Origin of the sequence: Alcanivorax sp. IL2, from assembly GCF_047495475.1 — a bacterium.
GTDB lineage: Bacteria > Pseudomonadota > Gammaproteobacteria > Pseudomonadales > Alcanivoracaceae > Alcanivorax.
Genome location: NZ_CP179932.1, coordinates 2222849 through 2335562, shown reverse-complemented (window position 1 = coordinate 2335562; position 112714 = coordinate 2222849). Strand labels below are relative to the sequence as shown.

The window sequence follows — 112714 nt, the reverse complement described above, 5'->3', positions numbered from 1 at the left end:
CGGTGTGGGTGCTGTTGCAGCCGCGGGATTACATCAACGGTCTGCAATTGTTTGTCGGCCTGATCCTGCTCTACGGCGCCGTACTCATCGGCAACCCGCAAGTGGTGGCGCCGATGATCAATCATGATGTGCCCGCCGGAACTCCCTCCCTGCTCCCTCTGTTGTTTGTCACCATCGCCTGCGGCGCCATCTCCGGCTTCCATGGCTTGGTGGCGTCCGGCACCAGCTCCAAACAGCTGGACAAAGAACCGGATGCCCGTTTTGTCGGCTATTTCGGTGCCGTGGGTGAAGGGGCCCTGGCCCTGGCTGCGATCATTGCGGCGACTGCCGGCTTTGCCACTCTGGCTGACTGGCAGGCCGTTTACACTGCCTTTGGGGATGGCAGCCTCACCGCCTTTGTTAACGGTGGGGCCAACATCCTGGCCGGCGGTACCGGCATGGATGTGGGCGTGGCCGCCACCCTGCTGACCGTCATGGCAGCCCTGTTTGCCGGCACCACCATGGACACCGGCTTGCGTCTGCAGCGCTACATTTTCCAGGAATGGGGAGAAATCTATCAGCAGAAATGGCTGACCCGCCCGCTGCCCGCCACCCTGCTGGCGGTTGCCAGCTGCCTGCTGCTGGCCTTCGGTGCCGGCGGCGCAGATGGCTCCGGCGGTCTGCTGATCTGGCCCTTGTTCGGCACCACCAACCAGTTACTCGCCGGCCTGACACTGCTGGTGATTACCATCATGCTGGTCAAACGCGGCCGACCCGCCATTTATACCCTGGCGCCATTAGTCTTCCTGCTGGTAATGACCCTGTACGCGCTGTTGATCCAGCTGAAGAGCTTTTATGACAAGTCTGACTGGTTCCTGCTGGGTCTGGATCTGGTGGTCCTGGTGGCAGCCCTGCTGGTCACCCTGGAGTGCGCCGCCGCTCTGAAACGGGCCTTCAACGCCCCGCCGGAGAGAATCTGATGCCCGGCAAGACCCGGCTGTTTTTCCGGCGCCTGGGAGAACTGGGCGCCCAGTATTACAACGCTCCCTACCGGGCCGCCATTGCCCGCGCCAAACGGGATGAGGAAGATCTGTTCATGTTGCTGGTATTTGCCGAAATGATGGGAGTGCCCAACCCCGCTGCCTGGAGCACCCTGGAGCTACAGCCACTGCTGATGGACCGTTTTCACGACTGGCATACCCGCATGGGCATGGAACGCTCACCGCTCGACCATTTCCGCTGCTGCTGATGCCTTCACTGAATCTGGACAAACTGCTGGCGGAAAAATCCCTGCTGATGGTCGGCGGCAAGGGCGGCGTAGGAAAGACCACTACCGCCTCCGCCCTGGCGCTGCGCGCTGCCGAACAGGGGCGGCGCGTGCTGCTAGTGTCCACCGACCCGGCCCACAGCCTGGCCGATGCCTTCGACCGCCCCATCGGCAACCACCCTACCCGCCTGGCCACCAACCTGGTGGCCCTGGAGATAGACCCGGACCAGGAAGTGGATGCCTACCTGGACCGGGTCAGCGCCCAGATGCGCCGTTTTGCCGGCCCGGATCAGGTGCGCGAACTGGAAAAACAGCTGCGCCTGAGCCGCCAGTCTCCCGGAGCCCAGGAAGCAGCGTTGCTGGAGCGTATCTCCCGCATCATTGACGATGACAGCCGCGACTATGATCTGCTGATTTTCGACACGGCCCCCACCGGCCACACCCTGCGCCTGCTCAGCCTGCCGGAAGTGATGGCCGCCTGGACCGATGGCCTGCTGCGACATAATGAGAAAGCTCGGACCCTGGGCAAGGTGCTCGGGCACCTGACGCCTGGCAAGGATCTGGACAGCCCGCTGCAGGATCCCACCGAGCACGCCACCGCCGACCTGGATCCACGAAGCCGGGACGTCGCAGAGACATTAATGGCCAGACAACGCCTGTTCCACCGCACCCGCAGACAGCTCAGTGACCCCGCGTACAGCGCCTTCCTGTTTGTGCTGACACCGGAGCGCCTGCCTATTCTGGAAACCGCCCGTGCCGTAGCAACCCTGCGCGACAGCCATATTCCGGTAGCCGGGGCCATCGTCAACCGTGTGCTTGCGGATGCCGCCGACAGCGCCTTCTTCGCGGCCCGACTGGCACGCCAGCAACGACATATGATCGAACTGGGTGACACTCTCAAAGGGCTGCCAAGAGTCCAGTTGCCTTTGCTGGAAGATGATATTCAAGGGCTTGAGGGACTACAGGCGTTCGCCGCCCTGCTGGAACCGACGGCCTAGGCGAGCAATCCATTCAACAGAGGAATGAGCGAATTTGCTCGCCTGGCGTCATGACAAGCGAAACAACAGGCCGCCCACTGAGCATAAAAAAAGCCCGCACTCATTTGAGTGCGGGCTTCTTGTTTGGCGGAGGGGGTGGGATTTGAACCCACGGACGGTCTCCCGTCGCCGGTTTTCAAGACCGGTGCATTCGGCCACTCTGCCACCCCTCCGGACAGGGCAGCAATAATACATGAGCAGTAAGGTCAGTCAATCTCGGCAAGCGTAAACGGTTGAAAGTTAACCAGACTGACTCACTTAATCGCCTTCATCATTCATCAACAGGACTAAATTCGCTGATGTTTAGGTCACACAGCGTTGCCTCTGCTCTTAATGGCCGAAATTGCATGCCTGGGACGCCGCAAAGAACCTGTCAGGCGCGCCTCGGGGCTCCGGTTAAACCCTTGTTCGAGCAAAGCCGACGAAATAGCTGACAAACCCGGTTTATCCCTTGTTTCATTGCTTGATTTTGACGCGGCCGCCCTTATGATCACAGGTACAATTCGCAGGATGAGTGCAAACACATGAATAACCAGACCAACCCCTATTCCGTCTCCTCGCACGGCGCTGCCGTCACCGGAGAACGTGCGGCCCAGGTATTGAAGAACACCTACATGCTGCTGGGGCTGTCACTGATTGTCGCTACCGGTGCATCCTGGTTTGCCATGGCCAGCAACATCGGTTTCGTCAACGTATGGCTGACCCTCGGCGTCTACTTCGGCCTGCTGTTCGCCACCAATATGCTCCGCAATAGCGCCTGGGGCATCCTGGCCGTATTCGGCCTGACCGGGTGGCTGGGCTTTACCACTGGCCCGATCATCAACATGTACGCGCAAATGCCTGGCGGCATGGAAACCGTGACCATGGCTCTGGGCGGTACTGCAGGCATCTTTGTGGCCATGTCAGCCATCGCGCTGGTGACCAAGAAAGACTTCAGCTTCATGACCAACTTCATCATGGTCGGTATTCTGGTGGCTTTTGTTGCGGCAATCGCCAATATCTTCTTCGCCATACCGGCACTGGCCCTGGCGATCTCCGCCGCTTTCGTATTGCTGTCCTCAATGCTGATCTTGTGGCAGACCAGCGCCATCATTCACGGCGGCGAGACCAACTACATCATGGCCACGGTGACCCTGTTCGTGTCCCTGTATAACCTCTTCATGTCTCTGCTGCACCTGCTCACCGCCCTCGGCGGCGACGATTGATGCGGTTTGCCCTTCTGGTCAATGCGGCGGCGGATTCCGCCGCCGCACTGACCGCTCTCCACACCGCCCAAGCCCTGCTGGGCCACTCAGATCACCAACTATATCGCCTTTTTTTCTACCGGGATGCCGTGCACCTGGCACATCGTCATGCCTGGAGTGCCGACGGAGCCCAAGCCAATGCGGCCCAGCAATGGCAGCAATGGCTGGCTGACAACCCGCTGGACGCGGTGGTTTGTGTGGGGGCAGCACAGCGCCGGGGAGTGGTAGCGGATACCCTGGCGGACGGTTTCTCCCTGGCCGGACTGGGACAGTGGGCAGATGCCCTGATTCACAGCGATCGGGTAATACAGTTTGGCTAATCAGATTCTCTATATCGCCAGTGGCAGCGCACCGCTGTCCAGCCAGTTTCAGGAAACCCTGGATATGCTGCTAACCGGGGCAGCCTTCGGCCAGCCCACGATCCTGTGGCTCACCGAAGTGTGCCTGCAGCAGCTGCAACTGGCTCCCAGCGATAGCCTGGCACAGCTGCCGGACTTCGGCGTACGCTGTGTCACTGACGGGCCGGCGCCGCTCGCGCCAATCCCGGTAGAGACTCTGGATTCTCAATCCTTACAGACGCTGCGCGACCAGTGCGGTCAGGTTCTGGTGTTCTAAGGCGATGATTCACCTGATTGGTTTCACCCCGGACAGCCCCCAGCGCCAGGCATTCGAAAGCCTGTATCGGGACGGCGATATCTGCGTATTCAGCGATGCGGGCCTGTTGTTTGCTTCACGGTTACCCCTGAAGGGCGACGGCTACCTGCTTCAGCATCCCGCCCTGGCCCTGCCGGACAGCCCCTTGCCTGTTATCGACCATGCCCGGCTGCTGGAGCTGGTCGCCGAGCATGGCCCTTGTACCAGTTGGTATTGATATAACGCTCACACGCAGTACGCTGCTCGCAACATCCGCCCTTGCAAGCCTGAGGCACGACGAGCATCCACGAGGTTGTCCATGACTGAACATGCTTTTGCCCCCTTTGTACGCACGCTTGGCCGCGGTAAACGGGCCCGGCGCAGCCTCACCCGCGAGGAAGCCCGGGACGCCATGCAAGCGATCCTCGATGGCCAGGTGGAGGACATTCAGCTTGGCGCCTTCCTGATGCTGCTGCGGGTCAAGGAAGAAACCCCGGAAGAGCTGGCCGGTTTTCTGGATGCCTGCCGCCCGGTTTGCTACCAGGTGCTGGAAAGCTTGCCTGACGTGCATCTGGACTGGCCCAGCTATGCGGGCAAGAAGAAACACCACCCCTGGTACCTGCTGGCAGCGCTGTTGCTGGCCAACCAGGGCATCCGCACCCTGCTCCACGGTGGCCCCGCCCATACCCCCAACCGGGTCTACAGCGATCAGCTTCTGCCACAACTGGGCCTGCCGGTGGCCAACTCCCCAGAGGAGGCCGCCGCGCATCTGGATCAGCATGGCCTGGCGTATCTGCCGCTGGAGACGTTCTGCGCGCCACTGTCACGCCTGTTGACCCTGCGCTACTTCCTCGGCCTGCGCTCCCCCATCAACACGCTGGCACGCAGTCTCAACCCGTCCAAGGCCCCCCTGTCCATGCAGAGCGTCTTCCACCCGGCCTATATCGAACTGCACCAGGGGGCCGCTGACCTGGCCGGTGATAAGGACCTGCTGCTGTTCAAGGGCGAAGGCGGCGAACTGGAAATCCGCCCTGATGCGCGCACCCAGATCACCGGCATCCGCCACGGTGGACATCTGGAAGGCGCAGCCGTTCTGGACAACGTCATGCCACGGCAAAGCCCCCCTGGCGAGCCCGATGCGCAGACGGTGCTGGCGGTATGGCGTGGCGAACAGAGCGATGACTATGGCGAAAATGCAGTAATTCAGACGGTAGCGGTAGCGCTATGGGGGCTGGATCGGGCGGCTTCGCTGGACGAGGCGCAGGGACAGGCACGTGAGTTGTGGCAAAAAAGGGACAAAAGCAGGGTTTATCGGCCAGAAATTAATAGTTAATAATGAATAATTAATAACGTGGCGAGAAAGCGCGTCTCTTTCGAAAGCAAAAAGCCGCGACCATGGCCATGGTCGCGGCTTCTTTGTCTGAAAAACCCATACGCGTGACCGCGTAACTATTAACTATTCATTATTAACTATTAATTGCTCTTCCCGAACCATTCAAACTGCGAATGCAGGCTCACCACACTACCGACAATGATCAACGTGGGCGCATGGATTTCCCGGCCTTCAATCTGGTCCGGCAGGCTGTCCAGGGTGCCGGTGATCACTTCCTGAAGATTGGTGGTGCCTCGCGAGACCAGCCCTATCGGCGTATCCCCGGCGCGACCGTGCTCCATCAACTTGCTACAGATCTGCCGCAGACCGACCAGCCCCATGTAAAACACCACGGTCTCGGTTTCACTGACCAGATGCTGCCAATCCAGGTCCACGGTGCCGTCCTTGCGGTGGCCGGTGACGAAACGGACGGACTGGGCATGATCCCGGTGGGTAAGCGGGATCCCGGCATAAGCGGCACAGCCACTGGCAGCAGTAATACCCGGCACCACCTGAAAGTCGATGCCCTCGGCCACGATCAGGTCGATTTCCTCGCCACCACGACCGAAGATAAAGGGGTCGCCTCCCTTCAGGCGGCACACCTTCTTGCCCTGTTTGGCGTAGTGGACCAACAGCTCGTTGATGTTGTCCTGGGGTAAGGCATGCTTGTCGCGGGCCTTGCCCACGTAGACCAGCTCCGCATCGCGACGGGCAAGATCCACAATGCCCTTGCCTACCAGTCGGTCATAGAGCACCACGTCCGCTTTCTGCAAAAGGCGCAGAGCACGGAAGGTGAGCAAATCCGGGTCACCGGGACCGGCGCCAACCAGATACACCTCACCTCGACTCAACCGTGAAGCATCCGCCGCCTCAATGGCCTCGGCGAGCATGGCTTCCGCCTCGCTGTCCTTGCCGGCCATGACCTTTTCGACCAGCGGCCCTTCCAGGGCCTGCTCCCAGAACAGACGGCGTGCGCCCACATTGTTGAGCTTGTCCTTGAGGGGCTGGCGAAACTTTGCCATCAGGTCGGCAAGGCGGCCCCAGCGAGCCGGCAACATGGACTCCAGCTGGCTACGTAGCTTGCGCGCCAGTACCGGAGAGGCGCCAGAGGAGCTAATGCTGATCAGTACCGGCGAACGATCCACGATGGCCGGAAAAATGAAGTCACCCAGGGAGGGGTTGTCCACCACATTAACCGGCAATCCCCGAGCCTGGGCCTGCTGGGCCACCGCCGCATTCACCGCCGGATCATCGGTGGCACAGATAACCAGTGTCTTCCCGCTCAGATCGGTACTTTCAAAGGCCCGCTCGTGGATGACACCCTGGCTCTGCACCGCAATGTCGCGCAGATCTGCGCACACATGGGGAGCAACCACACTTACTTTTGCACCTGATCGGTGCAGAAGGCGCCCTTTGCGCAGGGCGACTTCTCCGCCCCCCACAAGCAGGGCAGATTTGCCCTGCAGTCGCCAGCTGATTGGTAGGAATTCCATCAATGCTCCCGGTTTCAATGAGCAGGAGCGTGCTACTGCAACCGCTCCAGGCCTCTCATGTAGGGGCGCAATGCCTCCGGTACGGTCACGGAACCATCGTCATTCTGATAGTTCTCCAGGATCGCCACCAGTGTACGCCCTACTGCCAGACCAGACCCATTCAAAGTGTGTACCAGTTCGGGCTTGCCGGTTTCCGGGTTACGCCAACGGGCCTGCATGCGACGGGCCTGGTAGTCACGGAAATTGGAGCAGGAGGAAATTTCCCGGTAACGCTGCTGACTGGGCAGCCATACCTCGATGTCATAGGTTTTGGAGGAGGAAAAGCCCAGATCGCCACCGCACAGGATCACTACCCGATAGGGAAGATCCAGCTTCTGCAGAATCGCCTCCGCATGGCCGGTCAACGCGTCCAGGGCCGCATCCGACTCTTCCGGGCGTACCAATTGCACCAGCTCCACCTTCTCGAACTGGTGCTGGCGGATCATGCCGCGGGTGTCCTTGCCGTGACTGCCCGCTTCGGAGCGGAAACAGGGGGTATGGCAGGTATAACGTCTGGGCAGCGCCTCCGCATCGAGAATTTCATCAGCGGCCAGATTAGTGACCGGCACCTCGGCAGTGGGAATCAGATACAGCTCGCGCTCACCTTCCATCTTGAACAGGTCATCGGAGAACTTGGGCAGCTGGCCGGTGCCGCGCAGGGCTTCCGGGCCCACCAGGTAAGGCACATAGACTTCTTCATAGCCATGTTCGCTGCTGTGAATGTCGAGCATAAAATCGATCAGCGCACGGTGCAGACGGGCCAGGCCACCGGTCATTACCGCAAAGCGGCTGCCGGAGAGTTTGGCGGCGCGCTCGAAATCGAGACCGCCCTGCCCCAGTGCCTCGCCCACGTCCACGTGGTCTTTCGGCTCGAAGGCAAAGGTCTTCGGCGTGCCCCACTGGCGCACTTCCACGTTGTCATCTTCATCGTTGCCGGCGGGCACGGCCTCCTGGGGCACATTGGGGATGCCCATCAGGAAGTCACGGATTTCCTCCTGGATCGCCTTGGCGTTGGCCACTTCCTGATCCAGTTCCTGATCAATGGTCTTCAGGGATTCGGCCACCTGGGCCTTGGCCTGCTCCACATCCATACCGGACTGGATCAGCTGCCCCACCTGCTTGGACGCTTTCTTGCGTTCGGCCTGAAGATCCTGGGAGCGCACGTCCGCCTGTTTGCGGCGGGCATCCAGCGCAGAAAAAGCATCCAGATCCAGGTCAAAACCACGCTTGCTCAGCGCCGCCTTGATGGCTTCACCGTCCTGACGCAGGGCACGAATATCCAGCATGTTTGTTTTACTCCAAGCAAAAAACGCCCGACGCCAGATGTCTGACGCAAGACGCTGATAAGATTCTTTCCTGTAGGAGCCATGCTTGCATGGCGAACCTTCTCGCGAGAGCGCCCTGACGGGCGGTTCGCCATGCGAGCATGGCTCCTACGGTGTATTTTTTCGGCGGTCGTTATTCGAACACCAACCGCCCCAGCAGCAACCCCAGCCCGCCGAGACAAAAACAGACCAGCACCGACGCCAGGCCGTAACCTGCCGCCATGCCGAAGGCTTTCATCTCCACCAACCGAACCAGCTCGAAGGAAAAAGTGGAAAAGGTTGTCAGCGCGCCGAGCATGCCGGTCATCAGTGCCAGGCGCCAGAGCTCACCCACTGGCAGGCTGGCCAGTGCCACGGCCAGAAAACCGAACAGAAAACTGCCCACCAGATTCACCCCGAAGGTGGCCCAGGGCCAGGCCGGCATGGACGGTACGCCAATCCACAGGGTGGTGGCGAAACGTAGGCAAGCGCCAATGGCACCACCGCCGGCAATGGCGAGCCAGGGCGCCAGGGTTGCCATGCTCATTGCTCGTCTCCGTAGCGCTTCCAGTCGCTCTGCTCGTTCAGTCCACGCAGGCGGGCCAGTTTTTCCGCCACCTTGATCTCCAGCCCCCGGTGGACCGGTTCGTACAAACGCGTGCCACTGAGGCTGGGCGGAAAGTAGTTTTCGCCGGCCACAAAAGCATCCGGAAAATCGTGGGCGTAATGATACTCGGCCCCGAAGCCTTCGTCTTTCATCAACTGGGTGGGCGCGTTACGCAGATGCAGCGGCACTTCGTCAGTGGGATGGTCGCGCACCAGCGCCCGCGCCTGATTGTAGGCCTTGTAAACCGCGTTGCTCTTCGGCGCCACGGCCAAATAGGCAATGGCCTGGGCAATGGCCAGCTCCCCTTCCGGACTGCCCAGCCGCTCCTGCACATCCCAGGCCTGCAGGCACAGGGTGAGTGCTCGAGGGTCAGCGTTAGCCACCTCTTCACTGGCCATCCTCACTACGCGGCGGGCAATGTACAGGGGGTCACAGCCACCGTCCAGCATGCGGGCAAACCAATACAGGGCCGCATCCGGGTCGGACCCGCGCACGGATTTATGCAGCGCGCTGATCTGGTCATAGAACAAATCCCCGCCCTTGTCGAAACGTCGTACCGCATCGCGCAGCACTTCACGCATCAGTTCCGCATCGATAACGGGCGTTTCGCCGTCGGCCAGATCCGCTGCGACTTCCAGCATGTTGAGCAGGCGCCGGGCATCACCGTCGGCGTAGTTGAGCAGTAATTCGCTGGCGTCATCGTCCAGCTGCATGCCCTTCAGGCTCGGCTCCGCCAGAGCCCGCGCCAGCAAACCGCGCAGGTCATCCGCCGTCAGCGATCTCAGCCGATACACCCGGGCCCGGGACAGCAAGGCGTTGTTGAGCTCGAAGGAGGGGTTTTCCGTTGTGGCACCGATAAAGGTAATGGTGCCCTCCTCCACATGGGGAAGGAACGCATCCTGCTGGGCCTTGTTGAAACGATGCACTTCATCCACAAACAGCACAGTGCGACGCCCCTGACCCAGACGCACCTGGGCCTGCTCCACCGCCGCGCGGATATCCTTCACACCCGACAGCACCGCGGAAAGCGTTATAAAGGCAGCGTCCACCGCCTGGGCCAGAATCAACGCCAGGGTGGTCTTGCCGGTGCCCGGCGGGCCCCACAGGATCATGGAGTGCAGTTGCCCACGCTCCAGGGCCTGGCGAAAAGGCTTACCCTCGCCCACCAGATGCTGCTGGCCCACGTACTCGTCCAGCGAGGTGGGACGCAGGCGCGCCGCCAGGGGCTGGGCCTGCTGGGCGGCATCGGTGGCGAACAGGTCGTTCATTGCTGTTGCTGAATGACATCCGTGCCTTCCGGCGGCACGAAGCTGAACAGGGAGGCATCAATGCCTGAGTTGACCCTGAGATCGCGAAAATCGATCACGGTCTGCTGCCCCAGGGCATCCTGCAGACGCATGGAGCTGGGCTGATCGCCCTGAAAGGTGACATCCAGTTGGTCAAACAACGGATCCTTCCCTTTCGGCTTCAGCCGGTAGGTAATCGTTTTCCCCTCCCGGCTGCGCTCGGAAATGGTGAAGGCTTCAGCCACATCCGCGGGCTTGCCACCAAACAACAAGGCCGGAGTCTGGCCCAGGTCCTGGCTGAGGGGACGCACGACTACCTGCTCCAGATCCTTGTCATAGACCCAGACGGTATTGCCATCGGAGACCGCCAGTTGCTCGAAGGGCATTTCCGTGGACCAGTAGAAGCGATTGCCTCGGGCCACCTGAAAGTCCCCTTCCGCTTCCTGCATATGGGTGCCGCCCTGATCCAGCACCATCTGCTCGAACTGGCCCTTCATGGATTCCAGCTTCTGCAGCTTGGACAACAGTTCGTCAGTGGGGGCCGCCCACAACAGCGACGGCATGATCAGTAAACCCGTTACCAGCTTGCGCATTGAGACTCCTTGTTGGCCGTTTCCGGCCTGATTACACCGGCGGTGGCGCCAGCACTTCTCGCTGGCCGTTATTTCCCGCCTCGCTGACAACCCCGGCCATTTCCATGGCTTCCACCAGACGGGCGGCGCGGTTGTAGCCGATTTTCAGTTTCCGCTGCACGGAGGAAATGGAGGCCCGGCGCGACTGGGTCACGTAAGCCACCGCCTCATCGTAAAGCGGGTCGTTTTCGTCATCGCCCCCGCCACCGGCACTTTCCATACCGGGCATGGGTGCATTGAGGTCGCTGCCGCCATCGAGAATTTCTTCCAGATAGTTGGGCTCTCCGCGCTTGCGCCAGTCGTCACAAACCCGGTGCACCTCCTCATCTGAGACAAAGGCGCCGTGAACACGTTCCGGAACACTTTTGCCGCCGGGCAAATAAAGCATGTCCCCGTGACCGAGCAGTTGCTCCGCACCGCCCTGGTCCAGCACCGTGCGCGAATCGATCTTGGACGATACCTGGAAGCCGATCCGGGACGGTACGTTGGCCTTGATCAGGCCGGTAATCACGTCCACGGACGGGCGCTGGGTGGCCAGAATCAGGTGAATGCCGGCGGCCCGGGCCTTCTGGGCGATACGGGCGATCAGCTCTTCCACCTTCTTGCCGACGATCATCATCATGTCGGCAAATTCGTCGATCACAATAACGATGTAAGGCAGATGTTCCGCCAGCGGCGCCTCTTCCTCCAGATTCATGGGGTCGTCGGGCTTCCACATGGGGTCCTTGAGAGGCTGACCCGCTTTCTTGGCATCCGCGACTTTGCGGTTATAGCCGGAAAGGTTACGCACGCCCATGGACGCCATCAGCCGGTAACGGCGCTCCATTTCACCAACGCCCCAGCGCAGAGCGCCGGCGGCTTCTTTCATGTCTGTAACCACCGGGGTCAGCAGATGAGGAATGCCGTCGTACACAGCCAGTTCCAGCATCTTGGGATCAATCAGGATCAGCCGCACATCTTCCGGGTTGGATTTGAACAGCATGGACAGCAGCATGGCGTTCACGCCCACGGACTTACCGGAGCCGGTGGTACCTGCCACCAACAGGTGGGGCATCTTGGCCAGGTCGGCCATCACCGGGTTGCCGGCGATGTCCTTGCCCAGAGCCATAGTCAGCGGCGACGGCGACTGGTCAAACATCTGGGTGCCGACCACTTCGGTAAAGCGGATCATTTCCCGCTGCTCGTTGGGAATTTCGATACCCACGGTGGTCTTGCCGGGAATCACCTCGACCACACGCACGCTGATCACCGCCAGGGAACGAGCCAGATCCTTGGCGAGATTGGTGATCCGGGACACCTTGATGCCCGGTGCAGGCTGAATTTCGAAACGGGTAATGACCGGGCCGGGCTGTACCGCTACTACCTCGGCCTCGATATTGAAGTCCTTGAGCTTGATTTCCAGCAGGCGGGACATACCTTCCAGGGCTTCCTCGGAGAAACCGCCCTTGGCCTCCTCTACCGGGTCAAGCAACACCAGTGGCGGTAATTCACCGCTCACTTCCGTGGTAAACAGTTTCTGCTGCTTCTCTTTGTGGACTCGTGCGCTTTTCTCCACCGGTTTGGCCGGCTTGGCTATCTTCGGCGGTGTGCGGGTCTCCGCCTTCTTCTTGGCTTCGCTGATCACCTTGGCGCGCTTTTCATGGGCCTGTTTCTTCTGCTGCGCTTCCTCACGCCGTTTGCGGCGCGCCTGCCACCAGGCGGGGATTTTCTCGAAGGCACCGAGCACCATGGCCCCCAGGCCCTCAGCCAGGGCAATCCAGGACAGATCGGTAAAGATGGTGACCCCGATCAGAAACAGGGCAACCATGATCAGGCTGCCGCCCAGAGGATTGAAACCATTCAGCGCGGCGGCGCCGACTTCGTGGCCGAGAATTCCGCCTGCCCCTTCCGGGAGTGCATCCCCAACGGTGAAGTGCATGTAAGAAAGCGCGGTGCCGGCCAGCATGGTCAACACGAAGCCGACCAGGCGCAGGCTGAATAGTGGCCAGCTGCCAGGCAAACCGGCGTGACGTTCACGCAGCACCTTGGTGGCCCAGAAGCCCACCAGCACCGGAAACAGGTACGCCATATAGCCAAACAGGCCCAGCAACAGATCGGCGCTGAATGCGCCGGCACGGCCAGCGGCATTGCGCACGGCGTCCACATTGCCCACGTAGGACCAACCCGGATCCCGGCTGTCGAAGCTGATCAACGCCAGCAGCAGATACAGGCACAGGGCAATCAGGGCGATCACCATGCCCTCGATCAAGCCGCGCTTGAGATGGCGGGAAAACCCGGACTGTCCTTGCCCGGCAACCGTTTTACTCACGCCTTACCCCTTGAATTCATAAAGTTAAGCTTAAGGAAGTGCCGATAACGAATTGAAATTATTGCGATTGTAGTCAATCCCGCTGGGAGCGGCCAGCTTTGTCGCCCCGCCACTGGCGGGCCGGCGGGGATTATCGCATAAATCCTCTCGACTGCCTGCCCGAGCGGGGTGCAGTTGGCTTATCCTATGACACTTATAGGCTTCACGAACCCCCTGTTTTACGGTAGTTTTCACACGCCTTGAATGCGCAGGGCCGCGCCCCCATTTGTTTGGGAGCCATCAGTACCTGACCTTACCTATCAACTGGAGTTCTCAATGAGCGACGTGCAGCACCATCGCCTGATTATCCTCGGTTCCGGCCCTGCGGGTTACACCGCCGCCGTTTACGCCGCCCGTGCCAACCTCAAGCCGGTGGTAATTACCGGGATTCAGCCGGGTGGGCAGCTCACCACCACCACCGAGGTGGATAACTGGCCCGGTGACGTTGAAGGGTTGCAGGGTCCCGACCTGATGGTGCGCATGCAGCAGCATGCCGAGCGCTTTGATACAGAAATGGTGTACGACCACATCAACGAAGTGGATGTTCGCAATCGCCCCTTTACCCTCAAGGGTGACAGCGGCACCTACACCTGTGATGCCTTGATCATCGCTACAGGCGCCACCGCCATGTATCTGGGTCTGGAGTCCGAGGAAGCCTTTATGGGCCGCGGCGTTTCCGCCTGCGCCACCTGTGATGGTTTCTTTTACAAGAACCAGCGCGTGGCCGTTATCGGCGGCGGCAACACCGCTGTCGAGGAAGCACTGTATCTGTCGCACATCGCTGAACACGTGACCCTGGTACACCGCCGCGACAGCCTGCGTGCGGAGAAAATCCTCCAGGACAAGCTGCTCGCCAAGGACAACATCAGCGTTGAGTGGGACCACACCCTCGAAGAGGTGCTGGGCGATGATAGCGGCGTTACCGGCATGCGCATCCAGTCCACCAAGGGCGAAGGCAGTAAGGATATTGAACTGCAGGGCGTGTTTATTGCCATCGGCCACAAACCGAACACCGACATCTTCCAGGGCCAGCTGGACATGAATGACGGCTACATCAAGATCCACAGCGGTATCGAAGGCAATGCTACTGCGACCACCGTTGAGGGCGTCTTTGCCGCCGGCGATGTGGCGGATCACGTCTACCGTCAGGCGGTGACTTCCGCCGGTGCCGGCTGCATGGCGGCTCTGGATGCGGAGAAGTATCTGGACAGCCTGAACCACTAAGGCATGGTGCCGTGGCTGGAACCGGGAACGGCGTTCCCGGATACCCGCACCGCCCTGAGCGACCCGGAGGGCCTGTTGGCCGCCGGGGCCGACTTGAGCCCGGAGACCCTGCTCCGGGCTTATTCGTTGGGCATCTTTCCCTGGTATGACGCGGACTACCAGCCAATCCTGTGGTGGTCCCCTGCCCCGCGCTGTGTCATCCATGCGCACAAGATTCATATCAGCCGCAGTCTGACCCGCCACCTGCGCCGTAGCGATTTCACCGTCACCCTTGATCGGGCTTTCGAATCTGTGATGCGCCTGTGTGCCGCTCCCCGCGCTGATGGCACGGGCACCTGGATCAGTGAAGAGATGATCGCGGCCTATGTGCGCCTGCACACTCTTGGCTACGCCCACAGCCTGGAAATCTGGCAGGACGGGCAGATTGCCGGTGCTGTCTACGGCATCAAGCTGGGAGGGCTGTTCTTTGGCGAATCCATGGTTTCCCCGCAGCCCAACGGTTCCAAGATGGCCTTCGCCGCCCTGCGCGCGCTGGCGCCCACTCTCGGCATCCAGCTTATCGATGCCCAGGTCGAGAACCCGCATCTGCTCACGCTGGGCGCCGAACTCATCAACCGCCCTACTTTCGAGGGATTGCTCAAAGCACTGATCCCAGACGCCCCAAGGGCCGAACGCTGGCCTGAAACCGAATGGAGCCGGTCCCTGGTCCTGACGACTGACGACTGACGACTGACGACTGACGACTGACGACTGACGCCAATGATGCGACACCAGAGACTCCATGCCAGCAGGCATCAACGCCTTTCGGTGATTTCTGCTTCCTGCCTCACGCATCTGGCGTCTGGCGTTATTTCTCCTCTACACTGAAGGCATGACTGATCTGTCCACGCTGCGCTTTTTCCGCACCCCGGCCCACAGCTGCAGTTACCTCGAGGACCGCCAGGCCTCTACGCTGTTTGTGGACCCACAGGCCAAACTGTCACCAGAGCTCTACAGTGAATTGAGCTTGCTGGGGTTTCGTCGTAGCGGTGATTATCTGTATCGCCCCCACTGCGAAGGCTGCAACGCCTGCATCCCGGCCCGGGTGAGGGTGGCGGATTTCCGTCCCCGTCGCCGCCACCGGCGGATCGAGAAGACCAATCAGGATCTCACCGTCCACCGGGAGCCGGCTCGCTACACCCGCGAGTTCTACAATCTCTACGCAGCCTACATAGATCAACGTCATGGTGACGGGGATATGTATCCCCCTTCAGAGGAGCAGTTCACCAACTTTCTGACCTGTGACTGGGCAGACACCCATTTCTACTGCTTCCGGCAGGGCGAAACCTTGCTAGCCGTGGCGGTCACCGACCAACTGGAAGACGGCCTTTCTGCGGTCTACACCTTCTTTGATCCGCAGCTCCCTGAGCGCAGCCTGGGAGTAATGGCGCTGCTCTGGCAGATCCGCCACTGCCAGCACCTGGAACTTCCCTACCTGTATCTGGGCTACTGGATTCATCAATGCCAAAAGATGGAATACAAGAGCCAGTACCGCCCCCTGGAAATTCTCCGCAGTGGTGCCTGGAAAGAGTTCGACCCGGACTGAATCGCTTCTCCAGGCCCCCTGCAATGAGCCGAATAACCCGCTTTTTAACCGCTTCCCAACTTCTTTTGCAGCCAGCCGTCTTTTCCGGCACAATTGCGCCCGCTAATAGCCGGTAACCCAAGGTATTCGTTGGATGGCGAAAGAAGAGCAGATTGAACTAGAAGGTGTCATCGTTGAAACCCTGCCAAACACGATGTTTCGTGTGAAGCTGGACAACGGTCATGTTATTACCGCCCATATCTCCGGGAAGATGCGTAAATTCTATATCCGCATTCTCACCGGCGACCGGGTCAAGGTGGAAATGTCCCCCTATGACCTGAGCAAGGGCCGTATTACGTTCCGCATGAAATAAGTGAAAGGCAGTTAACAGTTAATAAGTAACAGTTAACAGCTAAAAAAATACCCCCGTCTTTTCACAGAGCCGGGGGTATTTTTGTTTTTTCTTAGCTATTAACTATTCACTGTTAACTTTTCACTGCTTCTCTTTATGCTGGCTCCGGTTCCGCCGCCTTTACGGTGAGCGACAGCTGGCCATCCTTCTCGGTCACATCGACCTGCCCACCGTTCTCGGACAATTCGCCGAACAGCAATTTTTCCGCCAGCGGCTTCTTGAGCTGCTCCTGGATCAGGCGTGCCATGGGGCGGGCACCCATATCCTTGTCGTAGCCCTTGTCTGCCAGCCAGGTTCGGGCGGCCTTGTCCACGTTGAGCACCACACCCTTCTCGTCCAGCTGCGCCTGCAGTTCCACCAGGAATTTGTCCACCACACCGAGAATAACCTCGCTGGTGAGCGGCAGAAACTGGATGGTGCCATCCAGGCGATTGCGGAATTCGGGCGTGAATACCTTCTTCAGCACCTCCATACCGTCCGTGCTGTTGTCCTGCTCGGTAAAGCCGATAGAACGCTTGTTGAGGACCTCTGCGCCGGCGTTGGTGGTCATGATCAAAATCACATTACGGAAGTCCGCCTTGCGACCGTTGTTATCGGTCAGGGTGGCGTTATCCATCACCTGCAACAGGATATTGAACACCTCAGGGTGGGCCTTCTCGATTTCGTCCAGCAACAGCACACAGTGCGGCGTCTTGGTCACTGCTTCAGTCAACAGCCCGCCCTGGTCGTAACCCACATACCCTGGCGGCGCACCAATCAACCGGCTCACGGTGTGACGCTCCATGTACTCGGACATGTCAAACCGCACCAGTTCGACACCGAGAGCCCGGGCAAGCTGACGGCTAACTTCGGTCTTGCCGACGCCGGTGGGGCCGGCAAACATGAAGCTACCAATGGGCTTGTGCTCACCCTTGAGGCCGGCACGGGACAACTTGATGGCTGCCGAGATGGTGTCGATGGCCTCTTCCTGGCCGAACACGGTCATCTTCAGGTCCCGCTCCAGGTTGCGCAGCAGCTCCTTGTCAGACGAGGACACCTGCTTGGGAGGAATGCGGACAATCTTCGCCACCATGTCTTCCACATCGGATTCGTCGATGGTGTGCTTGCGCTGATCTTCCGGGCGCAGGCGCTGCCAGGCCCCTACCTCGTCGATTACGTCGATGGCCTTGTCAGGCAGGTAGCGATCATTGATATAACGGGCACTCAGTTCCGCCGCCGCTTTCAGGGCCGCATCGCTGTAGCTCACATCATGATGCTTCTCGAAACGACTTTTCAGCCCCTTGAGAATCCCCACGGTATCTTCCACGGAGGGCTCCACCACATCGATCTTCTGGAAGCGACGTGACAAGGCACGGTCCTTCTCGAACACGCCCCGGTATTCCTGGAAGGTGGTCGAGCCCATGCACTTGAGTTCACCGCTGGCCAGCATCGGTTTGAGCAGATTGGAGGCATCCATAACGCCACCGGAGGCCGCGCCCGCGCCAATGATGGTGTGAATCTCATCGATAAAGAGAATCGAGTTCGGGTCTTTCTTGAGCTCCGCCAGTACCGATTTCAGGCGCTTCTCGAAATCGCCCCGGTACTTGGTGCCAGCCAGCAATGCGCCCAGATCCAGCGAGTAGACGGTGGCATCCAGCAGCGGTGCCGGTACCTTCTCTTCCACGATCATGCGGGCCAGCCCTTCGGCGATGGCCGTTTTGCCGACACCGGGCTCGCCGACCAGCAGCGGGTTGTTCTTGCGGCGACGGCAGAGAATCTGCGCTGCCCGCTCAATCTCGAAAGCCCGACCCACCAGCGGATCAATGCGATCAGCGCGGGCCAGTTCATTCAGGTTGCTGGCGTAGTTTTCCAGGGCACTGGCTGGCGCGCTCTCACCGCCGTTCTCCATGTCCTGTTCCGCCTCCATGGACGGCTCCGCGTCCTGCACCTGGGAGATGCCGTGAGCAATGAAATTCACCACATCCAGGCGATGGATATCCTGACAGTTGAGGAAATACACTGCCTGGCTTTCCTGCTCATTGAAGATGGCCACCACCACATTGGCGCCGGTCACTTCTTTCTTGCCGGAAGATTGCACGCTGAACACCGCACGCTGCAGCACCCGCTGGAAGCCCAGGGTTGGCTGGGTATCGCGGTCCGGGTCGCTTTCCGGCAATAACGGCGTGGAATCCTCGATAAACTGGCTTAACGAATCGCGCAGTTCCTCCAGATCTGCGCTACAGGCACGCAGAACCTCGACGGCCGCCTCGTTATCCAGCAGCGCCAGCAGCAAATGCTCAACGGTCATGAATTCATGCCGGTGGCTACGTGCGTGGCGGAACGCTTCGTTGAGCGTCATTTCCAGTTCTTTGCTGAGCATAAGGCTACCTCACTGCAGTACCCGGACATTCAGCTGGGGGGCCTGAATCAGGCCTTCTCCACCTGACACATCAGCGGATGCTGATTTTCACGGGCATATTCCACCACCTGAGTGGCTTTCGTTTCGGCGATATCCTGGGGATACACCCCGCACACCGCCTTTCCTTCAGTATGGACCGTAAGCATCACACGGGTTGCCTGCTCGCGGCCCAGATTGAAGAAGTCTTCCAGTATCTCTACCACAAAATCCATGGGGGTGTAGTCATCATTGAGCATCAACACCTTGTACATGGAGGGGGGCTTCAACTTCGGCCTGGCCTCTTCCACCGCCAGATCACCATGGCGATCCGGGTCGGAAGGGGAATCTGCAGGCCCGTTACGGAGATCATCTTTTCCGTGAGCCATCACCGAGTGCCCTTGTTGTTGCCAGTTCATAATGCCTCAAAACCGTTGTAACCCTGCTGGCGTCAGCAGGCAATGAAGAAATGATGGGCGGTAACGGATTTTTCAATCCCTGCCCGTAAATATTTCACGGGCTTGACACCCTGCGACGCATGTTTAAAAGTTGCACGATAACTCCGGTTACCAGTTTACCGTAGCAGTCGGCCCGGGGATAACAACAAACAATGACAGCCATTGGATAGGCAAGAGGGAAGGACCATGGCAACGGGACGAGTAAAGTGGTTTAACAATGCCAAGGGGTACGGGTTTGTCAGGCCAGATGAAGGGGGAGAGGATCTGTTCGTCCACTACTCCTATATCCAGATGGAGGGCTACAAGAGCCTGAAGGCAGGCCAACCCGTGGAATACGAGGTTCAGCCGGCCAACAAGGGCTTTCATGCCGTCAATCTTCGTGCTGATGGGGAATACGTGGAAGCCGATAACGAAGAAGGCGCCGCTGAAAAACAGTCGACGCCTTCCTGATAGCACCATGAGTGGGTATCTGGCTGATCAGATACCCATATGCTCAATCACTGCATCACCGAATTCAGAGCACTTCAGCAACGTGGCATCCGGCATCAGCCTCTCGAAGTCGTAGGTCACGGTCTTGGCGGCAATGGCCCCTTCCACACCATTGATGATGAGGTCGGCGGCATCATTCCAACCCATGTGCCGCAGCATCATTTCCGCTGACAGGATCAGAGACCCGGGGTTCACCTTGTCCTGACCGGCGTACTTCGGTGCAGTACCGTGGGTCGCCTCGAACAGGGACACGGAGCCACCGATGTTGGCGCCCGGCGCGATGCCGATACCGCCCACTTCCGCTGCCAGGGCATCGGAGATGTAGTCCCCATTCAGGTTCAGGGTGGCAATCACGCTGTAGTCGGCTGGACGCATGAGGATCTGCTGGAGGAAAGCATCCGCAATCACATCCTTGATGATGATTTCCTTGCCGGTACGCGGGTTCTTCATGGTCATCCAGGGGCCGCCATCCAGCAATTCAGCGCCGAAACGGTCGCCGGCAAGCTGATACCCCCAGTCTTTAAAGGCCCCCTCGGTGTACTTCATGATGTTGCCTTTGTGCACCAGGGTGACAGAATCCTTGTCGTTATCGATGGCGTACTGGATCGCCTTGCGAACCAGTCGCTGCGTCCCTTCACGGGACACCGGCTTGATGCCGATACCGCAGCCTTCCGGGAATCGAATCTGGGTCACGCCCATTTCCTCACGCAGAAAACGGATCAGTTTGGTCGCTTCCGGGCTGTCCGCCGCCCATTCGATACCCGCATAGATATCTTCGGAGTTCTCGCGGAAGATGATCATGTCGGTCAGTTCGGGGTGAACCACCGGGCTCGGAACCCCTTCAAAGTAGCGTACCGGGCGCATACAGGTGTAAAGATCGAGCTCCTGACGCAGGGCCACGTTCAAAGAGCGGATGCCACCACCTACCGGGGTGGTGAGCGGTCCCTTGATACCCACGGTGAATTCACGCAGCGCTTCCAGGGTCTCTTCAGGCAGCCAGACATCGGGCCCGTAGACGACGGTGGCCTTTTCCCCGGCATAGACTTCCATCCAGGTAATGCCACGCTTGGTTCCATAGGCTTTTTCAATTGCGGCATTCACCACGTTCATCATCACTGGTGAGATATCAACACCAATGCCGTCCCCTTCGATATAAGGAATAATCGGGTGGTTGGGGACATTCAGGGACAGGTCCGCATTGACTGTGATTTTGTCACCGTCTGCGGGGACCGTGATCTTTTGGTATCCCATCTACACTACTCCCTCTGAATAAAAGCGAATTAGGCGCCTGTCGGCGAGTATAGCACCGAGATGAAGCTCGCGGACATCAAGGGCAAAGCCGGGTTCACCGTGATTCTGCCCTCCTCTGCGGCTCCTCAGATCGTTCAAATCCTCTTCCACAGAAGCGAAATCACCGCAATGATGCTCAGAAGTGCCAGCATGCCCGGAGTGGGCAAACAGGGACAGGCTCAGCAATGCGGTTACCGCATAACGGGTACCGCCTGACAGAAAAAAACCGGCTTTCGCCGGCTTTTATCTTTGCATCTGACGCTTACAGTTTATCCATAATATTATTGAAGGTGGCACTTGGCCGCATGGCAGCGGAGACCTTGCTGAAGTCGGGGTTATAGTAACCACCAATATCAATGGGAGAACCCTGCACCGCTATCATTTCCTTGACGATGTCATTTTCGTTTTCGGTGAGTGCAGAGGCAATCTCAGTGAATTTGTCTTTCAGCTCAGCGTCATCATCCTGTGCAGCGAGTGCCTGGGCCCAGTACATGGCCACATAGAAATGACTGACCCGGTTATCGGGCTCACCCACCTTGCGTGACGGTGACTTGTTCTGCTCAAGATACTGCTCGTTGGCCTTATCCAGGGCTGCAGCAATGACGCTGGCCTTCTTGTTGCCATACTTTTCGCCAAGCTCTTCAATGGACACCGACAGGGCCAGAAATTCGCCCAGCGAATCCCAACGCAGGTGGTTTTCTTCCGTGAATTGCTGCACATGCTTCGGCGCAGAGCCGCCAGCACCGGTTTCATAGAGACCGCCGCCGGCCATCAAAGGCACAATGGAAAGCATCTTGGCGCTAGTACCGAGCTCCAGAATCGGGAACAGGTCCGTCAGATAATCACGCAACACATTACCTGTCACCGAAATGGTATCTTTGCCGCGGATCATGCGCTCCATGGTATAGCGAATCGCCTGAACCGGAGACATGATGCGAATATCAAGCCCTTCGGTATCATGATCCTTGAGGTATTCCCTGACCTTCTGGATAAGCTGCGCATCGTGCGCCCGCTCTTTATCCAGCCAGAAAATGGCAGGCGTACCGCTTTGCCGGGCTCGGTTTACTGCCAGCTTCACCCAATCACGGATAGGCAGGTCCTTCGCCTGGCACATGCGCCAGATATCGCCCTTCTCCACCTCGTGGGTCAGTAGCACCTGGCCATCTTCTCGGACGATACGCATGGTACCGTCCCCTTTTACTTCGAAGGTCTTGTCGTGAGAGCCATATTCCTCGGCTTTCTGCGCCATCAAACCCACATTAGGCACAGAACCACAGGTCACCGGGTCGAAGGCGCCATGGGTTTTGCAGAAATTGATGACTTCCTGATAGATGGTGGCATAGGTGCTTTCAGGAATAACGGCCTTGGTGTCTTTCAGCTTGCCGTCTGCGCCATACATTTTCCCGCCCTGGCGAATCATCGCCGGCATGGAGGCATCGACAATAACGTCAGATGGCACATGCAGGTTGGAAATGCCACGGTCTGAATCAACCATGGCCAGTTCAGGACGATGCAGGTAACAGGCCCGAATGGTGGATTCGATTTCCAGCCGCTGGGAAATCGGCAGTTCCTCGATCTTCTGGTAGATATGGCTCAAGCCGTTGTTCGGGTTGGCGCCGATCTGTTCCAGGGTTTCACCGTGCTGGTCAAACAGCTCTTTATAGAAACGACGAACCGCATAGCCGAACACAATGGGATGAGACACCTTCATCATGGTGGCTTTTACGTGCAGGGAGAAAAGTATGCCCGTGTTCTTGGCATCGTCGAGCTGCTCGTCAAAGAAATCACACAGCGCCTTTTTGCTCATGTACATGGCATCAATCACTTCGCCATCAAGAAGCGGTAATTCCGGCTTCATGACAGTGATGTTGCCATTGGCATCCTCAAACTCGATGCGTACGTTGCATGCCTTCTCAACCGTGGTAGAGGTCTCATGGGAAAAGAAGTCACCGCCACGCATATGGGCAACATGGGTACGGGATGCCTGGCTCCAGTAGCCCATACTATGAGGATTCTTGCGGGCGTAATTTTTTACCGCAATCGGGGCGCGACGGTCCGAGTTGCCTTCGCGAAGTACCGGGTTGACCGCTGAACCCAGAATCTTGGTGTAGCGGGCCTGGATCTCCTCTTCCTCTTCGCTGCGAGGCTCATCAGGATATTCAGGCACCTTGAACCCGTGTTCATTCAGCTCCGCGATAGCTTCCCTGAGCTGATGAATGGAGGCACTGATATTGGGGAGTTTGATGATGTTGGCTTCAGGATCTTGCGTCAAAGCACCGAGTTCAGAAAGAGCATCCTCCACCTTTTGCTCTTCTGACAGATAGTCAGGGAACGTAGCGAGAATGCGTGCAGCCAGTGAGATATCACTGCTTTCAACGTCTATGCCAGCGATCGACGTAAATTTTTCAATGATGGGTAAAAAGGAATAGGTCGCCAGCGCTGGCGCCTCATCAGTTATGGTATAGATAATTTTAGGGGTGGTCATAAAATTACAGGTCCCAATTGTATTGGCAGTGCTTCCCGCCCGATATGAGCCGGCTTTTGGCCGTCAGATCAGCGAGACCGAACAGGAGTGCTCCCTCCAGATAAACCGTATTCTGCATCAGCTGGCGAGTATAGCACCGACCGCCTACCCTTGTTAGCGTAGCCACCCGGTAACGCGACTCAAATCATCAATGACAGCCATCAGGAATGTCAGGCCATATGGCGCAACTGATTTTGCTCAACAAACCCTTTCAGGTCCTTTCCCAGTTCAGCGACGATCAGGGGCGCCGAACGTTGCGCGAGTTCGTGCCAGTACCCGGTGTGTACCCGGCCGGGCGGCTGGACTGGGATTCTGAAGGGCTGCTGTTGCTAACCGATGACGGTCCCCTGCAGGCACGCATCAGCCAGCCGCGCTTTCATCTGCCCAAGACCTATCTGGTGCAGGTGGAAGGTACGCCCGGGGAGCAGGAACTGCAAAAACTGCGCCAGGGGATCACTCTCAAGGACGGTCCCTGTCGGCCAGCCAAGGTGGAAGCCATCCCGGCACCCGATCTATGGCCGCGCCACCCCCCGGTCAGGACTCGTAAAACGGTAACGGATAGCTGGCTGAGACTCACCATAGACGAAGGTCGAAACCGGCAGGTACGACGCATGACGGCGGCCATTGGCTACCCCACCCTGCGCCTGGTTCGCTGGCAGATCGGCGACTGGGACTTGACCGGCCTGGCTCCCGGAAAATGGCACTCTACGGCAATTCATGCCCCGAAAGCCCCTGCAGCCAGGCGGCCGCGGCCTCGGCATCCCGCTCGCGGGCCTCGACCCAAAACCAGCGGCCGCCGATAAGCTCTTTCTTCCAGAACGGTGCCCGGGTTTTCAGCAAATCCATGATAAACGCACAGGCCTCGAAGGCGGCCTGTCTGTGAGCGGCACTCACCGCTACCTGAACGATGTCATCACCAGGCGATATCGTGCCAACCCGGTGCACCACCCAGGCACCATTAAGGTGCCACTGCGTTGCGGCCTGCTCGACAATGGTGCTCAGCACCGACTCTGTCATCCCCGGATAATGCTCCAGATGGAGCGCTTCCACCCTGCCCTGCTCATCGCGCACCTGCCCGGCAAACTGCACCTGGGCACCGCTGAGGCCGGCATCACCCAGCCATGCGGCCGGCTCGGTACTATCCAGTGGCCCATTACGAATCTCGATACGGGTTTTCATCCGCCGGTCACCGGAGGGAACAGGGCAACCACATCACCGTCGCAAATCGCCGCATCCTCGGTAGCCAGCACTTCATTCACTGCCACCATACGCCGCGGCGTGGCGGCCAGCGCCTGAGCGACTCGCGGGTCCTGTTCTGTCAGCCAGTCCGCCAGCTTCGCTACTGTATTAACCGTTTCCGGTGGCGATACCGTCATATTGTCGTTGCCGACCCGCTCGCGCAGGGCTGCAAAAAAACGCACTTCTATCATCACTCGTCGCCCAGTTCGCAATCCTCTCGCTGGTAATGGCCACTGCGACCACCGCTCTTCTCCAGCAAACAGATCTCTTCAATCACCATGCCACGATCCACCGCCTTGCACATGTCATAGAGTGTCAGTGCGGCCACCGAGGCCGCCGTAAGCGCCTCCATTTCCACACCAGTCACCCCCTTGAGCTTGCAGGTGGTGAGAATTTCCAAGCCATCTTGCCCCGCTTCTTCAATCGCAACCGTCACCTTGCTAAGCAACAGGGGGTGACACATGGGGATCAGATCCCAGGTTTTCTTGGCCGCCTGGATACCGGCTATACGCGCGGTGGCAATCACATCCCCCTTGGGATGCCGCTTATCGCGGATCATTGCCAGGGTTTGCGGCTGCATGCGAATGCGCGCCCGGGCGGTCGCCTCTCGCTGCGTTTGCGCCTTGTCGGTCACGTCCACCATCTGGGCGCGTCCCTGGTCATCCAGGTGGGTAAACCGGTCACCGGGCATTGATCACTCCTGTTGTCTGTGGCGCTGCTGCGCTACCATTCCCGCCTTTATTGTCCGTCTGAATCCATGGATCCATGGTGACAGAACGGATTACGTTATTATTGTGCCCCATTTGGACGGGCCAGTACCGGTAGGGTTGCTATGAACAGCTTTGAGCCGCACATTACTGTGGCCTGTGTGGTGGAACAAGACGGGCGCTTCCTCTTTGTTCGGGAAATGAGCAAGGGCCAGGAAGTGCTGAACCAGCCCGCCGGGCATGTGGAATTCGGTGAAAACCTGATTCAAGCGGCCTACCGGGAAACCCTGGAAGAAACCGCCTGGCAGGTGGAAATCACCGACCTGCTGGGCTGGTATATCTTCCAGCCCTTCCGCGGCGCCGGGGTCTACTACCGCACCTGTTTTGTGGCCAGGCCAGTCAGCCATGACCCGGGCCAGAAGCTGGATACCGGTATTCTTGGCGCCGAATGGCTGACACCGGACGAACTACGCAGCCGCCGCCCCCAACACCGTAGTGCCCTGGTGGAAAAATGCCTGGATGACTACCTGTCAGGCCGGCGCCTGCCACTGGACACCATCTATCAGCACCCCTGGCCGCTGCAACGCGGCTGAGATGAAGGCAGCACCATGAGCCAAGTTTCCGCAAAAGCCCCACAAGACACCCATGTGATCGTCGGCATGTCCGGCGGCGTTGATTCCTCGGTGGCCGCGGCGCGTCTGCTGGATGCGGGTTATCACGTCGAAGGCCTGTTCATGAAGAACTGGGAAGAGGACGATGGCACCGACTACTGCACCGCCCGGGAAGACCTGATGGATGCCATGCAGGTAGCGGGCGTACTGGGTATCGAACTGCATACGGCGAATTTTGCTTCGCAGTACTGGGACCGGGTATTCGAGCACTTCCTGGCCGAGTACAAGGCCGGGCGCACCCCCAACCCGGACATCCTCTGCAACAAGGAAATCAAGTTTCAGGCGTTTCTGGATCACGCTATCACCCTGGGCGCGGACTACATTGCTACCGGTCACTATTCCCAGGTGAGCCACGACGGCAAGGGGCGCCTGCTGCGAGCTGTGGATACCAACAAGGACCAGACCTATTTCCTCCACGCCGTGGATCACCGCAAGTTCGAGCGCACCCTGTTCCCCCTGGGTGACCTGGAAAAGCCGGAAGTCCGTCGCATCGCCGAAGAAAAGGGCTTTGCCAACCACAAGAAGAAGGATTCCACCGGGATCTGCTTCATTGGTGAACGGCGCTTCAAGGATTTTCTCGAACAGTACCTGCCCGCCCAGCCTGGCAAGATCGAGGACGACCATGGCAATGAGATCGGCGATCACGACGGACTCATGTATTACACCCTGGGCCAACGCCAGGGCCTGGGCATTGGCGGCCTAGCCGACGCCGGCGATGCACCCTGGTATGTGGCCGGCAAGGACCTTGAGCGCAACGTGCTGATCGCCGTTCAGGGCACGGATCACCCGTTGCTTTACAGCCGTGAACTGACCAGCGCCCCCATGCAGTGGGTCGCCCTGGCACCGCCGGCGCTGCCCGCCCGACTCACCGCCAAGACCCGCTACCGGCAACCGGACCAGGCCTGCACCGTCAGCGACGCCGGCAATGGCCGTGTTCACGTGGTGTTTGACGACCCCCAACGCGCGGTCACTCCAGGTCAGTCCGTGGTGTTCTACGATGGGCCTGTGTGTCTGGGTGGTGCTGTTATTGAGGAGACCGCATGAGCGAACGCTTCAGCCCGCAACAACAACAGCTTCTGGCCCTGGCAGCGGTCTTTCAGGCCGCCCAGCTGGCCGACGACATTGCCCTGCGTGGCGATTGCGACCCTCGCGCTTTCGAAGCCCTGATGCAGGGCGTCATGGCTCTGGATGCTGAGAGTTTTGACACCATTTACTCACAACCGGCCCTGCTCCGTGATGGCGTCAGCCTGCTCAACCGCAGCCTCAACCGGGATTCCGCCGGTGGCAACCTGCGCCCGCTCAATTACGGCCTGGCCCTGCTGCACTTGGCGGCCAAGTTGCGCAAAACCGATGACACCGTGAATATCCTGCGCCATCGGCTCAAGGCACTGGATGGCCAGCAGGCCCATTTCAGCAGTGTGCGGGACGATGCCTTCTGCCATCGCTTGGCCGGCATTTATGTGGACACCCTGGGCACTTTCCGTTTCCGGATCCAGGTAAAGGGCGAACCGGCCCACCTGCAGGACGAGAACAAAGCCGCCCGGGTCCGGGCCCTGTTCCTGGCGGGGGTGCGTGCCGCCTTCCTCTGGCACCAACTCGGCGGCCGCCGCTGGCAGTTACTGTTCCAGAGAAAGCGACTTTTGAGCGCCATAGAGTCTATAGATATCAACAACCTGTAAGGCTTTCTTAAAGTCACCTGTAGGAGCGGCGCTCGAGCCGCGAACCGCCCGGTAGCGTGGAAATCCCCCAAAGGGCGATCAGGCGAATCAGAGCCCTGCAAATCTCCGGAACGCTTGTCGCAACCCTCTCGCGCTGTCGCCTCGCTTCGCTCGGTTCGCCCCTCAAGCGGGGCTCCTACAGGAAGCATCCGCTAACCCGGCAAACAACAACGCAGCCTTTGCCGATTTACGGTATCATTGCGCCGCTTTTACCCTCACGGAAACGATTCGGGAGCCATTTCCATGTCCAGCCTTACCTCTCTGACTGCCATTTCACCGGTCGATGGCCGCTATGCCGGCAAGGTGGATGCCCTGCGCAACACCACCAGTGAATACGGCCTTATCCGCTTCCGCGTGCATGTGGAAGTGAGCTGGCTGGAACAGCTCGCCCACGACAAGAACATCCCTGAAGTCCCGCTGATGAGCGGCCAGGCGGCCTGGCACCTGCGTGGCGTTACCCGCGATTTCGACGTCCAGCATGCCGAGCGCATCAAGGCCATTGAAGCCACCACCAATCACGACGTGAAAGCGGTGGAATACTTCATCAAGGAACAGATGGCCGAGCACGACGAGCTGGCCGGCATGAGCGAGTTTGTTCACTTCGCCTGCACCAGCGAGGACATCAACAACCTGTCCTACTCCCTGATGCTGAAAGAAGCCCGGGAAATCCTGTTGCCGAAGATGGATCAGGTAATCAGTGCCATTCGCCGCCAGGCGCACGCCCAGGCCGATCAGCCCATGCTGTCGCGCACCCATGGCCAGTCTGCCTCCCCCACCACCGTGGGCAAGGAAATGGCCAATGTGGTGGCCCGCCTGCAGCGCCAGCGCGACCAGTTCGCCGCCGTGGCACTGCTCGGCAAGATCAACGGTGCCGTGGGTAACTACAACGCTCACTTGTCCGCCTACCCTGACGTGGACTGGGAAGCCTTTGCCCGCCGCTTCGTGGAAGGCCTGGGATTGTCCTTTAATCCTTACACCACCCAGATCGAGCCCCACGACTGCGTGGCCGAATACTTCCACGCCCTGATGCGCTTCAACACCATCCTGCTCGACTTCGACCGGGACGTGTGGGGCTATATCTCCTTGGGCTACTTCAAGCAGAAAACCGTGGAAGGCGAAGTGGGTTCCTCCACCATGCCGCACAAGGTCAACCCCATCGACTTCGAAAACTCCGAGGGCAACCTGGGCCTGGCCAACGCCATCATGGATCACTTGGCCGCCAAACTGCCGATGTCCCGCTGGCAGCGCGACCTCACCGACTCCACCGTGCTGCGTAACGTGGGGGTGGGCCTGGCGCACAGCCTGATTGCTTTTGAAGCCAGCCTGAAAGGAATCAGCAAGCTGGAAGTAAACCCGGCACGTCTTAACGACGACCTGGACGCGGCCTGGGAAGTACTGGCCGAGCCGATCCAGACGGTCATGCGTCGCTACGGCATCGAGAAGCCCTACGAAAAGCTCAAGGCACTCACCCGTGGCAAGGACGGCATCAACCAGGAAACCCTGACCGCCTTCATCAATGATCTGGCGATCCCGGATGAAGCCAAGGAAATCCTGCTGGCCATGACCCCGGGCAGCTATATTGGTAACGCGGCCCAGCAAGCGCGTAATATCTGATGAGCGACGCCCTGGGCCTGCCCACCTTCACGCTGCCGCTCACCCCGGCAGCGTTTTTGCGTGATTACTGGCAGAAAAAGCCCCTGTTCATGCCTGGCACTGCCAGCGGCCTGGATGAGCCAGACGCGGACACCCTGGCCGGGCTGGCGCTGGAAGAGAATGTGGAAGCCCGCATCATTCGCGGCGCTGCTGGCGGCACCTGGGAACTCAAACAGGGGCCGTTCGAGGAAACCGTGTTCGCCGAGGTGGGCGAGCGGGACTGGACCTTGCTGGTGCAGTCCGTGGATCATTATCTGACCGATGTGTCCCTGCTGCTGGACAGCTTCGCTTTCCTGCCCAACTGGCGGCTGGAAGACATCATGATGAGCTATGCCGCCAAGGGTGGCAGCGTGGGCCCCCATTTCGACCGCTATGACGTTTTTCTGATCCAGGCCGCCGGCAGCCGCCGCTGGCAGATCGGTGATGTCTGCGACGAAAAAACGCCGAAATTGCTGCATCCAGATCTGAAGTTACTGGCCGACATGCCGGTGCGTGAAGAGTTCGTGGCCAACCCCGGCGATGTACTCTACCTGCCCCCGGGCGTGGCCCACCATGGCGTCGCCGAGGACAGTGACTGCATCACCTGGTCAGTGGGTTTCCGGGCTCCGGATTACCAGATGCTGATGGCGGAAATCGCCGGCGAATGCCTGGCCGATGCGGACAGCGAGCTGTTTACTGACGCGGACCGGCAGGAGCCCAAAGATCCGGCCGTACTGGCCGATGCAGACCGGCAGCAACTGATTCGCGGCGCCCTGGACCTGCTCAATCCGGCTGCGATTGAGCGGGCAGTTTATCGCTGGCTGTCCACTCCCCGGCTGGATGGACTTGAATTTGCCGTCGATGATGCCCATATTCGCCAGCGCGATCCATCGATCGCCCTGGTGCGCCATGGTAGTGTGCGCCTTATTTTGCAGGGCAATATTGCCTGGCTAAACGGTGAGCCTTACTCACTGACAGAACAACAACGACCACTGGTGCAGCTGCTGGCCCGCCAGCGCTGCTATACCCGTGAAGCGCTGGATGCCGTCTTGCAGCCAGCCGGGAGTGAATTGCTACATGACTGGATTGAACAGGGCTTCTTCGCCCAACTTTAACGAGACCCCTATGGCTATCAGCATTATCGAGACCCGCTGGGACGAAAACGAAACCGCCCTGCGAGCCCTTCGCCAAACGGTCTTCATCAACGAACAGCATGTTCCCGAAGAGCTGGAATGGGATGGCGAAGATGACAAGGCCATCCATTTTCTGGCCCTGGATCGGGAGCAGAATCCGGTAGGCTGTATTCGCCTTCTTCCCAGCGGCCAGATCAGCCGACTGTGCGTCCTGTCCGAGCAGCGCAACAATGGCGTCGGCAGCTCCCTGTTGGTGGCGTCGGAAGAAGCCGCCCGCGCCAAGGGCATGGAAGAAATCTTTCTGCACGCCCAGACCCATGCCACCAGCTTCTACGAAGCCGCCGGTTTTACGGTTTCCGGTGGCATCTTCATGGATGCCAACATCCCCCACCGGCAGATGTTCAAACCCCTCGCCTGATGCCTTTTGTCATCGGTGACGACGACACCCTGCTCCACCCTGAATTTCGCGAGGCAGGCACTGCGCTGGCTTCGCTGATTTCAGCCTGCCGTCGCAGCCTCTGGCTGCGGGTGCCGGAACTGGACGCCCTGACCGCCGACCACGCCGTGTGCGATGCCCTCAAGCGCCTGGCCCTGAGCAGCGCAAAAACCGATATCCGCATTCAGTACGACAGCCAAGACAAGGCCGTGCGCAATGGGCATCGCCTGGTCCATCTGGCCAGACGGCTCCCTTCTCGCATACAGATGCGCCAGAGTCAGGATGATGACCGGGACAATCAGCTCTGCTTTGCTATCGGTGATGGCACCGGGCTGTTCGAAGCCCCGGGCTGGCCCCGGCCCGGACGGATAGACCTGTGCGGCCACCGTCTTCCCCGGGCACCGCGTCTGGCCCGACAATTCCAGGAACAATGGGAACGGGCCTCAACCTCAACAGAGTTGAGAGAGCTGCGTCTGTAGGGTGTGTAGGTGCGTAGGGTGGATTAGCCCGAAGGGGCGTAATCCACCAGAAATGTCGTGCCAGGCCTCGAACCTTGTGGTGGTGGATTACGCCTTCAGCTAATCCACCCTACCCGCTACGAATCTACGTTCTAGCGAAAATCATTATTTACCACAGAGGGCACAGAGTTCACTGAGGAAAAGATTCTTTATCTCTGTGTGCTCTGTGCCCTCTGTGGTAAAAACTACAGCCCTACAGACTCGCTGTCAGCCGCCAGTTTACCTGGCCGCTGGCCTGGTATTTCTCCTCGAAATCCGTCAACGGTTCACTCTGCATCGGCAGCTGCGACAACTCGGCGCGGATGTCACTGATCGCCAGCGCATCGCGCACCTCCTGCAGATACAGCAGCCAGTTGCTACGCATCTCCAACTCGCCACCCAGCGACAACATCGTTGGCCATACCGGGTGTCCATGCCAGCGCCGCTTCAGATGAGCGCTTTTCGGCCACGGGTTCGGGTAAAGAATCTGATGGCGCTGGAGCTGCCAGCCTTCGCCGGCAATCAGCCGCCACAAACCCGCACAATCAGCCCGCAAGAGCAGAAGGTTGTCCGGCAGCTGGAAACGCTTACTGGCACGCTCCAGGCGAACAGCAGACTGATCTACCCCCACCACCAGTGCCTCAGGCTGCTGACGGGCCAGCAACAAGGAGGAGCGCCCGGTGCCACAGCCGGAATCCAGTATCAGGGCTCTCTCGGCTCCCTGGGCTTGCCGCCATTGCTGCAACCGGGCAAACGCCTGAGCATCATGGTCTGCAATAGGCGCCCGCCAGGGACTTTGCAGATGGCGACGGACCACCCGGTCCAGGTCACTGTGGATTCCGGTCTGATTCGAGGTAACGCTACGACTGTTGGCGAACATGGCAACTCTGGGGCAACTTCAGGCGGCGGCCATTATGCCTGTGATCCCGTAGAGATGCGCAATGTAGCCGCCATGATAGAGTGAGAAAAAGCGTGCCGGAGTCGATCATGATGCAACCCATACCCCGCAGCCGACATCTCGTTCTGCTACTCAGCCTGCTGCTGGGGACGATCGGACAGGCCGTGGCAGATACCATGCGCATCCACGTATTGCCGCGCCCGGATGCGCCGGCACTGGTGTCGGTGATCGAACCCCTACTGCCCCCGGGCGGCAGCGTACGGGCCTATCAGGGCAAGTTGATCGTGCGTACCACCGACAACAATATGGCCGAGCTGGAAGGGGTGCTGGGCAGCCTGGAAGCCACGCCCAGCGCTCTGGTTGTTCACCTTCGTCGTCAAGGCACCAGCAGCGGCCAGCGCAGCGGCGTGGATACCCGTATCCAGGGCCGCATTCCTGGCGGCGTCTCCGCTGATATCCGCATTGAACAAAGCCGGCAGCACGGCAGCCAACAAGACCATTACCAGATCCGCACCCTCAGCGGTTACCCGGCCCATATCAGCCAGGGCACCCTGCTCGCCCTCGGCGGCGGCTATTACGGCACCGTGCTTGCTGAGCTGCAACAGGGTATCCAGGTAATTCCGCAACTGACCCCGGACGGCGACGTGGTACTGCAGATCAGCCAGCGCTATGACCAAGCCGGCGGCCCGGGCCTGGCCAATACCCAGTCCAGCGGCACCACCCTGCGGGTACAACCTGGAGTCTGGCAGCCGATGGGCAGCATTAGTGTAGACCGACAACAGGACCAGCGAGGGCTTGGCGGGGTGCAACGCCGCAGCCAGCAGGTCAACCTGCCGTTGGAAGTCATGGTGGAGATCAGTGAATAGTTAACAGTGAATAGTTCATAGTTGCGCGGCGAGCAACAGGCAGGGATTAAAACGCAAGAGGCCGCGCCCAACGATTGGGCGCGGCCTCTTTGCTTTCAAGAACTGCGACACGAGAACGCGTCGCTGTTAACTGTTAATTATTCACTGTTAACCGTTGTTCTTCAGCTCACGGCGACGACGGTGCAGGACCGGCTCGGTGTAACCGCTGGGCTGGGAGCAACCCTCGAACACCAGCTCCATCGCTGCCTGGAAGGCCACGGAGTTGTCAAAATCCTTGGCCATGGGCACGTAGGTGGGGTCGTTGGCGTTCTGACGATCCACCACTTCTGCCATGCGCTTCAGGGTTTCGGTCACCTGTTCTTGATTGGTGATGCCGTGGTGCAGCCAGTTGGTTACGTGCTGGCTGGAAATCCGCAGGGTGGCGCGGTCTTCCATCAGGCCCACATCATTGATGTCCGGCACCTTGGAGCAACCCACACCACTGTCGATCCAGCGAACCATGTAACCCAGAATGCCTTGGGCGTTGTTATCCAGCTCCTGCTGGATTTCTTCAGCGGACAGCTCACGGGTCAGCAACGGCACGGTGAGGATGTCGTCCAGGGAGGCACGCTTGCGGTTAGCCAGCTCTTTCTGGACTTCTGCCACGTTAATCTCGTGATAGTGGGTCACGTGCAGGGTCGCAGCCGTCGGGGACGGCACCCAGGCGCAGTTGGCGCCGGCTTTCGGGTGACCAGCCTTGGTGGCCATCATCTCTGCCATTTCGTCCGGCTTCGGCCACATGCCCTTACCAATCTGGGCGTGACCCGGCAGGCCGCATTCCAGACCGATATCCACGTTCCAGTCTTCGTAGGCGTTGATCCACGGCAGGGCTTTCATGTCGCCCTTGCGTGCCATGGGGCCCGCTTCCATGGAGGTATGCATTTCGTCACCGGTACGGTCCAGGAAGCCGGTGTTGATGAAGATCACACGCTCCTTCGCCTGACGGATACACTCCTTCAGGTTTACGGTAGTGCGACGCTCTTCATCCATGATGCCGATCTTCAGGCTATTTTTTTCCAGGCCCAGGGCTTTCTCGACACGCTCGAACAGCTCAACGGCGAAGGCCACTTCTTCCGGACCGTGCATCTTCGGCTTCACGATGTACATGGAACCGGTGCGGCTGTTGCTCAGCTTGTTGAGCTTCTTCAGGTCGTGGATGCCGGCCAGCACGGTGACCATGCCGTCCATGATGCCTTCCGGGGTTTCTTCCCCGTTCATGAGGATGGCCGGGTTGGTCATCAGGTGACCCACGTTCCGCACCAGCAGCAGGGAGCGGCCATGCAGGGTCAGGGTGGAGCCGTCCAGGGCGGTGTACTCACGGTCACCGTTCATGGAGCGAGTCAGGGTCTTGCCGCCTTTCTGGAAGGACTCCTGCAGGTCGCCCTTCATCAGGCCGGCCCAGTTGCGATACACCTCGACTTTGTCTTCCGCATCCACGGCAGCCACGGAGTCTTCGCAGTCCTGGATGGTGGTGATGGCCGATTCCAGCAGCACATCCTTCATGTTGGCGGCATCGTCGGTACCAATCGGGTGGCTGGCATCGATCTGGATTTCTGCATGCAGGTTGTTGTGCTTGAGCAGGATACCGGACGGCGCAGAAGCCTCGCCCACATAACCCTGCAGCTGGCCTTCGTCTTTCAGGCCGGATTTTTCAGCGCCCAGAGAAACTTCCAGCTTGCCATCAACAATGGCGTAACCGGTGCTGTCTTTATGGGAACCAGAGGCCAGCGGGAAGTAGCTGTCCAGGAAGTTACGGGCCCAGGCAATTACCTTGGCGCCACGCTTGGGGTTGTAGGCACCGCCTTTCTCGGCGCCACCTTCATCGGAAATCACGTCGGTGCCGTACAGGGCGTCGTACAGGCTGCCCCAGCGGGCGTTGGCGGCGTTCAGGGCGAAACGGGCATTCTTCACCGGTACCACCAGCTGCGGGCCGGCGATGGTGCCGATCTCGTCATCCACATTTTCGGTGGTGACCTTGAAGTCGTCGCCTTCCGGCAACAGGTAGCCGATCTCGGTCAGGAACTGCTTGTACTCAGCCATGTCGATGGCCTGGCCTTTACGGGCCTTGTACCACTCGTCCAGCTGCGCCTGGATGGTTTCACGCTTTTCCAGCAGCGCCTTGTTCTTGGGCGCAAGGTCCTTGAGGATGCTTTCCAGCTCGGCCCAGAAGTGTTCCGGGTCCACGCCGGTACCCGGCGCAATCTCGTTGACTACCAGATCATGGAGTTCGGCAGCGATTTCGAGGCTACCCTTCTGAATACGATCGGTCATGGTGCTCCTACCCTTCTGGTCGAGAGAGTCTTGGTTAATCGGGACATCCGGCGAAAACCCAAGGGTCGACCCCGCTTGAAGGGGGTCGGAGGAAGTCGCAGAAGCCCGGGGAAACGGTTACATGGCGGCCTGACAGACCGCACCGCAAAAAGGCGCGGGTATTTTACCGGAAACGGCGCCGTGAATCATGTTTAGTAGCAAAATCGCCGGAACGATGCTTTTTTGATCAACCGAACAGGTTGACCACATCCAATCGATGGGCCTGCTCACCGCCCTGCTGCCGGCCGTCTTCCAGGTTTTCGAAGTCGAACAGACGCGTATCGGCCAGTTGCGAGGGGGCAATATTCTGGATGGCGGCGAAGATGTTCTCGATGCGCCCTGGCTGGTCTCGGTCCCACTTGTTGAGCATATCCTTGATCACCTGGCGTTGCAGGTTCTCCTGGGATCCGCACAGGTTACAGGGAATGATCGGGAAATCCTTGAACTTGGAGAACTCGATGATGTCCTTTTCGCGGCTGTAAGCCAGCGGACGAATAACAATATTGCGGTTATCGTCGCTACGCAGCTTGGGCGGCATGGCTTTCATCTTGCCGCCAAAGAACATGTTCAGAAACAGGGTCTCGACGATGTCATCGCGGTGGTGGCCCAGGGCGATCTTGGTGGCGCCGATCTCTTCGGCAAAGCCATACAAGCTGCCACGGCGCAGCCGTGAACACAGCCCGCAGGTGGTTTTCCCCTCCGGCACCTTCTCCTTGACGATGGAATAGGTATCCTTCTCGAGGATGTGGTAGGCCACCCCTTCGCGCTCCAGGTACTCAGGCAGTACATGCTCCGGGAAGCCAGGCTGCTTCTGGTCCAGGTTCACCGCAACCAGCTCGAAATTCACCGGCGCTGAATGCTGCAAATTGCGCAGGATTTCCAGCATGGTGTAGGAATCCTTGCCGCCAGACAGGCACACCATCACCTTGTCGCCCTCACTGATCATATTGAAATCAGCAATGGCACGACCGACCTCGCGCCGCAGCTTCTTCTGCAGCTTGTTGAGGCGAGTTCGTTGTTTGGCGTCCAGCGTGTCCATGGGAACCCTTTCTCTCTCTGTGTAACAGCCATCACGCTTCATGCAACAGCAATGACGCGAGAAGCGGATTTTGCGTGAAGCGTGTGGGCGATTATGTGACCTTCATTTTACGGATCAATCGGCGGTACAGCGCGGGGCTCCAGCGTTTCAGGTAGATCCCGGCACCCTCGCGGCCGGCGATGATAACCTGATCGCGGCCTTGCTGCACGGCCTTCACCATCCGTTTGGCGCATTCGTCAGGGGCAATACCGGCTTCCTGGGCGTCATCCATACTGCCCTGGGCGGAACCGTCGGCAGTGAGTGCGTTAAGAGAGACCTGGGTGCGGATAAAGCCGGGCATCACCAGGGTCACCCGAATACCAGAATCGTATTCTTCCGCCCGCAATGATTCGAAGAAACCGTGCAGGGCATGCTTGCTGGCGCTGTAGGCACTGCGCAGTGGCGTGGGCAGCTCACCGACCAGCGAAGTCACCACCACAAACCGACCTCGGCCCTGCTCTTTCAGCCAGGGCAATACCGCCTTGGTCAGCGCCACGGAGCCAAAGAAATTCACCTCCATGATACGGCGATCGACCGCAAGATCGGTGTCGGCAACCAGGGACCGCTGGGAAATGCCGCCGTTGTGGACCACCTGATCAAGACGATCAAAACGCTGCCGCACCGCCGCTACGGCAGCAGGCATGGCTTCAACTTCCGCCAGATCCAGCGGCAAGACCAGATGGTCATCACCATTGACCAGCCCTTCCCTGACCCGGTTCAGCTCTTCTTCCCGCCGGGCGGAGAGCACCAGGGTTGCACCCCTGCGGGCATATTCCTTCGCCAACGCCTCGCCAATCCCGGAGGAGGCCCCGGTAATCCATACCACCTTGCCAGCCAGCGTTTCGGCCATCTCACACGCTCCTTGAAGTCAAAGACACCGCAAGGGTAATGCCATGGCCGAGAAATCCAAAGGCTGAAACAGCAAATACGCTAACTACGCAGCCGCTGTAGGAGCGCCTCTCGAGGCGCGAACCGCGCTTGCGCGGAAATCGTCCGCGGGACGATCAGGCGTTTCAGGGCTCGCCAGTTGTATGCAGGTTAGTCTGTAAGCTAGAAGACAACTTGCCACGGCCAGTTCGCGCCTCGAGAGGCGCTCCTACAGCGGCCTTGTCGCTAGCTATTTCAGCTCTTTGGAAGACAGCCCAAGCAGGTGCCGCGCCACGATCAACTGCTGGATCTGCTGAGTGCCCTCGAAGATATCGATGATCTTGGAGTCCCTGGCGAGTTTTTCCAGCAGGGATCGCTCGGAATAGCCCAGTTCGCCACACAGAGCGACGCACTTGAGAGTGACCTCATTGCCCATGCGCCCGGCTTTGGCCTTGCACATGGATGCCTCCCGGGAGTTTGGTTGACCATTATCGGCCATCCAGGCGGCTTTCAGGGTCATCAGCCGGGCGGCTTCCAGGTCGGCTTCCAGCCGGTACAGCTCCAGCTCACGCGCCGTAGAGTTATAAGGTTGTTTCGAGAAATCAGCCTCAACACCTTCTTTTTCAAGTGTTTCCCTGGTTATTTCAAGTGCCGCCCGGGCCACACCCAATGCCATGGCGGCCACCTGGGGACGGGTGTTATCAAAGGTCTGCATTACCCCGCCGAAGGCCTTTTTACGGGCCTCTTCGGTATCGCCAATCTCTGCCGAACCAAGGATATGATCCTTGGGAATGCGGCAGTTGTTGAACGACAGGGCCGCCGTATCGGACACCCGCAGCCCCATTTTGTCTTCCACCCGTACCAGCTGCAGGCCCGGGTTATCACGGGGGACGATAAAGGATTTGATCGCCGCCTTGCCCAGGGACTTGTCCAGAGTCGCCCAGACCACCACCGCGTCGCAGCGCTGACCGGCGGTGCAGTAGATCTTCTCGCCATTGAGCTCCCACTCGTCACCGTCCAGTTCGGCGGTGGTGCTGACGGCGGCAGAATCCGAACCCGCACCCGGCTCGGTGATCGCCATGGCACAGTAGAGCTTGCCGTATTTTTCTTTCTGCTCCGGGGTGCCAACGGCCATGACGGCCGCATTGCCAAGCCCGGAGCCGGGAACGGAGAGCATGAGCCCCACATCTCCCCAGCACATGGCTTCCACCGCCAGGATGCCGGTCATGTTGCTACCGTTCTTGATCTCGTCGCCACCGCCCTTGCCGCCGCTGCCGCGAGGCATGGCCGCCATCATCTGTGCCACCGGTTTCAGTTCTTCCGGGGTGTCGCAGTGCTCGATGGCGTCGTATTTACGGGCAATGGGACGAAAGACGCCCGCTGCCAGTTGCTGGGCCATCTGCTGGACCTGTTCGAGCTTGGCCGGAATTTCCAGATTGATCATGACTCTCTCCTATACCATCAGGCTGCCGTGCAACACGGCAATGCTGCGCAGGTTGCGGTACCACATTTCCAGGGGGTAATCGCGCACAAAACCGGCGCCACCAAATAACTGGATACCGTTGGTACCGATCTCCATGGCCTTTTCCATGCACTGCAACTGGGCCAGATAGGCGTCCTTGTGAAAATCCAGGCCTTGCTCTGCCCGACTGGCGGCACGCAGCATCATCAGGCGCATGCCTTCAATTTCGATGCCCATGTTGGCCACCATGAAAGCCACGGACTGACGCCAGGCAATCGGCTCCCCGAACGCCTTACGCTCTTTCACATAGGGGATGCTGTATTGCATCACCGCCTGACAGCAGCCCACCGCCAGGGCGCATTGGCCGATACGACTCAGGCCCAGCAGACGATTCAGGTCGAAGCCCGGCAACCGGTCACGAGCCTGAACTGCCACGTTTTCCAAGGTCAGCGTCGCCATGTTGGCACTGCGCAGGCCCATGTACGGCTCGGACTCAATGCTCAGCCCTTCCGCTTCCGCTGGCACCACAAAGCCCGCCACCTCGCCATCAATAGCCGCCACCACCACAAACCACTCACATTGCGCAGCCATGGGGACCAGACTCTTCACGCCGTTGAGGGTGTAGATGTCGCCGTCTTTACTGGCCATGGTGGCCGGCGCAGCAGGCTCGAAAGTGGCACGAGGCTCGTTGACCGCCAGCGCTGCGCCGGTAAACGTCTCCGCCGCCAAGGCCGGGAGCCAACGCTCCTGTTGCTGCTCATCACCGAAATCCATCAATGCATTCACTGCTGCCATGGGCTGAAGTGCGGCCAGGGTATGGGACATGTCCCCCTGGGCCAGATCCTCCACGGCCAGGGCGTTCGATAACGGCGAACGGGGCATGGCTACGCCACCCAGCGCTTCCGGCATGGGCATCAATGCCAGCCCGAAACCACTAATAGCATCCAATAAAGCCGGATTGGCCATCGCCGCGTCGTCAGCCGCTCGAGCCTGGGGTGACAGGGAGTCGCGGGCAAGGCGTCGCATGCTCTCGCGGGTAATGCGCTGCTCTTCTGTGAGCGTGAGATCAAACAGGGGGGTCGACATGATCGGGCCTCAGGGGGTCGAATTAACACAACCAATCAAACGATTGTTTCACTCGAGACAGTTTGTCAGCCCCTGTCTACCTCTCACAATGACATCCCTGTGACCTCGAATGAGAAAAACGGTAAAGTTGGCCAAAAAGCCATCAGGCCACCAACAGGATCCTATTACTTACGTGTTTACCCTGATTCCCGCCGACCCGCCGGAGCGCGCCACCCGCCTTCGCCGCCAGATAATGGCTGTTTATTCCTATTGCTTGCTATGGGTGGGCACCATCCTCGGCGTCGAGCTCAGTGCCTTTGCACCGGATACCCCGCACCTGATGATGTTCTCGGTGCTATTTGCGATCAACCTGGTGTTCTTTGTGCTCATTCGCAGTGGTCTCAGCGAACGCCTCGGCGACCCCAGCCTGACCATTTTGCAGATGGCCACCGGTATCATCCTGACCACGGTGATTCTGCATTATACCCGCGAGCTGCGTGGCGCCATGCTGAGTATCTACTTTATGGTGATGACATTCGGCATTTTTGCCCTGGACCGGCGTCGGCAAATGGCCATGGCCGGTTTTACTCTTTTTTGCTTCACCACGTTGCAGGTGTACGAGTGGCTGGAAACACCCCAGCAGGCGATCTTTTCGTTTCTGATCGGGCACTGGATCATTCTTGCCCTGATCCTCTGCTGGTTTATCTACATGGGCGGTTACATCCATAACTTGCAGAGCCGGGTAAGAGACCAACGGGAAAACCTGCGTGACGCTCACACACGCATGGAAGCCATTGCCGTGCGCGATGACCTTACCGGGCTATATAACCGCCGCCATTTCCTGGAGAGACTGGAAGAGGAGCTCTCCCTCGCCAACCGTAATCACACCCCGCTTTACCTGGCAATTATCGACCTGGATCATTTCAAACAGGTAAACGACAACTATGGTCATCACAGCGGCGACGAGGTTCTCAGCCGTTTTGCCCGCATCGCCAGTCAGAGCCTGCGCAAGTCAGACCTGCTGGCCCGCTATGGTGGCGAGGAATTCGTGGTGCTGTTCCCCCACGCCTCCGAGGGCGCCAGCGAAGCCGCTCTCGAGCGCTTGCGCAACCAGTTTTCTGAACAGCATTACGATTTTGCTCCAGAGCTTCATACCTCCTTTTCTGCCGGTCTCACTGCTTATCAGGAAGGAGAAACCGCGGATCAATTAACCAAACGGGCAGACACTGCTCTGTATGACGCCAAATCCAGGGGACGGGACCGGATTGCTAAACTGCCCTGAGTCATAATGCCGGGAATGCCTGGAGCCACTGAACAACTCCCGGTATGCTTGCCGGCAGCGGAGGACTCCATGTCAGACATTACCAATCCCAGCCTGAAAAACACCGTTCGCCAGTACTTCCAGGACCTTGGCGAAGACGCCCCTACCTGGACGGAAATCCATGGCATGCTCTGTGCCCTGGCCGTCGGGCCAGATACGGACACGGTGGACTACAGCGAAGAGCTGGAAATGCCGGTTCCCGAGGAAGTCACCGATGCCCTAAACCGGCTGCGTGAAAGGCTGGTGACCCAGTTACTCGGTGGCGACGCCATCAACCTGCCCTGCCTGCTTGACCCTTATCAGGAAGATGACGGCCAGGATCTGGCCAGCTGGTGTGCCGGTTTCATGACCGGCGTCTTCGTGGCTGAAGATAACTGGTATCAGGATGATGAAGAGCAGATGGCGCAACTGCTACTGCCCTTCATCCTGATCTCTGGAGTGGATGATGACGAAGCCCTGGACACGCTCTGGGAAAACAGCCAGGTAGTCCGGCAAATGGCTCTGAGCATTCCGGAAATACTGGAAGAGCTGTACCTGGTGTTCCATGGCCCGGATCAGGGTGATGAATCCGCCTCGGCAGACTGATTGTCCATAGCCGAACGTTCACCGCTAACGTGACGCAGTTCTGCGCCTTGTTGCCGCTGTACCACTAGTCTTGTTGTAGACGCTGCCGCTATCCAAAAAACGATTCAGACATAAGCGGCAGCCAGACAACATTCTGGGGGGTATCAAGGTGCGTATCTGCATTGTCACCGGCCTGCTGATTCCGGCATTGGCCTTCGCTGAAACTGCCACCGACAACGCATGCCCGACGTTGGTCAGTGCCGCTTTCACCACCGCGGTGGAAGAACGGGAACCGCTCGCTCAGCTCACAACCGCCCCGCTCTCTGTCGATGAGCTGCTATTCTTTACCGCCATCCAGGATGGCAACGGCGAGCAGCTTCACCATACCTGGTCTTATAACGGTGAGCCCATTGTTGATGTGCCGCTGGCAGTGAGCTCGGATTACTGGCGCACCTGGTCGTCAAAAACCTTCGCCGGCCTTGATCTGGCTGCCGGTGGTCAGTGGCAGGTAAACGTCAGCACAGAAAGTGGCTGTGAGCTGGGTAGCTGGACGTTGACGCTCAGCGATGATGGCGAAGCCACTGAGTCGCCAGCCCCAGCAGCATCTTCGCCACCAGCGCTGAAAAAAACCTCAGAAACGCCTCCCAAAGCGCCGCCGGGAAAAGCCAAGAGCGACGCAGTGGATCTCAGTGAAAACTACGCGGTGATTCGCCAGCTTCTTGATCTGGGCGATACCCGCGCGGTCAAGGTAGCGATACGCCGTGCTCGCGCGCTCACAGCCAATCCGGAACAACAGGCTGAGCTGGATACCCTGGCCGCAGACAACGAAGCCTTTGCCCAACTCGACAAACTGATCCGCCAGCGGGATGTAAACGGCGCCCGTGAACTTATGCAAACGCTGGTGATTTCCATCTCCCCAGACAGCCCGGTTTATCCGGCGCTGCAAAGTCGTCACCGGCTATTGAATCGCCTGGAAGGTAACGAGCGGGAAACCGTATTCCAGGCCGCATCCAGCCCCTGATGTCATAACCGCACGGTCGTCAGTCGTCTTTCAGAGACAGATGGCTGATATCCGGTGCCACCGGTGTTTTCTCCTCTTTTTTCTGCCCCAGCACTTCTCCTGGCTGAGCCATGGTCAAGTGCCCCACATCCGGCGCTGGTGGAGGAGCGACCTTTTCCCTGTTATCCATCTCCGCACCCACTTCCGCCACCGAGAAGGCCCCGGAAAAGCCGGTCCCCCCGGTGCGGATGGTACCCACCGTTTCCAGCTCGCCTGACGCAGGCTCTGTCGGCTCTCGACTTTCCGGGGCCGCAGAGGCTGCGCGGGGTTCCGGTACCGGCGCCGATGAGGTAGCCGGTGTCTGGTCAGAGGCGGCTACCGGTCGCAATTCACACTCAGCGCCAGCCTGTTTCAGCACCGCGCGGAATTTCATTGCGGTGGCCTGGTCAGCATCCTTCTTCAGCACTACCGGCTGCCCGGAAAACAATTTCTCCACCCGGGCGGCATCCATCTTGAAAATTTTTCCCAGGTTGCTCTTTACCGTCGCAAGGTCCGACCCTTTCACCAGCTGACCGGCAAAGACGATATGGAAACGGGCATCGGCCATTGTGGATTCCTCTCTGATTCTCTACTGACTACCAATGTATCGTACCCGGAAATGAGCAGCACGCTTGCCTTGCTGACAACACGTAAACCGCACGGTGTCAGGGGTTTCATGAAGCAAGCCACGTGAAGCCACGCTCATCCCATTTCACTGGCGGCGTACTCGGCCAGCGCAGCAATGGTCCGTGATGGGTTCAAACCCAGTGCCCGTGGCACCATGGCACCATCAATCACAAACAGATTGGGATAGTTGAACACTTCTCCCCGGTGGTCTACCACGCCCTGATCCACAGAATCTGCCATATTGCAGCCCCCCAGCGGGTGCGGGGTCACCAGGTCCTTGAACCAGTCCCAGGTCGCTGGCGTCATCGGATCCCCGCCGGTGGCAGCGGTCAACGCAAGATGGCGGTCAGCCAGACCCTGTACTGCCTTTTCCGCCTTGCGATAATCCCAATCCAGTTTCAAGCGGTCTTTCTTCCAGGGCCAGTACCAGCGGCGGCCCAGATAGAAACGGCCACCGGGATCGTCCATGGCCTGTCCGAACCAGGGCATCATTTTGGCAAAAGGATCGCTACTCTCTCCATACTTGAGCATGGCGGCACCCAGCCGGGTACTGGCAAAGCGGGGATCCTTGCCCAGTCGCTCCATCCAGCTGCCGAGAATATCGGGCACGCCCCCATCTTCGACAAAATAACGGGCGCCACCATCTGCCCCATCCAGGTAATCAATGGCGCTGGTAATGGTCGGCCCCCGAGTGGGAGAAATCTGGCGTTCGTCGTAAAACGCCATGGTGGCAAAGTCACCATTGCAGGACCAATTATGGCCAAGCGTGCGGCTCAGTTTCGGCAGGGTCTTGTACTGATCCCGGCAGCGCAACAGCAATTCCGTGGAGCCCATGGAACCGGCAGCCACGATCACCTTTTCCGCCTTGAAGCGGCGCCAGCAATGATTGTCCAGGTCACGGGCCAGCACTTCATAGCCGCCGCCTTCCAGGGCGCGAATGGTGCGCACATGATGAAGCGGCCGGACTTCGGCGCCGGCATTCTCCGCCGCCGCCAGGTAATTCAGATCCAGGGTGTTCTTGGCCTGCACCGGACAGCCGAGGTCGCAGTTACCACAATGCACGCAGGTGCCCTGGGTTTTACCCTGCGGATTTACCCAGCTCTGGCTATGGCTATAGGAGTAAGGATCATCCCGTTGCGTGCTCCAGTCGGGATCAAAGGTGATCGCCTGGGGCACAATACGAAACCGGTCGCCGGCCCCGACGGCGTCAGCGCCTTCCTTCATCAGATGGGTTCGCGGCGTCCATTGATTGCCCGGCAGCTCCTGCACGTTGAGCATGATGCCAGTGGTATCGTAATGGGGCTTTAGCGTGGCGTAATCGATAGCCTCCGGCCAGCCCTGGGCAAAGGCCTCAGGCTTGGCTTCGATACTGACATTGGCGTAGATCAGCGAGCCGCCACCCACTCCGGCGCCCATGGCAATACTCATGTCGCCGAAGTAGCGGAAATCAATCCAGCCGTTCTGTTTTTCCGGTTCATCTTCATCCCAGAACCAGTCGCGCTGGGACACAGATGGGTAATCGTCCGACAACCAGCGCCGCCCCCGTTCCAGCACCACCACCCGACTTCCCTTCTCCGCCATCCGGCAGGCCATCACTGAGCCGCCAAAGCCGCTGCCGATGATCAGGACATCCACATTTTCCATCATCTCCCCCAACCCCTGTTCTTTTCGTCGCCTTTGCGACAACGCTTTTTTAATCAAGGTTTTGCACTATAAAATTAACGGCCAATCCTGTCTATTTGCAGCACTTTCCAGTAATCTGGCGACTGTCTTCGCCGGCCTCATTGCAGCACCCATGGAACAGATCGATTTCGTCACTATTGAAGAGCAGCAACGCCCCCGCAAGCGTAACGGTGCCGCTCGTAAACCCGGTTCGAAGAAAGCCGCGAAGCCACAGCGCCCGGGAGCTGTTCGTGATGGCTACCGCCGCCTCACCGCCGATATCCCCGCCGATCTGCACAAACGTCTGAAAATGCAGGCCCTGATGGAAGACCGCTCCGTCACCGAACTGATCGTGCAAGCCGCCGAGTGTTTTTTGCGCAATCGGGATTAGTCCGCAGAATATCCGCCAAGCACTCCTTTCCAGTTTTATTCAAGCCGCTAGTTAACCTCGCACTTTCTCGGATCTTCCTTGAATCTTGCTGCGCTCCACCTTCATACAACCGTCACCTGGCTGTCATTCCTGCGCACTGATATACCCACATGCTGAGCCCTGACGCTACCGCTGAAGGAACTCGCTATGGCTGTGGATCTGTTTCTGTTGGGGTGCGCCCTGATCTTCGGGGCAGGTTTTCGCTTTCTGTTCCGTCATCTGCCCGAAGAGCGCTGGCAATTCGTGGCCTCGTTACCCCTGAAGAAAAACCATGATGGCTCCTGGCAGGGACTGAACCTGACCTTCTACGGCCTCTTCACCGGTATCGCCGGCGGGCTAGGGGTTGCCTGCTTTATTCTATTAACCGCTTCCGCCGGTGTGTCGCTGGGCACCGCACTGATACTGACGCTGGGGACACTGGCAATCTGCCTGCCCGCCGCCAAGATCATTGCCACCGTGGTGGAAAAAAACCGCCATGGCTTCACCGTCGGCGGTGCCAGCTTTGTCGGCATTATTATCGCCCCCCTGTTCCTGTGGCTGGCGGATCTAGCCAGCCAGCACTGGTGGCAGACTGCTTTACCGATTCTGCCCATGCTGGCAGCCATGTCGATTGCCTATGTGCTGGGCGAAGGCATCGGACGACTGGCGTGCATCAGCTTTGGCTGTTGCTATGGTAAGGCGCTGCGGCACTCACCGCGTTGGGCCCAGCGCCTGTTCTGCACCCTGAATCATGTGTTTATCGGCAAGACCAAAAAGATTGCCTTTGCCGGGGAGATGGAAGCCGTCAAGGTGATCCCCATCCAGGCGGTCACCTGTGTGGTTTATACCGCCCTCGCGTTGGTCTGCAGTGCCCTATTCTTCCACCGCCAATTCGCCCTGGCTTTTGCCCTGAGCCTGGTAGGAAGTCAGTTGTGGCGGGTATATTCAGAAACGTTGCGGGCAGACTATCGTGGTGGCAGCAGACTGTTCTCGGTATACCAGATGATGGCATTGCTGGCCGCACTCTACGGCATTGCCATCAGCCTCGCCCTGCCGGACCATGCGGGCCTGTCGCCGGATCTTGCTGCCGGCCTGGGAGCCCTCTGGTCACCGGGGGTTATTCTCAGCCTGCAGGTCATCACCGTGGCCATGTTCTTCTTCTCCGGCACCAGCACCATCACCACCGGCGAACTCCGCTTCGGTCTCGCCGCAGACTGGCGCAGCCAGGCGGGCTGTGACGAGGAAGGCTGCCAGGCAAAGGAAAACGCGGCGGCTTGAACAGCTTCAAGCGACAAGCCTCAAGCTACAACACGAGAAACGAATGTAAGGTTTCCAACGCAAGAGGCCGCGCCAAGGACCCGGGCGTGGCCTCTTGTGTTTCAAATACCAACATTATTGAGCCACGTTCTAGCTTGAGGCTTGTAGCTTGTAGCTTTGACCTCACCCCAGCGCCACCGCCTTTACCTGCGCATAAAGTCGCGTCCCCGGGAACACCTCAAGTTCGCGGGCGGAGCGGCTGGAGATGCGAGCCAACAACCGTTGGTCTCCCAGAGCCAGCTGTACCACAGCCTGTCCCGGCCCTACTTCGCGCAAAGCAGCCACCTGCACCGGATGGATATTGAGAATGCTGGAATCCTGCGGCGCCTGACGACACAGGCTCACATCCCGGGCAGCGATGCGAAGTCGTACCGGCTGTTCGCCAGCCACGGGCTGCGCAGCCGGTAGCCAGAATGTCTGCTGTGCAACGGTCACCGCCTGCAGGTGATCCCGGTTGTCATAATCCCCCAGTTCACCGTACAACAAGGCCGTGGCATCGCCACGCTGTGCCAGCGGCCCATCCAGCCGGGCCAGCTCTTCGTGAGCCTTGCCCCGCGCCACGATACGTCCCTGCTCCATCAGCCAGACTTGCCGCGACAAGGTCAGCAGCTCATCCAGATCATGGGTGACATAGATCACCGGTACCTGTCTGGCGATGTCACTGATCATCTTCAGCAGTTCCTGCTTATGACCGTGATCCAGCGCCGACAGGGGTTCATCCAGTAACAGCAGCTCCGGTCCGGCCAGTAACGCTCTAGCCAGCGCCACCCGCTGAGCCTCGCCCCCGGAAAGTGTCTGCACGGAACGCCCCAGCAAACCCTCAATACGCGTCTGACTTACCACGCTGTCCAGGTCCCCTGCTGCTCCCCGACGTTTCACCACATAGTCCAGATTGCCGCGCACACTCAAATGGCGAAACAGGGTCGGCTCCTGAAACATCATGCCCAGGGGACGCTGCCAGGGCGGCAGCGTGGCGTCGTCGGTTTGCCAGAGCTGATCACCGAAGCGAATCTCGCCATCGCAATCCTGGAGCCCGGCCAGCATTCTCAGCAGCGTGCTCTTACCAGACCCGGAAGGACCGAACAGAACGGTCACACCATTGGCAGCAAGTTGCGCCTGCGCCTGCAAACGACATGGCCCCACCTGGCCAGACAGAGAGAATGTCAGACTCATGGCATCACCCCGGTGCTCTGCTGCTTTCGTTGCCAGCGAAACAGAGCCCACAGCATCAACACAGACGCCACCAGCAGCACCGCTGCCAACCGATGCGCACTGGCGTAGTCCCCCGCCTCCACATGCTCATAAAGAGCCACGGAGGCAACCCGGGTTTCCCCGGCCAGGCTGCCACCGATCATCAGCACCACACCAAATTCCCCGAGGGTATGCGCAATACCGAGAATCACCGCACTGGCATAGCCATGCCGCGCCTGGGGAATCACCAGCGAGAAAAAACGATCCATGGGCCGGGCACCAGAGACCGCCGCCATATCCAGTTGCCGTGTCTCAATGGCCGCAAAGGCGCTCTTGAGGGGTTGCAGGACAAAGGGCAGCGAGTAGACCAAAGATCCAATCACCAGGCCGGTAAAACTGAACGCCAGGGAACGGACACCGCCCCATTGTGCCAGCCAGCCGCCCGGCCCATTCGGTCCCAGCCCGATCAGCAGATAAAATCCCAGCACCGACGGCGGCAACACCAGAGGCAGGGCCAGCAAGGCTTCCAGTAGCGCCTGCCCGGGCAAACGACGGCGGGCCAGCCACCAGGCCAGCGGCGTGCATACCAGCAGCAGGATGAGGGTGGTAACCACTGCCAGTTTGACCCCTACCCACAGGGCGAGCCAGTCGCCATCACTCAACATCATCGGCGGCCTCATCAGTGCGATACCCCAGGCTGCGTATCATTGCCTGAGCCTCGCCAGAAAACAGAAAATCGTAGAAATGATGTACTGCAGGTCCATCCCTCAGTACACCACCCTGCTGACGTATCGGTGGATAGAACGCCTCGGGAATACGCCACTGTCGCCCTCCCTGGTCCTGTACCTGGCTTAGGCCCACAAAGGCAGCCTCTGCGGCGCCACTGTGAGCAAAGTGATAGCTCTGCGCCACATTCTCCGCCTGCACCAGGCTCACCGAATCCGGTAGTGGAAACCGTTCCAGCACTGCCTCGGCAGCTTCGCCATAGGGAGCGCTACGCGCATTGGCCATGGCCACCGGAGTGACCATGCCGGTCACCAGCGAAGAGCCATCGAGAACCGCCCCGGCATCCGGTGACCACAACACCAGCCTGCCAATGGCATAGGTGCGCACTGTGTCGGCCTCAAGCAAACCTTCAGAAGCCAGCTCCTGCGGCCGCCTGTCATCCGCCGCCAGAAAAATATCATAGGGAGCCCCCTGGCGAATCTGGGCGGCAAGCTTGCCGGTGGAACCCACAGTAATTTGAATATCCGTCCGCGGGTATTGCTGGCGATAACGCTGGACCAGTTGTTTCAGTGGGGAGGAAAAATTGGCAGAAACAGCAACCTGAACGGGCTCAGCCACTGCGATGGTGGTGACTACCGCCAACAGGCTGACAAGCAAACACTTCATGGAGACTCCACGAGGACCTGGCAGCGCCCAGTCTATGTCATCGCGCCCGGCGGCACTATTGGTGATCTGTCCCGTTAAGAAGCGACATGCTGTGATCGCGGAACGAAAATCCAGCAGCGAAAATCAACAACCGGGATCTTCGCGACTGGTGGCTCGTGTCTGGAAACTGGAGAGCTCAGGACGGCTTGCGCGGGTTCTGTCCACGATGCTGGCGACCGCGGGCGCGGGCCAGTTCGATCTGCTTCTGACGTTCGGCGAAACGCGCCTTCTGCTCAGGAGATGACTCGTCGTAGCACTTGGGGCAAGAGACGCCCAGCTGGAATTTTTCCGAGGCCTTTTCGTCGTCATTAATGGGACGACGGCAGGCATGACACTGGTCAAATTCGCCAGGATTGAGATCGTGATCAACCGTGACTCTTTCATCGAAAACAAAACACTCACCTTCCCACAGGGAGTCTTCCTTGGGCATCTCTTCCAGATATTTGAGGATGCCACCTTTCAGGTGATAGACCTCATCAAAGCCCTGCTCTTTGAGGTAAGCGGTGGATTTTTCGCAGCGAATCCCACCGGTGCAAAACATGGCCACTTTCTTGTGTTTCGCCGGGTCCAGCGTGTCTTTCACATAGTCCGGAAACTCACGAAAGGTGCGGGTCTCCGGATTGATGGCACCCTTGAAAGTGCCCACTTCCACTTCGTAATCATTACGGGTATCGATCAGGAGGGTTTCCGGGTCACTGATCACCGCATTCCATTCTTCCGGGCTCAGGTAGGTACCCACTGTGCGGTTGGGGTCGATTCCCTCCACGCCCATGGTGACGATTTCCTTCTTGAGTTTAACCTTGGTACGCAGGAAGGGATGTTCGTCGTGGAAGGACTCCTTGTGCTCCAGGTCCGCCAGACGCGCATCCTCGCGGAGCCAGCCAAGCACCGTATCAATGCCGGACCGTGGCCCGGAGATGGTGCCGTTGATGCCTTCCGCGGCCAGCAACAGAGTGCCGCGCACATCCTGTGCCAGCATCAGTGCCAGCAGCGGCTCCCGCAACTGCTCGCAATCATCCAGGCAGACAAACTTGTACAGGGCAGCAACGACAATGCTGTCCGACCTTTCCACTTTATGCTGACTCACGCCTTGAACTCCGGATCATGCTTGCTGCCGCCAAGACAGTCAGGCGATTCGCTCACCTCCCCCCCTTTGGCCTGCCACTCCGCCACGGTATAAGTGTGCAGCGCCAGCGCATGCACCGGCCCGGCCAGCTCGTCGGCCAGTACCTTGTAGAGCAACTGGTGGCGACGCACCGGCAGCATGCCGTCAAAGGCATCACTCACCAGCACCAACTTGAAGTGGGTTTCTGAATTGGGCGGCACACTGTGCTTGTGGCTTTCGTTTTCCAGGGCCAAATGTGCCACAGGGACGGCCTCGGAAACCTTGCGCTCGATCAATGTTGCTACGCTCATGACGCTCACCACTCTCTACTCGCCCACATCGCAAATGTGGCAGATCACAACCCGTATAGCGCGGTAGCAGGGCCGCACGGGGGCGGTATTCTACGCGCTTTAGGGGATTGTGAGAAATCTCCGGCGATCGAGCGCTATTCACTTACTTCGGGACGGGAATGATGGTTTCCCAGAGGCCCTCGCCAGCCTCATCCAGCAAACCGGCCATCTCCTCGCCCGGACCGAACTGGCGCACCTGCCGTCCGGCGGACCAGCCCTGCCAACCCGGATCATCACCGTGGGCAAACGCCCCCCAGGCATCCTGCACCTTACGGGACAGGGCCCTGGCGGCATCACCGCCGCCGGTGAAATACATTCCCGCCGGGGTATCAGTGACACCAAACACAAAGGGCACATCCACCACATGGCAGGCACCCAGCGGCAGGCCGAAGGGCTCGCTCTGCCAGGTAAACTGGAAGCCCCAGCAATCCGGGTTATGGCGACTCTGGGCATCCAGCAGACGGACCGTGGGCACACGGAAAAGGCGATCGGATTCCATGGCTGAAAACACATCCAGCGGGCTGCGACGCGGATCCGGCGTTACCTTGGTGCGATAATAGTCAAATGCCCGGGCTCCGTTTCCCGGCAGCCCACGCTCAAAACGACGCTGGATTTCTTGCTCATCCACGTCTCGCAGGGATGCCATTTTCACTGTTCCGGCCAGCACCCCGGCGTACTGGAAAAAGTGGTATTCATCCTGGCAGACCCCGGCCAGCAGTCTCTTGTCAGCGGCAGCACCGGCGGCAATGGCCTCGATCGGTAGCAGCGGCAACAGGTCACCATCTACCATGGGAAGAAGATTCATCGCGTACTGTGGCGTGGTAGTGCGCAGCCCCCGGTCCACCAGCACTTTCACTGCCTGGTTCTGGGCTTTGACCCAGTCTTTGGCGGTGGCATCGTGCAGCTTTTCCGTCGCACTGCCCTCGCCGGGCAGAGCGGCCACAAAGGCATCGGTGACCTTGCGAACCTGTTCCGGCGCCAGTACAAAATCCGCCGCACCGGACTGAACGATAGCTGCATGAAACAGTGCTGCGGCCCGCGGGCATGCCAGTAGCGCACAGACACTGAAGCCACCGGCGGATTCCCCGAATACGGTGACCCGATCCGCATCACCGGCAAAACCGCTGATGTTTTCCTGGACCCATTCCAGCGCCGCCAGCTGATCGCGTAGCCCCAGATTGGTGTCGGCCTGAAGCTCCGGCGCCACCGCCGTGAAATCGGCAAAGCCCATGGCTCCCAGCCGATAGGCAGCATTCACCACCACCACCTGCTGGCTACGGGCCAGCTCAGCACCGTTGTACAGCGGCTGGGAAATGGCGCCGGCCAGATAGGCACCGCCATGGAACCAGACCATCACCGGAAAGGGGCCTTGCCCCTCCGGCACCCAGATATTCAGGTAAAGACAGTCTTCACTGGAGTCATGAACTCCCATCAACGGGTTCTTCATCTGCAGCGAGGGCTGGGGATATTGATCCGCCGTGATCTCGTTATCAGCGTCCGGCAGCGCCCGCGGCGCCTTGAAACGATGCTCGCCCAGCGGCGGCAAGGCAAAGGGGATGCCTCTGTATTCGGTGACACCGTTACCGCTAAGCCCTTGATAGTGGCCCTGACGAATCACTACTGACATGGATGGATCCTTTTCTGATTTCTGTCCGACAGCCCGGTCATGCCCGAGGCGCTTCATCCGCCGGAAAATGGTGCCTCAGAAGCGATAATGACTACCCCCGCAAAGGCTGGATGTAGACCTTAGCAAATTACCTACTGATGAGTAGGCCAAACCTCATGTTTAATTGTTAGACAACATTAACAACACTGTCAGAATCCTGACTTACACTTGTTCACGCCCTCGCAGCCACCGCCAGAGGGCTTTGCTAATCCATTTTTTCTACGGAGGGAAGCCCCCTATGAGCAACGCTACGATCGAGCAACTCAACGAGCGCTATGAGCAAGTTACTACCGAAGCCAAAGCGGCTCTGGAAAAATTGAACACCGCCGTACGCGGTGCTTACACCCGTCTGGAAGAAAACGGCAATGAGCTGTTTCAGACGCTGGTGAAAACTGGCGAGAAGCGTCAGAAAGCCGTAGCCAAGCCACAGAAAAAAACCACTGCCAAGAAGCAGCCGTCCCAGCTGGACGAAGTCCGCGGCAAAGTTGCTTCCGCCCTGGGTCTGCCCACTCGCGATGAGGTAGAAGCCCTGAACAAGAAGTTGGCCACCCTGACCCGCAAGGTCAACAAGCTGGCCAAAGAAGCAAAATAATCGCTTTGCCAGCCTCAGGGGCGGTACCGCCGCCCCTGCTCTCCCCGCTTTGTCCCACCTGAACCGTTGACTTCGTCGCTTGCCTCTCGTTATCTAGTAACCTCTGCAGATAACAAAAACGACGCGAGCCAAGATGTCCGCCAGCCTGTCTTCTTCACTGAAATTACGTACCGTCGCCCCTTTCTGGCTTGAATTCCTGCTGGATGCCGCCCTGCGTGCCGGTGTCGATCTGAGTGGTGCCCTGGTGGATCTGGGTATCAGCAACGACGATCTGGAAAACCCCCAGTCCCGGATTGCCATGACGGTGGAGAACCAGCTGCTCAAGCAGGCCATGAAAGAAAGTGGTGATCCGCTTTTCGGTCTGCATATGGGCGAAGGCATCCGCCCGCGCTTCATGGGCGAGCTGGGCTATGCCAGCATGTCCAGCGCCACCCTTGGTGACGCCATCGAGCTGATGATTCCCTTCACCAAAGTCACCAGTGAATGTGCCCAGCTGCGCTTTGAGTGGCGCGACAAGTCCCTGTGGCTTATCTGGGAAAGCGACCTGGAAGACCTGGCCACTTATCCGGCTCGCATAGATGCCAACTTCGCCGGCGCCATCGTTTACGGCCGCTGGTTGATCGGCAAGGAAATGTCGCCAGCCAGGGTGCTGTTTCGCCACCCGCCCCAGGGCGATGAGCTGGAATACCAGCGAATCTTCCGCTGTGAGGTGGCCTTCGAGCAGCCAGTGAATGCCATCGTGCTGGACGCCGGTTTGCTGGACCTGCCGCTGCGCGATGCGGACCCGGAAATGCACAAGGTGGCGCGTTCTCGCATGCAGCGGGCGGTAACCCAGTACCATGCCCGCGACAATTTGCTGGAACAGGTGCGCCTGGAGATTCAGAAACGCCTGCAGCAGGGTGTCCCGCAACTGGAACCTATCGCCGACCAATTGGGGATAAAGCCCTGGACCCTGCGCCGCCAGTTGCGCTCAGAGAACACGGATTTTTCCAGCCTGCTGGAAGATGAACGCCGACGTCTGGCCTGTGACTGGTTATTGCACAGCGACCGCTCGGTAAACCAGATCGCCCTGGATCTGGGCTATTCGGAACAAAGCGCTTTCAATCGGGCCTTCAAGCGCTGGTTCGGTGTAACCCCGGTTCACTACCGGGAACAACAAGGCAGCGCTTTATCTCCCGACGATTGATGCGCCGCGCCAGCGGCGCTTGCATTGGCCCAGGGTAAGTCCCCGGGCAAAGCCCTCAACCAGGGTCTCTCCCAGATTACCCTGCAGCATGCGGGTAGACAGCGGCATTAACGGGTAAAAGAGCCGCGCCAGCTGCTCCACCGTCGCCACCTCTTCGCGCCAACCCGCCAGCCACTGAGGGTAGCTCGCCAGTTGCCCGGCAAGAATCGCCTGGGCGGCCAGCTGACCGCTGAGAACGGCGCCATAAATCCCCTCACCCAGCAGCGCTTCAGTACAACCGGCCGCATCGCCGGCAAACAGGATTCTGCCCTGACACAAACGGGACTGAGGCAGCCAGGTACCCAGCGGGTAGCCCTGTACCCCAGAGGGACGGGTGCCCAGCTGTTGCTGACTGTAGCGATCGAGCAGCTCACGGCTCGGGGAGGCAATACCCTGGCGCCACACGTAAAGCCCGACGTTGACATGATCTCCCTTGGGGAACAGCCAACCGTAGCCACCTTTGATTGCCGCAAAATCAAGCGTCATGCCCGGATAGCGAGAGAGCTGGTCTCGAGGCACAAACCCTTCGATGGCCACCGCGCCGGCAAAACGGCGCTCGCCCAACAGTTTGCGTACCGGGCTGTGGGCACCATCGGCGGCAATCAATGCGTCGGCCTGAAAGCGCTCGCCCTCACGGGTGGTCAGGGTGACAGAGCGGCCGTCCTGACGCAGGGACTGAACCCCTCGTGTCTCCACAAAACTGGCGCCCTGCTGCTGCGCCTGTTGTCGGCAAAACGCATCCAGTTCGGCCCGTTCGGTCATCACACAGAAGGGGTTTGGGGCATGCAGAGCCTGGCTGTTTGCGGGAAAACGCCCGACCCAGAGAGTGGAGACCACTTCACGAACTACTGGCGCAATGGAAAATCGGTAGCGATTCAGGGCCTTGGCTGTCACCCCGCCAGCGCAGGGTTTGCCCTGCCCGGCAGGCCGTGACAGCACCAGTACACGCCGTCCGGCCGCCGCCAAATCCCAGGCGGCGGCACATCCGGCCTGAGCCGCCCCGACAATAATCACATCCCATTTCGTCATTCCGTGCCTCAAGTCAGTCAACCGGACCTCGGTCCAAGTATGAATAGGCCTGTGCTTCCTTTATAATGCGCCCCGTCCGGGACCCCTGACCCATGGCGGAATTCGCCATTGCTCAGTGGCTCCCCTGGTTTCAGCCCCATAAGTTCTCCCGAATTAAAGCTAGGAGATTGTTAATGAAAGCACCCGTACGCGTAGCCGTTACCGGCGCCGCTGGCCAAATCAGCTATTCCCTGCTGTTCCGTATCGCCTCCGGCGACATGCTCGGCAAAGACCAGCCCATTATTCTGCAACTGCTGGAAATCACCCCGGCCATGGAAGCCCTGAAGGGCGTTATCATGGAACTGGAAGATGGTGCTTTCCCGCTGGTCGCCGGCATTATTGGCACCGACGATGCCAACGTGACCTTCAAGGACGCCAACTACGCGTTGCTGGTTGGTGCTCGTCCGCGTGGTCCAGGCATGGAGCGCAAAGATCTGCTGGAAGCCAACGCAGCAATCTTCTCTGCCCAGGGCAAAGCCATCAACGACAACGCCAGCAAGGACATCAAGGTGCTGGTTGTCGGCAACCCGGCCAACACCAACGCCCTGATCGCCCAGCGCAATGCGCCGGACATCAACCCCCGTCAGTTTACTGCCATGACCCGCCTGGACCACAACCGTGGCATGGCGCAACTGGCCAACAAACTGGGCAAGACGGTCAACGACATCACCAAGATGACCATCTGGGGCAACCACTCCTCCACCCAGTACCCGGATCTGCACCACTGCGAAGTGGACGGTAAAGTGGCCGTCGACCAGATCGAACAGGACTGGTACGAAGGCACTTACATTCCGGAAGTCCAGCAGCGCGGTGCCGCCATCATCAAGGCCCGTGGCGCGTCCTCTGCCGCTTCTGCAGCCTCTGCAGCTGTTGATCACATGCGTTCCTGGGCCCTCGGCACTGCCGACGGTGACTGGGTTTCCATGGGTATCTACAGCGACGGTTCCTACGGCATCCAGGAAGGCCTGATCTACTCCTTCCCCTGCACCTGCAAGGATGGTGACTGGAGCATCGTTCAGGGTCTGGAAGTGAACGATTTCTCCCGTGGCAAGATGGAAGCCACCGAGAAGGAACTGGCGGAAGAACGTGACGCCGTTTCCCACCTGCTGCCGTAAGGTTTCGCAGGAATAAAAAAGGGGCTCTTCGGAGCCCCTTTTTTTATACCCGATGTAGCGCTCTTGCTCTATTGCTCAGTAGTCATAGTCGTACTGCATTTCAGAAGCAGCCTGGGCACGCTCGACATATTGATTGTAGGCCGGCACGGCCACTGCCATCAGTACACCGATATAACCCACGAACAATACCGTCACCACAACAAAAGCCGCTATCACCCCACCGCTGTTAGCTACCGGCCTGGGGCCGAATTTGTTCGCTCCCCTGGTGCCCGGCATGAAGATCAACAGCAAGCCCATGATCAGATTCACGATCGGGACAAGAAATAACAGCACAAACCAACCGCTGGCATTGATGTCATTCAACCGGCGGATTGCATAGATAACCGTCATCACCAGAATAAACAGCATCACCACCATAGCCAGAAAACCCAGCAGCATGGTGGCCCCGGAATTGGCAGAAGCACTGTCAAAGCCGCCCATGATCGCGGCAAGAATGCCTCCCACGACGGCTATCGCCAGATAGGACAACATGGTCAGACCAAAGGCATAGACTACATAACGCATCCGACCGATACGGCCTGAGGCCGCAAAGAATTTGGGTTGATAACTTTCATCAGCATTGGCGGCGGACACATCCGCGGATGGAGCCTGATAAGGCTGGTTCATGGTTCCCCCCCTTGGGAAAGTGATTACATATTAAAAGGTCAGCCTCAGTAATGGCGGCTACTTCCTGCAATGGGTCAGAGAAATAACCGGACAGAAGACTGCAACTGCGAATTTGGCTATTACCAGTGACTGGCTGGAGCCGGCCACTGTTGATTCCTTATAGAGTATGCTTTCGACTGAAATCATCCATCGCCCTCAGTAGATCGCGACGGCTGATCTGCCCGACAAGCTTGCCCTTATCTACCACCGGAAGACGACGCCGATGATCGGCAATAAAGATTTCTGCCGCATCCAGTATTGAGCTGTCCGGCGAGATAGTCTGAGGATCTCGGGTCATATACTCGGCAACCGGGCCAATTTCTGTTTCATGGTAGCTGGCCTGCAAAGCACCCTTGAGACAATCCGACTCGGAAAAAACCCCTACCAAACCTCCCGCTTCATCCACCACTGGGGCACCGGAAATTCGGTTTTCCAGGAGGATACGAATGGAATCATTGACCGAAACATGGGGTTTCAGGGTAACCAGGTTGCGGGTCATGTAATCGGCGACCCGAATCGACTTCAGCATGAGAGAGAACTTCCCTGTGTATCGGACCGAAATAGGCCAATGGTTCCTTTTATAACAGATATTGCTTTGATCACCACGGGCTCTGTTTAGCCGCTGAACGACGAACGGCGGTAGATGCAAATAGTTACACAATGTTACCTTTTGAAAAAGGCCATATGCAAAAAAGGGAATTTTATGAAAGTCAGAGCCGAAGACATGGAAGCAAAGACCTGGTTTCGCAGCGATCGCTTTTTTAACGAAGGAGGACGCTGGTTCTTTTCGACCAGGGAAAATACTGTTGAAGGTCCTTTTGATACTCACAGAGACGCAGAACAGGAATTGATGATGTATATCCGCGATATGCAAGCAAAAGCATCATTTGGGCTGGCACCAGAAATCCGCACCTAAGCTGCCCCTTTGGGGCAGCTGACAAAGATAGGCTACAGCAACGCCTTCGGCGAAGTAATAATGCCGTTGTTATCCGCGTAGACATAATCCCCCGGGTGAAACGTAACGCCACCGAAAGTGATGTCGATATTGAGCTGCCCTTCATCGCGGCGCACGGATTTGATCGGCACGCAGCCCAGAGTGACAACGCCGATATCGAGCTTGGCCAGCTCGTCCACATCCCGGCAGGCGCCATAGATGATCACACCTTCCCAGCCATTCTTGACCGCGTTCTCGGCAATCATGTCGCCGATCAGGGCATTGCGCAGGCTACCGCCACCATCTACCACCAACACCTTCCCTTTACCGTCGGTGCCCAGATGTTCCTTGACGCGACTGTTGTCCTCGAAACATTTCACTGTCACGACTTCCCCACCAAAGGCACTACGTGCACCGTAGCTGAACCAGTTATAGCCGGTTACCACAGACACGCTGTCGGCATTGTCATCACAGAGATCGCAGGTCACAAAAGTCATACTGACTCCTTAAAACAGTGGTGAGAAAGGTGTTCCAGCGTGGCAGGCGACAGTCGCGCCGTTTTAACCACCAGCTCTACTCGCCTTTCACTTCTCGTTGGTTACGGAACTTGCCGGCAAACACCAGAAAATCCCGGTAGCGTAGTTTGTAGAGACCGGTCTGCGGCCCCTCAAGGGCCATCCCCACCATGGCGTCTGCCACTTTCTGGCTGTCTACCGGCAGCCAGTGGGCGTCAGTCCAGCGGGTTAGCGGCTCAATCACGCGATTGAAGATGTTGCCCCAGTCCTCCGCCGGCCGCCGGTCATTTCGCTGACCGCGCAGCAGGGAGGGCTGGAGGATAGCAAGTAACGGCAACTCCAGTTTAACCAGTGCTTTTTCCATCTGCCCTTTTACGCGGGCGTAAAAAAACGGGGAACGAGCTTTGGCATTGACGGCCGAAACCACCAGGAAACGCTGCACGCCGGCGCGCAGGGCCATTTGGCCGGCCAGCACCACCAGATCATGGTCCACATGGCGGAAGGCTTGCCGCGACCCGGCCTTCTTCATGGTCGTGCCCAGGCAGCAAAACACATCATCTACCTGAAAAGACGCCTGGCAGGCTTCCATCTGATCCAGATCAACCACATGAACATCGAGCTTGGGATGCTCTATGGAAAGGGGACGACGGCAAAGTACCCGTACCTGTTCGTACTCATCACTTTCCAGCAGATTGGCAAGACAGTCGTTACCGACCAGTCCGGTGGCCCCCAGCAGCAAGGCTTTTCTTGTCATTCATCATCCTCATCAACGTCTGGCTCCGCAGGCAACCAGCGACGCAGAACCGTTTCCAGTGCGTCCAGGTGCACCGGTTTCGCCAGAAAATCATCCATTCCCGCCGCCAGACAACGTGCTTGCACGCCTTCCGCCGTATTGGCGGTAATCGCCACAACCGGAGTTCGCGTGCCATCATTCTGCTTCTCGCGGTCGCGCAGCCGGCGGGTCACTTCAAAGCCGTCCATTTCCGGCATCATGCAATCCATCAGGATCAGATCAAAGCCTTCCTGGTCCACCAGGGCCAGTGCCGTTTCCCCATTACTGACGGTTTTCACCTGATAGCCCAGCTTGCTTAGCATGCCCCGGGTCACCAATTGGTTGACCTCATTATCTTCCACCAGCATCAACCGGAACTGCTTGCGCCGCTGGCGCTCCTCACGGGTCTGCATGGGCGCATCGCCAACCGGTTGCTGACGCTGCAGGCCCACCAGACGAGCCAACGCGTTGCGCAGACTGCGGCGATGGGCCGGGCGCACCAGCACCACCAATCCGTGCTTGTCGATCAGCTTCTGTACCGCCGGGGTGCCACGCTCTTCGATAGTGGCCAGCAGCACCAGTCGCACCGGTCGCAGGGAAGGATCTTCCAGCACATTGCGGCACAGGTTCAGAGCCAATTCCGGGCGCGTCCAGGTATCCACCACCAGCAGGTCAAAATCACTGTGCTCCCGGTGGCCGGCCCGCAGGGCCTGCAAGGCATGGTCATAACCCTGGGCGGAAGAGCACTGGCAGCCGAGCGTCTCAAGCTCTTCCTGCAGGCAGGCAACGGTACCGGAGGCGGCACCCACTACCACGGCTTCGGCGCCATCAAGGGCACGTACCAGATCCTGGGCCTCGCGCATGTCAGGCTGCATTTGCACCGGCACAGTGAACCAGAAGGTGGAGCCCTCCCCCGGTACGCTCTCGGCGCCAAGGGTGCCTCCCATGGCATCAATCAGGCCCTTGCAGACCAGCAGGCCGAAGCCGGTATGACGGCTACTGTAGACATCCTGGCCCTCTTCGATAAAGCGATCCTGGAACAGATGGCGCAACGTTTCCGGATCCATACCCGAGCCCTGGTCGCTGAGGCGCACCCGCAACACACCGTTGCTTTCGCTTTCCACGGTAAAATCCACATCGAGACGGATCTCGCCGTTATCACTGAATTTGATGGCATTGCTGAACAGGTTGTTGAGCACCTGCATGAGGCGCTCACGGTCGCCGCGAATGCGTTTGGGGAGCAACCGGTCGATTACACAGGTAAGTTCCAGCCCCGTGGTCTGGGCCATGGGGCCGAAGGCTTCCAGGGCCTGTTCAATGGCGGTGCGGAAATCAAAGAATTCGGAATTGAGGGTGACCCGCCGGGACAGGATGCGGGAGTAATCGAGTACGTCATCAATCAACGACAACAGCAGCTTGCCGCTGCGCCCGGCTACCTGCAGGTAATCCTTCTGTTCATCATCGAGACGGGTATCTTCCAGAAGGGACATCATTCCCATCAGGGAATTCATCGGCGTGCGCAGTTCGTGGGCCAGTCGGTAGACCAGACTGAGCTGCACCTCCGTACTGCTGCGAACCGGCTGCTGACTGCTGCTTTCGCCCCGTCCGCGGCGTTCGCGGGTCATCGCATGCCAGAAGGTTTCATACTGCCCGCGGTAGAGCCGGAACAGGTAGAACGCATAGATGCTGATCATGATCGCGATCACCCAGTCGTGCAGCGACCCGGTGATCAGCAGTACCAGCACGGTGGGCAGAAACATCAGCACGATATACGCCTGACGCACCCGCAGACCGGCCATCCAGGAGCTACCCAAGGCCGTGGTGACACCGACGTTATAAAGCAGTACCGCGAAGAAGTTGAAGCCGGAGCCCAGTCGCCACGCCAGCCAGGCCGGGAGTATCCCCCACAGCAGCGCATGCATGGCCAGACCGGCGCCAAACAGCTTGCGCCAGCGTGCCGGCCCCGAGCCGTAAAGGGCATCGAAACGGGCAACCAGCCATAGTCGATAGGCAGTAACAGCCAGAACGACCCCGCCTCCGATGAGCGCTTCCAGTTCGAAACTCTGATAAACCTGCCCCCAGGCAAAAACCAGGGCATAAATCAGAAGGGCCGCCAAAACCCCCATCAGGGAGTTCTTGGCGGCCCCGTAATCGACGCGCTTGAGAACCTTGCGATCTTTCTTGTATGTCACCGTGTCTTGTTCCGTGGAACGTTTCCGGACAATGTGGCGCTACGTTAGCACTGCTTTTCCGGGCTGGCTACTCCGCCGCGCACGATCCAGGGCAATCAGTAACGGTACAAAGAAGAAAAAGTCCACAAACAGGGCCATGGCAATGGTTATCGCCGACAGCAAGCCCATGCTGGCATTGGGGTAGAAGTGGCTGGTGCCAATAATCGCAAAATTGGCAACCAGCACCACGGAGGTGGCAACCAGGGCGACCCCCACGGTGCGAAAGGCATAATCCACCGCTTTCTCGGTATTCAGACCCAGCTCCCGCTTGGCACGCACATACTTGCTGAGAAAATGGACCGTATCGTCCACCACGATGCCCAGGGTCATACAGGCCACCACCGATACCGCCAGACCGATTTCGCCATTGATCAACCCCCAGAGACCAAACGCCATGGCTGCGGGCAGCAGGTTGGGAATCAGCGACAGCAGGCCGTAGCGAACCGAGCGAAGGGCGAAGATCAGCAATAGCGAGACACTGATCAGTGCGATCAGGGCGCCGCCCAGCATGCTTTCGATATTCCGCATGGTGACCCGGCCGAACAGGATATCCATGCCTGTCCCTTTGGTCTGCATGGCCGCGGGCCAGTTATCCTGCATCCACTGCTCAACCCGGTCGTTGAAATCCAGCACCGGCTTTGAGCCGATATTTTCCAGCACCACGATGGCGCGAGCCTGGCGTTTGTCGATATCGAGCTGATCTTCCAGGCCCAGCCCCTGGGGCAGCGACAACTCGTACAACAGGGTGTACTGGGAAATCAGTTCCCGGGAATCCGGAATGCGATAGTAAGCAGGGTCACCACCGTGCAAATCCCGGTTAAGGCGTTTGATCACATTGGTGTAGGAGGTGGCATAGACCACTTCGTCCTGCTGCTCCAGCCAGGTCATCAGATCATCAAGGTGCTGAAGGTACTCCGGCTCCATGGTGCCGCCGGATTCACCGGAGGGCACCGCATAATCAATACGGTGCATGCCGGTCATTTCCGACATGGCAAAATCGTTGACCCGCCTTACCTCGAAGGTCTCGTCAAAATATTCGTTGAACACATCGTTGGTACGGTTAAGCCCAACACTCGCCGTCAGCACCACGACGACAACCGACATACCTGCCAGCCAACGCTTGTAATGACGGCTGAGATGGCCGGCCAATGCGCTCATCCAGGGCGCATAATCACGCTGTCTGCCGGGTTCGATGCGGTGCGGTAACAGCATCACAAGCGCCGGTAGCAGTAGCACAGAGAACACAAAGGCCAGCAGCACCCCGATCAGTACCACATTCCCCAGTGCCCGGAACGGTTGTGACTCGGAAAAATTGAGGATGGCAAAGCCGATTGCCGTGGTCAGGCTGGTCAACCAGATTGGCTGCAGATTGATACGCAGGCTTTCCAGCAGCGCCGGTGTCTTGGCAATTCCCTGCAGGCGCTCATGACGATAACTGGCGAGAAGATGCACGGAGTCCGCCACTGCCAGGGTCAGGATCATGGCCGGCGCCATGCCCACGATGGGCGAAAACTCGATACCCAGCCACATGGCCACGCCCATGGCCGACGCAATGGAGAAAGCAATCACCACCACCGTGACCGCCACAAACATGGCACTACGCAGGATCAGCCACAGGCATACCAGCATGACCACAAAGGCCAAAGGCAGCGTGGTCGCCATGGACTGCTCTGTGGCTTCGGCAGAGGCCTGGGAAAACACCACAGTGCCGGTCACCATGAATTCGATATCCGGGTATTGCTCCCCATAGGCCCGGGCCATTTCCCGGGCGGCGGCAGTGATTTCCGGGGCCTCGGTATTGCCCTCCCCCATGGTCACTGTCGCCACCACCCCGGCCACATGCCCCTTGCCCGAGACGAGTCGGCCCACCAGCGCGGGCTCGTCGAGGGCAATCTCGCGGGCTTGCTCGATATCCTCCGCCGACATGGAAAGCGCGTCTTCCACCAGCGGTGCCACAAAGAGGTCATCGCCCTCCACTTCCGTGTGCTGAAAATTGGTCAGCGAATCCACCCGGGTGGAATGCGGCAACGTCCAGGCGTCGTCGGTCAGGCCTTCAATGGCCGCCAACGTTTGCGGTTCAAACACCCGATCGTTTTTCGGGTGCACCACAAACAACACCATTTCGTTAGCGGTGAAACTGTCCTCCAGGGAAACAAAGCGCTTGAAATCCGGATTCTCTTCCGTGAAGAAGATCCGTGGATCGTTGTTGTTATGGAAGTGGCTCATGCCACCGGCCATGGCAAGGCACAGGCCAGTACAGGCCAGCAGTACCCACACCGGATGTGCCACCACCCAGCGACTCCATGCGTCTTTCATGCGTATCCCCCTTATTCGGTAGCCGCAGTCTAGGCAGGGGTAAACACTGTGTCACGGACCGAAAGGGCCAAAACCCAATACTTTACGTTAACGTAAACTTCCCCTACTCTTTTACCATGAGCAAAAAACAGACCTACAGCATCGGCGAGCTGGCCCGGGAATTTGATGTCACCACCCGCACCATCCGCTTTTACGAAGACCAGGGCCTGGTAGCCCCTGAGCGTCGTGGGCAGACACGGGTCTACACCCCTGCCGACCGGGTCACCCTGAAACTGATTCTGCGTGGCAAGCGACTGGGCTTTTCGCTGGCCGAATCCCGCGAGCTAATCGGCATGTATCAGCCCCAGAGCGATAACCGATCCCAGCTGCTTGCCCTGCAGGAAAAAATTCACCAGCGCCGCGTACAGCTTGATCAGCAACTGCGTGACATCCAGCTACTGCAACAGGAACTGGATAACGCCGAACAACGCTGCCTGGAAAGTCTTAACCAACTGGAGTCCAAGGAAAATGTTTAACAGCACCTTCAACTTCCACCTGGGCGAAACCATTGACGCCCTGCGTGATACGGCTCGCGCCTTCGCCCAGAAGGAAATCGCGCCCATCGCCGCCGAGATCGACCGCAGCAACGAGTTCCCTCTGGAGATGTGGAAGAAAATGGGTGATCTGGGGCTTCTTGGAATCACTGCCGGCGAAGAATACGGCGGCGCCAATATGGGCTATCTGGCTCACACCATCGTGGTGGAAGAGATCTCCCGCGCCTCTGCCTCCATCGGCTTGTCCTACGGTGCCCATTCCAATCTGTGTGTTAACCAGATTGCCATCAACGGTAGCGCTGAACAGAAAGACACGTATCTGCCTAAACTGATCAGCGGCGAGCGCATCGGTGCTCTGGCCATGAGCGAGCCTGGTGCCGGCTCTGATGTGGTCAGCATGAAGCTGCGCGCCGAAAAGAAAGGCGACCGCTACATCCTCAATGGCAACAAGATGTGGATCACCAACGGCCCTGACGCCCATACCTACGTGATCTATGCCAAGACGGATAGCAGCGCTGGCCCCCGTGGCATCACGGCTTTCATCGTCGAGCGTGATTTCCCCGGTTTCTCCCGGGCCCAGAAGCTCGACAAACTGGGCATGCGTGGCTCCAACACCTGCGAGCTGGTGTTCGAAGACTGCGAAGTCCCCGCCGAGAACATCCTTGGCAAGGAAAATGAGGGCGTAAAGGTCCTGATGAGCGGCCTGGACTATGAGCGCACCATTCTGTCCGGTGGTCCGGTGGGCGTGATGCAGGCCTGCATGGATGAGGTGGTGCCCTACATCCATGAACGCAAACAGTTCGGCCAGGCCATCGGCGAATTCCAGCTGATGCAGGGCAAGATCGCCGACATGTATGTGATGCTCAACACCAGCCGCAGCTATCTCTATCACGTGGCCCAAGCCTGTGACCGCGGCGAGACCAACCGCAAGGATGCCGCCGGCGTAATCCTCTACTGCGCCGAGAACGCCACCAAAATGGCCCTGGAAGCGATCCAGACCCTGGGCGGCAACGGCTATATCAACGACTACAACACCGGCCGCCTGCTGCGCGACGCCAAGCTCTATGAAATCGGCGCCGGCACCAGTGAAATCCGCCGCATGCTGATCGGCCGTGAGCTGTTTAACGAAACAGCGTAAAAGATGATTTACCACAAAGAGCACAGCGTTCACTGAGAAAAATCTTTTTACTCTGTGTGCTCTGTGCCCTCTGTGGTTAACAGTGTTTTGTGAGGCGCCCATGCCCAAGATCAATAGCCAGATCAATCCCGCCAGCCCGGAATTCCAGGCCAATCGGGAACACAACCTGACACTGCGCCAGCAGCTGCAGGAAAAACTGGACCACATCGCCCACGGCGGAGGTGAGGCTGCCGAACAGCGTCTGCGCGAACGCGGCAAACTGCCGGTGCGCGAGCGCATCAATCTTCTCCTGGATCCAGGCTCACCGTTCCTGGAGATTTCCGCCCTGGCCGCCGAAGGTGTCTATGGTGAAGACGTTCCGGCAGCGGGCTGTGTGGGTGGCATCGGTCAGATCCACGGCGTGGAATGCATGATCGTCGCTAATGACCCCTCGGTGAAAGGCGGCAGCTACTACCCGCTCACCGTGAAAAAACACCTGCGGGCCCAGGCCATTGCTGCCGAAAACCGTCTGCCCTGTGTCTATCTGGTGGATTCCGGCGGTGCCAACCTGCCCCGCCAAGACGAAGTGTTTCCGGACCGGGATCACTTCGGTCGCATCTTCTTCAACATGGCCAACATGTCCGCCCGCGGCATTCCCCAGATCAGTGTGGTACTGGGGTCCTGCACCGCCGGCGGCGCCTACGTGCCGGCCATGGCCGACGAAGTGATCATGGTGAAGGAACAGGCCACCATCTTCCTGGCCGGCCCACCACTGGTGAAGGCTGCCACCGGCGAGGTGGTCACCGCCGAAGAGCTGGGCGGCGCCAACCTGCACTGCGAACAATCCGGCGTGGCCGACCATCTGGCCGACGACGAACCCCATGCCCTGGAGCTGGCACGCCGTTCCATCGCGCACCTGAACTGGCACAAGCCGGATCAGGTAAACCGTCAACCGGTCCGCCCGCCGGCCTACGATCCCACCGAGCTATACGGCGTCATCCCCACCACTACCCGCCAGCCCATGCCGGCGCGGGAACTGATTGCCCGTATGGTAGACGGCTCCGAGCTAGATGAATTCAAGGCCCGCTATGGCACCACCCTGGTGTGCGGCTTTGCCCATATCCATGGCTACCCGGTGGGCATTCTCGCCAACGATGGCGTGCTCTACTCCGAATCTGCCCAGAAAGGCGCGCACTTTATCGAGCTGTGCAACCAGCGAAAGATTCCGTTGCTGTTCCTGCAGAACATCACCGGCTTCATGGTGGGCAAGAAATACGAATCCGAAGGTATCGCCAAACACGGCGCCAAGATGGTCAACGCCGTGGCCTGTGCCAGCGTGCCCAAGTTCACCGTGATCACCGGTGGCAGTTTCGGTGCCGGCAATTACGGCATGTGCGGGCGCGCCTATGATCCGCGCTTCATGTTCATGTGGCCCAATGCCCGTATTTGCGTGATGGGGGGCGAACAGGCCGCCAGCGTTCTCACTCAGGTAAAGCAGGCGTCGCTGAAGAAGAAAGGCCAGCAATGGAGTGACGAGGAAGCAACCGCATTCCAGGCAGATATGACCGAGCGCTACGAAGAGATGGCGCAACCCTGGTATGCCAGCGCGAGACTGTGGGACGACGGCGTGATTGACCCGACGGATACCCGTGATGTCCTCGGGCTGGCCATCTCAGCCAGCTTGAACGCACCGATCGAAGAGACGCGTTATGGCGTGTTTCGGATGTGATCAGGTGACGCTTGCACGCCTCCCTCGGTACGCAGTAACGACCTACAGGGTGCACTGAGCCTACGACAACACCGGACGTATAACATGAGCGTAACGACACAGATCAAAGACCGTGTGGCGCAAATCACTCTGGATAATCCGGACAAGCGCAACGCCTTCGACGACACCATTATCGCCTCGCTCACCGAGGCCTTTGAAAAAGCCGGTAACGATGACAGCGTGCGCATTGTGGTGCTTCAGGCCACGGGCAAGCATTTCTCCGCCGGTGCAGACCTGAACTGGATGCGCGCCATGGGCAAACTGGATGCGCAACAGAACCGCGACGATGCACTGAAACTGGCGCGGCTGATGCAGGCTATCGACCAGTGCCCCAAACCTGTCATCGCCCGGGTGCAGGGCGCGGCCTTTGGCGGCGCGCTGGGCCTGATCTGCGCCGCCGACATGGCGGTGGCTGCCGACAATGCCCGCTTCTGCCTCAGCGAGGTAAAACTGGGCATTGTACCGGCGGTGATCAGCCCCTATGTGGTGCGCGCCATGGGCGCCCGGCAGGCCAATCGCTATTTCATGACGGCCGAGGTCATTCCTGCCAGTAAGGCAGTCGCGCTTGGGCTTGCCCATGAAGTGGTACCGGAGAGCGAACTGGATGAGGCGGTCAGCAACCTCATCACCGCCCTGCTCAGCGCCGGCCCCCGTGCCCAGATCGAAGCACGCAACCTGATCGCCCGCGTCAGTGACGGCCCAATCGATCAGAGCATGCTCAACGACACCGCCAACCTGATCGCCAGGCTGCGTACCGGCGAAGAAGGCCAGGAGGGACTGAGCGCCTTTCTGGAAAAACGAACAGCGAACTGGATCTGACCCACTATCCGCAGGAGCGTCGCTGGCGGCGCGGCAACCCACGCCGGAATCGCGCCACCGGCGACGCTCCTGCGGCAGGACAAAGGCAACAACATGGCACAGATAAAAAAACTCCTGATCGCCAACCGTGGCGAAATTGCCCGGCGTATTATCCGCACCTGCCACCAGCAGGGTATTGCCACCGTGGCGGTCTACTCCGAGGCCGACGCCACCCTGCCCCATGTGCGTGAAGCGGATCAGGCGGTCTGTCTGGGTCCGGCCCCGGCGCGGGAAAGCTACCTGGTCATCGACAAGGTCATCGCCGCCGCCAAGGATACCGGCGCCGATGCCATTCACCCGGGTTACGGATTCCTTTCCGAGAACACTGCCTTTGCCGCCGCCTGCGAAAACGCCGGCATCATTTTTGTCGGGCCTAATGCCCGCGCCATCGACGTCATGGGCGACAAGGCCGCCGCCCGGCAATTGATGGCAACCAGCGGTGTGCCGGTATTGCCCGGTTTCGACGAAGAAGGCGCCAGTGATGACGACCTGGTTCGTGCCAGTGAGCAGGTAGGTTTCCCGCTTCTGATCAAGGCGGTGGCCGGCGGTGGCGGCAAGGGCATGCGTGTGGTCAACAACGCCGGCGATTTTTCCGAAGCGCTGGCGGCAGCACGCCGTGAAGCCCGCGGTGCCTTCGGCGATGACCGGGTACTGCTGGAGCGCTATCTGCCCACGGCTCGCCATGTGGAAGTGCAGGTATTCGCCGACAATCACGGCAACGCCGTACACCTTTTCGAGCGCGACTGTTCGGTACAGCGTCGCCATCAGAAAATCATTGAGGAAGCCCCGGCACCTGGCCTGGATGAGGCCACCCGGGACGCCTTTGGCAACGCCGCAGTTCAAGCGGCCAAGGCCATTGATTATCGCGGTGCCGGCACCGTCGAGTTCCTCTACGGTCCCGATGGCCAGTTCTACTTCATGGAAATGAACACGCGTCTGCAGGTAGAGCACCCGGTGACGGAAATGATTACCGGCGAAGACCTGGTTGCCTGGCAGCTCGCCGTCGCCGCCGGCGAACCGCTGCCCAAAGCGCAGCATCAGATCGAGCGTCACGGCCACGCCATGGAAGTGCGTCTCTACGCGGAAAATCCGGAGCAGGGATTCCTGCCCTCCTCCGGCCTGCTCAGCCATCTGCGCTGGCCCCATGAAGTGGCCCGGGTGGACGCCGGTTACGAGAATGGCGATCGGGTGGACGACCATTACGATCCCATGATCGCCAAATTGATCTGCCATGGCGCGTCACGCAATGAGGCCCGCCAGAAACTGATCACGGCTCTGGAAGCCCTGGAACTAAGCGGCATCCATCACAATGCCCCCTTCCTGCACCGGGTACTCAACGACGCAGCCTTTGCCGGTGGCGAACTGGATACCCGTCTTCTGGAACACCGCCCACAACTGCTGGAGGCCACGCAGACGGCCCCCGAGCTGTTGGCCCTGGCTGCCAGCCAGGTATTTGCCACCGACAACACCGGCGATTCCCCCTGGCAAAGCCTGCAGGGCTGGCGGCCGCTGGGCCGACGTTTCCGGCAAACCCTGCTTCAGGTCGATGGCGAGCTGATCACGGTCCGCGAACAGGATGACTCCGCGTCTGTGGGCGACAAGCAGGCCCCCCTTGTTGCGACAATGGATGCGCAGACCATCAACCTGCACTGGGGTAACACCGGTCTGCGCGCACGCTATGCCCGCAACGATGACAACACCCTGCTTTTGTTCGTGGCCGGCCAGGCCCGTGCGGTCACATTGAACCCCAGCCGGGAGAGTGCCCGGCACGACGATGAAGCCGGCTTCATCGCGCCCATGAGCGGCACCATCGTGGCCCTGCATGTGTCTGCCGGCGACACCGTTGCTGCTGGCGATGCGGTGATTACACTGGAAGCCATGAAGATGGAGCACACCCTGCGCGCTACGGTGCCGGGGACAGTCCATGATTTTCATGTGGCCGTCGGCGACAGCGTCAGCGAAGGCACCTTGCTGGTGGAATTTGAAGAGACCGCTGACGCTTGAGACAGTCGCGGCCATCCGGCCGCATTACCGAGCTGATTGAAACCGCCGGACACTTGCTGCCGGACACCTGACACTGGGGAGAACACAATGTCCGCACCGCTTTGGCAACCGGGTGAAGCACAACAGAACAGCCGGCTGGCCAGATTCTGGGAACAGGCCCGTCACCACAGCGGCCAACCGCTGGTCGATTATAATGCTCTGCATGCCTGGTCAGTGGAGCAGCCGGAGGCATTCTGGCAACAGGTGTGGGACTTCTGTGGTCTGGTGGGCGAGCCCGGCGACACCGTACTGACCCGCCGCGACCGTTTCCAGGACACCCGCTGGTTTCCCCAAGCGCAGCTGAACTATGCGGAAAACCTGTTACACCGCAACGATACCCACCCGGCCCTGATAAGCGTGCTGGAAGACGGCACCCGCACCCAGGTCAGTTACGCCGACCTGCGAGTGGCCGCCGGCAAGGTCGCCGCCCAATTGCAGGCTGCCGGCGTGAAACCCGGTGACCGGGTCGCCGGCTACATGCCCAATCGCATTGAGACGGTGATCGCCGCCCTGGGCGCAGCCTGGATAGGCGCGGTATGGTCATCCTGTTCGCCGGACTTCGGTGTATCCGGCGTGCTCGACCGCTTCGGCCAGATCGAACCCACCGTGCTGGTGGCCTGTGATGGCTACCACTACAACGGCAAATGGATCGACCTTGGCGAGCGTATCGACGCCCTGCATTACGCCCTGAAACCGGAACTGATGGTGGTGGTGCCCGGCAAAGGCAACAGTACGCCGGTGCGACGAGCACTGATCTGGCAAACCTGGCTGGATAGTGCCGGGCCGGCACCGGACTTCGCCTCACTGCCGTTCAATCATCCGCTGTTTATTCTCTATTCCTCCGGCACTACCGGGCAGCCCAAGTGCATCGTTCATAGCGCCGGCGGCACCCTGCTGCAACAGACCAAGGAATTGCAGCTGCATGCGGACGTGGGCGCGGATGACACCCTGTTCTATTTCACCACCTGCGGCTGGATGATGTGGAACTGGTTGCTGTGTGGACTGCATACCGGCGCTACCCTGGTACTCTACGATGGCAACCCGGCTTACCCGAACACTGCCCGGCTGTTCGATCTGGTGGATGACGAAGCCATCACCCATTTCGGTACCAGCGCCAAGTTCATCCAGGCCGTGGAGAAATCCGGCCTCAAGCCCCGCGAAAGCCATGATCTGTCTACCCTGCGAACGCTCTTCTCAACCGGCTCTCCCCTGCTCCACGAGAGTTATGACTATCTCTATGAGCAGGTGAAACCGAATCTGCTGGTCAGCTCCATTTCCGGCGGCACCGATATCATTTCCTGCTTTGCTCTGGGCAATCCGTTGCTGCCGGTATACCGCGGCGAATTGCAGTGCCCGGGCCTAGGCATGGACGTGGCCGTGTTTGACGACAACGGCGCTCCCCTGGCGGATAGCAAAGGCGAGCTGGTGTGTCGACAGCCCTTCCCTTGCTGCCCGATACAGTTCTGGAACGACCCGGATGGCAGTCGTTTCCACAAGGCCTACTTCGCCCGTTTTGACGGCGTCTGGGCCCATGGGGATTACGCCCAGCTGGTTCCCCATGAACAACACTGCGGGCTGATCATTCACGGCCGTTCCGATGCGGTGCTGAACCCGGGCGGCGTTCGCATCGGCACCGCAGAAATCTACCGTCAGGTGGAAACCCTGGATGCGATCCGCGAAGCCATTGTGGTCGGCCAGGAGTGGCAAGGGGATGTGCGCGTGGTGCTGTTTGTGGTGCTGGCCGATGGCGTCGATCTCAGCGAGGCACTGCAGACGCAAATCCGCAAAGCGATCCGTGAAGGTGCCACGCCCCGCCATGTGCCGGCGGTGATTGCCGAGGTGCCCGAAATTCCACGCACCGTGAGCGGCAAGATTGTCGAACTGGCAGTCCGGGAAGTGATCCACGGACGCCCGGTCACCAACCGCAATGCCCTGGCCAATCCGCAGGCACTTGAGCATTTTTGCAACCGGCCTGAGTTGGCAAAATGACCGTCCGTTTACCGGGCCATTGACGGCCCGGTTTAAACGCGCATCATGTAGGCTTATACCGGCCCAGTGATGTAAAACATGAAGAATAATAAACGCTTGCCGACGTTGGCAGCTGCCCTGCTGTTCCTTTTGCCGGCTCTGTCCGGCACCTTGCACGCGCAGATCATTACGCTTACCGGCGAAACCTTCAAAACCCTGCATGGAAAGCAGAGCGGGCTCTATTCGTTCTTCACCATTCAGGATGGGCGGCTGGCGCCCGTGCCGCATCAGTGGGTGCAATGGTCAGAACAGGGCTACCCCTATTTCGAAGAAGATGACAGCACCAGCCCGGTTGGCGACCCCCTGCGGATCGATGCCGAGGATCGCCTGCTGCTGCGTTTTGAAGATGGCGGCCAACCCCTTGATGGCCCGGTTACCGAACAGGTGGCAGCAGAACTGGCCGTGGAACAAGGTGGCCAAACCCGTTACTTTTACCTGATCAAGAATGCCTACCTGCAGAATACTGATCGTTACGTTCAGTTCGACCCGCAGTCCATGACCATCAAAAGCACCGACTATGCACTGAGCATGGCGGGCGGCAACCTGTTCAACTGGAGCGACTTTTACTTTCGCGGCTTTGAAGGCGAAAACGGTGAGCGACAGAGCATTCTCGATACCCTTAAATTACGCCTCAGTGCCGGTCTCTTCGGAGAAAACAACCGGATCACCCTGAGCAACAACAACCTGGACCCCAAGGTCAAACAGGTCATCAATGGCCCTCTGGCAGCGCTGGTTTACGCGTCCACGTCGGTAACCGTTGCCAAGGTTCCCGTGCTGCGCATCAACAATTATTTTCTGGTGATGCCCAAACAGATGGAGATCCATAGTCGCTTCACCCTGCCCGGCATCGCCGAAACCGTTGTGAAACGCCCGGCACTGGACATTTCCCTGGACGGCAATGGCCTCTATGACAGCCAACTGATGACCAGTTGGACCGGCAATCATCTTGCGATCACGGATGGTCGGTTGTCCGACGCCGAAAAGGCCATGCTCGACAAACCGCTGGGCGGTGACAACTGGATATGGTTCAGCACTGGCCGTGGTTTTGATCTGCTCGCCCAGTTGGCGTTCCTGAAGGGCTTTGATACCCCTGCCCGTCTGCTCTACCAGGATGATGCTTCACTAGTTAACGACCCTGAACGTTTCCCTGGCCAGCTTCCCAATGTGGGCTTTTCATTGACGGACATACCCTTTGGCCAGGAGTTTTATTTTGTTACCCGGCTGTTCTACAGCAAGGACAGCCAGGGGCTTGCGCCAGGTAACTACGCCCGCCAGCAACTGGACGAGCCGAGCGCCACCCTGACATTGGAATAACATGAAAGAGTGCCAGGTACGGCAGAAAACTTGTCATTCCCGTCGAGGGCTTTGTAGAGTGAAAGCTCTCCCGGTAAGGCGTTCGTTCATGCAGGCACTGTGTCCCGGTACGCAGCGGCAACAACTCTCCCGGGCCGGGTTTGGCATTTCCTGGCTGACGGCATTCCTGTTGTTGTTGCCCTTGCCGAGCTGGGCCTCCTCCCCGGATGAAAGCTGTAACGTTATCTACGATTACGGTGATCCTGCCCTGTTTGAATTTGTCGAGACCCGCCAGAACGTGGACTTCAGTGACTACCAGGGACGTTCCATCGGCGAGATTCACTACACCGTGCTGCCCATCTTCAACGAAGACGATCCGGCTGAGGATAACTGGCTGTATCGGGCAGCCAACTTTCTGCATATCGAGACACGAAAAAGCACCCTGCAAAAGCAGATGATCCTGACCCGTGGTGAGTCGCTTGAACGGGATCGCCTCAGGGAAAATGAACGACTACTGCGTGGTAACGACTATCTTGTCGATGCCATGATCGTCCCCCACAAGGTCTGTGCAGACACCATAGACCTGTTGGTGGTAGTTAGGGATGTGTGGACTTTTTCACCCTCTGCCTCGGCATCGCGTTCCGGCGGCGATGACAGCACCAGCGCCGGTTTCACGGAAAGTAATTTGTTGGGCAGCGGCCAGAGGGTCGCCACCGGCTACTTCGATGATGCCGACCGCAGCGGCCATTTCTTCAGTTACCGCAACCCTCTGCTCCCCGCGCGGGTACAACTGAATCTTAGCTATACCAATGCCAGTGACGGTGAATCCCTGTCAGGCGGCCTGGTACGGCCCTTCTATCAACTGAACAGCCACTGGTCTGGCGGCGTCGACGTACAGCGGGAAAACCTGCTGGAACGCATCGAGGTAAATGATCAGACGGTCAATCGCTATCGTCTTGAGGATAACCGTTACGAAGCGTTTATTGGCTGGTCGCCGGGGGTTAAGGAAAAAGCTGTTATCCGCTGGCGGCTGGGGATCACCGACGAAGAGGAACGCTTTAGCGCGGTCCCCGACGAAACCACCTCGCTGCCCGAGGACGAGCGTCGCGTGTACCCCTGGTTGTCCCTGGAATATCAGGAGAACCAGCATCTGGTAGCCTCAAATCTGAACCGCGCCCAGCGTCAGGAAGACATTCGCCTGGGCTGGTATCACTTTGCGCGTGTGGGGCACGCCAGCGAATCCCTCGGCAGCAATGCCGAGTCGATCATTTTCAACATGAGCACCAACAACACCCGCTTTATTCGCAAGCATCACTTGTTTCGCAGCGGCTTGTCTGCAAGCGGGCGTTATCAAGACGATGATTTTGTCAGCACCATCTATGGGGGAAACCTCAGTTATTACTATTTCCTCAACCAGAACAATCGCTGGTTCGCGCGCCTCAATCTGAACGCCGGTAGCAATCTGCGTCAGGATGAACAACTGACCATTGGTGGCAACGATAACCTTCGCGGTTACCCAACCAACTATCAGCGTGGCGACCGCCGCTGGGTCTTTTCCGTTGAGCGACGCCGCTTTACCAATTGGCAAATTTTCAACCTGGCCTATGTGGGCGGAGCCGTTTATGTGGACGCCGGGCAAGCCTGGGAACAGGGTGAGCCCCGCGGCAGCACCCTGGCTAACGCGGGACTGGGACTACGCCTGAGCCCCAGTAAATTCAGAGTGGATCGGGTGCTGCATCTGGATGTAGCAGCACCACTGGTAGATCAGGACGAAGTCGACGATGTCCAGTTCATTGTGTCAGGAAGGGTGGATTTCTAGGTGCCCTACGTCACTGCCTGTGGCGAGTCACGAAGAGCAAAAAAAGCCTGCTTTTCAGGACTCGTAACGGAAATTTAAGACTTTTTCTCAAACAATAAAACTAGCTCGCTTCATTGTTGAGACGATGGTACACCTCGTCCTTCAGCCTGATTCGTTCCCGCTTTAAGCGCTCCATATCCAGGTCAGCAATCGGGCTCTCACGCATCTCAAGGCCTCGTATCTGCTTGTCCAGCTTGTCGTGCTCCATCACCAGCGCCTTGAATCCGGGGTCATGGCTTACCAGATCATCGATCTTCTGGTGTTGATCCGGAAATTCATGGTGGATGCTGTGATTCTCTCCCAACATGGACATTTCTCCTTTGCGGTAACGTTGCGTAACCCGGTAAGGGCTACGTCTAACTCTCGGACACAAAAAACTGCGCCACTGTTCCCATACATCATTAAATCACCACATTTCCTGATTAGATTCAATCAGGCAGGCCCGTAAGATGAAATTATAGCGCTACGTTGTCACCGCCCAGCACGGTAGGTAGTCGGAACCCACACTGCACAAAGGAGGCGTGCACATGGCGTTACCGCAATTACTGACCCGCGACCATATCCAGAACGGCTTGATCCAGGCCAGCGAACAATGCCATCAGCCCGACGCGGGCCTGTTCGGCCCCGGCTCCATCTGCTGGCAATTGATGCGCGAGAACCTCACCTCCCTGGCACATGGCCGAGTGGTGCTGTTGGCACTGGCGGACAGTCGCCTGTCCCAGTTACTGGCAGATTCCCATGATCTGGTACAACGACTTCAGCACACCCAGGTGTTCATGCTGAAACTGGTCTTCGGCAACCTGGACCAGGCATTGCTGACACTGGATAGCCCACGCATGCGACGCAAGACCCTGTTCGACGTGGATGACAGTGAAACCCTGCTGTATGCGCTGACAGCCTGGATGGACTCCTGCCTGACTGTGTACCAGGAGGTTATAGAGCCACTGAATACCGCGCATCAGGAACGATTGTTCGAGGAAACCATGTTGCTGGCGCAGGTCATGGGAATTCCCGAAAGCCGGCGACCGGCAGACTGGCACGCCCATCGGCGCTGGTGGAAACGTCGTTTCAACCACCATGGCCCGATCAGTGATCGACGCCGCCAGCTGGGCCACGACCTGATTCGCGAGCAGGGCTACCCGGGCCGACTGCCCTATGGACAGTACTTGCCGCTGGCTTCTTTCCAGGTCCCCGAACACCTGAGACAGACCTTCCAGTTACCGCAAACCGGCCTTGACAGCCACCGAGCCTACCAGAAGCATCTGAACCGGCTAATGGACATCACCCGCCGACTACCACCGCGATTGCGCTATCAGCCCGCCTATCACGAAGCCAGCCAGCGTCTGGAGGGCCGGGCTCGTGCCGATCTGGCAACCCGGTTGCTGAATCGATGGTGGACGGGAGAAAGCGATCTGGTGAGCAGTGGCTGGTCGATCCCAAAAGTGGACCGGCTACCCAGCGTGAGCTATTGAAATATCGCAACCGGCCTGACGCGGCACTCGGCGGTTAACCGTTGGAGCTTTGCAAGCAAAGCTCCAACAGTGGGCGTATTTCCTGTTGTGCCGCCTACTTAAAGCCCCGGTTTTCCTTGATCATATCGTAGGCCTTGCTGATTTCTGCGGTCTTCTCGGTGGCCATGCGGATCATCTCGTCCGGCACCCCTTTCGCCGCCAGCTTGTCCGGGTGATGTTCGCTCATCAGCTTGCGATAGGCCTTCTTGATTTCCTGGTTGGACGCCGACTCACTGACACCCAGCACCTGATAGGCCTGCCCCAGTGATGGCCGCGATGGACCGGCAGCACTGCGCCCGCCGCTATAGGCTCCGCCAGCACCGGAGAACTGGGCCTGGGCCAGCAGCATGTTGAGGATTTGCTGAAACTGGGCCCGCGGCACACCCAGCCCTTCTGCAACCCGAACCAGAACATCTTCTTCCGCCTGATCAATCTGGCCATCAGCCAGGGCCACTTGCAGCAGGATTTCCAGCAGCACCAGAATCAGTTGCTTGCGATGTTTTACGGTAGCGGCGAAGTCCGCCACGGTGGCATCCAGCGGGAAATCGGCCTCCTTGCCACGATTGAACAGGGCAATGGCTTCAGCGCGCTGTTCCTCGTTGAGCTGCATGCGATCCATCACTGCCCTGGCCTGGGCGATCTCATCCTCGCTGACCCGGCCATCCGCCTTGGCAAGATGCCCCATGATGGAAAACACCGTATCGAACAGGGCCTTCTGCACTTCTCCCTGTTGCGGGCGAAAGCTCTGCACCTGGGCCGCACCCTTGTCCAGCATGTGCCCGATCAGCACCCCGATACCCAGGCCGATAGGCCCGCCCACCAGCATCCCCAGCAGGCCGAGAATAATTTTGCCGCCCCAGTTAAGTTGCATCATCAATCAATGAGTCCCTGGTCTGAACCAGCCAAGGCTGGTCTCGGTGTCCTGTTGCGGACGATATTCCGCACTGACCCAGCCCCGATAATCAAGCGTATCAAGGTGGGCAAACACCCTATCAAAATGAATTTCGCCGGTACCCGGCTCATGACGCCCCGGGTTATCGGCAAACTGAATATGTCCTATATGGGGACAAAGTCGGGAAAGGGAACGACACAGATCCCCCTCCATGATTTGCATATGGTAGAGATCGAACTGTATCCGAATATTCTCTCGCCCCGCTGCCTCGATCGCCGCCATGGCAGCAACAGACGTATCGATAAAGAACCCCGGCATATCCACTTTCGAATTGATCGCTTCCACCGTCAGGGTCCTTCCTTTAGCCGCCAAAAGATCCGCAGCAAAACGCAGGTTTTCCACCAGGGTCTGGAACGCGATATCAGCAGGCAGTGAGCCCGGCCGAATGCCCGCCAGACAATTGATCCGCTGGCAATCCAGCACATCGGCATACTCCAAGGCCTGAAACACCCCTTCGCGAAACTCCTCTACCCGGTCAGGCAAGCAGGCAATCCCCCGCTCACCGGCCTGCCAGTCCCCTGGTGGCAGATTGAACAGTACCTGGGTCAGATGATGCTGTTGCAGCTTTTGCGCCAACGTCGACGCCGGCCAGTCATAGGGAAACAGGAACTCCACGCCCTGGAAGCCAGCGTCAGCGGCGGCAGCAAAGCGATCCAGAAACGGCAACTCAGTGAACAGCAGAGACAGATTGGCGGCAAATCGTGGCATCAGTGTTCCTCGTCAGCGCTGCCTAGTCGGACGCCATTGAGCCGCTCCAGTTCCAGCAACAGCCCACTGTGGTCCACCTCGCCATTACCGCTGGCGAGCAATGCCCGGTATTGCTCGAACACCCTTTGACTGAGCGGTAACGTCAGGCCTTCATGGCGAGCCTCATCCAGGATCATGCGCAGATCCTTGAGCTGAATCCGCGCCGGCGCTCCGGGCTCGAAATTACGCTGCAGCATACGCTCGCCATGCTGCTCGAGAATTTTGCTGCCGGCAAAACCGCCTAACAGGGCCTCACGGACCTTTTCCGGCCGAGCCCCGCCCTTGGCTGCCAGCAACAGGGCCTCTGACACGGCGCCAATGGTGATACCGACAATGGCCTGATTGGCAAGCTTGGCTAGCTGACCGCTACCCACCGGGCCGATATGGGTCACGATGCCCATGGGTTGCAGTACCTCAGCGGCACGGACGAAACCCTCATCGCCACCGCCGGCCATGATCGACAGGTTGCCGGCTTCTGCGCCCCGGGTGCCACCGGAAACCGGCGCATCCAGGTAAGTCCCGCCCTGCGCTTCCACCAATGCCCCATGACGGCGGGCCATGGCGGGCTCAATGGAGCTCATATCAATGACCAGGGCGCCCTGGCGAAGCTGATTGATGGCACCACTGTGATAGAGCACCTGATCCACAACCGTGCCGTTTTCCAGCATGGTGATCACCACATCCGCCTCGGCAACCGCATCCGCCGGACTGACAGCCAGCCGCGCACGCTCGCCCAAGGCCTGCGCCTTTTCCGCTGTGCGGTTCCAGAGGGTCAGGGAGAAACCGGCGTCCAGCAGACGCGCCGCCATGGGCGCGCCCATCAAACCGATGCCGAGAAAACTGATTTTGGTTTGTGACATGGGGTACCGCTTTCAATCTGAGGGCAACTGGCCGTCTGCAGGGCAAGCGCCGACCTGTCGGGCCAAGCGGAGCTAAGCGCTCCGCTCTGATACTGCCGGGCATTATTCCCGATAATGGCACCGTACACACCCCCAGGCATTGCAGGAGCCCCCATCAGTCCGGCTTGCTTCCCCGTAACCACAGCAGAACACCAAGCAACACAGCCATTCCCTGCGCCGTCACGCCCTGCACCGTAGGGAAGAAACCCAACCACTCGATGGTCGGTACCCCCAGGTAATAGGCATCCAATACACCCGCTTCCTGCAGGGCGGCAATGCCTCGGCCCAACAGCACCACCGAGAGCACCAGCAGCACCAGGCTGGTCACCCGGAAGAACAGGCTAAGGGGCAGCCTCATACCAATGCGGAAGAACAGGAAACAGACCACCGCCAGGGCTGTCACAGCCGCACCGATACCATAAAACACGAAGGCCTGGGTCGCCGTCGTCACCTGACTCCACAGGGCCTGGTAGAACAGGATGGTTTCGAAAATTTCCCGATACACCGAAATAAAGGACACAAACGTCAGCACCCAGATGGTGCCACTACCCAGGGCATCGTCCACCTTGTTGCGGATATACCCCAGCCACTTCTGGCTGTGGCTGTTGCTGTGCATCCAGAAACCCACATAGAACAGGATCAGCGCCGCGACCACCCCGGCCACCCCTTCGGTCATTTCCCGGGAGGCGCCACTGAAGGTAATCAGGGAGTTGGCTGCGTACCAGGTCAGGCCGCCGGCCAGCAGCGCAGCGACCCAGCCCAGATGGATATGGCGGGTGGCGCTTGCCGCATTGGCCTTGCGGGTAAAGGTAAGCAGGGCTGCCACCACCAGCAGGGCTTCCAGCCCCTCGCGCAACAGAATGAAGAAGCTGGCGGAAAAGGTTGCCGCAGGGCTCAAGCCGTCTCCGGATAAGGCATCCGCGGCTGCCGCCAGGGAGGCCCGGGCTGTCGCCGCCCGCTCACTGACAATGTCGGCCTCGTGACGTCGATCAATGGCTTCACGCACAGCCATGAAGTCCGCCTCGGCCCGGCGCATGAGGTCACCATCCACCGCCGCCAACTGCTGCTCAATCATCTCGAAACCGTCCAGATAGGCGGACAATGCAGCGCTCCGGGCTGCCTGGTGATCACCGCTGCGGTACGCCTGCTCGGCTTCATGCAAACGCTCATCACTCAAGGCAATAAAGCGGTTTTCGTTGAACAGTGCTGACGGCTCCCGACGCAGATAGCCCAGAGCGGCATAGGCCTGCTCACCCTGCTCTTTCAGCACATCTTCCGGGGCCTGGGCCACCAGCGTATCGAGGGTCAGGGAAGTCTGCATGCCGGGAATCCGGTTGAAGGCGGCCTTGCCATTTTCGGCCATCTCATCGCTGACCGCTTTGGCCCCCACGAAGAACGCCAGGGCCCAGCGGTCTTTGTCGCTGAGGGTATCGCTGTAGGCGGCCATACCGGTGCCATCCACCCCCTGGGTGATGGTGGTATGCAGACCCAGCAATGAACGGCCGTTATAGCGGGAGACGGCTGTAAAGTCGGTGGGAGCCGGTTCCAAAGCCGCCCCAGCGGGCCCATCACCCCGGCCTTGCTCGCCATGGCAGGCGGCGCATTGGGTTTGATACAGCTCGGCGGCGCGCTCCAGGTCCGGCGCCGCTTTTGGTGACACCGGGATACCGTAGACGGTGACCAGGGTGGCACGGACAGACTGGGCCAGCGCCTTGATTCGCGGTTCCGTGGCCTTGTCGATCACCGCCTGTTGCAGGGCATCCGCCTTATCTTGCAAGTCTTGCTTGCCATCAGCGGCGGGGAGCTGAGCCACCCCTTGCGCCAAGAGAGCGGTAAACTCTTCCATCTCGGCGTACTCTTCCGGGCTGACGATATCGCCATCCACCACGGCATTGATGTAATCCGCTCCCACGTATTCAACCAGCTGCACCAGCGCAGTCTGGTTATTGGCAAACGCCGGCAGGCAGAAAGAGAAAAGCGTGATCAGCAGCGCGCTAAAACGGGCCTTGGCGGCAACATCAACCATAATTGAACCAGGTTCAAAATAGAAAGGAGAGGCATTATCATTTAAATGGTTGCCGCCATCAAGGACCTCACGCCTTTGACACCGCCTCAACCGATCGTGAACGCCAGTACCTTGCTGATATGAGCCTGTGGCCAACCACTTTCCCGCTGCCAGACGTTGAACGCCGCCTGTGCGGCCCGCTGGTCACGCTGGCTGGCTGGGGGTTTGTCGATGATGTTCTGGGCCTTCAAGGCAGCAATCACATCACCGGTGGGGTACCAGGTATCGCGCCCCACCATGCGCAGGAAGGCGGCGCCTGAGTTGCCACCCAGTTGCTTGCCACGCTTCTTTAGCAGCAGCCACATCCCCACGGTGTCATCCGCCGGCCAATCCGCCAGCCAGTTGCCAACACTGCCGTATTCTTCGGCCAGATCCAGCACCAGTTGGGCATTATGGCGGATGGCTTTCATCTTGCCCCAGTGGCGAATCAAGCGCGTGTCCTGCATGCGGTCATCGAGCATGGTGTCCGGCATCAGCACCAGTTTTTCCGGATCAAACCCGAAAAAAGCTTCCTCGAACGCCGGCCACTTGTTGTCCACCAGGGAATGCTTGAGCCCGGCCCGGAAAATGCGCCGGGTCAACGCCGAAAAATAGAACGCATCATCGCGGCTGCGCAACAGCTCAGCATCCGCCACGCCAGGCAGTTCCGCCTTCACCGCTTTTAAAGACCCCTTGCGGTTTACCGCCAGGGCCAGCAAATCCTTGAATGGGGTCACGCTTTACTCCGGTTGCGTTTTGTTTGTAGTAACTCGATACCTGAATCCGTGATTTGAGCGTGGCGGCAAAGGCTTGGGAACCTCTGAATAATTCCTTGCGCCAGACGTCGCGATGAAGTCAGGGATTCAGGTCGATATACAGTAATTTGGGGACATTGTAGAATCAGCCTCTTGGCTCTATCCAATTCAACGGGACCGGCATGACCAACGACCAATACCACGTCAACAAATCCGACAAACTGCGCGGTGTATGTTACGACATTCGCGGCCCGGTGCTGCGTGAAGCCCATCGCCTGGAAGACGAAGGTCACCGGGTTATCAAGCTGAACATCGGCAATCCTGCCCCCTTCGGCTTCGAGGCACCGGAAGAGCTGCTTCAGGACGTGATCAGCAACCTGCCGGATTCCACCGGATACTGCCACTCCAAGGGTCTGTTCCCGGCCCGCAAGGCGGTGATGCAGTATACCCAGACCAAGGGCATCGAAGGCGTCACCGTGGATGATGTGATCATCGGCAACGGCGTCTCCGAATTGATTGTCATGTCCATGCAGGCGCTGCTCAATAGCGGCGATGAAGTGCTGTTGCCAGCACCGGACTACCCTCTCTGGACCGCTGCGGTGCGCATGTCCGGCGGCACCCCGGTTCACTATCTGTGCGATGAACAGCAAGACTGGCAACCGTCACTGGACGATATCCGTGCCAAGGTGAACAAGAACACCAAGGCCCTGGTGATCATCAACCCGAACAATCCCACAGGCGCCAACTATGAACCAGCCATGCTGCAGGAGTTGTTGCAGATTGCCCGGGAAAACAACCTGATCGTGTTCGCCGACGAGATCTACGACAAGATCCTCTACGACGGCGAAGAGCACACCTCTATCGCCTCCATGGCTGACGATCTTCTCTTTATCACCTTCAACGGCCTGTCCAAAAATTATCGCGCAGCCGGTTTCCGCGCTGGCTGGATGGTGATTTCAGGCGCCAAACACCGGGCAGAGAGCTATATCGAAGGGCTCGATATGCTGGCCAGCATGCGCCTGTGCGCCAACGTGCCCAGCCAGCATGCCATCCAGACGGCTCTGGGCGGCTATCAGAGCATTGGTGATCTGGTGCTGCCCACCGGGCGCCTGGGGCGCCAGCGGGATCTGGCCTGGGAAATGCTGGATTCCATTCCCGGGGTCAGTTGTGTCAAACCCAAATCTGCCCTGTATCTGTTCCCGAAGCTGGACCCGAAGGTCTTCCCCTTCGAGGATGATGAGGCCTTTGCGCTGGATTTACTGCGCGAAGAAAAGGTCCTGATCGTTCAGGGTACCGCCTTCAACTGGCCAGACCCGGATCACTTCCGTGTGGTCTTCCTTCCTCGGGTGGATGATCTGGAAGATTCCATCGGCCGCATTGCCCGTTATCTGGATCGGGCACGAAAAAAATAAAATTTGCCTGTAGGCGCGTCGCTGGCGGCACGATAACCCAAAATCTGAAAAGCGGTATTTACCACAGAGGGCACAGAAATCACTGAGGAAAAGACAGGTTTTTCTCTGTGTGCTCTGTGCCCTCTGTGGTGAAAATGCTTTTGATCCTGGTTTGGCTTATCGCGCCGCCAACGACGCTCTTACATTTGCTTGAAAGAGCCGCCCATGTCACACCTGCACATCGACGACTTCAGCCATGACGTTGCCCGCATTCTCATGCAGGCCTACATGAGCTTCCCGCGCCCTGGCGCGCTGTACGTGGAAGACATCATCGGGCCCACGGAAGTGGACGATGTGGGCCTGCACAGTAGCCGCCACATGGCCTGCCTGGGGGCTATGCTGTGGCTGGCGGAGGAAGGGTTGCTGCGTTATGAAGCGACCATCTTTCAGGAAGGCATCGAGCAGGCCGTACTGACCAACAAGGCGTTTGTGCTGCTCACCGCCCTCAGTGAACTGCGCTTCGACAACACCGACCCGACACTCCCCGCCACCGTAAAACACGAAAAAGCCACCCTGGCCGAACAGTTCCTGCAGGCTATTCGCGCTCAGGATTCAGTGCGCACCACTGCGGTAGTCCGTTATCTGCTGTCACGCAATCCGCAGCCGGTACAGGCCGAAGAGTTTGCCGATTTGCTCAAGCAGAATGACAACCCGCACTTCGTCAACGAAGACGGCTTTTAAGCCCCGCCCGTTGCCTATGCGTAGGGTGCACTGAGCCTAAGGCGAACTGCACCATCAAACGCCGGATCAGTGCAGTTCGCCTTAGGCTCAGTGCACCCTACGGTAGCTGTTGGAATGCAGGAGCCAGCGATCCAGCTCAGCTATCGAGATCTGCCGGTCGCCGGTAGCGATAATGCACCGTCTTCAAGGCCGGTTCCCCCGCTTCGTCGAAGCCCGGAGCCCCCGGTAACCGCCCTACCCGCTCTGCTCCCGTCAGATTCGCCTCCACACAGGCTTCCAGCCACCCGTAGTCCAGCCAGGGGGCATTCACACAGGCCAGGATCTCCGCCTCCGGGGCCAGCAACTTGTGCAGCTTCTTCAGTAATTTCGGATAGTCCTTTTCCACCATGAAACTGCCCTTCTGGGCGCTGGGGGGATCAATCACGATGATGTCGTAACGGCCCAGGCTGTGAAGCTTTTTCCAGCTGCGGAAAATGTTGTGCGGCAGGTAATGCACCTTGGCATCCTCGAACCCGTTGAGCCCATGGTTCTGCTGCCCCAGTCTGAGCGCCGGGTCGGAGAGATCAATATTCACCACCGAATCGGCACCACCGGCCAGGGCCGCCACGGAAAAGCTGCAGGTAAAGCTGAACAGGTTGAGGACTTTTTTGCCCTCGGCGCGTTCGCGGATCCAGCGCCGTCCTTGCGCCATATCGGCAAAGAACCCCAGATTCTGCCCGCGATGAAAATCCAGCTTGTAGACCAACCCGCCTTCCTCCGCCAGCGGCGACTCGGGCAGCTCGCCACACACCAGCACATTCTCCGCCTTGCCGTCATAGCGATGCTGTACCACCAGAGTGTCACAGCCCTGGTCGGTCAGCGCTTTTGTCAGGCTGGTCTCCAGTGCTTTCAGAATGGCCTCGTCCTGGGCCCGGAATACGGTGGCGACCATCACTGGCGCAAAACAGTCGATGGTCAACCATTCCAGGGCCGGCACAGTTTTTCCCCGGCCATGAAAAAGGCGGTGCCGGGTCGGCGTGGAGGGAACCAGATAAGGGGCAAGCAGGTCTGACAGTTCGGTGGGTTGCATAGGATCGGAAAGGCAGTGATAGAGACGTGGCAGGATGCAATTTTGCCGCGCAGTATACCTTGCCTTCACACCCTTCGCCCCCATAATCAAGTTTCCGATAAGACGTGGAGATAACCGACGATGATGCGCATTGCGCTTTATCTGCTGACCAACATGGCGGTGATTGTGGTCGCCAGCATTACCCTGAGTCTGCTCGGGGTGAATTCCTATTTTGCCGCCAGCGGCTCTGGGCTGGACCTGACCAGCCTGCTGATCTTCAGTGCGGTATTCGGCTTTGCCGGCTCGTTGATTTCCCTGTTGATTTCCAAGCCCATGGCCAAATGGTCTGCGCGGGTAAAGATCATCGAGCACCCCGGCAACGACGCGGAACGATGGCTGTTGCAGACCGTCAAAGAGCTGTCTGACAAGGCGGGTATCAAAATGCCGGAAGTGGGCATTTTCCCGGCCCAGCAATCCAACGCCTTTGCCACCGGCTGGAACAAGAATGCCGCCCTGGTAGCGGTGTCCCAGGGCCTGCTGACCCGCTTCCGCCCGGAAGAAGTGCGCGCGGTGCTCGCCCACGAAATCGGTCACGTGGCCAACGGCGACATGGTCACCCTGAGCCTGGTCCAGGGGGTGGTAAATACCTTCGTGATCTTTGCCGCCCGCGTAGTGGGCTATGTGGTGGACAGCTTCATGCGCCGTGACGGCGGGGGCGGTCTGGGATTCGGTTACTACATCGTGGTAATCGTGGCGGAAATCATCTTCGGCATCGCCGCCAGCGCCATCGTCATGTGGTTCTCCCGCTTCCGGGAATACCGGGCCGATGTGGCCGGCGCCCAGCTGGCAGAGCGCCGCGACATGATCTCTGCCCTGCAACGCCTGAAAGCCGAATCCCAGATGCCCAACCAGATGCCGGATACCCTGGTGGCCTTCGGTATCAACTCCGGGTTGGCCAAAGGCTTCAAGGCCCTGTTCGCCTCGCACCCGCCGCTGGATGATCGCATTGCGGCATTGCAGGAGAAGCGGCACGGGTGAAGATAGTGAACAGTTAACAGTGAATAGTTAATAGCGACGCGTGCCAGCGCGTCATCACTGAAAGACAAGAGGCCGCGCCCATGGTTTGGGCGCGGCCTCTTGCGTTTCAAAGCATGACAACCCCTATCGCGGCGCTGTTAACTGTTAACTATTCACTGTTAACTGCCTCCGTGCTTACCCGATACAACACCTGATCCTCATACCCGGTAGTCACCGGCCACAGTCCGCAAAGCTCCCGGTCGAGTTCCGCATCGCCGGTATCCACCAGCAGTGGCCGTCCTTCCAGCGTCTTCAGTTTGGTGCGGGTAGCCAGTATCTGGATATTGTCCTTGCCCAGGCGGCGAATCAGGGCCGGGCTGAATTGCTGGTTGCCACGACCGAACAGGTGCCCTTGCCCGCCAATCACGGTGATCACCGCTTTGGCAGGCGCATCACCGATCTGCTCCAGCAGCGCCCGTGCTCCCAGATCCCGGCCAACCACTTCCTGGTTGTAGACCAGGTCCACACCCAGCAGCGTGTTCTCCAGACCCAGCTGTTCCATCACCACTGCCACCGTAGAACCGGAGCCCATCAGGTAAAAAGTATCGTCTTCCAGGCTATCCGCTATCCAGGCGGCCACTTCGGTGACCACCAGATCTTCCACTTCGCGGCCGCCACATTTTACCTGCTGCAGGTAACGGGCTTCAGCAGGGACCTGTAGCTCACCATAATGCCGAGCACGGACAACCCCCTCGCGGAAAGCGTCCTCATCGATATCCCGGACTTCTGCCAGCTCCAGCCCAACCAGCTCGCCGGTAGCCAGTTCTGCCAGCAGGCTACCGGCGGCTTCCGGGTTGATGGCATAGACTGCGGAATGCATCTTGCAGCCGGCCGGAACGCCCAGTACCGGTGTCCCCTGCCCCAGGGTATCCACCAGATCCCGAGCTGTGCCGTCACCGCCGGCGAAAAGGATCATTTCCGCTCCCGCGTCTTTCAGAGCCTCTGCCGCCCTGCGGGTATCCTGCGGACCACTGGGCATGACGGATTGGCCGATGACCTGGCAGGACAGTCCGGCTTCACGGCAGCTAGTTTCACCCATCTCGCCGGCCCAGGTCAGCACGGTCAGATTTTGCGCCTCGGCAAGCGCCTTGAGCGCGCGGGTCATGCGGGCCGGGGCCTGGGGCTCGGCACCGCGTCGCAGCGCTTCGTCACGGGTTGCCTCGCCATCGCTACCCTTCAGGGCCACGCTGCCACCAAGCCCCGCGTAGGGGTTTACCAGAACACCGAGGCAGAGACTTTCGTCGACTTTCATAAAGCGGTCATATCCAGATACAAAAATGGCATTGCTGTCCACGGTGGTCAGCGCCTAAATAAACGACCCAATCATGCAGACTCAAGGGGATGCAGCCATGAATCTCGACAGCCAGCAACCCGGCAAGAATTTCCACGGGGCCGCCATCATTGATGAGCAGGGCCGGGAAATTCCCATTACAGAAGCCATGATCCAGCAAGCATTCCAGCGCCTTGAAAAAAACAGTCAGGCTTCTGCCCAACCGTTTACGCCGGCGCAAAAAGCCGGCGCATGATCGGCTGCCAGGGCGCAGTAATATCCCCCTGGTAACGCCAATCATGGAGCTCATGACGCAACGGGTACTCCTTGCGCAGCCGGTCAAATGCCTTGCCGGGATCCGCCGAGGCAAGGCTGTCACCGAGCCGCCTGTGATCCTCCGATAACCGATACGCTATCTGCAACACCCTGAGCAAATCCTCTTCGCTCGCCACCGGCTGCGTAATGATCTCATTACCTGCCGAGATCGGCGCCGGTTGCGCCGTCACGTCGAGCCAGTCACAGAACGCGCGATAGAGCATCTGGGTCCCCTTGAGCTTGCCCTCTGCGCTGTAGCCGGCAATATGCGGTGAGCCGAGCAGGACCTGCTTGAACAACGCAGGGGGCACCCGTGGCTCGGTTTCCCAGACATCTAAAATGGTAGCCGGCCCTCGACCCGTATCAAGCCCCGCCAATAAAGCCCGATTATCGATCACCGGCCCCCGGCAGGTATTGATCAGCATCTGCGACGAAGACAGCTGTGCCAGCCGGCCCGCATCCAGCAGATGGCGGGTGGCGTGATTGCCATTGTCTGTCAGGGGTACATGCAAGGTGATCAGGTCCGCATCAAGCATGGCATCCAGGGGCTCCAGTTCGTAGGGGCCCTCATAGCCCTGTTCTGCCAGAAGCGGATCACAGGCACGCACGATCATGCCCAGATCGGACAGCCAGTCGGCTACCCGGTGCCCCACATTGCCCAGCCCTACTACCGCCGCCGTTGCCCCCAGCGGGGAACGGTTACCTGCCTGACAGAGCCGCAGCACTGCCTGCAGCACATATTCCGCCACGGCTCGGGCATTGCAACCCGGGGCGTGAGCGAAGCGAATGCCCTGCTCCTGCAGATAGCCGAGATCCACGTGATCCGTGCCGATGGTCGCCGAGCCCACAAACCGTACCCGGGATCCAGCCAGCAACCCGTCATCCACCCGGGTCACCGACCGCACCAGCAACACCTCGGCATCACCCAACTGCTGTCGAGTCAGGCTTCGACCATCCACCCGGGTCACCGTGCCCAAGGCGTCAAAGGCTTCCAGTCCCGGCATGTTGGCATCGGCAATAATCTGCATCGCTTTTCCTGTCAACGGGAGGCCAGCAAGCGGCGGGCAGTGTCATCCACTGCCCGGGCATACTGGCCACCAAAAAGAGTGTAGTGATTCAACCAGTGATACAGGTCATACACGGGCCAGGCCTGGTATCGCAACGTAGAGGGATACTCCGCCTGATAGCCTTGATAGAACGCCGCAGGCACACCGCCAAACAGGTTCAACATGGCCAGATCCACCTGCGGATCGCCATGATAACAGGCCGGATCGTAGAACACCGGCTCCCCGTTCACCTGCCCCAGGTTGCCCTGCCACAGATCACCGTGCACCCGGGCACAGGGCGGCCGGGAAGGAAGCCAGCGGTCCAGTTGTTCGATGACCCGGGCAGTGCGCTCCGCAGCCACTGGCGGCAGCCCCCGCTGAGTGGCCCGTTGCAGCTGGGGCGCCAGCCTTTCGTTGGTAAAAAAGGTGATCCAGTCACCGTGGTCCGCGTTGCTCTGCGGGCTGGCGCCGATAAAGTTATCCGGGTGACTGCCGTACCGGGCAGGCCCTTCAACCCGGTGCAGGCAAGCCAGCGCTGCTCCGGCGGCCATCCACTGGTTGCTTCCCGTCAGGGAAGCAATAGGAAGGTGCTCCAGAATCAGCACACCGCCTTCACTGGATGAGTAACAGTGCACCACCCTGGGGACTCTCAGGCTTGCTGCCAGCGCCTCAAGGCCACGCGCTTCCGCTTCCAGCAACAGAGGGTTGCGATGTTGTTTAACAAAATAACGACTCACGCCATCCTCGAGCACGCCACTACGGGCGGTGTCGCCACCCGCCACTGGCGTCAGAGTCCAATCCCCCTGCAAACCAGCCTGATTCAGGGCATTCATCAGCAATAATGGCAATTTCATAGCAATTAAACGCAATTCCTTGACTATAGAAGCCACCAAAATCGGCTCTCACGGCCAATAATGACTGACTGTTCCCCTTGATTTAAGGCATTCTTCTGATTACAACTAGTCACTACGCCAGCCGGTTACCGGCCAATAACAACAACACAAAGCGATCGCCACCCCATGAAAGCACTCTTGCCCCTGTGCGGCGCCTTCCTTATCGGCCTGTGTACGGTCGCCAGCGCCGCCGATGACGATGGTCTGTCCGAGCAGATCCGCCAGCTGAAAAGCGAAGCCCTGGACCTGAACCGGGACCTCACCCTGCTCGAGCAGGAGCTCCTCTATGCCAGCCCACAAACCAGCATCTTTGTCTCCGTGGATGTGGGTACGCCGATCCGCCTGGTCGACGTGAATCTGACCATTGATGGCCAACACGTGGGTTACCATTTTTACAGTGACCAGGAATTCGAGGCCCTCACCAAGGGCGGCATCCAACGTCTTTACACCGGTAACCTGGCCAGTGGCCGCCATGTCATGGAAGCCACCATCACCGGCTATGATCCACTCGGCAAGGATTACCAGAAAACCACCAGCTATACCTTCACCAAGGGTGCCGGCAAGAAAATGGTGGAAATGCAGGTGGTGGACGACCTGAACAAGCAGCAACACAAGTTTGAATTCCGTGAGTGGAATCAGCAATGACACAGGTGCGGCGAAAACGGTGGCTGGTCGCGGCGTGCCTCGCCACCCTGTTGTCCCCCGTCCAGGCGGCAAAAGTCGAGTTCTTCGATGATATCAACGAAGGTCCGATACCTCTTGGCCAAGAGGAGCACCGCTACCTGGCTTTTGGCGAGGTCATGTTCGACTACTATCGTCATGCCAACTTCAATGCCATCAACACGCTGCTGGTCAATCAGCAGCAGGCCCTATTCAATGAGGACACCGACTACGCGGAGCTGTTGCTGGGCGATCTCTATGTAACCTATGGCCTGCCAGGCAAGGCAGAGGTCATCTTCAACCGCCTGTTGGAAAAGGACATTCTCAGCCGCACCCGGGCCCAGACCTGGCTGCACAAGGCCGCTCTGCACTATCGTGAAGGCAATCTGGCGGAAGCCGCCATGATTCTGGACGGCGAAAACGTGGAAGGCCTGGATCCGGCAGACGACGCCCGCCGACGTCTCATGCTGGCCAATATCTTCATGGCCGAGGAAGATTTTGCCGGCGCCCTGGATTATCTGCACTCCGTTCCCCTGAGCACGGACGAAGGCCGCTACGCCACTTACAACATGGGCGTGGCATTGATTCGCGGCGGTCACCGTGAACAGGGGGTAGCCCTGCTCAAATCCCTGCTGGAAGCCGGTGGCAGTTCTGACCAGGCTCTCGCCCTGCGCGATCGGGCCGCTCTGGCATCCGGCCTGACCGAATTGAGAGAAGGTAAATTGCAAAGCGCCCGTGCAGACCTGCGCCAAGTCCGCAGTGACGGTCCCTTCTCCGAAGATGCCTTACTCGCCCTGGGACTGGCCAATTACCGGGCCGGCGAGATAAAACGCGCCCTGCCCCTGTGGCTGGAAGCGGTACGCCGCAACAGCAGCCACCCCTCCGTGCAGGAAGCGCTCATGCTGGCCCCCCGTGCCTACGAAGAGCTCGGAGGTCTGCCCCAGGCCCTGGCCGGCTACCAGTATGCCGCCTCGGAATACCGTCAGGCATTGAAAGATATCCAGAAAGCCATCGACAACATCGCCAAACCCGGTTGGTCGGAAGCCTTGCTACCGGAAGACGGTAATCAGGCCGGCCTGCTGCCAGCCAATAGTGGTGATCTGGCCCAGGGCAATGAACTCTCTTATCTCTACAAGCTGTTCTCCAGCAACGCCTTTGCCCAACGCTTCGAGCACTACCGACAGATTCACCAGATCAAGAGCATGGTAGAGAAATGGCAGCAGTCACTGCCTGCGCTTCAGGAAACCTATCAAATCCAGCAGCAAAGCCTGAGCCGCAACCTGCCCCATGTGCGCGGCGAAATGACCCGCCACATGAGCCGACAGGAACAGCTGGCCCTGGCCAGTGACAAGGTCTCCGCAGCGATCCCCAACTTTGTCGACATGAGTAAACCGCAAGACGTGGCCAACGCCGAACAGGCCATCATGTGGAAGAAAGTGGATGCCATGGCACGCCAGTTCGGCACTTTGCCCGGCTCAAGCCATGCCAATGCCCTTCGTTTACGCAAAGTACGCGGCCTGTTGTTGTGGGATATTGCTCACCAGTCGATAGAACAACGGCAAAAACAGGAGCAAGCTGCTACCCAATTACGAGAAGAAAGCAGTGTTCTGGGCGAACGAATTGCTGCCGTACAACAGCAGATCCGTGATGCCACTCTGCGCACCCGGGACGACCTTGGCCAAAGACTGGCCGAGCAGACCCAGCGAATTGAAACAATAAAGCGTCTTACCGAAGACACCCTAGAGGCTCTGGAAAAGAGCATGCAGGCCGATGCCCTTGCGCTGCTATTGGCCAACCAGCAGAAACTGGCAGACCAGTTGGCCGAGGCCCATCTGGCCGTTGCCCGCCTGCAGGACTCTTCGGCATCCGACGGCAGCAAACAGAGGACAGGATCGTGAACCGATTTCGCCTGCATGGGCTGGCAGCCGCAATCATTGCTCTTGGCGGCTGCGCGTCTGCACCGCAGAACGGCACACTGGAGCAACAGGCCCGTTTCGGGGGGACAACCCTGGCGGATCTGGAAAGCACCGACATCATCATCGAAGAACAGCAACTGGAAAGTGCCAGCACCCAGGATGCATTGAACAGCTACCGGCAGGCCGCTGAGCTGTTCGACGACCCGGAGCGTCGAGCCAAGACCCTCCGGCGCATGGCGGATCTGGCCCTGTCCTCCGCCACCGAACAGGAAATGGGTATTGAAGACGCCGACAACGAGCGTCTCGAACAAAAAGTGGACAAACTCGTCTACGACAACGCCATGGAGCAGGTGAACACCACACCGGATACCGAACGCAAACTGGCGCTGCTGGATCTGGCCGGCACCATGGCGCCATCGCTGGCCGATAAGGACGTGGATTACAACACCGCCATCGCCCTGTATCAGGAATTGCTTAACAGCACCAACGACCCGGAGCAGCGCGCCGAAGCCTATTACCTGTTATCCAAGGCCTACGCCATGGATGGCAACCTGGAACAGGCTCGCGCCAGCCTGGACGCCCTGGTAGCGCAGTATCCAAACAGCGAATGGGCACTGGAATCCCAGTTCCGTCGGGGCGAAATGCTGTTCTCGGACGGTGATTACGATTACGCAGAAAAAGCCTACGCGGACGTCATCAACCGCGGCGCGAATAATGAATTCTACAGCCAGGCGCTCTACAAGCATGGCTGGAGCCATTACAAACTGGGCGACTACGAGCTGGCCCAGGCCAGCTTCTTTACCCTGCTGGACACCCTGAATGGCGCCAGTGAGCTCAATGACGACACCAGCATGGAAAATAAATTGTTCGCCGACACCCAGCGCGTGGTGAGCCTGGCATTCAGTAACCTGGATGGTCCACAGTCGGTGAAAAAATGGTTTGCTCGCAACGGCAAGCGGGATTACGAACCGGATATCTATCGCTCCCTGGGCCAGGTCTACCTGAGCCAGGAGCGCTTCCGCGATGCAGCAGAAGCCTTCGACATGTTTGTCCAGGTGTACCCGGATTCCACCCTGGCACCGGAATTCTCCAGTCTGCAGATCGACGCCTACCAGAAAGGTGGCTTCCCTACCCTGGTGTTGCCGGCCAAGGAAAAATTCATTCAGCATTATGGGATCAACAGCGATTACTGGGTCCGCCATCCCGATATTCGTGAAGAGTATGTATCGCTGCTCAAGGGCCATATTCTCGACCTGGCCGAATACCACCATGTGCTGGCCCAGAAATCCGGCAACCCGGGGGATTACCGCAACCCGGCGCGCTGGTACCAGGAATACCTGGACACCCCTCCTCCGAGCGAAGACCAGGGCAAGGTTAATCACCGCTATGCGGAAGTGCTCTACGCCGCCGAGGATTTCCCTGCCGCTATCAGCGAGTTTGAACGTACGGCCTATCAGTACCAAGGCTATGAAAAAGGCGGTGATGCCGCCTTCAACGCCCTGGTAGCCTACCAGCAGATTCTCGACAGCAACCCGGACGAGGAACAGGAAAGCAGTTGGCGGACCAAGAAAATCGCCAGCGCCCAGCAATACGGACAACGCTTCCCGGAACACCCGGAAGTCCCCAATGTGTTGCATGACACCGCCGAGGACCAACTGGCGCTGGGTGACGTGGAAGGCGCTGTGAAAACCGCAGGCATTCTGGTCAATCGACAACCGCCCCCTTCCGCCGAGCTGATGCGCTATGGCTGGGCCACCATTGCCAACGGTGAATTCGATCTGGGCCGTTTCAAAGTGGCCGAAATGGCTTACGGCAAACTGCTCGATATGCAGATGTCCGCCAAACAACGCGCACAATACCGGGAGAAACTGGCGGTCAGCATTTACCGCCAGGCCGAGCAGCAGCAGGAACAGGGTAACCTGGATATCGCCGCTGCCACCTTCCTGCGTGTTGGCCAGGCCGTGCCGGAAGCGGCGGTTCGCAAGAATGCCGAATTCGATGCCGCCACCCTGTTCATCAACCAGGGCCGCGGCGCCGATGCCATCCCGGTTCTGGAGGCCTTCCGTCAGCGCTACCCCGACGACCCGCTCACCGACACCATCCCCGACAAGCTGGCCATTGCCTACGAGAAACAGGGCAACTACACCGCCGCAGCCGGCGAGCTACAGTTGATTGCCGCCAATTACAAAGGCGACGATCCGGAGCTCTCCCGCCAGGCGTTATGGAAAGCGGCGGAAATGCAGGACCGGGCCGAACAGCCCCAGGCCTCCATTGCCCTCTACCAGCAGTATCTACAGGAATGGCCACAACCCTACGATTTCCGCTCTGAAGCGCAGTTCCGGCTGGTAGAGCTGAATCGGAAAACCGGCAACAGCGAGCGGGAAAACCATTGGCTGCAACAACTGGTGACCAGCTACCGCCAAGCCGGCAGTGAAGCCAATGACCGGGTTGCCTGGCTGGCTGCCTACGCCAGCTTTACCCTGGCAGAACCCAACTTCGCGGAATTCAAACGCATTACCCTTACGCAGCCGCTGAAACCCTCCCTGGCCGCCAAGACCGCCGTCATGAAAAAAGCTCTGGCGGATTACCAGGCAGTCGCTGACATTGGCGTCGCGGAATATGCCACCGCCGCCAACTACAAAATCGGCGAAATGTATCGGGTACTGGCCCGCGACCTGATCGCATCTGAACGCCCGAACGGGCTGGATGAACTGGAGCTCGAAGAGTACACCATGCTGCTGGAAGACAAGGCCTTCCCCTACGAGGACCAGGCTATCGACATCCTTATCGCCAATACCAATCTGGTCACCGACGATATTTATGACCAGTGGGTAAAGAAAAGCTTTGGCGCTCTGGCAGAACTGATCCCAGGCCGCTATGCGAAGTTTGAACAGGTAGAAAGCTATGTGGACATCATTTACTGATCGTGGCCGCCTGGGCGCGGCCACCGCACTGCTCGCCGTCCTGGCACTGTCAGGCTGCGCCAGCAAAGGCGGCATCGGGCTGGAGGGCTCCGGCGAGGGCGGCACCAGCAAATATGAGCAACAGAAAGACGGTGGCGCTGCCGCCGACAGTGACGCCATTCATATTCCGCCAGTACCCCATGATCCCAAGGTAGAAAAGATCGCCGAGCAGGCCATGGCGGAATATGCCCGTGCATTGCAGGCTCGAATAGCTGGCAAAGACAAGCAAGCCCTGGTGATGTTCCGCTCCCTGGGTGAGCGTTTCCCGCAACTGTCCGGCCCTCAGCTCAATGTGGGTCTGATCTACATGGAACAGGAAGACTACGCCAAGGCACAACAGGCTTTCGAACAATCCCTTGCCATCAATGATGCCAATCCCTATGCCCACAATGGGCTGGGCTTGGCATTACGTGAGCAGGGCCAGTTCGATGACGCCCGTATCCATTATGAGCGGGCTCTGGTTCTGGACCCGAAATATGCTCGCGCTCATTTCAACCTGGCGGTTCTCGCCGAGCTTTACCTGCAGGATCTGCAACTGGCACTGGAACATTTTCAGGCCTACCAGAACCTGCAGAAATTGCCGGATGAGAACGTGTCCAACTGGATTGTAGACCTGCAGCGCAGAGCGCCGGACGCTCCCAGCCAGCCAGTGGCGGACCAGGATGCCGGTAACAAGAATGGAGAGTTGAACTGATGCGCCCTTTACTCGTGATCACCGCCCTCATGTGCGCCACAGTCAGCCACGCTGAAGGCGATGGCCAGGAAGCGTCAACCAATGTGATCGGCACCCAGGAAGCCCCCACGGTGCTCAACGTGGTGCCCTGGAAGGACCGGGAGGTAAAGCTGGAGAAAAAAGATCCCACCTCTTCCCTGCTAAACCGGGTACTTGAGCCCCTGGACCAGGAGGTGTTGATGCGGGAAATCGAGTATCACCAGCTCCTTAATCAGGAGCCGGATAATGATGATCTGTTCCTGAAATAGCACATCAACCGATATCACTAGATGCGCCCACGCCTTTTTTCTGATAAAAATTGGCGCTTTGGGGAAGGTGTAGCAGCCACCACCACGGCATTGCTGCACGCGAAACAATAACACTAACAGGAATACCGCAGGAGAAGTCCATGCCAACCACCACCGCCGCCCAGAACTCTGGGGTTGTCGAGACCGCCATTACCTTTATTCAGGATGGCGGTTTCTTCATGTACCCCATTCTTGTCGTCCTGGCCCTGGGCCTTGCCCTGTCCCTGGAACGAATCATTTACCTCCAGGCCACCAAGGCAAAGAACCAGAAAACCTGGAAAGACGTCTATCCTTTGATCGCCAAGGGCCAATTTCGCCAGGCGCTGGATGTGGTCAGCAACAGCAATACAGGCATGGCCAAAGTCATCGGCTACGGCCTGGAGCGCGCCAAGACTGCCAAGCGTCATGACGATATCGAGCTGGCCATGGAAGAAGGCCTGATGGAAATCATCCCACGCCTGGAAGCCCGCACCCCCTACATCGGCACCTTTGCCAACATCGCCACCCTGCTCGGCCTGCTGGGTACCATTCTCGGTCTGATCAGCGCCTTTACCGCGGTGGCCAGTGCTGACCCGGCCCAGAAAGCCGACCTGCTTTCCGCCTCCATTTCCGTTGCCATGAACACCACCGCCTTCGGCCTGATTGCCGCCATCCCCATGCTGCTGGCCTTCGCCTTTATCAACGCCATGGCCGGCAAACTGGTGGATAGCATGGAAATGGCCTCGGTGAAATTCGTTAACGTCTTCCGCCAGGTTTCTGCCCAGCAAGAGCGCAAGAACGACGGCCAGTAAGCCGTACTTTCTTGTTTTCGCCAATCTGGTGTAAGGATCTGGTATGCGATTTCGCAGACGACGTTCGCGCGACACCGATGTGGAACTGAACATCACTGCCTTTCTGAATCTGATGGTAGTGCTGATTCCCTTTCTGCTCATCAACGCGGTCTTCGCGCAGGTCTCCATCCTGCAGTTGAACCTGCCGGCGGTGAATGAAAGCAGTCCACCTTCGGAAGACGACGAAAAAGACAAGCTGGTGCTGGAAGTGCTGATTTACGGTAACCGCTATGAAGTGGTGGACCGTAACACCAGTGCCGTCCTGAAAATTGTCGATAATCAGGGCGAGGATCACGACAGTGCCGCCCTGCATGATTATCTGGTGACACTGAAAGAAAAGTTTCCCGAGGAAACCGCCATAACCCTGCTCTGTGAGGATGACACCCCCTATGAGGTGATGATCCACACCATGGATGCCGTGCGCCTGTACAACACGCAGGTCAATGGCCAGACCATCAAGAAAGAGCTGTTCCCGAGTATCAGCATCGGTTCAGCGCCACAGGATCAGACTGGCAGTAACGGAGGTGACGCGTGAAGAAATCCGCCCGCGCCCGCCGTATGGCCCGTCACCATGGCCGCCACAAGATGGTTGCCACCCTGAACCTGACTTCACTGATGGATATCTTCACCATCCTGCTGATCTTCCTGCTGGTGAATAACAACAACGCTGCCAAATTACCGGAAGATCAGGATATTCAGCTACCGGAATCTACCGCACAGGAACTGCCCAACGATGTTCTGATCATCCAGGTCAGTGCCACTAATGTGATTATCGATGGCCGTAAAATTGCCGATACCCAAGCGGTTAAAGTGCAAGAAGAACGTACCGTCGATGCCCTGGTGGAAGAGCTGAAATTCCGGGCTTCCCGCGCTATTGCGATAAACCCGGAAGACGAACGGGAAGTGATGATTCAGGCCGACCGGGATGTGCCCTATGCCGTCATCAAGAAACTGATGCGCAGTTGCATGGAGACGCCCTACACCAAGGTCGCCTTTGCTGTCCTGAAAGTGGCAGAGGAGGAGTCTGAATGACGCAGAACAATAACAACAAACTGCGCATACTCATCGATGGTTCCCTGCCCTGGGACAAACAAGAGGGGGAAGACCGGCGCCTTTACGGCATCATTATCATTCTGCTGATTCTGTCATTGCTGCTGATGATTGTGGTGGAATCGGTCACCATCGAGAAACCGGACCCGCGTGAACAACAGGAAATCCCGGAACGTCTGGCGCAGCTGGTCCTTGAGAAGCAAAAAGAACCGCCGCCGCCGGAGCCCGAACCGGAGCCTGAGCCTGAACCCGAGGAAGAAGAGCCGGAACCGGAAGAACCCAAACCGGAGCCCAAACCGCAACCGAAGCCCGACCCCGTCGAACCACAGCGGGAACAGGCCCGGGAAAAAGCCCAGGCTCGACTGGAAGAAGATCTTGGCGATTCCCTGGCGGGTCTGGATGATATCGGCCCATTGGTGAATTCCGGCGACAACCTTCGTACCGGCGGCGATAGCGCAGCCAAGGCCGAGCGAGATCTGATCGGCAAGCGTGCCGGAACCGGCTCCGGCGGTGTGGCAACTGCCAGGGCCTCCAGCGGCGGTGGCGGCGGTGGCACCCTGTCCGCTGGCACTGTTGGCGCCGGCAAGGTGGACAGCAAGATTGCCGAATCCGGCCAGGCTGCCAGCACCAGTCGCAAGGGCAGCGATGGCAAGAGCCGTCGTACCCAGGAGCAGCTGCGGCGCGTATTCGATCGCTACGCTGGCAAGTTCAATAGCCAGTACCAGCGGGCGCTGCGCAGCAACCCGGCCCTGCAAGGCACTGTGGTGCTTTACCTGGTGATTGCTCCCAATGGCGATGTGCAGGATGTGAAAGTGAAATCCAGCCAGCTGGGCGACAGCCAACTGGAACGGCGCATCATGCTGATTGCCAAGGGCATGAACTTTGGTGCCATGAATGTGGAAACCTGGAAGGGAGACTACAAGTTGAACTTCTTCCCCAACTGATCATAACGATCGGCCATAAAAAAGCCCGGCTCAAAAGGCCGGGCTTTTTTGTATCCGTAGGGTGCACTGAGCCTAAGGCGAACTGCACCGATCCGGCGTTTAATGGTGCAGTTCGCCTCAGGCTCAGTGCACCCTACTTTATCCTCTGCCCATTAGAGAGACCTTAAAGGTAAAACGAATCTGTCTGTCAGATCAGTTTATCCAGCGCTGCGCGCAACGGTTCCGGGATCGATACCGGTCGACCGCTTTCCCGATTCACAAAAACGTGCACAACAAAACCGGTCGCCTTGGCCGGCCCTTCAGCACCGAACAGTGCCAGGCCATAACGCACTGAACTGTTACCCAACTTGTCCACCTTCATGCCCACTGACAACGAGTCCGGGTAAGCAGCGGCTTCCAGATAATCACAACCGGAACTGACCACATAGGCGATATGCTCGCCATCATGAATATCCAGGCCGCCGCGCTCAATCAGATAGCGGTTGATGGTGGAATCAAAATAGCTGTAATAAACCACGTTATTGATATGGCCGTAGATATCGTTGTCGCTCCAGCGGCTGTCCACCGGGCAGAGATACCCATACGCATCACGACCAGGCCGGTTGCCCTTCTCTGCCATCAGTACACCGCCTTGTAGATCGCCAGAGCATCCGCCTCGGAGACTTCCCGTGGATTGTTGATCAGCAAACGCTGCTGAAGCATTGCGTCCGCTGCAAGAGTTTCCAGGCTATCTTCGCTAACCCCGGCATCGCGCAGACGCACGGGCAATCCAACCGCATGGATCAGAGCCTCCAGCGCCTCAATCAGTGCCTCGGCACCACCTCTGGCATCAGTAAAACTCCGATCACTGAGAATCGGCGCCAGCTCTGCGTACAGAGGCGCAGCCGCCTCGGCATTGAATTTCAGCACTTCGGGCAGTACCAGGGAGTTGCTCAAACCATGGGGAATATGAAAATGCCCACCCAGCGGATAGGCCAGCGCATGCACGGCGGCCACCGGAGCATTGGCGAACGCCTGCCCGGCCATCATCGCTCCCAGCAAACAGGCTTCACGGGCCGCCAGGTTGCTGCCATCGTTCACTGCTGTCACCAGGTTATCGCCTAACAGGCGCAAGGCCTCGCGGGCGAGCATATCCGAATAAGGATTTTTCTTGTGAGCACTGGTGTACGCCTCGATGGCATGGACCATGGCATCCACACCGGTGGCAGCCGTCACAGGGGCCGGCAGGCCGAGGGTCAGCTCCGCATCCAGCACGGCAAGATCCGGTAGCAGGGAGGGTGCTACCACACCCGCCTTGGTGGTAGCACCGGTAGTCACAATAGCGACCGGGGTAACTTCCGAACCGGTTCCTGCCGTGGTGGGCACCTGTATCAACGGCAGGCGCGGCCCTGTGGCCAGGCCTACCCCGTAGATATCGGACAGTTGCTGACTGGCATCCGGATGCGCCAGCAACGCCACCAGCTTGGCCACATCCATGGATGAACCGCCACCGAACCCAATCACAAGGTCAGCTTTCGCCTCTCTGGCCTGCCGCGCTGCATCCAGCACAACCGTATCGGCTGGATCAGCGCTGACCTGATCGAAGATGGTCAGCGACATACCGGCTTGGCGAAAACTGTCTTCCACCGGGCCAAGCAGTGGCGTGCTGCGGATACCCGGATCCGTGACCAGCAGTACCCAGCTGGCTCCACGCTCCTGACACAGCCCGGGCAGACGGCCGGCGGCGCCCGCCTCTACCAGCACACGATGGGTGGTTGCGAATTCGTAACCCGGCATGATGACTCTCCTGAAATGACGTGCCGATTAGGGCATCAATGCTAGCACAGGCGGGGATGGCGAATGACGCCGTGGGGGCCGCGATTTGCGTCGTGGCTACCAGCAGGAAATCATTTTTTCCCACAGAGGGCACAGAGTTTACTGAGAAGAGAAAAAACGGGGTCAGGCTGGAAGCTAGCCATACACTCAGGAAGAACGGTAGCCCCGAGACGGAACGCCTAGCGTTCCGTCTCGGGGCTGTTTCCTGGTTAACTGATAAAGTAGCTGTGCGCGTTCTCGTTGATCTTGTCGCTCACATACTGAGCCAGCGCCTGCACGGTCCACTGTACCGGCGCCGTCATGGGTTCGGGGATCAGGCTGGCATCAGCCACGAACAGGCCTGCTGTGCCATACACCTGCCCCGTGGGCGCCACCACCGCCTCGTAGGGGTCAGACCCCATCCGGCAGGTACCATGGGGGCTGAAGCTGTTGGCCCGGAAGGTGTACATGCCTTTCAGGCCGAAATCCACCTTGTCCAGGGTTTCATCCAGCGCAAAGACCGAATCCACTTCCAGGTTCTGGAAGGTAGGCATGTAGACCTTTTCCGCGCCGCCGGAGAAGAAGATACGCGCCGCCAGAGCAGCAGACGCCTTCATATTGTTGAATTCTTCCCGGTTCGGGTTCCAGTGAATGGTCTTGTCGCCGCTATAGGCGTCCCCGGACCATTCCACGTATCCCCTGCCCTGGTCCGTGCTGAACGCATTCACACCGGCGTAGTACTTGTAGTTCTTCATGAAGTCGATATGGGCCTTGCCCGCCTTCATGTCACCCTGAGCCAGCAGGGATTCCGGCTCTGCCAACCCCGAGAAGATGGTATAGCCATCGGTGCGGGTGAATTCATCCACCTGCACCCCGACCAACGCACCGCGGAAGCCATAAAGAGGCTCCTTGAACTTTCCCAGTACCTGGGTGAAGGGCTGAATGGACAGGTTGCGACCCAGTTGGCCACTGCGATCTTCCACCTGACTGCGCTGCATGATCAGCGGTGTATGGATAGCGCCAGCGGCCAGTACCACCATGTCCGCATCCACCTGCATGTCGGCCACGTGGGCACCGCTGTCCGGGTCGGTAATTCGCGCTTCGACGCCACGGGCACGACCATCACGGGTAAGCACGCGTACCACTTCGGTATCCGAGAAAATTCGTGCGCCATGGGCGGCAGCCCAGGGCAAATGCGTCACCAGAGAGCTCATTTTCCGGTCAGAAGGACAACCGGCCAGGCAGTGCCCGGTCAGCGCGCACTGCTTCACGTTGCGCTGGGCCGGTTTCCAGGAAAACTCCATTTTCTCGCAGCCCTGGATCACCTTGTGGGCACAGGCATTGATTTCATGAGCCTCGTTGATATGGATCTGCAACTGGTCGGCCACACCATCCAGGTAAGGCCGGAATTTTTCCGCCGACAGATTCTCCAGGCCATACCGGCTCGCCCAGCCATCCAGCACTGCATCGCCGGGCTCTTCCATCACGCAGGCACCGATCACCGTGGAACCCCCAACACAGGCGCCCTGGACGAAAATGATGTCCGCCGTGGTATTTACCTGGCCGACCTGATCCTGATAGATCTTGGTCATGGTATCGCCCAGGTGTTCGGTAAACTGGGAGCTGGGGTAATAGCGGCCGGATTCCAGCACCAGTACATCGCGACCGGCTTTGGCCATTTCATAGGCCACAATGGAACCGGCAGCACCAGAGCCCACCACCACCACATCGGTTTTCAGGGTGAAGCGTTTGCCCAGGTTTGCATCCAGGGCCACATCCTTTGCCTCGGTGACGGGGACACCGTCACGGGCGACACGTACAAAAGCCATAATTCCCCCTGTCAGGCTCGCGGCAACGGTGCATTACCCAGACGCCGCACGCCCCACACTTCGGTCACCGGGCCATGGTATTCCAGCCCCGGCCAGGTGCGCTCATCACGCCAGTAGTTCAATGCCACCAGCGCTTTCAGCGTAGTCATCAGGCCACGCTCGAAGAACGACCCTTCCTGCATGGCGTTAACGTAATCGAGCGCCTTGTCATCGGAGAGGGAGGTGAACTGGCTGAACTTGAAGCTGACCATGGGGCGGTTGTTGAACACCCAGATGCCCAGGCCGAGCAACTCGCGGGTCTGCTGGGGCATACGCTGGGTCATGGCGTCCACATTCTTGACCGTCGGCACGACCTCGGTACTGGATGGCAGCCCATAACTGGCGGTGGGTAGCATGACCTCGGTCAGGCGGGTGATAACCCGGGCTTCGTCCTGATTGAGGCTATGATATTGCAGCGCTTGCGGGGCATTTCGTCGCCCGAACATACTGGCACAACCGGAGGTAACTGCGGCGCTGGCAAGCACGGAGCTGCGCAAAAAACTGCGACGACTCAACGGCTCCAGACCGGCCAGAAAGCCGGGCAGCGGCGCACGCTTGTTGTTATTCATCTAACCCTCTCCTGGGCAGACCCTGTTCCTTTGGGTCCTTGTTGTTATTGGTGGAGCGGTAATTTCTAGTGACCTGTATCCGTGGCTTCAGTGTGGATGCATGGCGCAAGAATTTGTTGTCACAGGCAATTTTCTGAAGAAGCGGCGTATCAGGCAATACGACCGACTGAAGAAAATTGTCTGTGGCGGCAAAGGCTTACGTCAGGCGCCGCGATGAGGCCACGGATGCAGGTCCCAGTCTATAACAAACCGTTACAAACGCCAAAGCCCCAGTGACCGGGAGCAACCGACATCCTGTCAGCCACCCCCGGGCAGGCTGTTGAAGGCACTGAATCAGCCCATATGGCGGGCAATGCGTGTCGCCAGGGCATACACGGTGATCTGAGGGTTAACGATGATAGAGGTGGGTAACAGGCTGGCATCGGCCACATAGAGGCCGGGTACATCATGGCTTTGGCCATTCGCGGCGACCACACTGTGGTCCGGGTCCGCCCCCATACGGCACGTACCCTGTGGATGGTAGCTGACCATGCGCAGATGCTGGGGCTGGTTTTCCAGGCTGTCCACCTGGCTGTCGATATCGGCCTCGCTGCGGATGACGCGCTGATCGCTGGCAGGCACATAGACTTCGCTGGCTCCAGCAGCGAGGTGCAACCTGGCGGCGGCCTTCAGCGCCCGCTGCATGGAGGGGAAATCAATATCACTCAGCTGGTAGTTGATTTTTTTACGCTCGCCATCCCATTCGATGCTGCCCACATTATGATCATGGATCAGTGTCACCAGCCCGGCCAGATATTTGGCATTGGCCATATAATCCATAAACGGCTTGCCGGTGCCGGGTTCTGCGGCCATGGTCAGCTCTACCAGCCCTGCCCCGCCATCTTCCAGCACAAACCCACCCTTGTCCGGATGCATAAATTCATCCACATAGACCCCCAGCATGGCCCCACGCCAGGGGTACACCGGCTCCGGGTAACGGGCCGGCACATACAGGGAGGGGTGGCAGGCAAAGTTTCTGCCCACCTGTCCGGACCGATTTGCCAGCCCGCTCTTGAGCAGCAGCAAGGGGGTCTGCACTGCCCCGGCGGCCAGGATGACACGGGGCGCAGACACCGACAGCGTTGCCGCCACCGTGCCATCGTGACGGGTAATGATCGCCTCCACGCCACTGGCCTTACCCTCGCGGGTGAGGATTTTTTCCACCCGGGTATCCGCGTATATCTGCGCCCCATGAGCCGCCGCCCATGGCAGATAGGTCACCAGCATGGATTGCTTACGCTCGGTCTTGCAGCCGGACAGGCAATGTCCGGTAAGGCCGCACTGGCGGATATTGCGCTTGAGCGGTTTCACCGACCAGCCCAGTCGATTGGCACCAGCGCGGATCAGACGACCGTGCTGGGGAATTTCATGCTCACCGTTATCATGAACAGCCAGGTTCTTTTCCACTTCGTCGAAATACGGCGCCAGTTCGTCAACGGTGAGTTCATTCAGCCCGAAATCCCGCTGCCAGTCCTGCAGAATAAAGTCCGGGGTTCGGAAACAGACACAGCCATTGACCACCGTGGAGCCACCCACACAGGCCCCTTGCAGCACCAGCAAATCGCCGTCGCTGTTACTTTGACTGCCGTGATCTTGATAGAGGGTGTCCAGGCTGTCAGTGAAATTCTCGGTAAAGTCCTTGGACGGCACATAAGGACCGGCCTCCAGCACCAGTACCTTGAATCCCCGTTTCGCCAACTCATAAGCGCTGACTGCCCCACCGGCGCCAGAACCGACAATCACCACATCGGCTTCCAGCTGCAGATGATCGCGGCTGACATCACTGGCCTGATGGACTCGCAAGCCGGATGCCTGCCACTTCACGTCGCTCATACCCGCACCTCCCCATCAGTAACACTGTCCGGCAGCGGTGCATTGCCCAGATACTCCAGCCCCCACTTGTCACTCACCGGCCCATCGAACTCAGTGGGTGGCCAGGTGGCGGAATCCTGCCAGTAGGCGCTATAGACGAGCTGCTTGATAACGGTGGCCAGGGTCCGCTGGATCACATTGCCCTGCCCCCAGCTATCGAAATAGGCACGGGCATCCTCATCATTCAAATCGACAAAACGGCTGCCTAGCGTGAACACCGCAGCGTTATCAAACAGACCCAGGCCGGCCGCCACCTCCTTTCGCGTCAGTGGGTGCAAATGCCCCAACAGGGTTTGCACATTCTGCACAACTGGCACCTGCTCGCTGGGCAGCAAAGCGGTGCCGTCAACGGGCAACAGTACCTGGCGTGCCCGGTTGAAGAGATGGTATTCCGCCTCAGACAAGCCTTGTGCCCAGGCCGGAGCCGCTTGCTTGTCCAGGGGGGAACGGCGCAAGAAGGCGAAGCCCCCGGCGGCCACAGCCGCCACACCTGCGGAGCCCAGCAGGCCCCATTTCAGAAACCGCCGGCGGGCCATGCCCTGTTGCCAGATGGCGGAAACCCGCCGCGCCTGAAGCTGGCTTTTCATGGTCTGTCCTCAACGCAAAAACACAGCCTTGAAGCTACTCAAAAGACCACATGAATACAATGTGTTTACTCTGACAGGGAGGCTTGACCGCACAGAACAAGCGGCCAGCAAACGCGTATCAGGAATCGCTGTGATGGGGGCGTGCCACCGGCACGCTGGGGCCTACCGCCACCGGATCCTGGTGGATAATCACATCCGCCGCCGGATAGGCCTGCCGGATCCCCTGCTCGATACGCTCAGCCAGGTCATGGGCCTCACGGAGCGACAGGTTCTGATCCATATCCACATGTAACTGAATAAACTGGGTGCGGCCAGACTGGCGGGTACGCAGGTCATGAAACCCCAGTGCCGGGGCGTGTTCCGCCACAATGGCCCCGATTACATCCCGCACATCACCGGGAATCTCCCGATCCAGCAGCAACTGAATGGACTCGCCGGCAATCGACCAGGCGCTGTAAAGAATAAACAAGGCAATCACCAACCCCATGGCGCCATCCAGCCACAGAAAACCATACTGGCTGACCACCAACACCAGAATGATCCCGGCGTTTACTGACAGATCTGACAGATAGTGAAGTGAATCAGCCTCAATGGCGGTTGAGCCGGTCTCTCTGACCACGAATTTCTGGATCAGCAGCAGTCCGAAGGTCAGCGCGATGGAAAACACCATCACTGCTACCCCCACGGCATTCTGCTCAATCGGTTGCGGATCCATCAGTTTGAAAACGGACTGCTGAATCAGGAATATTGACGAGCCGGCAATGAAAATTGCCTGCCCCAACCCCGCCAGCGCTTCCGCCTTGCCATGGCCAAAGCGGTGCTCTTCATCGGCAGGCACCAGAGAATAACGAATGGCAAAGAAATTGATCAGCGAGGCCAGCGAATCCATCACCGAGTCCACCAGCGATGCCAGCAGGCTCACCGAGCCGGTCATTAGCCAGGCCACCGTCTTGGCCGCGATCAGCAGCAACGCCGTAAAGATTGATGCCAATGCGGCAATCATCAAAAGGCGGTGTTCCCGGCGGGTTTCACTGGTCATGGATGGGTTCCATTGGTAAGCAGAGGCGTTATTTCTTGGGCAAGTAGGTGAGCGGATCTACCGGTTTGCCATCCTTGCGAATTTCAAAGTGCAACTGGGTACGGAAAGTACCAGTGGCTCCCATGGCGGCGATCTGCTGTCCGGCCTTTACCGCATCTCCTTCCTTGACCAGCATCCTGTCATTGTGGGCATAGGCACTCAGCCAGCGATCACTGTGTTTGAGAATCAACAGATTGCCGTAACCGGTCAGGCCACTGCCACGATACACCACTCGCCCATCCGCCGCTGCCACTACCGGGCTGTTGGTTTTACCGGAAATGGCAATGCCCTTGCGGCCATGGTTGTCACTGGAAAAGGTTTCTACCACCTGCCCGCCTGCCGGCCAGCGCCAGCTCACCGGGCCCACCGTGGAGCCTGCAGAAGCAGTCGCAGAGGGTTTGGGCGCAGGTGTTTTTTGCTGCTTGGCGGGTGCCGGTTTGCTGGTGGGTTTGTCCTGGGCTTTCGGTGCCGGTTTACTGGTACTTGAGGAGGCCGATGAAGTACCGCTGGAGGGCGCTTTCAGCGCCAGGGAAATACGCTGCCCCGGATAGATGGTATAGGGCGCCGGAATCCTGTTGGCCCTGGCCAGCTCACGATAGTCCCAACCATAACGCCAGGCGATGGAATATAAGGTTTCTCCCCCGCGCACTTCATGGGTGCCAGCGGTGACCTTGCTGGTTCGCGGCTCTTGACCATAGATATCAACGACCGGTGCAAAGTTTCCCGCACTGCAGCCGCTTACCATCACGAAGATCAATGCCGTCGCCAGGACACGCATCAGAATGAGTCGCTACCTGTCGGGTGTTGGCACGCCATTAACCACTCCCTCGAAATGGCACCGGATTACGGTACCGGAAATTCAATACTTACGAATCCTGCGCAACATTATGCACTGGCGCCAGCCGATACAGTAGCCACACCAGCATTGCCGCGACCAGCGCGGCCAGCAGGGCCAATGCCAATTGCGAACCGTCACCGGTTTCACTGGCATATTGCGCCGGTGACAACCAACGATCTTCCAGACCTTGTTCACCCGATACCCGCCAGGGCCACAGCTTCAGCAACGACCCGGCCATGAACCCGGCCAGCAAGGCCATCACGGTGTCGTGATATCGGTGCAGGGTCCATTTGAGCACATGTACAAAACTCAACAGCCCGATGGCACAGCCGGCTATAAAGGCCAGTAACAACGGTATCTCACCTTGCTTCACTGCCTCCAGCACCGGTTGGTACATTCCCAGTAAAAGAAGGATAAAACTGCCGGAAATGCCGGGCAGGATCATGGCGCAGATGGCAAGCATGCCGCTGAAGAAGAACACCGTTGCACCACTGCCCACCGCTGACAGCGCCGGCGCCAGCCCGATGGCCACGGCAATGCCAGTGCCCGCCACAAAGGCGGCGATCTGCACCGGGCCCCGCTTTCGCAGGGGTTTCAATACCAGGAAGATGCTGGCCAGAATCAGGCCACTGAAGAACGCCCATACCGGCACCGGGTGCGTGTCCAACAACCAGGTGATCAGACGAGCCAGCACGGCAATACTGGTGAATATTCCCGCCAGCAGCGTCACCAGAAACGTCAGATTGGCCTGTTGCCAGAACGCCACAACGCCTTGCTGGTGCCATACCTTCAGCAAACGCGGCGTCAGCCCGCCCAGAGTATCGATCAACTCTTCATAAATGCCGGTGATCAACGCCAGGGTGCCACCAGAGACCCCAGGCACCACATCAGCTGCGCCCATGGCCATGCCGCGAAAGAAAATACCGGGTCGGATCATGTTGCCCCTGCGTTGTTGATAAGCCGCAAGCTACAAGCTTCAAGCTGCAACACGGGCTCAATATTGTATTTTCATCGCCACCAGATCCCTCGCTCCAGACGATTGGTCGCGGGCAATGCTTATTCGCTAATTTCCATTCTGGTCGCGCCTTGAAGCTCGCAGCTAGTAGCTGCCCTACCGCATCACCCCACGCTGGAATGGCACGAAGCGGACAGCATCCAGTGATTGCACATGGAACTGGTCGCCATCACGATCGACCACAGTAAGGATCTGCTGACGATCACCGCCCACTGGCATCACCAAACGGCCACCGTCTGCCAGTTGTGACAACAGATCATCAGGAATGTCCGCACGGGCGCAGGCAGCCAGGATCGCATCAAAGGGGGCTTCACTCTTCCAGCCAAAGCCACCATCCGCGTGTTTGAGCTGTACCCGAGCCAGCCCCAGCTTCATCAAACGCTTGCGCGCCTGATCCTGTAATGGCCGGATGCGTTCCACGGAATAGAGCGCGTCACAGAATTGGGCCAGCACCGCCGTTTGATAACCACAGCCTGTGCCGATCTCGAGCACCTTGGTAGGTCTGCCGTTGGCGATCAACAATTCGGTCATACGTGCCACTACCCAGGGCTGGGAAATGGTCTGTCCGTGGCCGATGGGCAATGCCGTATCGTCGTAGGCCTGGTGGGCCAGAGCTTCTTCAATAAACAGGTGACGCGGCGTATTGCGGATGGCATCAAGCACACGTTCGTCACTGATACCGGCATCACGCAGCCGCTGCACCAGACGATCCCGGGTCCGTGCAGAGGTCATGCCGATGCCACTAAGTTGGATATCCATCTGTACTTCTTTTGCCTCTGGATGTGCCTCTCGGCGGATCACTCAGGGTTAACCTGCGGTCTGTGACTCAGGTTTTATTATTTCCGCCATGACTGTCGTGGCAAAAGCGCCTGTGGGCAGCGTAAACGCCAGCTCCAGGCACACTTCCCCTTCCCTTTCAGGTTGCCAGGACCACTGCAATTCCCGTACCGGCAACCGTGTTGCCCGGCGGGCTTCGTCAACGCCGATGCGGCACAGGCCATCAATTACGGTAGCGTAGGGTGCGAGTATTTGCTGTTCCAGTTCCCGGCAAGGGCCAGATGATGCCATGCCCGGCACCCCCGGCAAAGGGGCGGTTGGATGAACCTCACCGGCAATCACTCTTTCGTAGGCATCTGTGTCGTCGTCCGCAGGGAACAGGCCGCGGCTCCCTTGCGGCTGCAGCAGATCACCGGCCAGTACCCGGTCCCAGCATTGTCGGTTAACGCGCTCGGCAAGGACCTGGTTGAACAAGTCGCTGCGCACCGCTGACAGCCACAGGCCGCGCAGCGCTTTCTTGCGCGGCGCTTCACCCCCACACAACCACTCAGTTCCACGCACCAGGTTACCGGCACCGCGACCAAAGCGTTGTTCACCAAAATAGTTGGGCACGCCCTGACGCTCAATGGTGGCCAGTTGTTGTTCCAGCTGCTGGCGATCCCCCTGGAAATCGGTGACACGAAGCACAAAACCGTTGGCACGATGAGTACCCCGGTTCAGCTTGCGGCGGTGGCGAAGGCCTTGAAGCACCCTCAGCCCTGGCGGCCAGTCAAACTCCGGGTCTGCCTTGCCGGGCAGATGCAGGCTGAACCACTGGCGGGTAATGGCATGCTTATCTTTAAGCCCGCTGTAGCCTACAGCCAGGCGGTGCACGCCCGCCTGTTTGGCCAGTAACAACGCCACATCCTCGGTGTTCCAGCCGGTCTTCTCGATCTCCAGCCACAGGTGCTCGCCCTCGCCTTCCGGGCGCACATGCATGTGCTCGAATACCTGAAAGTCCGCCGGGGAAGCTTTCAGCACCCCCGTGGATGCCGGGCCGCCATGGGCGCAGGGAAGACTCATCGAGACTCCACAAGTACCACGGCCTGCACCGCAATACCTTCCTTGCGACCAGTGAAACCGAGTTTTTCGGTGGTCGTCGCCTTGACGGAAACCTGCCCCACCTCGCAATCGAGCAGATCGGCAATGCGCTGGCGCATGGCGCCAATATGAGGAGCCAGTTTAGGGGCCTGGCAGATGACGGTGATATCCGCATTGCCCAATTGCCAGCCGGCCGCGGTCACATCCTGATAGATCGCCGCCAACAAGGTGCCAGAATCCGCGCCCTGCCATTGCGGATCGGTGTCCGGGAAGTAGTGACCGATATCCCCCAGAGCCAGAGCTCCGAGCAAGGCATCCGACAGGGCATGCAGGGCCACATCACCATCCGAGTGAGCCTTGAGTCCATGGCTGTGAGGGATCGCCACACCGCCCAGCATCACGTGGTCACCGTCTGTGAACGCATGCACATCGAAGCCCTGGCCGATACGAATACTCACAGCATGCTCTCCTCGTCGCCCAGCTGGCAGGCCAGATAGAAACGGGCCAGTGCAAGATCTTCCGGGACGGTAACCTTGATATTGTCACCATGCCCCGCCACCAACGCCGGACGGCGTCCCACTCGTTCCATGGCAGAGGCTTCATCGGTAATGCCGGTCAGATCACCCTGCAGGGCATCGTGCAACGCACGAGCAGGGAACAACTGCGGCGTCAGCGCCCGCCAGATACAGTCACGATCCAGAGTGGCGGCAATATGGTTGCCCTCATCGGCCTGCTTGATGGTATCTACCACCGGCAAGGCCAATATAGCGCCCTGACTGTCGGTCTGGTCGAGCAGGTTCTGAATGTCTGACAACCGTACCAGAGGCCGGGCCATATCATGAACCAGCACCCAGGCGTTCTCTCCACCCAGCTCCAGCGCCCTGGCGACGCCGTTGCGCACGGATTGGGCCCGAGCGGCTCCGCCACTGACAGTGGCAATACGCGAATGCGTGGACACCCCCAGCGTCGGCCACCAGGGATCCTGAGCGGATACGGCTACCAACACCCGGTCGATGGGGGCAAACGATAACAAACGATTGAGGGTATGCTCGGCCAGGGTCTTGCCGGCCAGTGACAGGTACTGCTTGGGAAAACCCGCCCCCATGCGTTCACCGATACCGGCAGCCGGTACCACCGCAAAGAGAGGGCCGTTAATGACAGGATTCACTCACCGCCCCGGGGTTGTTCGAGAATCAGGAAAAAACTTTCACCGTCGCGGATCATGCCCAGATCCTTGCGGGCGATCTCTTCCACCGCTTCGGTGCCCTGCTTGAGATCT

Annotated in this window: 111 protein-coding genes and 1 tRNA gene (2 of these 112 cut by a window edge); 53 read left to right on the top strand and 59 right to left on the bottom strand. The window is 59.0% G+C overall.

Features of this window, described 5'->3' with window-relative positions; all coding sequences use genetic code 11:
* The 3 genes in view from ACMG4N_RS10915 to ACMG4N_RS10905 are tightly spaced (each overlapping or abutting the next) and all read left to right on the top strand, a layout consistent with a single transcriptional unit that may run on beyond the window.
* A protein-coding gene (locus ACMG4N_RS10915) for a carbon starvation protein A (RefSeq protein WP_035244480.1) crosses the window boundary here: on the top strand, positions 1-959 show its 3' portion. It extends 715 nt beyond the left edge of the window; only the last 959 of its 1674 coding nucleotides appear in the window; its start codon lies beyond the left edge, outside the window; it ends in the stop codon at positions 957-959.
* The gene (locus ACMG4N_RS10910) at positions 959-1228 is read left to right on the top strand and encodes a cory-CC-star protein (protein WP_052042422.1); all 270 of its coding nucleotides are present in this window, start codon (positions 959-961) and stop codon (positions 1226-1228) included. Before ACMG4N_RS10915 ends, ACMG4N_RS10910 begins: the two co-directional genes overlap by 1 nt.
* Positions 1228-2244, top strand: a complete 1017-nt coding sequence (locus tag ACMG4N_RS10905) for an ArsA family ATPase (protein WP_414431640.1) — start codon at positions 1228-1230, stop codon at positions 2242-2244. Before ACMG4N_RS10910 ends, ACMG4N_RS10905 begins: the two co-directional genes overlap by 1 nt.
* Before the next feature lie 124 nt (positions 2245-2368).
* Here ACMG4N_RS10905 and ACMG4N_RS10900 read toward each other — a convergent pair.
* A tRNA-Ser gene (locus tag ACMG4N_RS10900) sits at positions 2369-2456 on the bottom strand.
* 351 nt (positions 2457-2807) lie between these two features.
* On the opposite strand from ACMG4N_RS10900, the gene ACMG4N_RS10895 reads away from it, so the two are divergent.
* The 5 genes from ACMG4N_RS10895 to ACMG4N_RS10875 all read left to right on the top strand — a co-directional run bounded on the left by ACMG4N_RS10895 (position 2808) and on the right by ACMG4N_RS10875 (position 5493).
* Complete coding sequence (locus ACMG4N_RS10895) at positions 2808-3488, top strand: Bax inhibitor-1/YccA family protein (RefSeq protein ID WP_035244483.1); 681 nt, start codon at positions 2808-2810, stop codon at positions 3486-3488.
* Positions 3488-3847, top strand: a complete 360-nt coding sequence (tusD, locus tag ACMG4N_RS10890) for a sulfurtransferase complex subunit TusD (RefSeq protein WP_272961769.1) — start codon at positions 3488-3490, stop codon at positions 3845-3847. The genes ACMG4N_RS10895 and tusD overlap by 1 nt, the downstream gene beginning before the upstream one ends.
* Entirely contained in the window at positions 3840-4142 is a 303-nt protein-coding gene (locus ACMG4N_RS10885; protein WP_297763605.1) for a hypothetical protein, read from the top strand. Before tusD ends, ACMG4N_RS10885 begins: the two co-directional genes overlap by 8 nt.
* 4 nt (positions 4143-4146) lie before the next feature.
* The gene (locus ACMG4N_RS10880; RefSeq protein ID WP_035244487.1) at positions 4147-4398 is read left to right on the top strand and encodes a hypothetical protein; all 252 of its coding nucleotides are present in this window, start codon (positions 4147-4149) and stop codon (positions 4396-4398) included.
* An 81-nt stretch (positions 4399-4479) separates the two neighbouring features.
* Positions 4480-5493 carry a glycosyl transferase family protein gene (locus tag ACMG4N_RS10875; RefSeq protein ID WP_414431638.1) on the top strand — a complete coding sequence of 338 codons (1014 nt, stop codon included), beginning with the start codon at positions 4480-4482 and terminating at the stop codon, positions 5491-5493.
* Positions 5494-5633: 140 nt separating this feature from the next.
* Here the strand turns inward: ACMG4N_RS10875 and cysG are convergent, their stop codons facing one another.
* From cysG to ACMG4N_RS10845, 6 genes are all read right to left on the bottom strand, one after another.
* The gene (gene cysG, locus ACMG4N_RS10870; protein ID WP_414431637.1) at positions 5634-7025 is read right to left on the bottom strand and encodes a siroheme synthase CysG; all 1392 of its coding nucleotides are present in this window, start codon (positions 7023-7025) and stop codon (positions 5634-5636) included.
* Between the two features lie 32 nt (positions 7026-7057).
* Positions 7058-8350, bottom strand: coding sequence for a serine--tRNA ligase (serS, locus tag ACMG4N_RS10865; RefSeq protein WP_414431636.1), 1293 nt, complete (start codon positions 8348-8350; stop codon positions 7058-7060).
* 172 nt (positions 8351-8522) lie between these two features.
* Positions 8523-8915, bottom strand: coding sequence for a fluoride efflux transporter FluC (locus ACMG4N_RS10860; RefSeq protein WP_414431634.1), 393 nt, complete (start codon positions 8913-8915; stop codon positions 8523-8525).
* Positions 8912-10243 carry a replication-associated recombination protein A gene (locus ACMG4N_RS10855; protein WP_414431633.1) on the bottom strand — a complete coding sequence of 444 codons (1332 nt, stop codon included), beginning with the start codon at positions 10241-10243 and terminating at the stop codon, positions 8912-8914. Before ACMG4N_RS10855 ends, ACMG4N_RS10860 begins: the two co-directional genes overlap by 4 nt.
* The gene (gene lolA / locus ACMG4N_RS10850; protein WP_297763586.1) at positions 10240-10854 is read right to left on the bottom strand and encodes an outer membrane lipoprotein chaperone LolA; all 615 of its coding nucleotides are present in this window, start codon (positions 10852-10854) and stop codon (positions 10240-10242) included. The genes ACMG4N_RS10855 and lolA overlap by 4 nt, the downstream gene beginning before the upstream one ends.
* A gap of 31 nt (positions 10855-10885) precedes the next feature.
* Positions 10886-13201 carry a DNA translocase FtsK gene (locus tag ACMG4N_RS10845; protein ID WP_297763582.1) on the bottom strand — a complete coding sequence of 772 codons (2316 nt, stop codon included), beginning with the start codon at positions 13199-13201 and terminating at the stop codon, positions 10886-10888.
* 315 nt (positions 13202-13516) lie between these two features.
* On the opposite strand from ACMG4N_RS10845, the gene trxB reads away from it, so the two are divergent.
* The 4 genes from trxB to infA all read left to right on the top strand — a co-directional run bounded on the left by trxB (position 13517) and on the right by infA (position 16401).
* Complete coding sequence (trxB, locus tag ACMG4N_RS10840; protein WP_297763579.1) at positions 13517-14464, top strand: thioredoxin-disulfide reductase; 948 nt, start codon at positions 13517-13519, stop codon at positions 14462-14464.
* Between the two features lie 3 nt (positions 14465-14467).
* The gene (gene aat / locus ACMG4N_RS10835; RefSeq protein ID WP_297763576.1) at positions 14468-15190 is read left to right on the top strand and encodes a leucyl/phenylalanyl-tRNA--protein transferase; all 723 of its coding nucleotides are present in this window, start codon (positions 14468-14470) and stop codon (positions 15188-15190) included.
* Between the two features lie 145 nt (positions 15191-15335).
* Positions 15336-16049 carry an arginyltransferase gene (locus tag ACMG4N_RS10830; RefSeq protein ID WP_297763573.1) on the top strand — a complete coding sequence of 238 codons (714 nt, stop codon included), beginning with the start codon at positions 15336-15338 and terminating at the stop codon, positions 16047-16049.
* 133 nt (positions 16050-16182) lie between these two features.
* Positions 16183-16401, top strand: coding sequence for a translation initiation factor IF-1 (gene infA / locus ACMG4N_RS10825; protein WP_008929746.1), 219 nt, complete (start codon positions 16183-16185; stop codon positions 16399-16401).
* 133 nt (positions 16402-16534) lie between these two features.
* Here infA and clpA read toward each other — a convergent pair whose 3' ends face one another.
* Entirely contained in the window at positions 16535-18799 is a 2265-nt protein-coding gene (gene clpA, locus ACMG4N_RS10820; RefSeq protein ID WP_414431631.1) for an ATP-dependent Clp protease ATP-binding subunit ClpA, read from the bottom strand.
* Between the two features lie 47 nt (positions 18800-18846).
* Complete coding sequence (gene clpS, locus ACMG4N_RS10815) at positions 18847-19203, bottom strand: ATP-dependent Clp protease adapter ClpS (protein WP_297763562.1); 357 nt, start codon at positions 19201-19203, stop codon at positions 18847-18849.
* A gap of 255 nt (positions 19204-19458) precedes the next feature.
* On the opposite strand from clpS, the gene ACMG4N_RS10810 reads away from it, so the two are divergent.
* On the top strand, positions 19459-19722 hold the full coding sequence (locus ACMG4N_RS10810; protein WP_297763559.1) for a cold-shock protein: 264 nt from the start codon (positions 19459-19461) through the stop codon (positions 19720-19722).
* 27 nt (positions 19723-19749) lie between these two features.
* Here the strand turns inward: ACMG4N_RS10810 and icd are convergent, their stop codons facing one another.
* Complete coding sequence (icd, locus tag ACMG4N_RS10805; protein ID WP_297763556.1) at positions 19750-21012, bottom strand: NADP-dependent isocitrate dehydrogenase; 1263 nt, start codon at positions 21010-21012, stop codon at positions 19750-19752.
* Positions 21013-21313: 301 nt separating this feature from the next.
* Positions 21314-23536: an NADP-dependent isocitrate dehydrogenase gene (locus ACMG4N_RS10800; protein ID WP_297763554.1), complete on the bottom strand. Its 2223-nt coding sequence runs from the start codon at positions 23534-23536 to the stop codon at positions 21314-21316.
* A 218-nt stretch (positions 23537-23754) separates the two neighbouring features.
* On the opposite strand from ACMG4N_RS10800, the gene ACMG4N_RS10795 reads away from it, so the two are divergent.
* On the top strand, positions 23755-24378 hold the full coding sequence (locus ACMG4N_RS10795) for a pseudouridine synthase (protein WP_297763551.1): 624 nt from the start codon (positions 23755-23757) through the stop codon (positions 24376-24378).
* Here ACMG4N_RS10795 and ACMG4N_RS10790 read toward each other — a convergent pair.
* From ACMG4N_RS10790 to moaC, 3 genes are read right to left on the bottom strand one after another with little or no spacing between them, the layout of a single operon-like run.
* Entirely contained in the window at positions 24281-24754 is a 474-nt protein-coding gene (locus tag ACMG4N_RS10790; protein WP_035244508.1) for a molybdenum cofactor biosynthesis protein MoaE, read from the bottom strand. The two genes, ACMG4N_RS10795 and ACMG4N_RS10790, sit on opposite strands and share 98 nt — an antisense overlap.
* The gene (gene moaD / locus ACMG4N_RS10785; RefSeq protein ID WP_297763547.1) at positions 24751-25005 is read right to left on the bottom strand and encodes a molybdopterin converting factor subunit 1; all 255 of its coding nucleotides are present in this window, start codon (positions 25003-25005) and stop codon (positions 24751-24753) included. The genes ACMG4N_RS10790 and moaD overlap by 4 nt, the downstream gene beginning before the upstream one ends.
* Positions 25005-25505, bottom strand: a complete 501-nt coding sequence (moaC, locus tag ACMG4N_RS10780; RefSeq protein WP_297763544.1) for a cyclic pyranopterin monophosphate synthase MoaC — start codon at positions 25503-25505, stop codon at positions 25005-25007. Before moaC ends, moaD begins: the two co-directional genes overlap by 1 nt.
* A gap of 141 nt (positions 25506-25646) precedes the next feature.
* Here moaC and ACMG4N_RS10775 point away from each other — a divergent pair, with 141 nt between their 5' ends.
* The 7 genes from ACMG4N_RS10775 to ACMG4N_RS10745 all read left to right on the top strand — a co-directional run bounded on the left by ACMG4N_RS10775 (position 25647) and on the right by ACMG4N_RS10745 (position 31590).
* Complete coding sequence (locus ACMG4N_RS10775; protein WP_414431629.1) at positions 25647-26114, top strand: NUDIX hydrolase; 468 nt, start codon at positions 25647-25649, stop codon at positions 26112-26114.
* 15 nt (positions 26115-26129) lie between these two features.
* Complete coding sequence (gene mnmA / locus ACMG4N_RS10770; protein ID WP_414431628.1) at positions 26130-27236, top strand: tRNA 2-thiouridine(34) synthase MnmA; 1107 nt, start codon at positions 26130-26132, stop codon at positions 27234-27236.
* Entirely contained in the window at positions 27233-27871 is a 639-nt protein-coding gene (gene hflD, locus ACMG4N_RS10765; RefSeq protein WP_297763535.1) for a high frequency lysogenization protein HflD, read from the top strand. The genes mnmA and hflD overlap by 4 nt, the downstream gene beginning before the upstream one ends.
* 282 nt (positions 27872-28153) lie before the next feature.
* Positions 28154-29524, top strand: coding sequence for an adenylosuccinate lyase (gene purB / locus ACMG4N_RS10760; protein WP_414429880.1), 1371 nt, complete (start codon positions 28154-28156; stop codon positions 29522-29524).
* Complete coding sequence (locus ACMG4N_RS10755) at positions 29524-30657, top strand: JmjC domain-containing protein (RefSeq protein ID WP_414431626.1); 1134 nt, start codon at positions 29524-29526, stop codon at positions 30655-30657. Before purB ends, ACMG4N_RS10755 begins: the two co-directional genes overlap by 1 nt.
* A 10-nt stretch (positions 30658-30667) precedes the next feature.
* On the top strand, positions 30668-31093 hold the full coding sequence (locus ACMG4N_RS10750; RefSeq protein WP_297763525.1) for a GNAT family N-acetyltransferase: 426 nt from the start codon (positions 30668-30670) through the stop codon (positions 31091-31093).
* Complete coding sequence (locus ACMG4N_RS10745; RefSeq protein WP_414431624.1) at positions 31093-31590, top strand: hypothetical protein; 498 nt, start codon at positions 31093-31095, stop codon at positions 31588-31590. The genes ACMG4N_RS10750 and ACMG4N_RS10745 overlap by 1 nt, the downstream gene beginning before the upstream one ends.
* Positions 31591-31822: 232 nt before the next feature.
* Here the strand turns inward: ACMG4N_RS10745 and trmB are convergent, their stop codons facing one another.
* On the bottom strand, positions 31823-32488 hold the full coding sequence (gene trmB, locus ACMG4N_RS10740; RefSeq protein ID WP_414431622.1) for a tRNA (guanine(46)-N(7))-methyltransferase TrmB: 666 nt from the start codon (positions 32486-32488) through the stop codon (positions 31823-31825).
* Positions 32489-32595: 107 nt separating this feature from the next.
* On the opposite strand from trmB, the gene ACMG4N_RS10735 reads away from it, so the two are divergent.
* Positions 32596-33372, top strand: coding sequence for a hypothetical protein (locus ACMG4N_RS10735; protein WP_414431621.1), 777 nt, complete (start codon positions 32596-32598; stop codon positions 33370-33372).
* Positions 33373-33519: 147 nt separating this feature from the next.
* On the opposite strand, the gene ACMG4N_RS10730 is transcribed toward ACMG4N_RS10735, so the two are convergent.
* From ACMG4N_RS10730 to ACMG4N_RS10710, 5 genes are all read right to left on the bottom strand, one after another.
* Positions 33520-35682: a malate synthase G gene (locus tag ACMG4N_RS10730; RefSeq protein WP_414431620.1), complete on the bottom strand. Its 2163-nt coding sequence runs from the start codon at positions 35680-35682 to the stop codon at positions 33520-33522.
* Between the two features lie 226 nt (positions 35683-35908).
* Positions 35909-36760: a tRNA 2-thiocytidine(32) synthetase TtcA gene (gene ttcA / locus ACMG4N_RS10725; protein ID WP_414431618.1), complete on the bottom strand. Its 852-nt coding sequence runs from the start codon at positions 36758-36760 to the stop codon at positions 35909-35911.
* 91 nt (positions 36761-36851) lie between these two features.
* A complete protein-coding gene (locus tag ACMG4N_RS10720; protein ID WP_414431616.1) occupies positions 36852-37649 on the bottom strand; it encodes an SDR family oxidoreductase in 798 nt (265 codons plus the stop codon).
* 267 nt (positions 37650-37916) lie between these two features.
* Positions 37917-39110 (bottom strand): acyl-CoA dehydrogenase family protein, encoded by a 1194-nt coding sequence (locus tag ACMG4N_RS10715; protein ID WP_297763503.1) that lies wholly within the window; start codon positions 39108-39110, stop codon positions 37917-37919.
* Positions 39111-39119: 9 nt separating this feature from the next.
* Positions 39120-40214: an acyl-CoA dehydrogenase family protein gene (locus ACMG4N_RS10710; RefSeq protein ID WP_297763500.1), complete on the bottom strand. Its 1095-nt coding sequence runs from the start codon at positions 40212-40214 to the stop codon at positions 39120-39122.
* A 172-nt stretch (positions 40215-40386) separates the two neighbouring features.
* On the opposite strand from ACMG4N_RS10710, the gene ACMG4N_RS10705 reads away from it, so the two are divergent.
* From ACMG4N_RS10705 to ACMG4N_RS10695, 3 genes are all read left to right on the top strand, one after another.
* Positions 40387-41475, top strand: a complete 1089-nt coding sequence (locus tag ACMG4N_RS10705; protein WP_297763498.1) for a sensor domain-containing diguanylate cyclase — start codon at positions 40387-40389, stop codon at positions 41473-41475.
* 69 nt (positions 41476-41544) lie between these two features.
* A complete protein-coding gene (locus tag ACMG4N_RS10700; RefSeq protein WP_297763495.1) occupies positions 41545-42099 on the top strand; it encodes a YecA family protein in 555 nt (184 codons plus the stop codon).
* Positions 42100-42247: 148 nt separating this feature from the next.
* Positions 42248-43099 carry a DUF2914 domain-containing protein gene (locus ACMG4N_RS10695; protein WP_414431615.1) on the top strand — a complete coding sequence of 284 codons (852 nt, stop codon included), beginning with the start codon at positions 42248-42250 and terminating at the stop codon, positions 43097-43099.
* Between the two features lie 19 nt (positions 43100-43118).
* On the opposite strand, the gene ACMG4N_RS10690 is transcribed toward ACMG4N_RS10695, so the two are convergent.
* Together ACMG4N_RS10690 and ACMG4N_RS10685 are read right to left on the bottom strand one after the other, a co-directional pair.
* Entirely contained in the window at positions 43119-43685 is a 567-nt protein-coding gene (locus ACMG4N_RS10690) for a hypothetical protein (protein WP_414431614.1), read from the bottom strand.
* 134 nt (positions 43686-43819) lie between these two features.
* Positions 43820-45391 carry a GMC oxidoreductase gene (locus ACMG4N_RS10685; RefSeq protein ID WP_414431612.1) on the bottom strand — a complete coding sequence of 524 codons (1572 nt, stop codon included), beginning with the start codon at positions 45389-45391 and terminating at the stop codon, positions 43820-43822.
* Positions 45392-45539: 148 nt separating this feature from the next.
* Between ACMG4N_RS10685 and ACMG4N_RS10680 the strand changes: the two genes are divergently transcribed.
* On the top strand, positions 45540-45797 hold the full coding sequence (locus ACMG4N_RS10680) for a hypothetical protein (RefSeq protein WP_414431611.1): 258 nt from the start codon (positions 45540-45542) through the stop codon (positions 45795-45797).
* Between the two features lie 186 nt (positions 45798-45983).
* Positions 45984-47093, top strand: coding sequence for a prolipoprotein diacylglyceryl transferase family protein (locus ACMG4N_RS10675; RefSeq protein WP_297763482.1), 1110 nt, complete (start codon positions 45984-45986; stop codon positions 47091-47093).
* Positions 47094-47255: 162 nt separating this feature from the next.
* Here ACMG4N_RS10675 and modC read toward each other — a convergent pair whose 3' ends face one another.
* The 6 genes from modC to ACMG4N_RS10645 all read right to left on the bottom strand — a co-directional run bounded on the left by modC (position 47256) and on the right by ACMG4N_RS10645 (position 52836).
* Positions 47256-48305, bottom strand: coding sequence for a molybdenum ABC transporter ATP-binding protein (gene modC, locus ACMG4N_RS10670; protein ID WP_297763479.1), 1050 nt, complete (start codon positions 48303-48305; stop codon positions 47256-47258).
* Positions 48302-48988 carry a molybdate ABC transporter permease subunit gene (modB, locus tag ACMG4N_RS10665; protein WP_297763810.1) on the bottom strand — a complete coding sequence of 229 codons (687 nt, stop codon included), beginning with the start codon at positions 48986-48988 and terminating at the stop codon, positions 48302-48304. The genes modC and modB overlap by 4 nt, the downstream gene beginning before the upstream one ends.
* Positions 48978-49715: a molybdate ABC transporter substrate-binding protein gene (modA, locus tag ACMG4N_RS10660; RefSeq protein ID WP_414431609.1), complete on the bottom strand. Its 738-nt coding sequence runs from the start codon at positions 49713-49715 to the stop codon at positions 48978-48980. The genes modB and modA overlap by 11 nt, the downstream gene beginning before the upstream one ends.
* Positions 49716-49890: 175 nt before the next feature.
* On the bottom strand, positions 49891-50841 hold the full coding sequence (locus ACMG4N_RS10655) for a rhodanese-related sulfurtransferase (protein WP_414431607.1): 951 nt from the start codon (positions 50839-50841) through the stop codon (positions 49891-49893).
* Positions 50838-51170, bottom strand: a complete 333-nt coding sequence (locus tag ACMG4N_RS10650) for a BolA family protein (RefSeq protein WP_272963213.1) — start codon at positions 51168-51170, stop codon at positions 50838-50840. The genes ACMG4N_RS10655 and ACMG4N_RS10650 overlap by 4 nt, the downstream gene beginning before the upstream one ends.
* A 142-nt stretch (positions 51171-51312) precedes the next feature.
* Positions 51313-52836, bottom strand: a complete 1524-nt coding sequence (locus ACMG4N_RS10645) for a carboxylesterase/lipase family protein (protein WP_414431605.1) — start codon at positions 52834-52836, stop codon at positions 51313-51315.
* Between the two features lie 277 nt (positions 52837-53113).
* Here ACMG4N_RS10645 and ACMG4N_RS10640 point away from each other — a divergent pair, with 277 nt between their 5' ends.
* Complete coding sequence (locus ACMG4N_RS10640; protein ID WP_297763464.1) at positions 53114-53467, top strand: poly(hydroxyalkanoate) granule-associated protein; 354 nt, start codon at positions 53114-53116, stop codon at positions 53465-53467.
* A gap of 133 nt (positions 53468-53600) precedes the next feature.
* On the top strand, positions 53601-54653 hold the full coding sequence (locus ACMG4N_RS10635; RefSeq protein WP_414431603.1) for an AraC family transcriptional regulator: 1053 nt from the start codon (positions 53601-53603) through the stop codon (positions 54651-54653).
* Here the strand turns inward: ACMG4N_RS10635 and ACMG4N_RS10630 are convergent.
* On the bottom strand, positions 54636-55721 hold the full coding sequence (locus ACMG4N_RS10630; RefSeq protein WP_414431602.1) for a geranylgeranyl reductase family protein: 1086 nt from the start codon (positions 55719-55721) through the stop codon (positions 54636-54638). The two genes, ACMG4N_RS10635 and ACMG4N_RS10630, sit on opposite strands and share 18 nt — an antisense overlap.
* A gap of 173 nt (positions 55722-55894) precedes the next feature.
* On the opposite strand from ACMG4N_RS10630, the gene ACMG4N_RS10625 reads away from it, so the two are divergent.
* Positions 55895-56875 (top strand): malate dehydrogenase, encoded by a 981-nt coding sequence (locus ACMG4N_RS10625; RefSeq protein ID WP_414431601.1) that lies wholly within the window; start codon positions 55895-55897, stop codon positions 56873-56875.
* Positions 56876-56950: 75 nt separating this feature from the next.
* Here ACMG4N_RS10625 and ACMG4N_RS10620 read toward each other — a convergent pair whose 3' ends face one another.
* Complete coding sequence (locus ACMG4N_RS10620; protein WP_297763453.1) at positions 56951-57541, bottom strand: DUF805 domain-containing protein; 591 nt, start codon at positions 57539-57541, stop codon at positions 56951-56953.
* Positions 57542-57698: 157 nt separating this feature from the next.
* Positions 57699-58109, bottom strand: coding sequence for a CBS domain-containing protein (locus ACMG4N_RS10615; protein ID WP_297763450.1), 411 nt, complete (start codon positions 58107-58109; stop codon positions 57699-57701).
* A 174-nt stretch (positions 58110-58283) separates the two neighbouring features.
* On the opposite strand from ACMG4N_RS10615, the gene ACMG4N_RS10610 reads away from it, so the two are divergent.
* Positions 58284-58496: a DUF6316 family protein gene (locus ACMG4N_RS10610; RefSeq protein ID WP_297763448.1), complete on the top strand. Its 213-nt coding sequence runs from the start codon at positions 58284-58286 to the stop codon at positions 58494-58496.
* Positions 58497-58528: 32 nt separating this feature from the next.
* Here the strand turns inward: ACMG4N_RS10610 and rraA are convergent, their stop codons facing one another.
* From rraA to ACMG4N_RS10590, 4 genes are all read right to left on the bottom strand, one after another.
* On the bottom strand, positions 58529-59011 hold the full coding sequence (rraA, locus tag ACMG4N_RS10605; protein ID WP_297763444.1) for a ribonuclease E activity regulator RraA: 483 nt from the start codon (positions 59009-59011) through the stop codon (positions 58529-58531).
* A 76-nt stretch (positions 59012-59087) separates the two neighbouring features.
* Positions 59088-59783 carry an NAD(P)H-binding protein gene (locus ACMG4N_RS10600; RefSeq protein ID WP_297763442.1) on the bottom strand — a complete coding sequence of 232 codons (696 nt, stop codon included), beginning with the start codon at positions 59781-59783 and terminating at the stop codon, positions 59088-59090.
* A complete protein-coding gene (locus ACMG4N_RS10595; protein ID WP_414431597.1) occupies positions 59780-61993 on the bottom strand; it encodes a response regulator in 2214 nt (737 codons plus the stop codon). Before ACMG4N_RS10595 ends, ACMG4N_RS10600 begins: the two co-directional genes overlap by 4 nt.
* Positions 61994-62032: 39 nt before the next feature.
* Positions 62033-64348 (bottom strand): efflux RND transporter permease subunit, encoded by a 2316-nt coding sequence (locus ACMG4N_RS10590; RefSeq protein ID WP_414431596.1) that lies wholly within the window; start codon positions 64346-64348, stop codon positions 62033-62035.
* Positions 64349-64464: 116 nt separating this feature from the next.
* Between ACMG4N_RS10590 and ACMG4N_RS10585 the strand changes: the two genes are divergently transcribed.
* From ACMG4N_RS10585 to ACMG4N_RS10550, 8 genes are all read left to right on the top strand, one after another.
* Positions 64465-64863, top strand: coding sequence for a MerR family transcriptional regulator (locus ACMG4N_RS10585; protein ID WP_297763432.1), 399 nt, complete (start codon positions 64465-64467; stop codon positions 64861-64863).
* Positions 64856-66019, top strand: coding sequence for an isovaleryl-CoA dehydrogenase (locus ACMG4N_RS10580; RefSeq protein ID WP_414431593.1), 1164 nt, complete (start codon positions 64856-64858; stop codon positions 66017-66019). Before ACMG4N_RS10585 ends, ACMG4N_RS10580 begins: the two co-directional genes overlap by 8 nt.
* A gap of 100 nt (positions 66020-66119) precedes the next feature.
* Positions 66120-67727 (top strand): carboxyl transferase domain-containing protein, encoded by a 1608-nt coding sequence (locus ACMG4N_RS10575; protein WP_297763426.1) that lies wholly within the window; start codon positions 66120-66122, stop codon positions 67725-67727.
* 84 nt (positions 67728-67811) lie between these two features.
* Positions 67812-68585 carry an enoyl-CoA hydratase/isomerase family protein gene (locus ACMG4N_RS10570; RefSeq protein ID WP_414431591.1) on the top strand — a complete coding sequence of 258 codons (774 nt, stop codon included), beginning with the start codon at positions 67812-67814 and terminating at the stop codon, positions 68583-68585.
* 93 nt (positions 68586-68678) lie between these two features.
* Positions 68679-70628, top strand: coding sequence for a biotin carboxylase N-terminal domain-containing protein (locus tag ACMG4N_RS10565; RefSeq protein ID WP_414431589.1), 1950 nt, complete (start codon positions 68679-68681; stop codon positions 70626-70628).
* Between the two features lie 87 nt (positions 70629-70715).
* Positions 70716-72656 (top strand): acetoacetate--CoA ligase, encoded by a 1941-nt coding sequence (locus tag ACMG4N_RS10560; RefSeq protein WP_297763417.1) that lies wholly within the window; start codon positions 70716-70718, stop codon positions 72654-72656.
* Positions 72657-72734: 78 nt separating this feature from the next.
* Positions 72735-74009, top strand: a complete 1275-nt coding sequence (locus ACMG4N_RS10555; RefSeq protein WP_297763414.1) for a hypothetical protein — start codon at positions 72735-72737, stop codon at positions 74007-74009.
* An 88-nt stretch (positions 74010-74097) separates the two neighbouring features.
* Positions 74098-75807 (top strand): ShlB/FhaC/HecB family hemolysin secretion/activation protein, encoded by a 1710-nt coding sequence (locus ACMG4N_RS10550; protein WP_297763411.1) that lies wholly within the window; start codon positions 74098-74100, stop codon positions 75805-75807.
* A 100-nt stretch (positions 75808-75907) separates the two neighbouring features.
* Here ACMG4N_RS10550 and ACMG4N_RS10545 read toward each other — a convergent pair whose 3' ends face one another.
* Positions 75908-76153 carry a YdcH family protein gene (locus tag ACMG4N_RS10545; protein ID WP_297763409.1) on the bottom strand — a complete coding sequence of 82 codons (246 nt, stop codon included), beginning with the start codon at positions 76151-76153 and terminating at the stop codon, positions 75908-75910.
* A 220-nt stretch (positions 76154-76373) separates the two neighbouring features.
* On the opposite strand from ACMG4N_RS10545, the gene ACMG4N_RS10540 reads away from it, so the two are divergent.
* A complete protein-coding gene (locus ACMG4N_RS10540; protein ID WP_297763407.1) occupies positions 76374-77318 on the top strand; it encodes an oxygenase MpaB family protein in 945 nt (314 codons plus the stop codon).
* 94 nt (positions 77319-77412) lie between these two features.
* Here ACMG4N_RS10540 and djlA read toward each other — a convergent pair whose 3' ends face one another.
* From djlA to ACMG4N_RS10515, 5 genes are all read right to left on the bottom strand, one after another.
* Positions 77413-78231 (bottom strand): co-chaperone DjlA, encoded by an 819-nt coding sequence (djlA, locus tag ACMG4N_RS10535; protein WP_297763404.1) that lies wholly within the window; start codon positions 78229-78231, stop codon positions 77413-77415.
* 3 nt (positions 78232-78234) lie between these two features.
* Positions 78235-79017 carry a hydroxypyruvate isomerase gene (gene hyi, locus ACMG4N_RS10530; RefSeq protein ID WP_297763401.1) on the bottom strand — a complete coding sequence of 261 codons (783 nt, stop codon included), beginning with the start codon at positions 79015-79017 and terminating at the stop codon, positions 78235-78237.
* Complete coding sequence (locus ACMG4N_RS10525) at positions 79017-79916, bottom strand: NAD(P)-dependent oxidoreductase (protein WP_297763398.1); 900 nt, start codon at positions 79914-79916, stop codon at positions 79017-79019. Before ACMG4N_RS10525 ends, hyi begins: the two co-directional genes overlap by 1 nt.
* Before the next feature lie 154 nt (positions 79917-80070).
* A complete protein-coding gene (locus ACMG4N_RS10520) occupies positions 80071-81981 on the bottom strand; it encodes an FTR1 family protein (RefSeq protein ID WP_414431584.1) in 1911 nt (636 codons plus the stop codon).
* An 86-nt stretch (positions 81982-82067) separates the two neighbouring features.
* Entirely contained in the window at positions 82068-82736 is a 669-nt protein-coding gene (locus ACMG4N_RS10515) for a DNA-3-methyladenine glycosylase I (protein WP_297763393.1), read from the bottom strand.
* A gap of 200 nt (positions 82737-82936) precedes the next feature.
* Between ACMG4N_RS10515 and ACMG4N_RS10510 the strand changes: the two genes are divergently transcribed.
* A complete protein-coding gene (locus ACMG4N_RS10510; protein WP_297763390.1) occupies positions 82937-84166 on the top strand; it encodes a pyridoxal phosphate-dependent aminotransferase in 1230 nt (409 codons plus the stop codon).
* A 204-nt stretch (positions 84167-84370) separates the two neighbouring features.
* Positions 84371-84886 carry a hypothetical protein gene (locus ACMG4N_RS10505; protein ID WP_297763387.1) on the top strand — a complete coding sequence of 172 codons (516 nt, stop codon included), beginning with the start codon at positions 84371-84373 and terminating at the stop codon, positions 84884-84886.
* 136 nt (positions 84887-85022) lie between these two features.
* On the opposite strand, the gene ACMG4N_RS10500 is transcribed toward ACMG4N_RS10505, so the two are convergent.
* Positions 85023-85955: a class I SAM-dependent methyltransferase gene (locus ACMG4N_RS10500; RefSeq protein WP_414431581.1), complete on the bottom strand. Its 933-nt coding sequence runs from the start codon at positions 85953-85955 to the stop codon at positions 85023-85025.
* Positions 85956-86075: 120 nt separating this feature from the next.
* On the opposite strand from ACMG4N_RS10500, the gene htpX reads away from it, so the two are divergent.
* A complete protein-coding gene (gene htpX, locus ACMG4N_RS10495; protein ID WP_297763381.1) occupies positions 86076-86972 on the top strand; it encodes a protease HtpX in 897 nt (298 codons plus the stop codon).
* A 148-nt stretch (positions 86973-87120) separates the two neighbouring features.
* On the opposite strand, the gene ACMG4N_RS10490 is transcribed toward htpX, so the two are convergent.
* Complete coding sequence (locus ACMG4N_RS10490) at positions 87121-88263, bottom strand: ATP-NAD kinase family protein (RefSeq protein ID WP_297763378.1); 1143 nt, start codon at positions 88261-88263, stop codon at positions 87121-87123.
* Between the two features lie 73 nt (positions 88264-88336).
* On the opposite strand from ACMG4N_RS10490, the gene ACMG4N_RS10485 reads away from it, so the two are divergent.
* Positions 88337-88537 carry a PA1571 family protein gene (locus ACMG4N_RS10485; protein WP_297763376.1) on the top strand — a complete coding sequence of 67 codons (201 nt, stop codon included), beginning with the start codon at positions 88337-88339 and terminating at the stop codon, positions 88535-88537.
* On the opposite strand, the gene ACMG4N_RS10480 is transcribed toward ACMG4N_RS10485, so the two are convergent.
* Together ACMG4N_RS10480 and ACMG4N_RS10475 are read right to left on the bottom strand one after the other, a co-directional pair.
* Complete coding sequence (locus tag ACMG4N_RS10480; RefSeq protein ID WP_297763374.1) at positions 88509-89624, bottom strand: 4-phosphoerythronate dehydrogenase; 1116 nt, start codon at positions 89622-89624, stop codon at positions 88509-88511. The two genes, ACMG4N_RS10485 and ACMG4N_RS10480, sit on opposite strands and share 29 nt — an antisense overlap.
* 11 nt (positions 89625-89635) lie before the next feature.
* Positions 89636-90496, bottom strand: a complete 861-nt coding sequence (locus tag ACMG4N_RS10475; protein ID WP_297763372.1) for a fructosamine kinase family protein — start codon at positions 90494-90496, stop codon at positions 89636-89638.
* 165 nt (positions 90497-90661) lie between these two features.
* Here ACMG4N_RS10475 and ACMG4N_RS10470 point away from each other — a divergent pair, with 165 nt between their 5' ends.
* The 9 genes from ACMG4N_RS10470 (at position 90662) to ACMG4N_RS10430 (ending at position 99918) form a co-directional block, all read left to right on the top strand.
* Positions 90662-91180 carry a hypothetical protein gene (locus tag ACMG4N_RS10470; RefSeq protein ID WP_297763369.1) on the top strand — a complete coding sequence of 173 codons (519 nt, stop codon included), beginning with the start codon at positions 90662-90664 and terminating at the stop codon, positions 91178-91180.
* Complete coding sequence (locus tag ACMG4N_RS10465) at positions 91177-93093, top strand: tetratricopeptide repeat protein (RefSeq protein ID WP_297763367.1); 1917 nt, start codon at positions 91177-91179, stop codon at positions 93091-93093. Before ACMG4N_RS10470 ends, ACMG4N_RS10465 begins: the two co-directional genes overlap by 4 nt.
* Entirely contained in the window at positions 93090-96035 is a 2946-nt protein-coding gene (locus tag ACMG4N_RS10460; protein WP_297763365.1) for a tetratricopeptide repeat protein, read from the top strand. The genes ACMG4N_RS10465 and ACMG4N_RS10460 overlap by 4 nt, the downstream gene beginning before the upstream one ends.
* The gene (locus ACMG4N_RS10455; protein ID WP_297763363.1) at positions 96016-96768 is read left to right on the top strand and encodes a tetratricopeptide repeat protein; all 753 of its coding nucleotides are present in this window, start codon (positions 96016-96018) and stop codon (positions 96766-96768) included. Before ACMG4N_RS10460 ends, ACMG4N_RS10455 begins: the two co-directional genes overlap by 20 nt.
* On the top strand, positions 96768-97055 hold the full coding sequence (locus ACMG4N_RS10450) for a hypothetical protein (protein ID WP_297763360.1): 288 nt from the start codon (positions 96768-96770) through the stop codon (positions 97053-97055). The genes ACMG4N_RS10455 and ACMG4N_RS10450 overlap by 1 nt, the downstream gene beginning before the upstream one ends.
* Before the next feature lie 140 nt (positions 97056-97195).
* Complete coding sequence (locus ACMG4N_RS10445; RefSeq protein ID WP_297763358.1) at positions 97196-97885, top strand: MotA/TolQ/ExbB proton channel family protein; 690 nt, start codon at positions 97196-97198, stop codon at positions 97883-97885.
* A gap of 43 nt (positions 97886-97928) precedes the next feature.
* Complete coding sequence (locus tag ACMG4N_RS10440; RefSeq protein ID WP_297763355.1) at positions 97929-98459, top strand: ExbD/TolR family protein; 531 nt, start codon at positions 97929-97931, stop codon at positions 98457-98459.
* Positions 98456-98956, top strand: coding sequence for an ExbD/TolR family protein (locus tag ACMG4N_RS10435; RefSeq protein ID WP_297763352.1), 501 nt, complete (start codon positions 98456-98458; stop codon positions 98954-98956). Before ACMG4N_RS10440 ends, ACMG4N_RS10435 begins: the two co-directional genes overlap by 4 nt.
* The gene (locus ACMG4N_RS10430; RefSeq protein WP_297763350.1) at positions 98953-99918 is read left to right on the top strand and encodes an AgmX/PglI C-terminal domain-containing protein; all 966 of its coding nucleotides are present in this window, start codon (positions 98953-98955) and stop codon (positions 99916-99918) included. The genes ACMG4N_RS10435 and ACMG4N_RS10430 overlap by 4 nt, the downstream gene beginning before the upstream one ends.
* 187 nt (positions 99919-100105) lie before the next feature.
* Here ACMG4N_RS10430 and ACMG4N_RS10425 read toward each other — a convergent pair whose 3' ends face one another.
* From ACMG4N_RS10425 to ACMG4N_RS10360, 14 genes are all read right to left on the bottom strand, one after another.
* The gene (locus ACMG4N_RS10425) at positions 100106-100537 is read right to left on the bottom strand and encodes an acyl-CoA thioesterase (RefSeq protein WP_297763348.1); all 432 of its coding nucleotides are present in this window, start codon (positions 100535-100537) and stop codon (positions 100106-100108) included.
* A complete protein-coding gene (locus ACMG4N_RS10420; RefSeq protein WP_297763345.1) occupies positions 100537-101694 on the bottom strand; it encodes an iron-containing alcohol dehydrogenase in 1158 nt (385 codons plus the stop codon). Before ACMG4N_RS10420 ends, ACMG4N_RS10425 begins: the two co-directional genes overlap by 1 nt.
* A gap of 248 nt (positions 101695-101942) precedes the next feature.
* Positions 101943-103541 (bottom strand): GMC family oxidoreductase N-terminal domain-containing protein, encoded by a 1599-nt coding sequence (locus tag ACMG4N_RS10415; RefSeq protein ID WP_297763342.1) that lies wholly within the window; start codon positions 103539-103541, stop codon positions 101943-101945.
* 11 nt (positions 103542-103552) lie between these two features.
* A complete protein-coding gene (locus ACMG4N_RS10410; RefSeq protein WP_297763338.1) occupies positions 103553-104149 on the bottom strand; it encodes a transcriptional initiation protein Tat in 597 nt (198 codons plus the stop codon).
* Between the two features lie 333 nt (positions 104150-104482).
* Positions 104483-106021, bottom strand: coding sequence for a GMC family oxidoreductase (locus tag ACMG4N_RS10405; protein ID WP_335625837.1), 1539 nt, complete (start codon positions 106019-106021; stop codon positions 104483-104485).
* Complete coding sequence (locus ACMG4N_RS10400) at positions 106018-106647, bottom strand: hypothetical protein (RefSeq protein ID WP_414431573.1); 630 nt, start codon at positions 106645-106647, stop codon at positions 106018-106020. The genes ACMG4N_RS10405 and ACMG4N_RS10400 overlap by 4 nt, the downstream gene beginning before the upstream one ends.
* A gap of 118 nt (positions 106648-106765) precedes the next feature.
* Complete coding sequence (locus tag ACMG4N_RS10395) at positions 106766-107686, bottom strand: cation diffusion facilitator family transporter (RefSeq protein WP_297763324.1); 921 nt, start codon at positions 107684-107686, stop codon at positions 106766-106768.
* Between the two features lie 28 nt (positions 107687-107714).
* Positions 107715-108503, bottom strand: a complete 789-nt coding sequence (locus tag ACMG4N_RS10390) for a peptidoglycan DD-metalloendopeptidase family protein (RefSeq protein ID WP_297763321.1) — start codon at positions 108501-108503, stop codon at positions 107715-107717.
* Between the two features lie 88 nt (positions 108504-108591).
* On the bottom strand, positions 108592-109500 hold the full coding sequence (locus tag ACMG4N_RS10385; RefSeq protein WP_414431570.1) for a DUF368 domain-containing protein: 909 nt from the start codon (positions 109498-109500) through the stop codon (positions 108592-108594).
* A gap of 174 nt (positions 109501-109674) precedes the next feature.
* Positions 109675-110337, bottom strand: coding sequence for a protein-L-isoaspartate(D-aspartate) O-methyltransferase (locus ACMG4N_RS10380; protein ID WP_297763315.1), 663 nt, complete (start codon positions 110335-110337; stop codon positions 109675-109677).
* A 48-nt stretch (positions 110338-110385) separates the two neighbouring features.
* The gene (gene truD, locus ACMG4N_RS10375) at positions 110386-111417 is read right to left on the bottom strand and encodes a tRNA pseudouridine(13) synthase TruD (protein ID WP_414431569.1); all 1032 of its coding nucleotides are present in this window, start codon (positions 111415-111417) and stop codon (positions 110386-110388) included.
* The gene (ispF, locus tag ACMG4N_RS10370; RefSeq protein ID WP_297763806.1) at positions 111414-111887 is read right to left on the bottom strand and encodes a 2-C-methyl-D-erythritol 2,4-cyclodiphosphate synthase; all 474 of its coding nucleotides are present in this window, start codon (positions 111885-111887) and stop codon (positions 111414-111416) included. Before ispF ends, truD begins: the two co-directional genes overlap by 4 nt.
* Positions 111888-111889: 2 nt before the next feature.
* Positions 111890-112603 (bottom strand): 2-C-methyl-D-erythritol 4-phosphate cytidylyltransferase, encoded by a 714-nt coding sequence (ispD, locus tag ACMG4N_RS10365; protein ID WP_297763308.1) that lies wholly within the window; start codon positions 112601-112603, stop codon positions 111890-111892.
* Positions 112600-112714, bottom strand: partial view of an FtsB family cell division protein gene (locus ACMG4N_RS10360; RefSeq protein WP_297763305.1) — the end only. 191 nt of this gene lie beyond the right edge of the window; the window shows 115 of its 306 coding nt (coding positions 192-306); its start codon lies beyond the right edge, outside the window; its stop codon occupies positions 112600-112602. The genes ispD and ACMG4N_RS10360 overlap by 4 nt, the downstream gene beginning before the upstream one ends.

What these genes read in the sequence shown, in the direction of transcription:
- ACMG4N_RS10910 (WP_052042422.1), top strand. Translation starts at nt 959, where the DNA reads ATGCCCGGCAAGACCCGGCTGTTTTTCCGGCGCCTGGGAGAACTGGGC.
- ACMG4N_RS10905 (WP_414431640.1), top strand. Translation starts at nt 1,228, where the DNA reads ATGCCTTCACTGAATCTGGACAAACTGCTGGCGGAAAAATCCCTGCTG.
- ACMG4N_RS10895 (WP_035244483.1), top strand. Translation starts at nt 2,808, where the DNA reads ATGAATAACCAGACCAACCCCTATTCCGTCTCCTCGCACGGCGCTGCC.
- tusD (WP_272961769.1), top strand. Translation starts at nt 3,488, where the DNA reads ATGCGGTTTGCCCTTCTGGTCAATGCGGCGGCGGATTCCGCCGCCGCA.
- ACMG4N_RS10880 (WP_035244487.1), top strand. Translation starts at nt 4,147, where the DNA reads ATGATTCACCTGATTGGTTTCACCCCGGACAGCCCCCAGCGCCAGGCA.
- ACMG4N_RS10875 (WP_414431638.1), top strand. Translation starts at nt 4,480, where the DNA reads ATGACTGAACATGCTTTTGCCCCCTTTGTACGCACGCTTGGCCGCGGT.
- cysG (WP_414431637.1), bottom strand. Translation starts at nt 7,025, where the DNA reads ATGGAATTCCTACCAATCAGCTGGCGACTGCAGGGCAAATCTGCCCTG.
- serS (WP_414431636.1), bottom strand. Translation starts at nt 8,350, where the DNA reads ATGCTGGATATTCGTGCCCTGCGTCAGGACGGTGAAGCCATCAAGGCG.
- ACMG4N_RS10860 (WP_414431634.1), bottom strand. Translation starts at nt 8,915, where the DNA reads ATGAGCATGGCAACCCTGGCGCCCTGGCTCGCCATTGCCGGCGGTGGT.
- ACMG4N_RS10855 (WP_414431633.1), bottom strand. Translation starts at nt 10,243, where the DNA reads ATGAACGACCTGTTCGCCACCGATGCCGCCCAGCAGGCCCAGCCCCTG.
- lolA (WP_297763586.1), bottom strand. Translation starts at nt 10,854, where the DNA reads ATGCGCAAGCTGGTAACGGGTTTACTGATCATGCCGTCGCTGTTGTGG.
- trxB (WP_297763579.1), top strand. Translation starts at nt 13,517, where the DNA reads ATGAGCGACGTGCAGCACCATCGCCTGATTATCCTCGGTTCCGGCCCT.
- aat (WP_297763576.1), top strand. Translation starts at nt 14,468, where the DNA reads ATGGTGCCGTGGCTGGAACCGGGAACGGCGTTCCCGGATACCCGCACC.
- ACMG4N_RS10830 (WP_297763573.1), top strand. Translation starts at nt 15,336, where the DNA reads ATGACTGATCTGTCCACGCTGCGCTTTTTCCGCACCCCGGCCCACAGC.
- infA (WP_008929746.1), top strand. Translation starts at nt 16,183, where the DNA reads ATGGCGAAAGAAGAGCAGATTGAACTAGAAGGTGTCATCGTTGAAACC.
- clpA (WP_414431631.1), bottom strand. Translation starts at nt 18,799, where the DNA reads ATGCTCAGCAAAGAACTGGAAATGACGCTCAACGAAGCGTTCCGCCAC.
- clpS (WP_297763562.1), bottom strand. Translation starts at nt 19,203, where the DNA reads ATGGCTCACGGAAAAGATGATCTCCGTAACGGGCCTGCAGATTCCCCT.
- ACMG4N_RS10810 (WP_297763559.1), top strand. Translation starts at nt 19,459, where the DNA reads ATGGCAACGGGACGAGTAAAGTGGTTTAACAATGCCAAGGGGTACGGG.
- icd (WP_297763556.1), bottom strand. Translation starts at nt 21,012, where the DNA reads ATGGGATACCAAAAGATCACGGTCCCCGCAGACGGTGACAAAATCACA.
- ACMG4N_RS10800 (WP_297763554.1), bottom strand. Translation starts at nt 23,536, where the DNA reads ATGACCACCCCTAAAATTATCTATACCATAACTGATGAGGCGCCAGCG.
- ACMG4N_RS10795 (WP_297763551.1), top strand. Translation starts at nt 23,755, where the DNA reads ATGGCGCAACTGATTTTGCTCAACAAACCCTTTCAGGTCCTTTCCCAG.
- ACMG4N_RS10790 (WP_035244508.1), bottom strand. Translation starts at nt 24,754, where the DNA reads ATGAAAACCCGTATCGAGATTCGTAATGGGCCACTGGATAGTACCGAG.
- moaD (WP_297763547.1), bottom strand. Translation starts at nt 25,005, where the DNA reads ATGATAGAAGTGCGTTTTTTTGCAGCCCTGCGCGAGCGGGTCGGCAAC.
- moaC (WP_297763544.1), bottom strand. Translation starts at nt 25,505, where the DNA reads ATGCCCGGTGACCGGTTTACCCACCTGGATGACCAGGGACGCGCCCAG.
- ACMG4N_RS10775 (WP_414431629.1), top strand. Translation starts at nt 25,647, where the DNA reads ATGAACAGCTTTGAGCCGCACATTACTGTGGCCTGTGTGGTGGAACAA.
- mnmA (WP_414431628.1), top strand. Translation starts at nt 26,130, where the DNA reads ATGAGCCAAGTTTCCGCAAAAGCCCCACAAGACACCCATGTGATCGTC.
- hflD (WP_297763535.1), top strand. Translation starts at nt 27,233, where the DNA reads ATGAGCGAACGCTTCAGCCCGCAACAACAACAGCTTCTGGCCCTGGCA.
- purB (WP_414429880.1), top strand. Translation starts at nt 28,154, where the DNA reads ATGTCCAGCCTTACCTCTCTGACTGCCATTTCACCGGTCGATGGCCGC.
- ACMG4N_RS10755 (WP_414431626.1), top strand. Translation starts at nt 29,524, where the DNA reads ATGAGCGACGCCCTGGGCCTGCCCACCTTCACGCTGCCGCTCACCCCG.
- ACMG4N_RS10750 (WP_297763525.1), top strand. Translation starts at nt 30,668, where the DNA reads ATGGCTATCAGCATTATCGAGACCCGCTGGGACGAAAACGAAACCGCC.
- ACMG4N_RS10745 (WP_414431624.1), top strand. Translation starts at nt 31,093, where the DNA reads ATGCCTTTTGTCATCGGTGACGACGACACCCTGCTCCACCCTGAATTT.
- trmB (WP_414431622.1), bottom strand. Translation starts at nt 32,488, where the DNA reads ATGTTCGCCAACAGTCGTAGCGTTACCTCGAATCAGACCGGAATCCAC.
- ACMG4N_RS10735 (WP_414431621.1), top strand. Translation starts at nt 32,596, where the DNA reads ATGATGCAACCCATACCCCGCAGCCGACATCTCGTTCTGCTACTCAGC.
- ACMG4N_RS10730 (WP_414431620.1), bottom strand. Translation starts at nt 35,682, where the DNA reads ATGACCGATCGTATTCAGAAGGGTAGCCTCGAAATCGCTGCCGAACTC.
- ttcA (WP_414431618.1), bottom strand. Translation starts at nt 36,760, where the DNA reads ATGGACACGCTGGACGCCAAACAACGAACTCGCCTCAACAAGCTGCAG.
- ACMG4N_RS10720 (WP_414431616.1), bottom strand. Translation starts at nt 37,649, where the DNA reads ATGGCCGAAACGCTGGCTGGCAAGGTGGTATGGATTACCGGGGCCTCC.
- ACMG4N_RS10715 (WP_297763503.1), bottom strand. Translation starts at nt 39,110, where the DNA reads ATGATCAATCTGGAAATTCCGGCCAAGCTCGAACAGGTCCAGCAGATG.
- ACMG4N_RS10710 (WP_297763500.1), bottom strand. Translation starts at nt 40,214, where the DNA reads ATGTCGACCCCCCTGTTTGATCTCACGCTCACAGAAGAGCAGCGCATT.
- ACMG4N_RS10700 (WP_297763495.1), top strand. Translation starts at nt 41,545, where the DNA reads ATGTCAGACATTACCAATCCCAGCCTGAAAAACACCGTTCGCCAGTAC.
- ACMG4N_RS10690 (WP_414431614.1), bottom strand. Translation starts at nt 43,685, where the DNA reads ATGGCCGATGCCCGTTTCCATATCGTCTTTGCCGGTCAGCTGGTGAAA.
- ACMG4N_RS10685 (WP_414431612.1), bottom strand. Translation starts at nt 45,391, where the DNA reads ATGATGGAAAATGTGGATGTCCTGATCATCGGCAGCGGCTTTGGCGGC.
- ACMG4N_RS10680 (WP_414431611.1), top strand. Translation starts at nt 45,540, where the DNA reads ATGGAACAGATCGATTTCGTCACTATTGAAGAGCAGCAACGCCCCCGC.
- ACMG4N_RS10675 (WP_297763482.1), top strand. Translation starts at nt 45,984, where the DNA reads ATGGCTGTGGATCTGTTTCTGTTGGGGTGCGCCCTGATCTTCGGGGCA.
- modC (WP_297763479.1), bottom strand. Translation starts at nt 48,305, where the DNA reads ATGAGTCTGACATTCTCTCTGTCTGGCCAGGTGGGGCCATGTCGTTTG.
- modB (WP_297763810.1), bottom strand. Translation starts at nt 48,988, where the DNA reads ATGTTGAGTGATGGCGACTGGCTCGCCCTGTGGGTAGGGGTCAAACTG.
- modA (WP_414431609.1), bottom strand. Translation starts at nt 49,715, where the DNA reads ATGAAGTGTTTGCTTGTCAGCCTGTTGGCGGTAGTCACCACCATCGCA.
- ACMG4N_RS10650 (WP_272963213.1), bottom strand. Translation starts at nt 51,170, where the DNA reads ATGAGCGTAGCAACATTGATCGAGCGCAAGGTTTCCGAGGCCGTCCCT.
- ACMG4N_RS10645 (WP_414431605.1), bottom strand. Translation starts at nt 52,836, where the DNA reads ATGTCAGTAGTGATTCGTCAGGGCCACTATCAAGGGCTTAGCGGTAAC.
- ACMG4N_RS10640 (WP_297763464.1), top strand. Translation starts at nt 53,114, where the DNA reads ATGAGCAACGCTACGATCGAGCAACTCAACGAGCGCTATGAGCAAGTT.
- ACMG4N_RS10635 (WP_414431603.1), top strand. Translation starts at nt 53,601, where the DNA reads ATGTCCGCCAGCCTGTCTTCTTCACTGAAATTACGTACCGTCGCCCCT.
- ACMG4N_RS10630 (WP_414431602.1), bottom strand. Translation starts at nt 55,721, where the DNA reads ATGACGAAATGGGATGTGATTATTGTCGGGGCGGCTCAGGCCGGATGT.
- ACMG4N_RS10625 (WP_414431601.1), top strand. Translation starts at nt 55,895, where the DNA reads ATGAAAGCACCCGTACGCGTAGCCGTTACCGGCGCCGCTGGCCAAATC.
- ACMG4N_RS10620 (WP_297763453.1), bottom strand. Translation starts at nt 57,541, where the DNA reads ATGAACCAGCCTTATCAGGCTCCATCCGCGGATGTGTCCGCCGCCAAT.
- ACMG4N_RS10615 (WP_297763450.1), bottom strand. Translation starts at nt 58,109, where the DNA reads ATGCTGAAGTCGATTCGGGTCGCCGATTACATGACCCGCAACCTGGTT.
- ACMG4N_RS10610 (WP_297763448.1), top strand. Translation starts at nt 58,284, where the DNA reads ATGAAAGTCAGAGCCGAAGACATGGAAGCAAAGACCTGGTTTCGCAGC.
- rraA (WP_297763444.1), bottom strand. Translation starts at nt 59,011, where the DNA reads ATGACTTTTGTGACCTGCGATCTCTGTGATGACAATGCCGACAGCGTG.
- ACMG4N_RS10600 (WP_297763442.1), bottom strand. Translation starts at nt 59,783, where the DNA reads ATGACAAGAAAAGCCTTGCTGCTGGGGGCCACCGGACTGGTCGGTAAC.
- ACMG4N_RS10590 (WP_414431596.1), bottom strand. Translation starts at nt 64,348, where the DNA reads ATGAAAGACGCATGGAGTCGCTGGGTGGTGGCACATCCGGTGTGGGTA.
- ACMG4N_RS10585 (WP_297763432.1), top strand. Translation starts at nt 64,465, where the DNA reads ATGAGCAAAAAACAGACCTACAGCATCGGCGAGCTGGCCCGGGAATTT.
- ACMG4N_RS10580 (WP_414431593.1), top strand. Translation starts at nt 64,856, where the DNA reads ATGTTTAACAGCACCTTCAACTTCCACCTGGGCGAAACCATTGACGCC.
- ACMG4N_RS10575 (WP_297763426.1), top strand. Translation starts at nt 66,120, where the DNA reads ATGCCCAAGATCAATAGCCAGATCAATCCCGCCAGCCCGGAATTCCAG.
- ACMG4N_RS10570 (WP_414431591.1), top strand. Translation starts at nt 67,812, where the DNA reads ATGAGCGTAACGACACAGATCAAAGACCGTGTGGCGCAAATCACTCTG.
- ACMG4N_RS10565 (WP_414431589.1), top strand. Translation starts at nt 68,679, where the DNA reads ATGGCACAGATAAAAAAACTCCTGATCGCCAACCGTGGCGAAATTGCC.
- ACMG4N_RS10560 (WP_297763417.1), top strand. Translation starts at nt 70,716, where the DNA reads ATGTCCGCACCGCTTTGGCAACCGGGTGAAGCACAACAGAACAGCCGG.
- ACMG4N_RS10555 (WP_297763414.1), top strand. Translation starts at nt 72,735, where the DNA reads ATGAAGAATAATAAACGCTTGCCGACGTTGGCAGCTGCCCTGCTGTTC.
- ACMG4N_RS10550 (WP_297763411.1), top strand. Translation starts at nt 74,098, where the DNA reads ATGCAGGCACTGTGTCCCGGTACGCAGCGGCAACAACTCTCCCGGGCC.
- ACMG4N_RS10545 (WP_297763409.1), bottom strand. Translation starts at nt 76,153, where the DNA reads ATGTTGGGAGAGAATCACAGCATCCACCATGAATTTCCGGATCAACAC.
- ACMG4N_RS10540 (WP_297763407.1), top strand. Translation starts at nt 76,374, where the DNA reads ATGGCGTTACCGCAATTACTGACCCGCGACCATATCCAGAACGGCTTG.
- djlA (WP_297763404.1), bottom strand. Translation starts at nt 78,231, where the DNA reads ATGATGCAACTTAACTGGGGCGGCAAAATTATTCTCGGCCTGCTGGGG.
- hyi (WP_297763401.1), bottom strand. Translation starts at nt 79,017, where the DNA reads ATGCCACGATTTGCCGCCAATCTGTCTCTGCTGTTCACTGAGTTGCCG.
- ACMG4N_RS10525 (WP_297763398.1), bottom strand. Translation starts at nt 79,916, where the DNA reads ATGTCACAAACCAAAATCAGTTTTCTCGGCATCGGTTTGATGGGCGCG.
- ACMG4N_RS10520 (WP_414431584.1), bottom strand. Translation starts at nt 81,981, where the DNA reads ATGGTTGATGTTGCCGCCAAGGCCCGTTTTAGCGCGCTGCTGATCACG.
- ACMG4N_RS10510 (WP_297763390.1), top strand. Translation starts at nt 82,937, where the DNA reads ATGACCAACGACCAATACCACGTCAACAAATCCGACAAACTGCGCGGT.
- ACMG4N_RS10505 (WP_297763387.1), top strand. Translation starts at nt 84,371, where the DNA reads ATGTCACACCTGCACATCGACGACTTCAGCCATGACGTTGCCCGCATT.
- ACMG4N_RS10500 (WP_414431581.1), bottom strand. Translation starts at nt 85,955, where the DNA reads ATGCAACCCACCGAACTGTCAGACCTGCTTGCCCCTTATCTGGTTCCC.
- htpX (WP_297763381.1), top strand. Translation starts at nt 86,076, where the DNA reads ATGATGCGCATTGCGCTTTATCTGCTGACCAACATGGCGGTGATTGTG.
- ACMG4N_RS10490 (WP_297763378.1), bottom strand. Translation starts at nt 88,263, where the DNA reads ATGAAAGTCGACGAAAGTCTCTGCCTCGGTGTTCTGGTAAACCCCTAC.
- ACMG4N_RS10485 (WP_297763376.1), top strand. Translation starts at nt 88,337, where the DNA reads ATGCAGACTCAAGGGGATGCAGCCATGAATCTCGACAGCCAGCAACCC.
- ACMG4N_RS10480 (WP_297763374.1), bottom strand. Translation starts at nt 89,624, where the DNA reads ATGCAGATTATTGCCGATGCCAACATGCCGGGACTGGAAGCCTTTGAC.
- ACMG4N_RS10475 (WP_297763372.1), bottom strand. Translation starts at nt 90,496, where the DNA reads ATGAAATTGCCATTATTGCTGATGAATGCCCTGAATCAGGCTGGTTTG.
- ACMG4N_RS10470 (WP_297763369.1), top strand. Translation starts at nt 90,662, where the DNA reads ATGAAAGCACTCTTGCCCCTGTGCGGCGCCTTCCTTATCGGCCTGTGT.
- ACMG4N_RS10465 (WP_297763367.1), top strand. Translation starts at nt 91,177, where the DNA reads ATGACACAGGTGCGGCGAAAACGGTGGCTGGTCGCGGCGTGCCTCGCC.
- ACMG4N_RS10455 (WP_297763363.1), top strand. Translation starts at nt 96,016, where the DNA reads ATGTGGACATCATTTACTGATCGTGGCCGCCTGGGCGCGGCCACCGCA.
- ACMG4N_RS10450 (WP_297763360.1), top strand. Translation starts at nt 96,768, where the DNA reads ATGCGCCCTTTACTCGTGATCACCGCCCTCATGTGCGCCACAGTCAGC.
- ACMG4N_RS10445 (WP_297763358.1), top strand. Translation starts at nt 97,196, where the DNA reads ATGCCAACCACCACCGCCGCCCAGAACTCTGGGGTTGTCGAGACCGCC.
- ACMG4N_RS10440 (WP_297763355.1), top strand. Translation starts at nt 97,929, where the DNA reads ATGCGATTTCGCAGACGACGTTCGCGCGACACCGATGTGGAACTGAAC.
- ACMG4N_RS10430 (WP_297763350.1), top strand. Translation starts at nt 98,953, where the DNA reads ATGACGCAGAACAATAACAACAAACTGCGCATACTCATCGATGGTTCC.
- ACMG4N_RS10425 (WP_297763348.1), bottom strand. Translation starts at nt 100,537, where the DNA reads ATGGCAGAGAAGGGCAACCGGCCTGGTCGTGATGCGTATGGGTATCTC.
- ACMG4N_RS10420 (WP_297763345.1), bottom strand. Translation starts at nt 101,694, where the DNA reads ATGCCGGGTTACGAATTCGCAACCACCCATCGTGTGCTGGTAGAGGCG.
- ACMG4N_RS10415 (WP_297763342.1), bottom strand. Translation starts at nt 103,541, where the DNA reads ATGGCTTTTGTACGTGTCGCCCGTGACGGTGTCCCCGTCACCGAGGCA.
- ACMG4N_RS10410 (WP_297763338.1), bottom strand. Translation starts at nt 104,149, where the DNA reads ATGAATAACAACAAGCGTGCGCCGCTGCCCGGCTTTCTGGCCGGTCTG.
- ACMG4N_RS10405 (WP_335625837.1), bottom strand. Translation starts at nt 106,021, where the DNA reads ATGAGCGACGTGAAGTGGCAGGCATCCGGCTTGCGAGTCCATCAGGCC.
- ACMG4N_RS10400 (WP_414431573.1), bottom strand. Translation starts at nt 106,647, where the DNA reads ATGAAAAGCCAGCTTCAGGCGCGGCGGGTTTCCGCCATCTGGCAACAG.
- ACMG4N_RS10395 (WP_297763324.1), bottom strand. Translation starts at nt 107,686, where the DNA reads ATGACCAGTGAAACCCGCCGGGAACACCGCCTTTTGATGATTGCCGCA.
- ACMG4N_RS10390 (WP_297763321.1), bottom strand. Translation starts at nt 108,503, where the DNA reads ATGCGTGTCCTGGCGACGGCATTGATCTTCGTGATGGTAAGCGGCTGC.
- ACMG4N_RS10385 (WP_414431570.1), bottom strand. Translation starts at nt 109,500, where the DNA reads ATGATCCGACCCGGTATTTTCTTTCGCGGCATGGCCATGGGCGCAGCT.
- ACMG4N_RS10380 (WP_297763315.1), bottom strand. Translation starts at nt 110,337, where the DNA reads ATGGATATCCAACTTAGTGGCATCGGCATGACCTCTGCACGGACCCGG.
- truD (WP_414431569.1), bottom strand. Translation starts at nt 111,417, where the DNA reads ATGAGTCTTCCCTGCGCCCATGGCGGCCCGGCATCCACGGGGGTGCTG.